This is a genomic window from Photobacterium sanguinicancri (genome assembly GCF_024346675.1).
Lineage (GTDB): Bacteria > Pseudomonadota > Gammaproteobacteria > Enterobacterales > Vibrionaceae > Photobacterium > Photobacterium sanguinicancri.
On sequence record NZ_AP024851.1, the window covers coordinates 576,714 to 692,056 of the forward strand.

A 115,343-nucleotide genomic window follows, 5' to 3' on the forward strand; every position below is an offset into this window, starting at 1 on the left:
GCAAATTCGTTTTAGTGAACAATGGTCTCCGGTTGGTACACAATGGCAAGCAAACGATTAGGCAAGCGATTGCTTGTTTCCTACTGTAAACAGAGTGTTTCTATTGTTTTGTCGGGTTAGCCCTTGTGACATGGACGTTATACTCATAAAATTCAGCTCATAACAATGATATTGCTCAATGACTTCCGCTGTATTTGCGGTGGAAGCAATTATAATCAGCCAAAAGAAGCCTCAAATGAAACTAGAAGCCGTTGACTATACTGCCGATAATGCTGAACAACTGTTTGTTGAATCCCTACGTAATACTGGTTTTGGCGTACTTAAAAACCACCCAATTCAGCAAGAGTTAGTAAATTCAATTTACGAAAATTGGTATACGTTTTTTAATAATGAAAACAAAACCGATTTTACTTTTAACGTAGAGACACAAGACGGCCTATTCCCAACGGATGTGTCTGAAACGGCGAAAGGGCACGCAAAGAAAGATATCAAAGAGTTTTTCCACTACTACCCATGGGGTCAATGCCCTGAAGCATTACGTGCTGAAATTCAAAACTACTATGAACAGGCAAATGCTTTAGCTGCAGAGTTACTATCGTGGGTTGAAAAACATGCACCGGATACAGTTTCTAGTACGTTTAGCCAGCCGTTATCCAGCATGATCGAAGACAGTGAACAAACATTACTTCGCATATTGCATTATCCGCCATTGCAAGGTGACGAAGAGCTTGGTGCAATTCGTGCGGGAGCGCATGAAGACATTAATTTACTCACTGTGCTTCCAGCTGCTAATGAACCTGGCTTACAAGTATTATCAAAAGAGGGTGATTGGTTAGATGTGCCTTGCGATTTTGGTAATCTGATTATCAACATTGGTGATATGTTACAAGAAGCATCAGATGGTTATTTCCCATCGACAACGCATCGAGTGGTTAATCCTGAAGGTTCAGATAAAACCAAGTCACGTATCTCATTGCCTTTATTCTTGCATCCTAAACCAGAAGTTGTGCTTTCAGAACGTCATACTGCAGGTTCATACCTGACTGAGCGTTTGAAAGAGCTAGGCGTTATTTAAGTTTGGCCTAGAACCCCCATTCGGGGGTAACAGAGACAAAAACGGCAGTACTGACTATTTATAATGAGTTAGTACTGCCGTTTTTATTGAATATTATGATGCAAAATACAGTTTATTCTGTGTTTTCGCAGCTCCACTCACACGGCAATTCAATCAGAATATCTTCTAATTTCTCGGGGTGTAGCATTTCTTCAGCTTTGATGTTTAAGCGCATCGCCATGTTGCGATTAAATAACTCCCAGTGATTAAGTAAACACTGGGAATAGCTGGCAGCATCATGCTTCCATGTTTCAATCAAAAAGGGCTTTAGGTTTACAGCTCCGCTGGCAAATATCAACATCTGCCATTTCATTTCCCACACGTTAATTGATGATTCAGGGAAATCTTTATGGAAAGTGTTCACAAGTTGGCTCACGAAATCTTCAAGTTCACCGTTGCTATCGAAGAAGTAATCCATCAGCTCATCACCTTGTCGGACCCCATCAGTAATGAGTTGGATTGGTTGTTGATGAACAAGTTGTTGCGCTAACAGCATAGTGATAAAGCGGTACAAGATGATATTGCTCGGCAAATCTGCAGGTATGCTTTCTTGCAGCTTATACATGTATGACAGGAAGTAGACGTGTAAGCAGTCGCTAATGTTATGCCAAATCTTTTCTTTACTACCGAAGTGGTGACGGATCAGGCTGTGAGATACGCCCGCACGTTCACTAATATTTCGTAGTGAAACGCGCTCATATCCCTGTTCACAAAACATTTTTGCGGCAGTTTTCATAATCAGCAGCTTGGTTTCTTCGGCGGCCTGAGCGCTGCGACGGCCTTGTTTTCTTTCTGTCATCATCATATCTATTTAATTTCCCACATCTTTTTTACCAGAAAATTGTTTGCTAGTCACCCTTGTGCTCACAGAAAATCTTTATTGTCCACCTGTAAAATATACTTGATCTTAAGTTAGATCAACCTATACTGCACGTGTGGACAGCATATATTAAAGAGAGAAATGCACGTGATACAGCATCAGCCTTTTATAACTTCGTTTGCTAAATTAGCCGCTATTACGTTGTTAAGTAGTGTTTTAGTGGGGTGTAATCAGGCAAATTCAGAACCAACAAAAGATGTGATTAAGTCAGTGAAGCTTTTTGAAGTGCCTGTGAATGCAGCACAAGAAAGCAGTGACTTTCCAGGTCTAGCGGAAGCAGAGCAACGTGCTCAATTGTCATTTCAAGTGTCTGGTGAAGTGCAGAGTCTGATGGTTAACGTTGGTCAAAAAGTGGGTAAAGGCCAAGTATTGGCTGTTCTCGACGATAAAGATTATCGCCTTGCGTTCGATGCAAAGTTTGCTGAATACGAATTAGCGAAAAGTCAGTTTGAACGTGCCAAGCAACTTTATGCCAAAAAACTTATCAGCACAGATCAATTTGACCGTAACGAAACGAGTTATAAAACAGCAACAACAAATATAGAACAAGCGAAAACAGATTTAGAAAATACGCTAATTACAGCCCCATTCGATGGTGTTGTTTCCCTTCGTCTTGTTAATCAACATCAGTTTGTTGGCGCTAATCAAACGATATTGAATATTCAAAATGTGGATAGCCTAGATGTCGCTTTTAATCTTCCGGTAACTTTCGTCGAGAAAGCGGGGTTGAAAGCAATAAAAGTCGCGCCAGTTTGGGTGGTGATGGATAACTTTCCAAATATGCCCATTCATGCCGAGCTGAAAGAACTTTCAACTCAACCAGATTTGGACACCAATACTTATAGCGCAAAAGTGACGATTCATCGGCCAGATGATTTAAATGTATTGTCGGGCATGGCTGGGAAGGTTCACTTCGCTAAGCCTAAATCAGTATCAACATTTACTTTACCTGATGGCGCTTGGATCGAAAAACGAGAAAGCACTGGAACGGTTTGGCAATTTAATCCTGCGACTTCGGTTATTGACGCGCTTGAAGTGGATTTGGATGAAAACGGTAGTGTCACAGACGGTTTACCACAAGGTGCTGTCATTGTTATCGCAGGTGCGCAAGACCTGTATTCAGGCCAGCAAGTACGCGAATGGACTCGTGAAGGTGGAATTTAACATGCTGAAGAAAATTTCATTTATTGCTCTGTCTATGCTCTTCTTGCAAGGCTGTCAGGAACCGCCTGTCGTCGCTGAACAAAAAGCATTAGCTGTATCAACATTAACCGTGTCGGAGCCTGTTGAAAGTCAGTACCGTATTTTTAACGGTCAGGTGGAAGCGGCTGAAAATACACCTTTATCATTTCGTGTTGAAGGTGAGCTTAAAAGTGTATTAGTGAATACAGGCCATACCGTCAAAAAAGGTCAGTTACTTGCTGAATTAGATGCAAGTAAATTTGAACAGAAGCAACGTGATGCGAGCGTGCAATACGCTTTAGCATCGAAGCAGTTGGAGCGTGGTCGGGAGCTGTTTTCAAAGAAAATGATTTCGAAGGCGGAGTTTGATGAATTAAACGCAAATCAACGCTTAACGAAAGTGGCATTAGATTCTGCTAATGCGCGTCTTAATTACACCCGCTTAACGGCACCATTTGATGGAATGGTTTCATCAACAACAAAAGAATCATTTGAAGCTGTTTCGCCTGGTGAAGCGGTGCTTAGCCTTTATCAAAACAATAAGGTCTATATCAATATTCCGGTATCAGACAATGTCATTGCCATGATTAATCCAGAGGAAAACAATACTGCTTATCAACCAATGGCGCAATTTGGATCGGATAAACATGCTTTCCCTGTACGCTATTTTAAGCACAACAGTGAGCTAGAACCACAGACGCAGACATACAGAGTGTGGTTTGAAATGTCGCAACAAACCCCCGCTATTTTACCGGGTACCAGTGTTGCACTGCGCGTCAACATGGCAGAGGCGGGGTTAAGTACCTTACAAGGGTATCAACTTCCTATGATTGCTCTGCAAGCTGGTAACCGTAAAGGCCAGTTTTTTGTTTGGAAGCAGCGTGATGGGCTTGCACATAAAGTTGAAGTGGGTGTTGAGCAAGTTAACAATCAAGGTGTTATTGCAAGTAGTGGCGTTGAATTTGGCGATGTATTGATTACTTCAAGCTTACGTAAATTACGTGAAGGTATGCCGACCTCAACCGTTCAACCTCGTACTGCAATCATGGGATCTGCGCAGTGAAAATGGCTGTTTTCAGGCATCCGCGCACATTACTGAGATGGAGCTTTGTGATTCTAGTTACCGTCGTAAGTGTGTGGTTAATTAGTGCGCTGGGACAGTTTCTCGTGTGGCAATTTATTGGTGAACAAGTGCCAGGTATCGAAATTAATGTATCGCCAGATAATGCGATGCAAACGTATCAGAGTTCAGAGCGTTTCGCACTTAGCGATGCATTAAACATAGATCTGAATTTAATATCATTAGCTGTGGAGACAAAACGGTGAGTATTGCCGAGTATTCAATTAAAAATAAAGTGATCAGTTGGCTATTCATCGTCATTCTGTCTGTTGGTGGTGTGACTTCATTTTTAGATTTAGGGCGTTTGGAAGATCCGGCTTTCACACTGAAAGACGCAATGATTATTGCCACTTATCCGGGGGCAACATCAACGGAAGTGGAAGAGGAACTGACTTACCCCTTAGAAAAAGCAGTTAGACAGCTGCCTTATATTGATAAGGTGACTTCAACGTCGTCTGCTGGTATGAGCCAAATTATGGTCAGCATGGACATGATCTATGGTCCTGACGAACTGCCGCAAATTTGGGATGAAATGCGCCGAAAAGTGAATGATCTTAGGCCAACATTGCCTACAGGCGTTCAATCGGTGCAGATTATCGATGATTTTGGTGATGTATTTGGCGTCATGATCATGATGACGGGCAAAGGCTATTCTTACGTAGAATTAAAGCAGTACGCTGATTATTTAACGCGTGAATTGGAGCTTGTGGACGGTGTTGGCAAGGTGAGCATTACGGGCGATCAACAAGAACAAATCTTTGTTGAAATATCACTTGATCGTATGGCCGCGCTTAACCTAGACATGAATACTATTGGTGGCTTACTTAACCAGCAAAACAGTGTTATCGCGTCGGGCGAGATGATGATCAATGGTCAAACATTGGCGATTCGTCCCAACGGCAATATGAATAGCGTTGAAGAATTAGAAAACCTTGTTATTCATGGGCGTGATACGGGTAATTTGATCCACCTAAAAGATGTGGCGACCATTACGCGCGGTGTCCAGGAAAAGCCAAGTAATGTGGTTACTTACAATGGTGAGCAAGCCATTAACCTTGGTATCTCTTTTTCTGAAGGCGTGAACGTAGTTGAAGTCGGTAAAAAAGTAGACGCACGGTTGTCAGAGCTAGAAAGCTTTAAACCTGCAGGTATTGATCTGAACTACTTTTATAACCAAGCGCAAGAAGTTGATAAGTCAGTGAAAGACTTTCTTATCAGCCTTGGGCAAGCCGTCGCGATTGTGATTGTTGTTTTACTGTTTGCTATGGGGTTGCGCAGTGGTTTGATTATTGGTTTGGTGCTTTTACTAACGGTATTTGGCACATTCATCATGATGAACCTTAATAATATTGAACTGCATCGGATATCGCTTGGAGCATTGATTATAGCTCTCGGTATGTTGGTGGATAACGCGATAGTGGTGGTTGAAGGTATCTTGGTCGGCATGAAAAAAGGCCGAAGCAAAATGCAAGCAGCCACTGATATTGTTAAACAAACCCAGTGGCCTTTACTTGGGGCTACCGTGATTGCCATTACCGCTTTCGCACCAATTGGTTTATCGGCAGATGCGAGTGGTGAATTTATGGGATCGCTGTTCTGGGTTCTGTGTTATTCATTATTTTTAAGCTGGATTACCGCTTTAACATTAACACCATTTTTAGCGGATTTATTGCTTAAAGATGAGCCCGTACGCTCTGAAGGTACAGAGGGAAATCAAGAGGAAGAAGACCCTTATAAAGGCGTATTGTTCATTGTGTTTGCAGCCACATTAAAATTTGCGTTGCGTTTTCGATGGTTGACGATGGCCAGCATGGTTGCTTTATTAGTTGGAGCTGTAATTGGCTTTGGTCATGTGAAGCAGTCGTTCTTTCCACCATCAAACACACCTATGTTCTATGTTGATATGTGGATGCCTGAAGGGACGGATATTCGGGAAACAATTAAGCAGACAGACAGCGTTGAAAGTTACATTCGTAGCCAAGATAACGTTGAGTTTGTAACAACATCTGTTGGACAAGGCATGCAGCGCTTTTCGTTGACCTATCAACCAGAGAAAAGTTATGAAGCCTATGCGCAGCTTCAAGTAAGAACAACCAGTCGTGACAATATGTTCGACTTGTTGAATAAGCTTGATGCGTCACTGTCTACTGAGTTTGATCAACCAACCTTCCAGTTCAAATTGATGGAATTTGGACCTTCACCTGCGTCTAAAATTGAAGCGCGGATAATTGGCCCAGATCCTCAAGTACTACGTGGTATCGCAGTACAAGTAGAAGACATTTTGCTGCAAGACCCTGAATCACGCAATGTACGCCACGATTGGCGTGAACGTACAAAAGAGTTGGTGCCACAGTTCAATGAATCGAAAGCTCGTCGTTTAGGTATTTCAAAAGAAGAACTGTCGAATACGTTACAAATGGCCTATGGCGGTAACACCATAGGTGTTGTGCGCGATGGTACGCACATGCTGCCTGTTATCGCACGTCTGCCCGAAGTTGAACGTGTTGATTACGACACCTTGAAAAACTTGAAGTTATGGAGCCCTGTACAGCAATCTTATGTGCCTATAGAGCAAGTGATCGATAACGTTGATTTAGCATGGTCAGAGCCACTTATTCAGCGAAGAGACCGTAAGCGTACCTTAACTGTTTTAGCTGATCACAATGTACTAGGTGATGATACTGCCGCTACGTTATTTGCACGTGTTCAGCCAAAAGTTGATGCCTTAGTACTCCCTGTGGGTTACAGCATTCAGTGGGGAGGGGAATATGAATCATCGAAAGATGCGCAAGAAGGTATGATGGGCTCTATGCCAATGGGCTACTTGCTGATGTTTATTATTACGATGTTGCTATTCAACTCTTTTAAGAAGCCGCTCGTGATTTGGGCGACAGTGCCATTATCTATTATTGGTGTGTCTATTGGCTTACTCGCCACGAATACACCGTTTAGTTTTACGGCATTGCTGGGTTTACTGAGTCTGAGCGGGATGATTTTGAAGAACGGTATCGTGTTATTGGATCAAATTAACCTTGAATTAGATCAAGGTAAAGAACCGTACAACGCCATTTTGGATAGTGCTATTAGCCGTGTACGCCCTGTGAGTATGGCGGCAATAACAACGGTGCTTGGGATGATCCCATTGGTATTTGATGCATTCTTTGATTCACTGGCCATTACCATAATGGCAGGCCTTGGGTTTGCAACCGTACTAACACTAATTGTTGTCCCTGTGATCTTTTCGTTGCTCTTTAATGTGAAGACACCAGAAAAGGCATAGTGAGAAGTCAGATTACAGCAGAAGTCGAAGCTTACGTTTTTTTTAAAATAAATAGTTAGCATAAAAGAGGCCGCATATAGATGCGGCCTTTTTATTTTAGGACGAGACAACGAGACAGGGCTAAACAGTGTTGGATTAAATTTACTGCCTAGTTGCGAGTGAATATAACTCAGCAGTTACTGAACTTTTTCACCGTTGGCAATAACAGTTTTACGGACTTTGTCTGCAAAGGCTTGTGCTTCAATACGCACTTCGTTCTCATCAATCGTTGTCATTGAACGATCTTGCATTAAGATTTTGCCATCTACAATGGTATGTTTAACATTCATCGCGTAAGCAGAATAAACCAATGCAGAGTATGGGTTGTACATTGGCACCATGTTTGGCGCTTTGGTATCAATAATAATGATATCAGCCAGTTTACCGTCTTCAAGTGAGCCAATAGTGTCTTCCATATGAAGCGCACGTGCTGCGCCAATGGTCGCCATTTCGATAACTTGTTGCGGTGGCATTGCTGCGCGGTCGTGGTTAATCAACTTGTGCACTTTTGCCACTTGGTTGAATTCATCGATAGTACTTAAAGTGTTTCCAGACATTGGGCCATCAGTGCCTAGACCAACACGAATGTCTTTTTCTAGCATTTTGATGACAGGTGCGACACCTTTAGCTGACTTGATGTTAGCACTCATGTTATGTGCAACACCGACATCGTGTTTCTTCAACAGATCTAAATCACTGTCGGATGCATTAATCACATGCGCGCCGACTAATTTGTGCGTTAGGGCGCCAATATCGGCCATGTACTCAATCGGGGTTTTTCCGTTACTGCGTTTGGCGATAACTTCATTTTCACGATCTGATTCTGCAAGGTGAATCATTACAGGTACATCGTGTTCAAGGGATAGTTTAGTGATCTTTTGTAGAACTTCTGTGGTGTTGGTGTACGGTGCATGCGGTGCAAATGCAGGGGTAATACGAGGGTGATCTTTGTATTCTTCAATAAAGTTTACCGCGTATTTGATACCTTCTTCTGCGTTTGCTGCATCGGCTACAGGGAATTTGATCACTGATTCACCGAGTACTGCGCGCATGCCAATTTCATCAACAGTTTTCGCAACTTCATCTTCAAAATAGTACATGTCAGCATAGGTGGTGACACCACCTTTTAGCATTTCAATGTTACCAAGGCGTGCGCCAATACGTACCATTTCACGAGAGACTAATTCTTTTTCTAAAGGGAAAATATAGCGGTGTAGGCGATCTGGCACATCATCGGCTAACGATCGAAAAACCGTCATTGAAACGTGTGTATGGGTGTTGATTAACCCCGGCATCACGATGTCACCATCGGCATTGATCGTACGTTTGGCTTGGTATTCTTTAATATCGCTGCCGTCTGTCACTGCGACAATCTTATTGTCTTTAATCGCAACTAAACCATTATCAAAAATTTGTCGCTCTTGGTTCATTGTCAGAACCGTTGCATTTTGAATTAGAAGATCAACATTTTCAGCGGCGAAAGTTGACGTACTTGCCAGCGAAGCCGCTGCAAAAGAAAGAGCTAATAGTGTTTTCTTGAACATGATGAATACCACAGTCACGGATGATGCGCAGATGATACTGACATCTAAAAGCTTGCAAATCAGTTATTAATAATTTGCGTACTATATGTGATGTAGCTCTAGTTTTGATGGCGTCAGGGGGATTTGTTTGGTGAATTTAGCAGCATTTTTTGCATGGCGAAACGTTTGCGTCTCGTATTTACCGCGGTTAAGAGGCATTTATACGAAAATGGCCTGTTAGCACAATATACTTATGGAGTATGGCGTGGCCATTGGTGCGATGGAGCGGGTGGTGTACTTGTAGATGAGCATCATCCACCGCATAGCTTGCTTGTAAGGTGCTTTTCAGACTTGTAGAACTGTCTAATAAACGAATGCCATCTTGAACATAGTTATCTAGCGCCGTAGGAAGCTGTCCTAACCACCAAGCTGGAATTTCTTTACTTGCTTTACTGCGATCAAACCAATGATCAGCAACAACCAATAAATGATTTTCTTGGTCTGGGTTTTGTTGCTCAAGCACGCCGTCTATCGCCGTTAATAGGGCTTGGCGACGGGCTAAATTGGCACTTAACAAACGATGTGCGACGATCCAAATGATAAATGAATGTGTTTGTAACTTAAAAATAGGCTGAGGCAGGTTATTGGTGTCTTCAATCTGACTGAGTTCTGCAGCGATATCAGAGTTTGACAAGGTCGTCATAATACGGCGGCAAAGGGCTTTACCTAAATGGTTTTCGCGCATACCACGGTTATGCACCGTCGGGTAATGCTGTTCGCATAATTGTTGGCAGTCAGCTTGAAACTGCTGGATACTGACAGTAAGTAGATCACTGACCAAGGTGGAACCTCGAAAACAACATGAAAGACAAAGTGTTAACTGAAAATACAGCTAAGATCTGATTATCCTAGCAGAAAATTCCACGATGTCTTACAAGAATTGTCTAGAGAGCGACTTTTTGCTGGTTTCCGCATCAAGAAGCGTGAAGCTATCCCCATTAGCACTATTATTATGGCGGATCTATATGCTTCTTGTTTATTAGTTTGTCGCCACTTTCTTTCGTGTCGATGCCTGTGGCAACCAACGCTTGAATGTTTTCCATCTAAGCGCCAGTAGCAAAATCGAAATACCTATATAGATAGCGGGTTCGATAATGCCCGACTTAACTGACCAATAATAATGAATGGGGCTGAGTACCAATGTTATATACACAGTGTTGTGCAGTGTTTGCCATCGTTTCCCCAGTTGTCTTTGTAAGTATTGATTCGATGTCAGCGTGAGTAAGAACAAAATAACCCAACTGATAGCGCCTATAGCAAGGTACGGACGGCTGACAATTTCACTGCCGATTAAACCCCAATCAAAACCAAGATCAAGTGTGATATAGCCAAGTAAATGAAGGCCAGCCCAAAAGAAGCTGTATAAGCCAATAACGCGTCGCACTTTCATTATTGCTGCTTGCTTGAAGTGCTTAGCGACAGGTGAAACTAGCATGGTAATTATGAGGGTATTAAGGGCTGCTTTACCCGTAAAGTGGCTGAGTCCTTGGACGGGGTCGGCCCCCAATCCTTCGGTGATGACTAACCATATCAATAACCCGACAAAGCTGAGCGAGACGGTGTGGATAGCTACCTTGAGGTAAAAAATATGATTGGGGGTTAATCGCATTAGTAGTTTTTCCTTAAATCCATGCCTTTGTACAAACTTGCCACTTCTTCTTGGTAACCATTAAACATGGTCGTGGGTTGTCTGCGGCTACTGAATAAACTGCCTTCACCAATGAAACGTTCACTTGCTTGGCTCCAACGTGGATGATCAACTTGAGGGTTAACATTGGCGTAGAAACCATATTCGCTTGCGGCCAATCGATTCCATGTTGTAGGTGGCTGTTTGTCTGTTAAGTGTATTTTGACGATGGATTTGATGCTTTTGAAACCATATTTCCAAGGCACAACAAGGCGGAGTGGAGCACCGTTTTGAGGTGCTAGATTTTTGCCATATAAACCAACGGCAACCAAGGTTAATGGGTTCATCGCTTCGTCTAAACGTAACCCTTCTACATAAGGGAAATCAATGCCTCCTCCTAGACGGCGAGAGGCCTGTCCTGGCATTTGTTTTGGATCGTATAAAGTTTCGAAGGCGACATACTTAGCGTCACTTTTAGGTGAAGCTAGCTTGATCAGATCAGCGAGTGGGAAACCAATCCATGGGACGTTCATCGACCAAGCTTCTACGCAGCGTAGGCGATAAATACGCTCTTCTAATGTGAATTTTTTAAATAAATCATCATAGTCCAATGTGATAGGCGAATTAACTAGACCGTCAACCTCGACTTTCCATGGGTCGGTAATGAAATTACTCGCTAATTCAGCAGGTGAAGCTTTATCTGTGCCAAATTCGTAGAAGTTGTTGTACTTCAACACTTTATCTTCTGGTGTTAAAGACAGTGGTGTTTGATATTGCTGAGGTTTAGTGGCATTGAGTATTACGCGTTTATCTGGTGCGGGTGAAGAGGCCTTTTTATCGGAAAAAATATCAAAGATCCCAGCCTGCACTTGGTTGGCGACGGGTAAAGTAGCTAGCGTAATCCCGAGCTTTTTGAGGATGTCACGGCGTTGCTTGTATACGGTCTCTGGGGTGACGTCGTTTTCACTGATGGCCCATCGAGGCTTATTGATTAATTTCATCCCTGTCTCACTACAAATATTTAAAAGTTAGGAGTATTGACCTTACTAATCGCATTTTTCTTTCACTATTTTTGATTTTTAATGTGATTAAAACGACTTAGTGAGTAATAAAGATCACTCATCATCCAATAAGGAGAGGGTGCGAAGGTTAAATTGCAGGTATGAAAGGTGACAGGATCGCGTTAAAACTTTGACCAATAAATAATAGTTAGTTAGACTAACTAACTATTATTTGGCGATGATTTGATTGGAAGAGACGTCATGCAGCTAAAAACATCGTTAGAGCATATTGAACGCTATAGCGCCAAGTTATGGCGGTTACATTGCAAAGAAAACAAAAATGAGATTTCACTAAGCTTCAATGAATACGATTATCTCAAAGTTATCCAATACGCAGATGAACCGATGCGCTTGACGGATATAGCAACCAAATTAGAAGTGAGTAAACCATCGGCAAGTGCCATGATCGTTCGTCTTGAAAAGCGTGGTTTGATAGCCCGTTTAGCGTGCCCCGACGATGCACGAGTAAACCATATTGTGCTAACAGATATAGCCAAGGTTGAACTCGACCACGATGATGCTATTTACGCAAATTTCTCTGATGAAATAGCAGGAGCATTATCACCACAAGAATATCAACAACTTGAGTCGCTACTCGCGAAGTTGTTTACCAAGCTGACGGTATAACGTCAATTTTACCTGCATTTTCACATGAAAATGAACGAGATTTGTTAGTATGCAAGATATGCAACAGATGGTTAAACCGACTGAGTCTATTACGCGTCAGTTCTGGCGTTATACATTACCAACCATAGCCGCGATGCTGGTAAATGGCTTGTATCAAGTGGTCGATGGTATTTTCATCGGCAGATATGTTGGTGCGCAAGGGCTGGCAGCTATTAACGTCGCATGGCCTATTATTGGCACCGTGCTGGGTGTTGGCCTAATGATAGGTGTGGGGACTGGCGCCTTATGTTCGGTGAGCAAAGGCGAAGGTGATCATGAAAAAGCACAGCGCATTATGTCAACGGGCTTTATCTTTTTGTTGATTGCCAGTATTGCTGCTTCATTAACTTTATTTACCTTTGGACATGATCTACTTGTTCTGCAAGGTGCAACCGGTCAAGTGCTTGAACTGGGCCATCAATATATATCAGTGTTAGCGTTTGCTGTGATCTTTGCTTTTGGCTCAATTGCAGTGCCATTTTTGCTTCGTAACGATGGTCGCCCTAATTTTGCGACTGGACTTATGGTGCTGGGGGCGGTAGCGAATATAGCACTCGACTATGTACTGATTGCTTGGTTCCAGTGGGAGTTAATGGGGGCGGCGATTGCTACGGCTATCTCTCAGAGCTTAGTGACCTTAATTGGTCTAGGGTACTTTTTTACTGATAAAGCGGATTTGCGCTTAACACGAAAGACACTGTCGTTTTCAATTACTCATTGTCGTGGCATTGCATGGATTGGCTTATCAAGTTTCTTCATGTACGCATACGGTAGCTTCATGGTGGCCCTTCATAACGTCCAGTTCATTAAATACGGTGACGTCACTATGGTGGGGGCCTACGCAATATTAGGTTACATTGTCACGGTTTATTATTTAGTTGCTGAAGGTGTCGCTGGTGGTATGCAACCTTTAGTTAGCTACAATCATGGTGCGGGTAATCAAGCGAATATTCGGAAAGCGTTAAAGCTGGGCATGGTTGTGTCTGTCGTTGTTGGTGTGCTATTTGTTATTGTGGTTAATATTGCACCGCATCAGTTTGCCAGTATTTTCAATAGTGAAGACAGCAAACTGATCGATCATACGGTGCTCGGTTTACGACTGCATTTATTTGCGATGTTCCTTGATGGGTTCTTAGTCGTGACGGCAGCCTATTATCAATCCGTAGGGAAAGGTTCGAAATCCTTATTTGTGACAATTGGTAACATGCTTGTTCAATTGCCATTCTTATTCTTATTGCCGATGTGGTTTGGCGCAGAAGGTGTATGGTTAGCATTACCATTATCCAACATTGCCTTGAGTAGTGTGGTGGCCTTTATGTTGTATCGCGACATTAAGCAGCTTGATGTGCTACATCTTGGGAGGCACCAAGGAATGAGTGCAAAAGGTTCGGAGGCAACAGCCGAGACATTAGCCTAATGGCTGGTATAAAATAGTAAAAAGAGCAGCTTCGGCTGCTCTTTTTGTTGGTATTAGCCCGCTTTTTAATGAGCAACTATATAGGCGATATGATGAAGAGCTTTCATCTAAATCTTGAGTTACAACACATCTACATGGAAGTGAATGCAGAACGCTTTCACTATTTACCTCTTTTTTTTGAATCTTATTACTGTCACCGACATGGGCTAGTTACTAATAACGACAAAACTGACTGGGAAGGTATTTTCAAAGTCGCACCGCGTTCATTAGAAGCGCAAGGTATCACTGAGCGAAAGCGCTTAGTTCGAGAATGGTTTTTGCCGTCATCGGTATTCATCGGTCTATTGAAGGCAATGGTACGTGACGATCGGTTATCACTAGCGGCCTTACAAACTGAACTGGAACAAAAGCTGTTTTATGTGGTGATTACCCGTGAAGAGCAAGCCAAGCTTAAGCAACAAGGTGGTTTGAAAGCTATGCCAGCTTCTTACTATCAGGTTGATCATCGAGATTATTCCAACCCACTTGCACGATTTCATGATGCGGGCATTTATCTCAGTGATGAATGTATGTTTTCGTAATTAAATAGGATGAACTGCACCTCAGTTAACATTGTTTGCGTTCTGTTTACACTTGTTAACATAAAACGTAAATAGTCATTGACCTACAAATTGTCGGTGATTATTCTAGCGTACACTTGTTCGCTGAGTTGAGAGTTATACAGATGGAAACGAATAAACCGCCAGTGATTTGGCTAAACGTAGCAATTTTTAGCTTAACGTTAGGCATTGCTGTGATTGGCACACCGTTATATGCGTATTACGTTGGGTTTGATTGGGCACAATGCCTGATGTTGCTGCTTGCATTTAGTTATTGTGGCTTGTCGATTACTGCGGGTTACCACCGTTTGTGGTCACATAAAGCGTATGAAGCGAATCGCTTCTTAAAGGTTATTTTTGCTATTGGCGGTGCTTTTGCGCTGCAAAACAGCATTCTGCATTGGTCTTCAGATCATCGTGTTCATCATCGCCATGTTGATAATAATGACAAAGATCCCTATTCGGCGAAACGTGGCTTTTTTTACAGCCATATTGGCTGGATGTTGCGTGAATATCAGGCTTCACGCTATACCGATTACTCCAATTGCCGCGACTTACAAAAAGATAATATTGTCATGTGGCAGCACCGTAACTACGCATGGCTGGCACTAGTAACTAACTTTGGTATCCCATTGTTGTTTGGCCTTATTCATGGTGATGTCTTTGGGGCCTTATTATTGGTTGGTGTTGTACGCTTAGTATTGAGTCATCACACGACATTCTTCATTAACTCGTTAGCGCACATTTGGGGCTCTCAGCCTTATACCGATAAAAACACCGCACGAGATAACGGATTCCTGGCATTCTTGACCTTTGGTGAGGGGTATCATAACTATCACCATATTTTTGAAAATGATTACCGAAATGGCATTCGCTGGTGGCAGTTTGATCCGACAAAATGGCTAATCAAAGGTTGTTCCTTGTTGGGGATGGCTAAGAACTTACGTACATGCCCAGATGATCGTATTGAGAAAGCACGTGCGACGATGTTACTTAAAACATTACAGACAAAACTCGCGGATGCACCAAATAATCAAGCCCGTCTTGAGCGATTAGAAGAAGAATATGAAGCTTTGATGCTGAAAATTTCGGATTACTACAGTGCCCAGAAGCGCATGTTAGAACTGAGAAAGGCCCGCCTAGTCAAACATTACGAAAACTTCGAATTTGTTCAGCAGTATGAACAAATGAAATCTCGATTAGAAGCACAGCGTAAAGAGTGGAAATTGTTAACTGCACAATATGCATAGTGTGCACTTTCGTGATGGATAGGCTCAGCGTGTAAGAGAGGGTGGCTTCGGCCACCTTTTTTATTGTCTGCATAAAAGCCACATTGGTTTAAACGTGTAGTTTGATCTGTTATAACAATGAATAAATCGTCTCGGTATTATTCCTGAGAGCAACTCAATTAACGAACAATAGAGAATTTGCCATACTTATAAGATCATAAGTTAGTTATGGTATTGATATGGCAGGAGGCGCGGCAGTGTATCGCTCATTACTTATATCGCTAACATGCTTAGCATCATCAATTGCCAATGCAATTGAGTACCCATTACCGGAAGATAGCAGTAATTTGATTGGTACGATGGAGTACTATCAAGTTGAGAAGGGCGATAGCCTTGCTGATATAGCCAATAGTTACAATGTGGGCTTTTTAGCATTGCTGGAAGCAAATAAAGGGGTCGATCCTTTTCTTCCGACTCCCGGGAAGTTACTTGCGATTCCAACGCAACTTATTTTACCTAAAGTTGATCGTGAAGGTGTGGTTATTAACCTTGCTGAACTGCGTCTGTATTACTTTCCTGAAGATCAGGACGTTGTTCATGTATTTCCAATTGGTATTGGCCGTGTTGGGCGAGAAACACCGTTAATGACCACCAAGATAAGTCAAAAAACCAAGAACCCGACATGGACACCTACCGCGAATATTCGTAAAGAGTATCGTGAGAAGCGTGATATAGAGTTACCATCGGTTGTTCCAGCAGGTCCTGAAAATCCATTAGGTGACTATGCAATGCGGTTAGCGCATGGCAGCGGTCAGTACTTGATCCATGGTACCAATAAAGATTTTGGTATAGGAATGCGTGTGAGTTCTGGATGTATTCGAATGAACCCTTGGGATATTGAATGGTTGTTCCCGCAAATCCCTAAAGGCACGAAAGTTCAGATTATCGATCAAGCGCTGAAGCAAACACAAGAGCCTGATGGCGCTTTATATGTTGAGGTGCATCAACCATTATCGAAAACGGAATCTCAGCTAGGACAAGATAAGAAGGTCAAAGCAGATGAAGACCTTCTTTTAACAATTGCGAATGATGATAGAGCGTATTCCCGCTTGAATGCAGCATTGAATTTACAAATGGGTATCCCTGTTGAAATCAAAGTACTGAATTAAAACACTCCAATTGAGTCACTAGGTAGCCTTACCTAGTGATTTACTCACGCCAACCTGCCTCGCGACACTTTTTACCTCTAGTTTTCTGATTCTGATACGTGATGAACTACAGCGTGACATCAAACTATTAAGTATTTCATGAGCTAATGTTAGATGTGCAGTGATAAAAAGAATTGATGTGAATTATTAGAAATTGATGAGGCGTAGAAACAGTGAAGGCGCAAACAAAAAGTGGCGCCATAAGGCACCACTTTTTCATTACGATATTGCTTATTTTGTGTACGAGCTAGCCATGTTATCAATACGTTGATTTGCACGCATTGCTTCTTGGTAGGCTGCATCAGACGATGCTTTCGCGTCGTTTACTGCACCAGCCATTTGATCTTGTTGGCTTTGTAGCGCGCCAACTTGGTCAGATAACATGTCAACTTTGTTAGTTAGTTGTTGCATTGCGTCTGGTTCATCAGAACTAGAACAACCCACAAGAGCTGCACTTAAGATGATACCAGCAAGGATAGGTAATGAACGATTCATTTTTTTACATTCTCCTAGTTTGCCACTACAAACCGAGTAACAAAATGTTTTAGTCGGCAAATTGATTATGGCATAACTTCCTAAAAATGCTCGTTAAAAAAACCAATTGTTTAAAAATAGCGCTCTCAGTCGCGAGAAATCTGTCTCCATCGCTGATGTTTACTTGGTTTTGGAATGCTTAATGGGTTTTTGTTTTTGGTGAATGATCATGCCCATTCTTCATGCCAGCGATGACTTTTTTCACTGGAACTGACAGGTTTTTGGTCTCACCGTTCGCAAATTTTAATGTTAGTTTAACGTTATCACCTTCATGAAGATCGCTTTTTAATCCCAACAGCATGATATGCATACCACCAGGTTTTAACTCTGCCATGCTATTTGCCGGGATGTCGATACTGTCTACTTTACGCATTTGCATCATGCCATCTGCCATAATGTGATTATGGAGTTCAACAACATCAGCAGCATCACTTTGTGCATCAATGACTTGGCGAGCTGAATCATCTTTATTCATTAAATGCATGAAGATAGCGCTGTTAACGGCATTGGGGGGCGTAGCGCGCGCGTAAGCATCGTGAACCATCACATCTGCTGAAGCGGCTGTTGATGCAAGCAAGAGTGTAGAGAGAGCAAGCGCTTTCAGTTTCATTATTATATTTCCTTATTTAAGCTAATTGGCTGCTAATTGTTGGGGCAGGTTGCGTGTAATAGCATCGACTAAAATGGCGCTATTTAACGTATGTGGCACTTTTTCGATGAGGGTGCCATTAGGTTGTAATAAGTAAAAATACGAGCTGTGATCAACCGAGTACTTCATCGCCGAATCTTTCATTTCTGTTCGCATGTAAAGTACACCGTATTTCTCTGCTAATGCTTTTATCTGTGCATCTGAACCCGAAACGCCCGTAATGGTTGCGTGAAAATATCCAGCGTACTCAGCACTTTTCTCCGGAGTATCGCGCTCGGGATCTAAGGTAATAAACACAGGCCATAGCTGGGTTAAATTATCTTGAGGCAGTGACTGTAAAGCCGCAGATAAAACCGCAAGTGAGGTCGGGCATACATCGGGACAATGCGTGTAACCGAAATAAACAATACGTAAGCGTTGATCGGTTGGTGAAAATAAATCGATGGTATCTTTGCCGCTGTGCAGTACCTTTAAATCGATATGCTCTGTTGGTGACTGCACAATAGATTCTGAAGGGCTACTTTCATTTTGATCCATGATGTAGCGTGTTAATAAACCAGCTCCAAGCGCTAACGCTAAAACAATCCATTGGAATTTCATAGGGTCATCCTTACTGAAATGGGCAGGGGCGAAGCATGTGATGTATCGTTAATTGGCGTTATAGTGCCAAGCCATGTCATGGCGTCGGAGGTGCATACAGGCAGCAATAAATCGCCCGAAAATGTATTATCCGCAGAGCGTTTAAGTAAGAGCTTGTATGTCCCCATCATCATTTCATGACCTTCAAGTGAAAGCATTAAGCTATCAACCTCTGTGGGTAGTGTATTCCACTCAACAGATAACGTATTACTTACCATTGGATTTACCTTGTCTTTCGCAAGTGACAAAGTTGCATCATCTATGGTGCATAGAGTGCTAGAAAGCGCACATTTGGGATCTATTGATCTTGAGTCTGATTGGCTTTTTATTAGTTCATAGCTGGCAATGCCAATGGTAAAGCAAATGAAAATTTTGGCTGCGGAAGTAAATGTTGATGATAATGATAAAGACATAAGCAAAAGCTGTTATATTGTAACGATTTTGTAAAGTTTAACATCTGACTTTATAATCAACAGTTTAAAAGTCGATTTATGTGAGCAAGCGAGATTCTTTTAAGAGAGGAAAGTTGTAGCGCACGTTTATTGCAGTAGTACGTAGCGTATCTGAGGAAGAATAAAGCGCCCATGAAAGGCGCTTTTATCGGATTATTTATCGCTAGCGAATTTCTCTAATCCCCAAACTAAACCAAATCCAAGAATCATCGCCATAACCGCATAGATAACAAGTGATGGCTGGCCAGTAACTTGTTCAAAGTTAAATGGTGACAGGTTTTGCTCTAATAAAGGTACTTGCTGACCGCTTGAGTTTGTACGCCATGTTAGGGTTTCTTTCCATGGCCAAATTTTACTCAGTGTACCAATCATCAAGCCAGTTAAAAAAGTCAGGGCAATATCACGATAGTTGCGTAAAACCCATGAAAGCACGTGGGAGAACGTTAATAGCCCAATAACACAACCAGATGCAAACAATGCGAGTGTTGCGATATCAAGGGATTTAGCCGCCGCTAAAATAGGTGTGTACATACCGAGTAGCAGTAAAATGAAGCTACCCGAAATACCAGGTAATATCATGGCACAGATCGCGATAGAGCCAGCCAGTAAAATATTTAGCGAGGTTGGTTCCATATGTAAGGGGTGTAATACCGTAATACCATACGCAAAAATAGCACCAGCAAATAAGGCCACGACGCGGCTTAACTTCCAGCTTTCAATTTGCTTTAGCATATGAATCACAGAAATAATGATCAAGCCAAAGAAGAATGACCACAGTGGAATAGGATGAGTGTGTAGCATCCACGTAATCACGCGAGCTAATGTGAAAATACTGGTAAGAATACCGCCGAACAACAAGATTAAGAAGATACCGTTAATATGCTCAAATGCGGCTTTGAAGCCGTTATCACGCCATATTTTCAGAAGGCTAGGGTTAATACGACGTATGCTTTCAAGCAATGTATCGTAAATGCCTGTAATAAACGCAATCGTACCACCAGAAACGCCAGGGACAACATCGGCTGCGCCCATAGCCATACCCTTTAAGAAGGTGAAGAGCTTACTCATTATGTCTTTTTTACCTTGTATCGATAGATGTTTTCCGCAGCATTATACCCTGAGCTTAATAAAAAGTGACGTTATTACTTGTTCATTCTTGCTAACTTTTTGATTTATTGGACTTAGGTGGCGGTTTTAAGGTGAATTAATCAATAGAGGAATGCCGGGGAATTTATTCAGTATAATTAATTTAATAATCATATGGTTAGCGATACTGTTATAAACAGTAGTTAAGAGGCGCGTTTGCTAAAATCATTGTGTTTGTTTCCAAAAATGTGCCGCAAGTAGCAAAGCTATGATTTAAAACAAGGTTTTTAGCAATAATGACTTGACGGTATAGGTCCCAATTGCCACAGTTGAATTATATACAGTGCAATGCTTATTGAGGCTGTAATATTTCCACTTTGGTCACTTCCCCAGTTTCACCAAAGCATAAAAACTAAAGTCAGAGGACGATGAGAAATGATACCTAGAGATGCAACATTACGTGTTGTTCGCCCAACCGATAATCTGAAGAAAATTGCGTTGATGTACAGCAAAGCCTTAGGTTTTGAAATGGTCAAACAGTTTGAAGATCATGATGGATTTGATGGCGTTGTGCTAGGTCACGCAAACCACCCTTATCACTTAGAGTTTACCCATCAACGTGGTGTAACGGTTGGCCGAGCGGCAACAACAGATAACCTTTTGGTTTTCTATGTTGCTTGTAGCCAAGATTGGGAGCGTGCATGTCGTGCTATGATCGATGCTGGCTTTAATGTTGTGGAATCAAATAACCCATATTGGAATGGCGTGGGTAAAACATTTGAAGATGTAGATGGTTACCGTGTAGTGCTGCAAAATTTAGATTGGTCATTATAGCGGTATAGTTTTTTTAAAAACTATTCTGCCTTGCCAATCTAATCAAAACTAAGCATTGATGTTACTCGTTAGAGTAAAGGTTAAATCTCTATTTTAAGTGCGTAGCCTTCCAGAATACATTGAATTCTCTCGCACTAAATTGAGTAGATAGATGGGTAGTTTATAAAGCAGCTAAGTTGGTAATAATTAGAGAGAGTACAATCCTATGATTGTGCTCTTTTTTTGTATCTGTTATGTGCTGGGTATTATTTTAACCATCGTCTCATCTTCTAGTCAGCTTTTCTCTCAGTTATTTGCTTAACTTTTAGCGAATGGGTTGCGGATATGAGGTGTGAGTCATGTGTAAAGGTGCTAACTCGATAATTAACATCATAAAAAGTGGCTTAGTAGGTTGTTTCGTTGTGTCTTTAACGGGAGCTGGTTTTTTTGTTAAGGCCGAATATTTATTATCAAAACAAGAATATATCCAGCTTTGTGTCGATACCTTTGGTGCAGATGCGATCACTCAATCTGTATGTGAGCAAGAGTACATAGCTCTAGTTGAGAAGGAGAAAGAGTTGCTAATTGAAGGGGAGGATGACGATATAGAACACGCATCTGCCGATAATATTCCACTGTATCAAGAAACTGAGAAATAGACAGTGGCACCATTACTCAATAGGTGGTACATGATTAGATGCTGCTATTTACTTCAATATATTGCTGAATGGGTTCTGAATGGATCAAGTTCGCAAAGACTGAACAAGGCTCAGATGGAAATTCTATTTTGTTTTGCTGATTACCGATAAGGGTAAGCAGCTTGTGTTCTGCTTGTTTCTTTGCATCTAATCGTTGTTGGGTATTAAAGTATACGAGCACTGGCGACATCAAATCTTGATCAACTTGCTGTAAGAGGTAATAGCAGTGGTTTATAGACATGCTATTAACTAACAAGGCGATGGCTTCTTTGTTTGTTGTGACTGTATTTGTATTCACGTTCAGTTGTAACAAACGTTGCCACACATAGGTAGAGAGTAACCCCATTACGACATATTCGGGCTTTTGGTAAGCATTGAGCAATGCCTTTTCGTAATCGTCACGTACGCTATTTTCGTTATTGTCAGTACCAAACAAATTGTCGTTATTGATTTCCACATACGCGGGGAGTTCTGTTGAACTAACCTGCCATTTAGCCAATAAATTTAATGCACTGTACTGATTAAAAGGTAAATCTATATGGTGCTCAGAATCGAGTGAACCAGCATGGCTCGATGCCGTGATCATCATTGTAAAAGCTAAGATAAGAGCAGGGGGGCGTCGCTTCACTGTTAATACTCTCTTTTGGTATAACTCGACAATCCAGTGTTAAAGATTGGTAATGGCCGCTTGAAAGTAAGCATTGTTCTTCATGCATTTTATTAATCAATGCTTGGAGTAAATGAGTGGGAGGCAACAAGGAAAATAACACTATTGTTTCAAGCCATTTCAGGCGTTTTTTGGATACAGTTACAATTAAAGAGTGATAGCCTTACAGTCGTTCAGGTCTTATCTAGCATCTCCGAAATATGATGAATTTATACTGTTTGGTAGTAAGGTATGAGGCGATTGACGTCACATCCATCAAACGCCTTTTTTGGAGAAACAATAATGCATGATTCTCATTTTGAACTCTTAATCGCCGTTGTTGCCATTGTGATGACAGTGTTGCTTTATCGTTTAGCTATTTTGTAGCGAATTGACCTTAGGCAGTTTAATCGTCACTTTTACACCCGTGTTATCTGTTTTATTTTGAATTTGAATATCACCATGGTGATAGTCAGTGATAAGCCGCGCGATATATAACCCTAAGCCTAAATGAGGTTTGTTTTTCTTCTCTTGCGCGCGAATTGAAACCATTGAATTCAACAATTGGTTTTCCATGTTTTCTGGCAGTAATGGGCCATGATTGCTCACGGTGAGTGATGCCGAAAGAGGCTCATTAACTAATGTCACACAGATGGCTTGATCATTCGGACTGAACTCTTCTGCATTGGCAATCAGCTTATCTAACAGTTGTGCTAAATAGTCGGGTGCACCTTCAAACATCAGAGGCTTATCTGGCACATTGATCGTGAATGCTTGATCAGGGTAAGCCATTTGATAGCCTTGTAAACATCCAGAAACCAGTTCATTCAAGGGAAAGACTTCTTTTTCTGCGCCTTGGATACTCTGTTCAATACGCGTCGCTTCCGTCATACTCGATAAAATAGTACTCAGCCGATGAATGCCATCTTCCGCACGCTCAATATAGCGCTGTGATTCTTTATCAGTATTGTGCATTGATAAGTTTTCTAGCGACGAACGTACCACTGCAACTGGTGTACGGAGTTCATGCGAAAGTCTTGATGATAAATGTTCAAGATAATGGTGATATTGGCCTAATCGACCCACCATTGCACTCAAGCTTCGAGACAAATCTCCAATCTCATCGCGATCGTCACTTGCTACCATATCTTGCTTAATACGACCTTGGCTATCAATGGCGATTTCAGCCTCATCACGTAATTGTCGAATACGCGATGATATATTGGAAGCAAACAGGAATAGGGTCAATGTACCTATTGCTATGATGGCAATGAAAACATTGAACAGCTTTTCTAACGCGCGGTTGCGTAACATTTGAATGCCAATCGTCGACTCTTCAGCAATTACGGCTCCCATTACGTTGTTACCTAGCCATATTGGGTAAGCAGCAGAAAGGATCAACGCTTTGCCATCAGAAGACATCCGCCATTGTGAATAACCGCGGCCTTGTAATGCTTGTGCGACAGGTACACCTTTCAACCAAGCTGCGTCTTGAGCATTGTCTGAAAAAGCTTCGGGCTCTGAAATAAAAAATTTGTAGTAAAACGGATGTATATAAGCTTCTTCAAATTGTGCCCACCATGATGTATCGCGGTCGTCATATTTGACTGACGTTGACCACACCCCGTTAGAGTCTTGTATGTCACCGCTCTGTGCCAATACACGTTGGTGGCGATCAATGACCATAATACGAGAGCTGGTGTGTCCCATTCCTTTTAGGATCTTATCTATTTCAGGAGAGGGAATTAACACTGTTCCTAAGCGGCTTGCTTGTGAAGTATTTGATGTACCTATGATGGCATCGATCATACGGTTGGATTGATTATTGACATCATAAAAAGTGAAGCCGAGTTTGCTGCCAAGATCTGACAGCGGCAACCTTAATTCAATGTTGTAACCCGTGTCAGTGGTACGCCAATATCCCTGTATATGGTTAGCTGGTGTTAAGTTATTGGGATCAGAGATATCCCTTTTTACTTCAAAGGCATTAACCCAGCCATCTTCATAGGCGGCAATCACATAGCGGTGAAACTCGTTAGTCGGTGAGGTAAATGCCACGATCAGGTGATCATTGCGATCGACGCGTAGGGAACTCTTGCGGCGCAAAACAGGAAACTGATCATTTACTTCAAACATGGCATACAAGTACCCTTGATACTTCCCTATGGTATGACGAAAGCTCAAACTATCGGAAGAGTATGGGCGGCGGCTAAATTGACTAAATTCGCGGCCATATTGGGTCATGTTTCCCTGATATGCAGACCAGTCAGAGAGGTTACCATCCAGCTTGATGGGGGACTGCAGGCTATAAGCGTAAAGGTCACGCCCTTTTTTAACGTTACTTAAAAAACTGGCTTGGTCGTTAAAAAGAGCTGGACGCTCATTCAATGCAGTGGCGACAGCGCGGGTGGTGCCAATCAAGGTTTGTTCTTGGCCTTGGCGTAGCAGCTTTTCCATTTCCCATACATACTTGTAGCCAAGCCATGGTAATGCCAATAGCAAACTGGAAATAAGAATAACCTTGGTACGAAGACCCACTGCAAATTTAAACATAATCTTTCCTACAACTACTTTCTTTTGTTCTTGCTTACTCGCCGCCCCAGCGATAACCCATACCATAAACGGTATCGATACGATCAAAGTCTGTATCGCTTTGTACAAATTTCTTTCTAATGCGTTTTACATGCGAAGTGATCGTACTGTCATCGACAACAACATGTGCTTCTGTCATTAAATCTTGGCGGCTCTTTACATGGCCAGGACGTTTTGCGAGAGCATACACCATCCAAAACTCAGTCACCGTTAGCTCAATTGCTTGTTGTTTCCAGCAGACTTGCATTCGATTCTTATCAATGGATAGGTGCCCGCGTTCCATTAAACTGTCTTGTTCGGTAGGCATTGCCATTAAGTCGCTACGACGAAATAGCGCAGCTATACGGGCAATCAAGTGTGGCAAGCTGGTGTCTTTTGTTAGGTAATCGTCAGCGCCCATTCTTAAGCCACACACAGTGTCAAAGTCACTATCGCGAGCGGTCAGAAAAATAATAGGTACGGTTGGTGACATTGCCCGTAATGATTGGCATAACGAAAATCCACCGTCTATTTCGTCTTGAAGGCCAATATCAATAATGGCCAAATCAGGGAGTTTTTGTTCGAAAGCACGCAGGGCATCAGGGCGGTTGTCATAGCCATGTACCATGTAGCCGTGTTTCTTTAATACATCTGTGTAGTTTTCTCTTATAGCTGCTTCGTCTTCAACAATCGCAATATTTTTCATTATCGTATCTGCTAGTAGTTCTTCAGTTTGTTTGTTCAACTGACTTTGTTGAAGTGACTATACAACAAAAAGTTAGGGAAGAAAGGGGGGAAATCAGATTGCCTTTTTTTTGCCACATTTGATCAGCACATTGCCTTTTTTGCTCCCTAATATTGCCAGATCTTCTTGGTTTAATTACCTCATCGAAACGACGATGACCAAAACCTAGTGCAGACAATGAATCGTGCTAGCCATCGTCAACCTTAATAAAGAAAGAATGAGGAACATCATTATGAAAAAGCAGCTTATCTCAACACTTATTGCAGCAACATTCGTAGCATCAATGATTTCACCAGCCGCTCTTGCAAGTAACGTTGAACAAGAAGGTACGCAAGATGAATACAAAGTGGGCCAGCAAGAACAATTGATTGGGGCGGGATCAGGTGCCGCAGTTGGTGTATTGGTCGGTGGCCCTGCAGGTGCTGTTATTGGTGCTATTTTCGGTGGCATCATTGGTACGACTGTTGGTCAGGAAGATTATATTAAAGCGCAAGGCGCAGAGGTGAATGAATTAACCGCTCGTAATACTGAACTAGAAAAAGTTAGTCAACGTTACAACCAAGCCCAAATAGAAATGGCACGTTTGCAGCAAGCTAATGATAATCAACGCCAGCTTGATTTGGCATTAGAAATGAACGTGCACTTCCGTACTGGCTCCGCTGATATTGAGCCACAATTTCAACGCCAACTAGACGACATTGCTGAATTGATGAAACAAGCCCCTGATGTTAACTGGCAATTGGCTGGTTATGCAGATCGCCGTGGTGATACCCAGAAAAACTTGGATCTTTCCATGCGCCGTGTAGACGCTGTGCGTGATTACTTAACAATGCGCGGTGTTGATAGCGAGCAGTTTGAAATCGATGCAATGGGTGACCAGTTCCCAGAAAAAGCAGAACAAAACTTTGAAGGTGACTTTTTTGATCGCCGTGTCACTTTGCGTAGTCAGCAAGACGATACCCGCACTGTTCAATTTTAACGGGAGTGACTATGTCAATGAACCAACATACCGAGGAGGCACCATTATGGGTGCTTCCACTCGCGATTTTAGTGATATTAGCCTTGCAGTTAGCCACTAATTTTGATGATGCTCAGCACCAGAAAATCAACACATTACATGGGGAAACGCTGCAACTTTGGCAAGCATCGGAAGGCGTAAATATTAGCGATTTACGCAGCAAAGAAATACCTAGAAACCATACCGTTATGAGTTAATTATTCAGGGGTATAGTGCGGTGTTGAGAGTAATGGTTGAGATGACGGTGGTGGTAAAGTTTCAATCCACCGACACAGGGTTAATGCTTGCTTATGCGCATCGAAGTTTTCCAGTACAGCCGTACGGGCATTCAACCCCATGGTAAGTCGTTCGCTAGGTGATAACGAAACAAAGTCAGAAATAGCGTGAGTAAGTTGTTCAACATTGTTTTGTTCAACAATATAGCCAGTACCTGCAGATACAATTTCTTGGCAGCCAGGAAGGTCAGTGGTAATAACGGGAACACTTACAGACATGGCTTCTTTTAATACGAGTGGGCCAGTATCAACACTGCCAGATTTAGCGACACAGAACGGGGCAATTAAGCAGTCATAGTAGGGGAGGTTTTGCGTAATCCAATGGTGTGGCTTAGCACCAAGAAAGTTTATATGAGCGGAAAGTCCAAGCGATTGAACTTGCTCGTGTAGTGATTCTGCCAGTTCACCGTCGCCGATAATATCCAATGAAAAATGGTAGTTATTAATTAATGGTTGAAGGCTAGAAATAAGGTAGGTGAGTCCTTTTGATTCTATTAGCCTTCCAATAAATACGAATCTAAAGGAAGGTGATGCTGGGCGAAGTTGAGGTGTGAATAAAGATGTTTTCACTCCACAATGCAGCACCTTAATATTTCCGTGATGATATTGGTTAAATTTATCAGCCATAAACTGGCATACAGCAATAACAAGATCTGCATGCTTTATTTTGGTCGTAATATCAAAAGGTGTTTCATTCACATCATGTCCGTGACCGACAAAAGACACTGTGATACCTGCTAGTTTAGCGGCAGCAATCGCATGCGCCGCTGTATGTTGGCAGAAGTGTGCATGAATATGGTGGATATTGTGTTCAACGAGTTGGGCTGCAAGTTTCAAACTATAGAAAAATAACGAACGCTTTGGTAGTGACTGTTGTTCATTAATAAATTGCCTGCAATTCTTTATGCGCTTCGGTGTCAATGATTTAAGGAAAGGCAAGTGAAAGTGATCACCAATGGTATGGACTGGATATCGTGTCTTCGTTTTTTCTTTATTTTTTTTGAAAGTAAAAACCATGACTTGATAGCCACTTTCTTGTATCGATTCAACTTCAGTACGTATGAAAGTTTCGCTTAATACCGGAAAGGTAGGGGCAACAATAGCAATGTTTTTCATCATAGCTCTCACTCGTAAACGCTTTGTTATATAAGAGCAATATTTATGCCGCGTGAAAATACAGTGAAAACGGGTGAGATGTTGCAGATTGCAATGCAGCCAGCAAAAAGCCTTAGATAAAACGGTATTTAATGCAGGTTAAATAATGAGTAACTATTGGGAAGGGAAATGGAAATGGATTATCTAATCACAATAATAGAAGATCGGAGCTTTATTATGATACTAACAAAACTCACGGTGCTGCATCTAAGTTTGGTGTATTGTTAATTTAAAGAATAGGAGAAGCTTTGTTGACTTTATTGTTTGGCGTCAGCCAGTAAAAACTCGCACAAGGCGAGTTTTTATCGGTGATGCATATTCTTCATTTTTGCTGATTAATCAACAAACTCAAAGCCAAGCACTTCACGTAAACGATCTTGTACCACTTCAACTAAGCGATCCGGCTGGAATTTTGAAATAAAGCGGTTACAGCCCACTTTTTTCACCATAGCTTCGTTAAAACTACCACTGAGTGATGTGTTCAGTGCAATGAACAAATCGTTCATACGAGGATCGTTTCGTACTTCATGAGTTAGTTTGTAGCCATCCATTTCTGGCATTTCGGCATCAGTAAACATCATCAGAATTTCATCATGGATATTTTTGCCTTCATCACACCATTGTTTAAGCATGGTTAAAGCTTTCAAGCCATCACTTTTCTCAATAACTTCTAACCCGAATTGGGCTAGCGTATCTCGAATTTGCGCACGAGCAGTGGATGAATCATCTACGATTAAGATCTTACGGCCAGGCATTTGCTCTACCAATTTCTGGTCAAGCACGTCTGCTGATACTTGTACGTCGTAGTCAATAATTTGTGCTAGTACTTTTTCAACATCAATAATGCTAACAAGACGGACCATGCCTTCACGTTCGATCTTGGTGATCGCCGTTAGGAAGTTTTCTTTCCCGACTTGAGATGGTGGTGGCTGAATGTCTTTCCATGTCATATTCACAATGTTCATGACTTGGCCAACTAAGAAGCCTTGGATAGTACGGTTGTACTCTGTAATGATCAGGTTACAGTCTTCGTTTCGCTCAATGGCACGCATGCCAACAGAATAACGAAGGTCGATAACAGGGATCGACAGGCCACGAATATTGGCAACGCCACAAATATTAGGGTGCGAGCCCGGTAATATATGCAAATGAGGCAGCTTGACCACTTCTTTTACTTTGAAAACGTTTATCGCGAATAGTTGTGATGTATTGAGTTGGAAAATAAGCAGCTCCAGTCGGTTTTCACCAACTAACTGGGTGCGTAAATCAACTGAGTCTAAAAGGTTGCTCATAGTCTTCACTAAAAATCTTCACAGAAATTGTTATGTTTATCATTAAATTATAAAGGTCACGATCTGCTAAGTCACGCCCTATCTCTATTTATAGTTAGCGACCTGCCATTGTATTTCTTTAATTATTAATTAGATAACTAGATTTGATAACTACTATAAATGATTGATTGGTAGTAGATAAGCGCTTCGAGTTCATTTTTTGCGCGAATAAACGGCCTTCGTGTCCGAAATCAAAGAATTTTATTCTGCTGCGATCTATGGTGATCGGATAAATAAAATTGGTGATATATCCATCATCCTTAGTATGCCGTGTATCTTAACCTACAGCTCAATATTGAACAGAAGCTAGTAAAAAGTAGGACTGCACCCTAAGCAGTAAAGATCCTCTTTAGAGAAGGCATGCCAAGTATTATAAATAGAGGCAAGCAATGATTAATGTCACGATTGACGGGCAGGAATATGCACTAGATGCGGACCTGTCACTGCTTGATGCTGTCAGCCAGCATCAGATTGAAATTCCGTCACTGTGCGGATTGAACCAGAAAGGTGAGAAAATCCCTTGTGGTCTTTGTGTTGTAGACGTTGAAGGGCAAGGTATCCAGCGTGCTTGTGAAATCAAGCCTCAAGCTGGCATGGCGGTGATCACCACGTCTGAAGAGATCGTTTCGACGCGTCAAAAAGCACTAAATCGAATTATGTCTGATCACTACGCAGACTGCGAAGCACCTTGCCAAACGGCATGCCCTGCAGGTGTGGATATTCAATCCTACCTTTATCATATTTCTCAAAACGATCATCAAAAAGCGGTAGAAGTGATTAAACGCACGCTACCAATGCCTTTATCAATTGGTCGTGTTTGTCCTGCTTTTTGTGAAACGGAATGTCGCCGTAGTATCGTCGATGAGCCTTTGGCTATCCGTCAGTTAAAGCGTCATGCCGCTGATATCGATTTAGCTGCTCAAGAAAGTTATGTACCAGAACAAAAGCCCGCGAAAGGCAAATCCATTGCTGTCGTGGGAAGTGGCCCCGGCGGTTTAACCTGTGGTTATTACTTAACTAACGAAGGTTACAACGTCACTGTATTTGAATCTATGCCACATGCTGGCGGTTGGTTACGCTACGGTATTCCTGAATACCGTTTGCCAAAAGCAATTTTAGATCAAGAAATCGCCTTGATGTGTCGTAACGGCATGCAAATCGAAACCAGTAAGAAACTGGGTGATGATTTTACGTTATCGCAACTTAGTGATGACTTTGATGCCGTCTGCCTTGCGGTTGGTGCATCAAAAGCAGTTGAAATGCACTATCAAGGTAGTGGGTTTGATGGCTGCTATTTAGGCGTTGATTACCTAAAAGATTATGTGACAGACAAGCAATACACCACAGGCAAAAAAGTGGCTGTCATTGGTGGTGGTAACACCGCGATTGACTGTGCGCGAACGGCGGTGCGAGCTGGTGCGGATACCACGTTAATATACCGTCGTACCCGCGATGAGATGCCAGCGGAAGATTACGAAATTGTGGAAGCCGAACACGAAGGTGTGAAATTCCACTTTTTAACCAATCCAGTTGAAAACATTGCCGATGAAAATGGTCGTGTTTGTAACGTGAAATTGGAAAAAATGGCGTTGGGTGAACCTGATGCCTCTGGCCGTCGTCGCCCTGAAGCAACAGGGGAATACTTCACTGAAGCTTTTGATACTGTTATTGCGGCGGTATCGCAAAAGCCTGATTTGTCTTTTATGGATAATGAAAAGCTCGACTTGCCACTAACACGTTGGAACACGCAAGATGCGAACCCAGATACCATGCACTCAGGTACGGGCAATGTGTTCAGTATTGGTGATTTCCGCCGTGGTCCTGCCACAGCTATCGAAGCGGTAGCGGATGGGCGAGTGGCGGCTGAGGCAATTGATCGTTTCTTCAACGGTTCGATGGAACACATTCCTGTTAAGCCGTTTAATTCGCAAAAAGCGCCAAAACTCAAGCAAGTGGATACCAAGCAGTTCGAAAGCCTGAAAAAGGTGATGCGTTCTGTTATGCCTGAACTGACAAGCCAAGAGCGTGAGTCGAGCTTTGCCGAAGTTGAAACGGGCTTTAGTAATGAAGACGCTATTCGTGAAGCAGAGCGCTGCCTAGAGTGTGGTTGCCAAGCCAATACAGATTGTAAGCTGCGTGATTTTGCAACCGAATATAAAGTGGAAGAAACCGAGATTGACTTAGGCAGTTGCCAAAAATTCGCGGTCGATAATACGTCTGAATTTATTGTGTTCGATGCTAACCGTTGTATCAGTTGTGGTCAGTGTGTTGATACCTGTAGTAACCAAGCGGTTCATGGCGTATTGAGCTTTTTGAAAAACGAAGATGGCACCAGTGCTAACCGTCCTGAATGTCGTCCGGGTTTTGACTTGGCTGATGACAAGCGCCAAGGTATGGGTGATTCAAATTGTGTTCAATGTGGCGCTTGTGTGCAGGTTTGTCCAACAGGTGCATTGACCGATGCGCGTGATAAGTCTCAAGGCCGTATCGAAATGCTCAAGCCAGTCGATACCATTTGTACCTACTGCGGTGTGGGCTGTAAGTTGACCATGCTGGTGGATGAATCTCGTAACCAAATCCGTTATGTCCAGGGCGCTAAAGATTCACCAGTTAACCAAGGTATGCTGTGTGTGAAAGGGCGCTTTGGTTTTGATTTTGTCGGCAGTGATGAGCGACTAACTACGCCATTGATCCGCCGTGATGGAGAGTTGCAACCAGCGACGTGGGAAGAGGCGATCACGCTTGTTGCCGATAAGCTTTCTTCTATCAAGACGCAGCACGGTAGTAATGCTCTCGCGGGCTTCTCGTCGGCGAAAACGACCAACGAAGATAACTATGCCTTCCAGAAACTCTTCCGTCGTGAACTGTTAACCAACAACATCGATCACTGTGCGCGTTTATGTCATGCATCAACCGTGACGGGGCTTGAAGCCTCTATCGGTAGTGGCGCGATGACCAATGATATTCCATCGATCAAACATTCTGATCTGGTGTTTATTATTGGCTCTGACACGACAGCTGCTCACCCGATCATTGGCTCGCACATTAAGCAGGCGTTGAAGCAGGGTAGTGCACGCTTGATCGTGGCTGATCCGAAGAAAATCGACATTGCTGAACACGCAGAGCTGTATGTCGCGCAACGTCCTGGCACCGATGTCATGCTACTTAACGGCATCATGCAGCAAATCATCGAAAATAACTGGCATGACAGTGCTTATATTGCTGATCGCACCGAAGGTTTCGAGGCGTTAAAAGCAGAAGTAATGCAAGAGTCATACTCGCCAGAAAAAGTCGAACTCATCACGGGCATTAAAGCCGCTGATGTGAAAGCAATGGCCAAGATGATAGGTACCGCGGAACGCACTGCTGTTTATTACTCTATGGGTATTACTCAGCACACGACAGGTCACGACAACGTACGTTCGATTGCTAACTTACAAATGCTGTGTGGCAACATAGGCATTGAAGGCGGTGGTATTAATCCACTGCGTGGTCAGTCTAATGTGCAGGGTGCGTGTGACATGGGCGCGTTGCCAAACAACTTCCCGGGTTATCAGAAAGTCCATAATCCAGAGGTTCACGCAAAGTTTGCTGAAGCATGGCAGCAGCCAGCATTACCAAGCGAAGCGGGACTCACACTAACGGAAATCATTGATGCTGCTTGTCACAGTAAAGTGAAAGGCTTATTCGTGATGGGTGAGAACCCAGTGTTAAGTGATCCGAACCAAGCACACGTGATTGAAGCATTAGAGGCGTTAGACTTCTTGGTTGTACAAGATATCTTCTTAACAGAAACGGCGCAGTACGCCGATGTTGTTTTACCTTCTTGCTCATTTGCAGAAAAAGACGGCCACTTCACGAATACTGAACGTCGTGTGCAACGTATTTCTAAAGCGGTTAACCCACCGGGTGCAGCGAAAGAAGATTGGCGTATTATTCAAGACGTGGCTCAGGCGATGGGCGCGGATTGGCAGTATGCGTCTGTGAAAGATATTACCGAAGAGATCACCCAAGTGACGCCGCAATACGCAGGTATTCATTGGGATCGCGTGGGTAAAGATGGTTTGCAGTGGCCGTGTCGTGATGAGCATCATCAAGGTACGCGCATCATGCATACTGACACCTTTACGCGCGGTAAAGGCCAGATGGCTGCTGTTCCGTTCCGCTATGCCGCTGAATTGCCAGATGATGAATTCCCATTAGTATTAACGACAGGGCGTTTATTAGAGCAGTTCCATACAGGCACAATGACACGTAAAACCAAGGGGTTAGATAACCTTGCGGGCCCTCGTGTGATGATGTCGGTTACTGATGCTGAGCGGTTAGGTATTCGTAATAGCGAAGTAGTGCGTTTATCAACACGTCGTGGCTTTATTGAAGCACCTGCGTTTGTGACAAAGCGTATGCAAGTCGGGGTAGTCTTTGTGCCTTTCCACTTTGCAGAATCACCGGCGAACCGTTTGACAACAACAGCAACGGATCCTCATGCCAAAATCCCTGAGTTTAAGGTGGCGGCAGTGAAGTTGGAAAAAATACTTGATGAAGCTTTAGCTTAACGATTCAAGCTTTGAGCTGAAAATCCAGATCAAATAAAAGAAGGGCTACCAATGGTAGCCCTTTGTTTTATAGCGAATACAGTGTCAGTAATGAATTACTGAGCTGGTGTTGGGTTAGGATCGGTTGGTTCGACAGGATCTACTGGTGGCTTACGCAGTTGTAACTGCCAGTATGTTTGATAGTGATCATCTGTTTTTTCTTCGTGACTAAGAACAAGCGTATCACCGATGTGGAAATTCTTTTGGGTATGGCCGGTAGGGAAGCCAAATACAAATTCGTCTGTATTCCAGTTACCATCTTTGCCTCTTAAGGTAATACCATGCTGGAAAATTGCCATGATTTCATTTGGTGCATCAGGATTACTAATAGTTTGTACATTACCATCAGACGCTTGGAATCTGGAATACTTACTATATAGATCTCCTTTTGCTTCTTTAATGGTATTGAATTTAATTTGCTGTTCAATAACACCTTCCACTTCGACATCAACAATTTCTGCGACATCAAAGTAGTAAGTATAAGATCCTTCTTCAATTTTTCGTTTTCCAGCACTATACAGAATGTGACCATCAGGCTTCACTGAAGCAACACCATATGTTTCACCTGAGTTAAGTACATCACCAGCTTCAAATAAATGTAGTTGAGGTTCTTCGGCAATAGAATCCCATAACCAATAGCCAACCGCATTTTTATATTCTTCATCGGTAATCAAACACCCCGCACCTGAATTTTGAAGGGACTCACGTACTGCAATACTCACACTTTTTGCAGAGCTACAAGTGTAGGTACTGTCGCCTGGGTAGGTGAATTCTTGTTCAGAAATTTCAAGTGTATTTAGGTCAAGTATTCTAAGCACTGGCGGTGTAAAGTAGTTATCGCGAGAGGTTGGCAAATCGAGTAAACCAACTTGATCATGGCTGCTGGCTAGTTGAATTATCTTACCTTCAATCTTACTATGATCACTCCACTCGGACGTTTCAAAATCAAAGACTGTGATCGTTAGGTCATTGTCATATTGATAAATACGAATCAGACGACCATCTGCAGCAAAGAAGAAGCCTTCTCCCTGGCGGTTGACCATGTTATCTCTGAATGGACTCATATCAACAGCAGCAAGTTCACCATTTGATGGGCTGTAGCGGTAAGCTTTGTGCTCATCGACACCTGAGCTGTGTTCATTTGACGTTAGTAGGAAAATATAGCCGTTACTACTACTCATCATTCTGCTGCGAATAAGTCTAAAGTTATCGGTTGGAAGATCGACTATGGATGCTTCACTTTCTCCTTCAGAAGTGATTTTAGTGAGGTAAAGAGGTCCATTTTTTCCTAGCCCATCTATTTGCCAGAAACGATAAAGAGTGTCACCACTCTGTGTTGCTTGAATTAGTTCTAACTCGTCTCGCCCCATTGCATCTTTAATAGCTTGAATTGAATCATTGACTGGCTTTCTATGCCACTGATAAACATCAGCGTTATCAGCAATATTTACGCTCAGTTCAACGGCTTGTGGGCTGCTACCTACTGATACATCAACACCGAGTTCAGCAAAGATTTTTTGTAATTCAACCGGTACTTTTTGTAGTTTAAGTTTGGTATCTCCTGCACGTACAGCGCGCATTAGATCTCTGCCTTCATCGTTGTCAGCAATCTGGATGCCAGATTCATCGATTGCAGCCTCTCTAAAGCCGCTCCACTCAAAGTCTAAACCACCTTTTTCTGCGACAAATACATACTCTTTACCGTTAGAGCGAGTAAACTTGAAGCGGTAAGGGTAGCTACCACCTTCAGAAAGCAGCATGGTTCCATTTCTAGCTACTAAGTCGAAAGGCGGTTCTGAAGAGACAATCTTAGGTGCAATAACTTCTATCGTTTCTTCAAGAACCATTTCCTTGTAAGTTGCTGTAACAACAGATTCACCTTCGATAATACCAACAGCAATACCGTTCTCGTCAATGGTTAAAATTTCGGGGTTACTGGTTGCCCAAGCAATATCTTCGGAAATGACAGAAACCGAACCATCGCTGTATTCACCGTTCAGAGTGAGCTGCAGTGTCTCTTCTCGTGATATGGCGTTGTTTGGCAAATTGAGGCTAAGATCTAATAGCTCGGTTATCACTTCAAAATCTTGAGTAACCGTATTTTCACCAACAGTCGCGGTGATAGTTGCAGTTCCGACACCTTTACCAATGAATAGGCCGTTACCTAGTGACTCTACAATTGTAGAGTCACTTGAAACCCATGTTGCTTCATTCGTAAAGTCGATGATGTAATCATTTTCATGTATGCCTTCAGCACTTACTTGGAATTGCTTGTTGAATAACTGCTCATGTTGGTTGAAACCTAATCGCAGTTCGGTTAATACAGCTTCCTGTGCAGTGATTTTAATGGTCGATGTTTCGTCCATGTAAGATGCAGAGAGGTTAATATCACCTGCCGCTGCAATGTAGGCTTGACCATTTTCAAGCTTAATTGCATTTTCTGGTGAGTAAGATATATCTGATAGAGAAGTTACATCAGATACTGTACCGTTTGACCAATTAGCTGAAATAGTCGGGGTGATTTTATCGCCAACAGTTACAGATTTGCCAACGCCAGATAATGTAATGCTTGTAAGTGCAGTATCACCCATATCAACGGCAATTGTTTCAGTGGTGATTATATCGCCGTATTGTGCTTTTATGCTGATATAACCTGCTTTTTTAACTTCCCAGTAAGTCCCTTTATTCTCTAAAGCGTCAGTGGGAGTAATTGCATAAACTGTCTCACTTGATACATTTTTTGACGTCATGTTAGTGAACAGAGCATGTGCGGTCGGGAAAACTTTATCACCAATACTGGCTGTTTCTGGAATACCGCTGATCGACAGATTATAGATAGTCGGTTTAGTGAAGTCTGGCGTAGTAATATCGTCGTATTTTACTTCCCAAGAGGAAATATCTTTAAAGCGATGTTTTTCTTGTTCTAAGAACCATTTGTCAGCAAATAATGCATCCCATGCTTGTTTGTATTGTGATGTATTTTGTGTATGCCAATTATTCCATTTCTCCTCGTCGCGAAGAGCACGAAGCCAAAGTATTGTATTTTTATAGCCACCCAAAGATGCTGAATTATCAATAATGGCTTTAAGGCCAGCACCGTATCGAATTATGAGCGGTTCAGTGTAATTTCTATCGAAAGTTAAATAGAGGTCCCATTCTGTGCTAGAAACAAAATCATTTTTATCGGTATCAGCTAATACATATTCAACGGTTGAAAAATTGCTGATTAATGCTGAGTTCTTTTTATTATTAAAAGCCTGCTCTAAGCTTCTACCATCGTACTCGTGCAAGATGATGTCATCGCGAATCGCTTTGTATGTGATTGGGTGTGACTTGATTTTTTCGAATTCAGAGTTTTTGATTGATGCATTGATAACATACTTACCATCGGCATTTGTTTTACCTGAAGCAAGTAACTGTGTACCGGCATAAACAGAAACCGTTGCATCCGCGATAGGACCATCATAAACGTTACCCACGAAAGTTAATGATTTCTTATCAACTTTTGGATCTGGGGTTGTATCTGAATTTGAATTATCGTCACTACCACACGCAGTGAGCATTACAATGAGTGGAACACTCATCCAACAGGGCTTGTACATTTATTTTCCTTAATAAAAGACGAGGTATAGTTAATGCACTCGTCATAAATATGCCGTGTGAAATTAAAATATGTTTATCAAAATATGAATTAAGAATTGAATCTAATTCGGGTGAGGAAGATAAATGTAGGAGCAATAAATTACAACGTTTTAATATATAAAATTAAGTCGGATTGTTTTTGTTATTTATATTATTGTCCATTACATTTTGTTTTGATTTACTGTTAGATTGGTTATTTGTTTCCTTAATTAAATCTTTAATATTCATGAGCTTATATTGTCTATTTTGTTTTTAAAAGATAGCGATGAAATGTTTTTTGAATTAAAGTGATGATTGTTAATTACTTATATTTGTGAAATAAATCCAAAGTGACTGTAGTTTAATTCTGATTATGTATATTTAAACGTTTTCTGCTTTTTAAGTCCATTTCAATTTAATAACGAAATGTATCGTCAGTATCTCTTTTGTCGTGCGACTTACTTCACTATGGCAAAGCCAAAGCCAAAGCCAAAGCCAAAGCCAAAGCCGCGATTGATAATATTTAGACTCGATAAGTGCAAAAATTTGCTCAAAAACGCACACACCAACAATGAAAAGTAAAATTCCACATTTAAATCTGCATAACATCAGGATTCTTCGTATAAATAAGGTGTATCTCACCAAAATTGCAACATAGACATGATTAATGGTTACAGGTGGGCTATTTGAAATGATTTCTTACAATGTTGGTTGTGTTAACATTGATTTAACATTGATATGTGCGCTATCTGAAAAACAACATGTTGCAATGTTACAGAATGTAAATTTATGAAAAATAATGTGATTAGATCGAGGTGGTATATTTAGGTGGTATGAAAAGTGTGCGATTCATGGGAAAATGCATCTGTCAATCGAGTAGCACGTTGAAAGGATGCTTTCTAATTTATTTGCACTAAAGAGGTGTGTATGAAACTTGGTATTATTTTCCTTATCTCTATCGTCGCTGGTATTTTTTCGGGCGAGCACTATCACTCTTTTGTTGCCGGTTTTGCGGTTGCAGCAATTGCAGTCGGCAGTGGTTACTGGCTAGCGTTTCGAAGTTCAACACGCTATCCGCAACTTGCTTTACTCATGTTGCTGCTAGGCCTTGCGGCTAAAATGGTAGTCACTGTAGTGGGGGTGATGTGGAGTTTAGAAGCGAACCTGATTAATTCACCAATTGTGTTTTCATTGTCTTATTTGTTCTTCTCTATTGTTGTGACATACGGTTATTCAAAACTGCGTGAATACCAAATGCAAAAACGTAGTGTAAAAGAGAAGCAAAAACTGCAAACGCAACCTGCGTAATGCGAATTTAACCTTCTTCAAAAAAACGGGCTATCATGAGATAGCCCGTTTTTTTATGCATATCGTTTAGTGGTGTGAGAAGTTCTCACCTTTTGCCAAGCGATCGTACAAAATTACGTTAACAGCGGCTGCTAAGTTCATGCAGCCTTTTGTTGGTACATAGATAGTTTCGCGACAAAAACTAGTGATCTCTTTTTTCAAGCTGCCATCTTCAGGGCCAAAAATATAAAAAGCACGTTCTGGGTGTTTGTAATCGGGTAGTGGTTTTGCATCATCGGATAGCTCCACTGCAACTGGTACACAACCTAAAGGCAATACAGCTTTAAGATCTTCAACGCCGATCAGTGGGATATCGCGATGTACGTTTTTGGTGTCGGTGCAAAACTGTTTGGCAAGGTCATATCGTGTACCCGTATAAAAAACAGAATTCACGCCGTAACAGCCTGCGGCACGCATCACTGAACCAACATTTTCAGGGGTCTTAGGGTTAAAAAGCCCTACACAAGAGTAACCTTTGCTCATAACACTCATCTTCAAAATTAAATGAAGCCGAATTATACGGATTTTTGCGATAAAAATCAGGAGATTTATATCTTCTTGAATCTGTTACGTAATAGCGTGTCTTTTACCTCCGTTCTTCTAAGAATATCAAGGCGATAAGTTGTTGAATCGAGACTTATGTCCTATCGTATTATTATGATAATTATGCTTTTTTTAGCTTTTGTTGTGCTTGCGAGTATGATCGGTGGGAGATTTTTATGCAGAGGAAGTTATCGTTAGCTGCTGCAATAGTAATGATGAGTGCGCAGCTTGTTCATGCGGAAGTAGTAGAAACGACCCGCTTAATTGGTTTTGGTGAAGCAAAATACCCACGTGATTTCGCCCATTTCGATTACGTTAACCCCAAAGCACTCAAAGGGGGGAATATCACCTACTCACGTGTTGGTACCTTTGATAGTTTTAATCGCTTTGGTACGCGTGGTGTTTCTTCTGCGGGTGCAGAAGCTATTTACGACACCTTATTTCTGCCTTCAGAAGATGAAATAGAAAGCTATTATCCGCTCATAGCCAGTAAGGCTCGCTATAACGATGATTATGCGTGGATGGAAATCGACCTGAATCCTAATGCTGTTTTTCACGACGGTCATCCCATAACCGCTGAAGATGTTGCCTTTACCTTCATGAAGTTCTCAACTGAAGGGGTGCCGCAATATCGAATTTACTACAAAGACGTTAAGTCGGTAGAAGCGAAGTCCACACGAACGGTTCGGATAGAGATGGCGAAACCTAATCGAGAAATTTTACTTTCGTTAGTACAAGGTATGGCGGTATTACCTAAGCACTATTGGGAAGGTAAAGACTTGGGTGAGCCTCTTAATGAGCCACCTTTAGGTAGCGGTATTTATAAAGTCTCGGATTATAAGGCGGGGCAAAGTGTTACTTACGCGAGAGTCAAAGACTACTGGGCGGCTGATTTACCGGTGAATGTTGGTCGTCATAATTTCGATACTATTCGTTATGATTATTACCGTGACGAGACGGTAACGCTTGAAGCGTTTAAAGCGGGAGAATACGATTTTCGCCAAGAGAATGTTGCTAAGTTTTGGGCGACGCTTTATCAGGGCAAAAACTTTGATAATGGTCTGATTAAGAAAGAAGAAATCGCCCACGAAATTCCACAGTCGATGCAGGCTTTTGTTTTTAATACCGAACGTAATGTTTTCAAAGATGTTCGAGTGAGAGAAGCATTGAATTATGCGCTCGACTTTTCATGGATGAACAAGACGCTTTTTTATGATCAATACACACGCACCCGCAGCTACTTTCAAAATACAGATTATGAAGCGAAAGCTTTGCCTTCTGAGGCAGAGAAAACCTTACTTGAATCCATTAAAGATCAGATACCCGCCCGTGTTTTTACCCAAACATACCAACCGCCAATGTCTGATGGTTCAGGGCGTATTCGTACTAACTTAAGAAAAGCCCTTAGTCTGCTAAAAGAAGCAGGGTGGGAGCTAAACAATAAGGTGATGACGAATGTTAAAACGGGGGAAACCCTTGATTTTGAACTGCTGATTTACAGCCCAACCACAGAACGCATCGCCATTCCTGTTCAGAAAAATTTGAAACTGATTGGTGTGAACATGAAGATTCGCACTGTAGATACTACCCAGTATGTGAAACGCCTTCGTGACCGAGATTTTGACATGGTTTCGCATGGCTATGGGGCTAATCGTTACCCAAGCCGTAACTTGTTGATTGCATGGAACAGTAACTATATCGACAGTTCTTACAATACCGCGGGAGTAAAAGACCCTGCGGTTGATTATCTGACTCAAAAGATTGCAGAGAACCAAGATGATCCTGAATTACTGTTAGATTACGGCCGTGCTTTAGACCGTGTATTGCAGTGGAATTTCTATGTGATCCCGCAGTGGCATTTAAGCAAATTCCGTATAGCCACTTGGGATAAATTCGCGCGTCCTGCTATTCGTCCCAAATACACGCTAGGGGAAGATACCTGGTGGGTTGATACCGAGAAAGTGAAAAGGTTGCCGAAGAAGCGCCAATAGAGCTGTATCTGTAATGGCTGCATGATGGTTCGTAATGAGCACGAACTGACTAAGGTAAAATAATCATAAGGAGTGTTGGCACTGGTGTGGCCAACAAAATGGTATGGCTGCATATATTCTTCGACGATTGTTACTGGTTATCCCCACATTGTGGGCCATCATCACCATTAATTTCTTTGTTATTCAGATTGCGCCTGGAGGCCCTGTTGAACAAGCTGTTGCACAGTTAGAGGGGCATTCTTCTGGCATCATGGAGCGATTTTCTGGTGGTGGTAAAGAAGTCGCGCTAACAGAAGGTAACGGGGAACAAGGGACGGGTTATCGAGGATCCCGAGGGCTAGATCCTGAGGTGATTGAAGCCATCAAGAAGCAGTTTGGTTTTGATAAGCCTATGCACGAACGCTATTTTGATATGCTTAAAAACTACGCCACCTTTAACTTTGGCGATAGCTTATTTAAAGGTGGCAACGTTATCGATCTTATTATTGATAGGCTGCCTGTTTCTATTTCGTTGGGATTGTGGAGTACCATTATCATTTACATGGTCTCTATTCCTTTAGGGATAGCCAAAGCCATTCATCACGGTTCGCGCTTTGATATTTGGAGTAGCGCCGTTGTTATTGTCGGTTATGCTATTCCTGGCTTCTTGTTTGCGATTTTACTGATTATTTTCTTTGCTAGTGGCAACTACTTTAGCTGGTTTCCATTACGCGGCTTAGTGTCGCCAGATTGGGAACAACTTAATTGGTACCAGCAAATTGGCGATTACTTCTGGCATTTGGCGTTGCCAACCTTGGCGATGGTGATAGGCGGTTTCGCCACATTGACCATGCTGACGAAAAATTCCTTCCTTGATGAAATCAATAAACAGTATGTGGTGACAGCTCGCGCAAAAGGGCTAGATGAAAATAACATTCTCTATCGCCATGTGTTTCGTAACGCAATGCTGATCATTATCGCGGGTTTTCCAAGTGCTTTTATCAGTATGTTTTTTACCGGTTCAATGCTGATAGAGGTGATGTTCTCGCTTGAAGGTATTGGCCTGCTCGGTTTTGAATCGACTATCCAACGTGATTACCCAGTGGTGTTTAGTTCTTTGTATATCATGACCTTGCTCGGGCTGTTACTGAATATTCTCTCTGATATCACCTACACCTTGGTGGATCCCCGCATTGATTTTGAGGCGCGCTAATGGCAATGAATCCATTAACACAGCAGCGCTGGCTGCGTTTTAAAGCCCACCGCCGAGGTTACTTCTCGCTATGGATTTTCTCTGTATTATTTCTTGTTAGTTTATTTTCTGAATTAATATCGAATGACAAACCCTTATTGATTCATTTTGAATCGCAATGGTATTTCCCAGTTGTTGAGCAATATGCAGAAACCGAGTTTGGTGGGGAGTTTGCAACAGAAGCTGATTATACCGACCCATTTGTTATCGATCTGATTGAACAAAAGGGCTACATGGTTTGGCCGCTAATTCGCTTTAGTTACGATACCATCAATTACAACCTAGCTGGGCCTGCACCGTCACCTCCTGATGCGGTTAATTGGCTTGGCACCGATGATAAAGGGCGAGATGTACTTGCTCGTATTATCTATGGCTTTCGTATCTCAGTGTTGTTTGGTTTTGCTTTAACGGTTATTTCAACCATAGTCGGTGTCGTCGTGGGGGCGTGTCAGGGTTACTACGGTGGGTGGCTAGACTTAATGGGGCAACGCTTCATTGAAGTGTGGTCAGGCATGCCGACCTTGTTTTTACTCATCATCCTTTCCAGTTTTGTCGAACCTAATTTTTGGTGGCTGTTAGGGATTATGGTGCTGTTTAGTTGGATGGGGCTTGTCGGTGTGGTGCGAGCGGAGTTCTTGCGGTGCCGAAACTTTGATTATGTGCGTGCGGCACAAGCGTTGGGAGTCAGCGATAGCCGAATTATTTTGCGGCACATGTTACCGAACGCCATGGTTGCCTCACTGACCATGATGCCTTTTATATTAAGTGGCTCAGTGACCACCTTAACGTCTCTCGATTTTCTTGGTTTTGGTCTTCCCGCTGGCTCGCCTTCGTTAGGGGAACTGTTAGCGCAAGGTAAAACCAACCTTCAAGCGCCATGGCTTGGTTTATCAGCTTTTGCTGTTTTGTCTGTCATGCTGAGTTTACTTGTATTTATTGGCGAAGCGGTGCGTGATGCCTTCGACCCTCACCAGCAAGGATAAGCCGTTATGCCTAAAGCGTTACTCACAATAAACAACTTATCGGTAGGTTTTGCCAGAGGGCAAGATGTAAACCAAGTTACACAAGATGTGAGCGTCAGTATTAACCGAGGTGAAACGCTGGCGTTAGTAGGGGAAAGTGGTTCGGGAAAATCAGTGACTGCGAATGCCATTTTACGCTTATTGCCAAAAGCGACAGCACGCTACATCAACGGCACCATTGATTATGACAATATTGATATGTTGAGTTGCAGTGAGCGTGAAATGCGAGGGTTACGGGGTAACCGCATTGGCATGATTTTCCAAGAACCTATGATGTCACTTAATCCGTTACACCGTATTGGGCAGCAGTTATACGAAACCTTAGCCATTCATAGAGGCATGCGATCTAAGCAAGCTGAACAGCATGCATTGACTTGGCTGAATAAGGTCGGTATTCGTAATCCAGAAAAACGCTTGAATGCTTATCCTCACGAATTATCAGGCGGTGAACGTCAACGTGTCATGATAGCAATGGCTTTGGTGAACGAGCCTGAATTATTGATTGCAGATGAACCTACAACGGCGCTAGATGTGTCGGTCCAGGCGCAGATCCTCGACTTGTTGAAAAGCTTACAGCAAGAAATGGGCATGGCTATGCTGTTTATTACGCATGACTTGAGCATTGTTCGTCAAATTGCGGATAGGGTCGCTGTGATGCAACTCGGTCGGGTCGTTGAAACCGATGACAAACAGGTTATATTCACCAACCCAAGCCATCCTTATACCAGAAAGCTGATAGATTCAGACCCGAAAGGATCACCCGTTCCCGTTGATATGCAGTCCGAACCTTTATTCAACGTTGATGGTTTACGTGTGTGGTTTCCGATAAAAGGTGGGCTTCTCAAGCGTACAATTGATCATGTGAAAGCTGTAACTGATGTCAATTTTGTTCTGCGAAAAGGCCATAGTGTTGGTTTGGTCGGAGAAAGTGGTAGTGGAAAATCAACAACGGGTATGGCGGTATTAAAGTTGCTTGAAAGTGAAGGGGTTATACAGTTTGACGGACATGATATTTCTACCTTTGATCGTAAGAAAATGCTGCCATTTCGCCACAAAATGCAGGTGGTTTTTCAAGATCCATTTTCTGCTTTAAATCCTCGTATGTCTGTTGCACAAATTATCGGGGAAGGATTAAAAGTGCATGCGCAGCTTTCAGCGGACGAAGAAGATGCCGCGATTTGTAAAGTTATGGAAGAGGTTGAGCTTGATATCACGACACGCCACCGCTTCCCTAATGAATTCTCTGGTGGTCAGCGTCAGCGGATTGCTATCGCGCGTGCGTTGGTATTGAAGCCTGAATTCATTTTGTTGGATGAGCCAACATCGTCATTAGATCGTACCGTTCAATCACAAGTATTGGATTTGCTGAAAGCATTACAACAAAAGTATGGATTAAGTTATTTATTCATTAGCCATGATCTGAATGTCGTGAAATCCCTATGTCATTACACATTAGTGCTTCGACAAGGGAAAGTGGTAGAGCACGGTGAAACAGCGGCGTTATTCACCGAGCCACAACATGAATATACGCAGCAATTAGTTAGCTTGTCTGCTGTTAATAAAATTGCATGATTATTCTTGTTTTATCTGTATCGTTTGAATAGCAAAGGTGATATACCTTAGTTATTCAAGGTATTACAGGGACAGAGTAGAAATGGATAAGATCAATACGGTTGCAATTGTTGGCGGTACACACGGTAATGAATATTCGGGTATTTATCTACTACGTCATTGGGATAAGCAGCCTGAGATAATTTCGCGCAGTACCTTTTCAACGGAAACCGTACTCGCCAATGCAAAAGCGTTTGAGCAAAACAAGCGTTATGTTGATTTTGATTTAAATCGTCAGTTTAGCCATGAAGATTTGAATAACCCGAACCTTCGTGGCTATGAGCAGTGCTTGGCAAAATCCCTTAATCAGCAGCTGGGGCCTAAAGGTGATGCTAAAACCGATTTTATTATCGATTTGCACAATACCACCAGTAATATGGGACCTTCACTGATCTTATTACAATCTGATGCATTCAATCGCCAGATGGGAGCATATGTTAAACAGCATATGCCATCAGCGGTTGTGGTGTTTGAAGACCATGCGACAGTAGAACAGCACTTCTTTTTAAGCTCTATGTCACCCCAAGGCGTGATCGTTGAAGTTGGACCACAACCTCAATCAGTTATTCGTCAAGATGTACTCGATTGGATGGCGGAGATGACGAAGCATATCCTCGATTTTATTGAGCTACATAATCGAGGCGAAGTGCCTGTTTTACGAGAGACATTAGAAGCATTTAAATACACAGAAACGCTATCACTACCGTTAGATGACGACGGTGAGCGAGCGGGTATGGTCCACCAGTCAGTTCAAGATGGTGATTTCAAGCCATTGAAAAATGGTGACCCAATATTTACCTTATTTGATGGTACTGAAGTGTGCTGGGAAGGGGATTATATCGCATACCCACACTTCATTAATGAAGCCGCGTATTACGATAATAATCTAGCGATGTCTTTGGCTGAAAAAATCATAGTGAATGTCAACTAGGCAATGCGTTAGTTGCTATGTAATTGTCTGTGATTCTTTATGGTCTTGATGTTTAATGTGAACGCTTAACTAAGATGCCGATAGAGCGAGTAATCTTAATCACTTATCTAGATCATATTAATGGTCATTTCCGTGATTGACCTCGCATCTTAGTGGTAGTTACGTATATAATCGCCGGCTACGAATATTACTCGAATGCTGACATCATGAACCGTAAAAAGAAAGTGAACCAGATCCTTAAAAAAAGGATGAAACAAGCTAACGCTAAGATCCATAAAAGCAACAAGCCTCGTTATGTTTCTAAGGCTGATCGTGCAAAAATGGAGCAAGAAGAAGCTCTGGCTGCACAAAATGACACAGTTGCGACTGCAGAAGTAGATTCTGAGTCGAAAGCTGACGCAGAATAATATTGCGAGTCAATTCGATATCTTAGTGTCACTCAACGAGAATTTCATTGAGTGACACTGATTTATTGAATGTATACGAGCTTATAAAGGAAGTTGCTAGCGACACAGTGTGGTGGCGTTTTTAATCTTGTTAGGAATAGCTGGCAGAATAAGATTACAAAGGCCAACATATCGATTCGCGATATGAATAAATATAGAACGTGTTTTAGTGGGGAAGAAAATGATTTCAAAGTGGGCAATACGATTTAATCAGATGGCTGAACTGGTTGCCTCTTGGAGTAAAGACCCTTCTACGCAAGTAGGAGCGGTTATCACCAAGCACAACCGCATTGTTTCAGTTGGTTTTAATGGTTATCCGCACGGTATTTCTGACAGCGCAGAAACTGATGATCGTGACATGAAATATTTGAAAACGTTACATGCAGAAGAGAATGCCATTCTTTTTGCTAAGCGTGATCTCGATGATTGTGAAGTTTGGGTGACACACTTCCCGTGCCCTAATTGTGCAGCGAAGATTATCCAGACAGGTATTACTGCGGTGCATTGCCCTGAACAAAGTGAAGACTTTTTATCGCGCTGGGGTGAAAAGATCAAAGTAAGCCAAGATATGTTCGAGCAAGCGAATGTAAAAGTAGATTGGCTACCTGTTGATGAGCTGAAAGAAGCGCCTTAACCTTATTTAGGACGAGCCAAGATTCAAATAAAAAGAGAGTAGCCTAAGCTACTCTCTTTTTTTATGTTTAACTCTTAACTATTCGATTTAAATCAAGCAGTATGATGATGAGTTTATTAGCTGTAGTTGTGCTCTGTACCCATCTGGAATACTGAGGTGACGGTAAGAGCATCGCTAAGTAGAGTGATGTTTGCTTTATAGCCTTTAGCAATTTTGCCGTAGTGATCATCTATGCCTAGTGCTTTAGCAGGGTAAAGGCTAGCAAGTCTTAGCGCTTCTTCTTTTGATACGCCAACATGATTGATGAGATTTTTCACACCTTCAATCATGGTGATAGCAGCGCCTGCAATGGTGCCATCAGCGTAGTGACATTTACCATCGGTTACGTAGGCTTTTGTGCCTGCCATGTCGTATTCAGTCATGTCGGTACCCGCTGGGTTAACAGCGTCGGTCACCATAAAGAGTTTGTCGCCTAATTGCTGATGTGCAATACGTACCGATGCATACGACGAGTGAATACCATCGACAATAATACCGGCATGTGGCTTTTGATCGAAGATATAACCGACCGTACCTGGTTCACGCGAACCTAATGGTGTCATCGCATTATAAAGATGTGTCGCCATAGTCAGGCCGTTTTTCTCTGCACATTCGTCATAAGTTGAATTAGTGTGACCAAGTGAAACAGTAATACCAGCGTCGGTCAGAATATCTATCACACTCTGAGATGTATTTTCTGGTGCTAGCGTGATCACGCTGATATGCGCTGCGTTATCAGCAAGGTAACGGGCCGTGGCTTCGTCTAATTCACGAATACAGTCTTCCTGGTGTGCGCCTTTTTTAGCTTTACTGATAAATGGCCCTTCAAGGTGTAAACCTAAGATACCTTCCGCTGCTGGATTCGCGATATCAGCCACCATACCGACCACTGCTTTCATTGGTTCTTCACGGCTAGTGATGAATGTAGGCAAGTATTGCGTTGTGCCATGACGAAGGTTAGTCGCGTTCATGGTATCAAGAGTGGCTTTACGGATATCTGTGTTAAGCAGTACACCGCCACAACCATTGAGTTGGATATCTATGAATCCTGCCGTTGCCAATGCCCCTTTACCATCAATGACGACTTCTGGCAGCGTTGCTTGATCTAATGGCAGTACATCAATGATTTCATCACCTTGTAGGATGATTGCTTGATTTGAAAGGGTGTTAGTTCCGTCGAAAACATCAACATTGGTGATAGCACGTAAAGACATGGCATTATTCCTTATCGACCAACTCAGTCATCGTCTCTACTGGCTGGTAACACAGTCTAAATAATAAAAGCTTTGGTATTGCTCTGTGCTTACCAGTATCAGGTACGCTGAGAAAACCACTTAATTCACAATGAAAAATAAGATACTAGGAAGAAAGCGATAGGTCAATGGTTGGCTATGTTTTCACTTATAATTATACGCAAACCCAATAATGCCAGTTACATTTTGATTTGTTAGCAGGAGATGGTTAATCTTATTGATGATATATAGCCTCTCTTTATTGAGAGGCTATATATGAAAGCGTTGAGGAGTGTTTATATATTGGGTTGTTTAGTCTCTTTCACCCACTGGGATCATGATGTGTACATATGGGGTGTCTTTCCACATGACATAAGGACCACCGTTATTTGGATCGACGGGCAGCGAATCTAGTAAGCTTTGATCTGGGGTGATGATCATTAGGTGCGGACCCTCTCTAACCCACTGGTTTTCTTCGGTTTCACCTTCAGCGTAAGGGTCGATATTACTGGCCCCCTGATCGCCTGCCAGCATGTATGAAATACCGATAGTTTTAGCTTGGAATGGTTTTTTGTTCATCCAAGCATCTGCCCACTCCATCCAAGCTTCGTCCATACACATAGGTGCCTTGCCCTCGAGCTGTGGAGGGGTAGGGAAACAGGTGTATCTACTATCACCTTTTTGTAATACATTTTTTTCCCAGTCCAGCACTGTGACTTTATCTTTCAAAGTCGGTGGCGCTGCACTGAGTGCATCTTCTAACATTTCTTTCGGACTGCTATCAGCGGCGTAGAGGTTAAAAGAGAGCCCTGCTAATAGCGTACTGGTAAGTAAGATATTTAGTTTTGTATTCATAGTCATCTTCGGATTTTTATCCGCCTTAAAAAGGACGCATTTAATTATAGGTGACGCTGTCACTCCTGCATGGTGAAGTCTAATTAATTGCGATAAACACTGAGGGTAAAAGCCTGTGAATGTAAAATAGTGCTTATTTATAAGTACGTTACCCATATTAAAAGCTGCTTAGTAAATTAATTGAGATAGTACTAATTGTTAAATGTACCTTCACAGATAAATACATTATGGTGTCGCTGAATATTGTTGGAGATTGTAATGAAGCCGCAAACTGTCTTGGCCAGTGTCTCATTAGTGATTGCACTGGGCTCACTTGAGAAGAGTATTGTGACAACGCCTTTGCCTATTATTGGTGAAGAGCTAGGTGCTGGTCAGGCACTGACTTGGGTAATCACGGCGTACTTATTGGCGGCAACTGCCGTATTGCCTGTGTATGGAAAATTAAGCGACATTTTTGGTCGTGTACGCATGCTGAACATTGGTATTGTTCTTTTTGTTTTAGGCTCTATTGCTTGTGGTCTCGCGCAAGATTTACCGAGCTTAATTGCAGGGCGTGCATTGCAGGGGATTGGAGGCGGTGGACTATTAGCTCTGGCTTTTACCGTGATTGCGGATTGTATTCCTGCAAGAGAGGTGGGTAAGTATCAAGGTTATATTTCTGCTGTCTATGCGGTTTCAAGCATTGCTGGTCCACTATTAGGCGGATTTTTTGCAGAACACACAGATTGGCGCTGGGTATTTTGGATCAACTTGCCGTTAGGCGCATTAGCGATGTGGTTGGTGAACCGAAACTTGTCGCATTTAAGCAAAGGAAGGCGTTCTACATTTGATTGGCAGGGCGCTGGCTTACTTATGTTGTTGTCTACTGTGTTGCTGCTTGTGGTGTCACCAGAATCAGCAATCAGTAATTATATTCTTGTTCCGGTGTTAATTATATCGGGCATTCTATTAGTGTTGGTTGAGCGCAAACAGACAGATCCTATTTTACCTGCTCGCTTAGTGCACCTTGATGGTTACATGATGAGTGTTGGTTTGATGATGTTATCGCAGTTACTAATGTTTGCCGTGCTTGTGTATTTGCCCTTACAGATGCAATGGCAGAAGCAGATGACGGCATCAGAAAGCGGTATGTTGATGATGATCTTCATGTTCAGCATCACAACAGGAGCTTTTAGTAGCGGAAAGTTGATTGCACGTAGGGGTAAATATAAACCATTTGTTGTGGTCGGCTTTTCACTGGCTGCGATTGCGCTATGGATTTTACACAGTGATCATTATGTGTCGCTTGCTTTGGGGCTTGCAGGCTTAGGTCTCGGCTTTACTATTCCATCGCTAAGTGTGGTCGTACAAAATGTATTACCACCTGCTGATCGAGGTATAGGGATGTCGATGTTCAGTTTTGGTCGTGAACTCGGCGGGGCGATTGGTGTTGCATTTTGTTCGGCACTTTTTCATGCTCAGCTGTCAACGTCGTCAGCCAGTAATGCGGTAGTAAATATCGACGGGCACAGCCAAACATCACTCGCTGATTTTGCGCCAGGCCAATTGGCCGAAGGATTTAGCGTGATTTATGGTGGGATGGCTATCGTTGCTATTGTGGCGTTAGTACTGACTCTACTTTTGCTGCGGCATCAATCGCTGGACAACTAGCGGCGTAAATAGTGCTGTAAATGTATACCAAAGAGAGAAGGCGTGCGTGGCACGCCTTTTTCGTACTGGAGTGTTGCGCTTTCTTAGGGCAAAATACTCGCTTTCAAAATGACAGTGTTATTTCAGTAAACAAGTATCTACCTATTTTTACTGAAAAAGAGGTTTCCCATGTCTTGGTCCAATTGGCCATTTATTATGTCGAGCGTATTTTCTCAGCTCGCTATTGGTGCTTTTATTTCGTTAGGTTGTGTGATTTTGAGTGGCAAGCTCTGCTTTGGACAGAGTGACCGCGTTCATAGAACTATGCCAGCCTTGTGGTTAATGCTTTTTGTTTCTTTAATTTTGCGTGAAGGCAATCTTATGTTGATGCAAGCGCATTCGGCATATTTACTGACCAATGAAGTACTGCTTGCTATTGTCTTTTTTGGTTCTGCGATTTGTTATTGGTTTTTTGAAAAGGGCCTAGTTGCCACGGAAGGGTTCCGTAAAGTCTTACTCGTAAATGTGATGGTTTTGGGTATAGCCTACTTAGTGAATGGCTTTGTTGTACGTTCGTCGCACTGGTTGGTGATTTCTCATTTTATGGCAACGACCATGGTCGGAGGTATGTTATTTGCTCATGCCGCATTAGTGAGAGCGCAGCACAAAGTAGAAGCGGTTAACCGTATTTTCCCTATTGGCGGAATGGTACTTGCGATTGTGTGCTTTATTACAGGTGCTAGCCAACTCGGTGATCTTAAGGCGTTAGCTGAAGCTCAAAACGAAACAGGCCCTTTGATTGCTCAAATTATAAGTTTAGGTTTACTCGTTGCTGCTACTGGTGTGTGGTTAATGCCAATGATTACGCGATCTAAACCAGTGCAAGGCGTAATGACATTTGCATTATTACTGATTTTCCTGTCTTCATTGTTTGCTGGGGTGGGCGTATAGCGGCCTAAACTTGGTTATCTCACCAAGCCTGAAAATAGATCATGGATAATAAAGGCGATACTAATTAGTATCGCCTTTTTGCGTTTTGGTAACGAGTTTACTCACTACTTGATGATTGAAAGCAACTGCTTAAATTGTTCACCCTTGGCAATGCGCTGCAGCTCAAACAACGCCATTTCAGTACTGGTCATTTTAATACCCGCGAGGGCCATTTTCTCAAGTGCTAGTTGCTTATTCGCTGGATGACGAGAAGAAACAGCATCGGTGACAACTTCCACATGATGACCCGCTTGATGAAGATCCATCGCTGTCTGATAGACACAAATATGCGCTTCGATACCAACGACCATAATATTACTGCATTGGCTTGCTTCTAATGTGGCTTGAAACGTTTGATTACCACAGGCACTAAAGGTGTTTTTGGCGATAGGGTTTTGATCGGCAAGTAATGTCTGTAGTTCGGGAATGGTCGTACCAAGCTTATCTGGAATTTGTTCCACCCAGATAATCGGTAGCTTCATTAGCTGTGCACCTTTCACCATTACCTGTAATTGAGTAAATAGCTCATCACGTTGGTGCATGATTTGGGCAAGTTTGCCTTGAACATCAATGATCACAAGTGCAGTGTTATCAGCATCGAGCATAATTTGTCCTTAAAAATAGTGTCCGTGTGGTTGTTAATTTAACTATCATCTGTAGATAAAGTGTAGCAGCTTCATTGGCTTAGCTCTTACATTTATGAATAACACCTGAAAATGAAATTGATAAAATGTGACATGCTGCTGATGGTGATGTGCTGGCTTCTATTTGAAAGAGTGCTGCCTTTGATACGTGCTCACCGCTTGTGCGATTACCCGTTGTTTTCTTATGGTTATTGTTGTTATTTTGTATGCCTTGTGATGATCAGGTTGTTGTTTATTACTCTGTTTCACAAGGCAGTAAAATATAGATCAAAAATTATATATTGCAAATACAAATGATATTTGTTTTCATTCGCAGCCTGAATGTAAACTAAATGGAATTTGCAAATGACCTTTTCTAAAGCACATCCTTTATCTTTAGCGATATCAATCGCATGCTTCCCCACCGTTGTTTTTGCTACGGCTTCATCCAACTCAGATGAGGTGGTTCAGGTTTATGGCCATGCCTATCAAGGCTATGCTGAACATGCCCCACAATCTGGAACGAAAACGGATGTCGCATGGCTTGACGTTCCTCAGTCTGTGTCGGTAGTAACCAGCACTGAGATGGAAGACAGGGGAGCAGTGCGATTAGTTGATGCCTTGCATGGTGTGGCGGGTGTGAATAACACCTTGGGTGAAGGTAGTCGTGATCAGTTTGTAATACGTGGCTTTGATACGCTTAATGATACTTATCGTGATGGGCTTCGAGATGATGGTAATCTTCAGTCGTATCGTAGTTTAGCGAATATTGAACGCGTAGAGGTGGTTAAGGGCGCTGCCGGTGCGCTGTATGGACGAGGCTCTGCGGGTGGTTTGATTAATTTAGTGACCAAGCGTGCTAATGGAGAAAGCTTTACACGAGTAAAGGCAGGTATTGGCAGTAATAATAAATATACTGGTCAGCTTGATAGCTCAATGGCGTTGTCTGATTCAATCAATGGTCGTGTGAACCTTGAATATCGCAAAGCGGATTCATTCGTCGATCATGTTAATTCTGAAGATTATTTTATTGCACCTACGGTACGTATTTCGCCAGCAGATGGGCATACCCTAGATCTTGATATGGAATATTCGCATCAAGAGTTAGTGCCGTATCGTGGCGTACCTTCCAAAGATGGTAAGCCAGTGGATGTTCCGACGAACACATTTTATGGTGGCACCAATGATTTTCAAAAGTCGGATAGCATACGTTTAGCGCTGAATTATGAATGGTTAATTAACAGCGACCTTCAATGGAATAACCGAGCCTCTTGGAACAAGATTGAATTACAACAAAAAGGTACGAGACAGGGAACCGTTACGGGTGATCAAGTTTCTCAAACAGTCAATAATTTTGGTTACGACCCTCGTACAACAACCACACTGCAATCGGAGTTAGTGTGGGATACGGGTATGAATCAGCTGATGGTTGGTGCGGATTATAACCAAATTAATATCGACTTAACGCTCGCGAGTAATAAGACTATTCCATCAAAAGATATTTATGATCCGACTGTGGGACCTACACCAAATCCTGGTTTTGCTCCATTTAGAGATAACGTCACTAAAACGACAGGATTATATATTCAGGATGTTGTTACCTTTGGTGATCTTTCTCTGATTGGTAATGTTCGCTACGACAAAATGGAGCTAGAGCAACAAAAGGTTGGCAAAGAAAAAGAATATCTTAGTGATAATAAAGTGAGTTACCGAGCAGGTGCGGTATATCGTATCACCAATGACGTTTCTACTTATGCCACTTTAGCGCGTTCATGGCAGCTCCCGTATTCAGGTATTTATATTAATCCTAAATTAGCCGAGTTTTTCCATACTGATCTTCAAGAGTTAGGTGTGAAAGCTTATTTATTGGATGATGCATTAATGCTGAATGCGGCATTATTCCAAATTGATCAAGAACAGCCTAAAACAAATACTGACGGGGATGTCGTCGATAAGACAGAAGCGCGTCATAAAGGTATTGAATTAGAAATTCGAGGGCAAATTACACAGAAATGGAATGTCTCTGCGGGATACAGCTTCTTAGATGCAAAAGATAAGAAGACGGGCAAAAAACCTAACGATGTGTCTGATCATTTATTCTCCCTGTGGAGTACTTACCAATTAACCGAAAACTGGCGATTTGGTGGTGGTGCAAAATATGTTGGTGAACGTTTCTCTGGTAACAGTGAAGCGGTTTCATTGGGCGACTACACGACGGTTGATTTAATGACTGCTTATACTTTGGACCAACATAAAATTCAGCTTAACGCTTCTAATATCTTTAATGAGAAATACATTCTAGGTGCAACGAATGGAAAATCAGGCCTGAACCAAATTGGTTACGGTGCACCAGCTGAGTTCATGCTGACCTACGGTTATCAGTTTTAGTTATTTTTAATTTGATTTAAAAATTAAATTTTAAGTGGGCAGGTAAAACTTCCCACTTAGTTAGATGTTGCCGAAAGGTAAGACTTGTTGCTGCCTAAGGTATTGCCCATAAAATTAAGGACATAATAGATATGTTTATCAAGGAACAAACTCGTTGGGAGCCACTACGCTATTCCGTATTAGCGGCTTCTATTGTTTTTGCACTTAATGCACAGGCTGAAGATGGATCAATACAAGCAAACGCAGATATTGAAACCATAGTAGTAACCTCGAGTGTTATAGGTACGTCGGATCAAGTGGATGTCAAAGAATATCCAGGTAGTCGTACGGTTATTAGTGCTGAACATATTAAGAAAACGGCATCGAATTCTATTGATGCTGCTTTGCAAAAAGTGCCTGGTATTAAAGTACAGGATGAAACGGGTACGGGTGTTTTACCGAATATTTCAGTTCGTGGTTTAAAGGCTAGCCGTAGTGGTCATGCGCAGTTCTTGATGGACGGCGTTCCATTAACATTAGCGCCTTATGGGCATACAGGGCAGTCAATTTTCCCTGCAACATTAGCAAGTTTAGATCGGATTGATATTGTTCGTGGCGGTGCCGCAGTGCAATATGGCCCGAATAATGTTGGTGGTGTGATTAACTTAGTCACTAAGCCGATTCCGACAGAGTGGCAAACAGAAATTAGCAACCGTTTGACCGTCTTCGAAGGGGGAAATACGCCACTTAACGACCTTTATTTACGTACGGGGGGTTGGCTTACCGACAACTTTGCCATTCAGGTAGAAGGCAATGTGCTGCGTGGTGAAAGCTTCCGCGAACACTCAGATACGGATGTGAAGAATTTCCAAGTTAAAACTGATTGGTTAATAAGCCAGACGCAAGAGTTACAAGCATTTGTTCAGCATTATGATGCCGATACGCAGATGCCTGGGGCGCTTTCGCCTAAGGATTATGAGCAAGATAGAAAACAATCTAAGCGTCCATACGATGAGTACCAAGGTAAATCGACGCGTGGAAGTCTGAGGTATTTACATGATCTCGATTTAGCGGATAGCGCTCAGTTTGAATTACTTACTTTTGGTCATAAATCAACCCGTAACTTCCAATGGGGGTTTAACGGTGCGGGCGGACATTGGGCTGATCCTAGCTTACCCTCAACAGATATTCGTACCTCACCGCGTGAGTTTAAGGTTTACGGTGTTGAGCCTAAAATATCAATGTACTTTGGTAGCCGCAGCTCAATTTCTCAAAACTGGATTATTGGTGCTCGATATGTCAGTGAAGACATTGATTATAAGTTGACGCAAACGCCTATCGCTGGAGGTGCAACAAAAGTACCGCGCGATTGGCACTTAGATACCAGTGCGTATGCAGCTTACGTAAGTAACGAAATTGGCTTTATGAATGACCGATTGAAAGTCACACCAGGCTTACGTTATGAATCCATTAATATGACGTTTAAAGACTTTGGTAAAGAAGAAACTCACGATAATAAAGTCACTGAGTTGCTACCAGGGTTAACGCTTGCTTATAACATAACAGATGCTTGGGTTGGTTACGCTAATACCCAAAAATCATTGCGTGCACCGCAAATCGCCTATATTCGAGGAAAAGGCGAAGAGGGCAGTGAGCTGGCATGGAACTATGAGCTAGGTGCTCGATTCACTGAGGATCAAAATAGCTTCAATGTATCGCTGTACCGCATTGATTTTAAAGACCAACTTCAATGGCAAAGCGCGACTCAAACCTTTGATAATATAGGTAAGACACGTCATCAAGGTGTGGAAGTCTCAGGTCGATACGCGCCAGACTTTGTCGCCGATTTAAGCTTTGGGTTGGGTTATAACTACCTAAATGCAACCCTTGAAGAAGGGGCAAACAAAGGAAATCAACTGCCTTATACGTCTAAGCATCAATTTATTTGGGATGCGACGTACGAGATTTATGGCTTTGCTTCAACCTTATCTGGTTTCCACTTCAGTGATGCATATTCCGATAATGCTAATACCGATATAGAAGATGCTACTGGCGCGAAAGGTAAGATATCTGCGTATACAGTGTGGAACTTCAATGTGGGTAAGGAATTATATAAATCAGGCACTCATTCTTTAAACATGAACCTAGCAGTTAATAATTTGCTTAATGAAGAATATTACTTCCGTGGGATTGATACAAGCCCTGTTGGTCGTTATCCCGCACCTGAGCGCTCTTACAGCATAGACATTAATTACCAGTTCTAATACCAGTACAGATTGTAGATCAACTGGTTATCAAAGTGTCATCTATACCAAACTAGTCAGCATTTTTGCTGGCTAGTTTTATTTGTATTGATTCTCATTAGCGATCGCAATTAGAATCAAGCACCACAATATTCATAGGGAGTCGAATATGTCTTTTCGAGTAATGACGATATTCACGTTTTTTTTCTCGTTATTAGTATCAACGCCAAGTTTGGCTGAAACACGGAAAATTCAAGATGAACACGGCACGTTCGAAATTACGGGTACACCCCAGAGGATAGTGGTTCTGGAATATTCTTTTGTTGACGCATTAGCGGCAGTGGGTATTTCACCCGTCGGTATTGCTGATGACAAAAAAGCCGAGCGTATTATTCCTGCTGTCCGTAATGTTATTAAACCGTGGACATCAGTCGGCATGCGACCTCAGCCCAGTTTGGAAGTGATTTCAGCACTAAAGCCAGATTTGATCATTGCAGATGCGGAACGTCACACCGCAATATATGGCGATTTGTCTCTTATTGCGCCAACCTTGTTACTGAAAAGTCGTGGTGAAACCTACCGCGAAAACTTACAAGCGGCTGAGAAAATTGGTATCGCGGTTAATCAGCACCAGAAGATGAAAGCGCGTATCGATACACATAATGCAAAAATACAGCGTTTTAAAGCACAATTTGCAAGCAAAGATACCATTCAATTTGCCGTTATTACTGATAAGGGCATGTGGTTACATGGTCCAGCCTCTTATGCTGGTGGTGTGATTACGGCATTAGGTTTAAAAAGCCCTATGCCAGATCAAACAGAGAAAGCATACTTCCCGACTAGCTTTGAACAGCTTCTAAAAGTGAATCCTGATTGGCTATTACTTGGCGCCTATACAGAGCAAACTGTGGTTGATAGTTGGCAGAAAAATCCACTCTTTAATATCCTCACTGTCGCTAAAAAACATCATGTTATCGATGTATCGCCTGAGCTTTGGTCATTGAATCGAGGGATGCTGGCAGCGGAAGGTATTGCTGAAAACCTTGCAACGGTTTTGGTTCAACAATAATGCAAACTAGAACGTCAGACTACATACAGCCACTCGCGATCAGTTGTAGTTTATTTATCATTATTATTTTTGGCTTCGCAGCTTCAATGCTCTCGTGGTCAAGTTTTTCGTTGAAATTACACGACCTTCAAGCGTATTTATTTGCATTTGATAATTCGAATATTGAGCAACAAATCTTAGCAACCTTACGTGCGCCTCGCGCTTATGCTGCACTAATGATCGGGGCAAACTTGGCTGTTGCTGGCGCAATAATGCAAGGTTTAACGCGAAATGCATTAGCATCACCATCAGTGCTTGGGATTAACGCAGGTGCTGCATGTTTTATGGCGTTAGCGAGTATTCAAGTACCTATTTTAAGCCAACTTCCGAGTGTACTGGTTGCGGCGGTGGGCGGTGTCGCAAGTGGTTTGCTGGTCATGCTTTTAGGGGGCTTCTTTTCTGAAAGGCCTCATCCGCTTAAGCTGGTATTAGCGGGGATTGCCATTAATGCATTGTTGATTGGTTTAACGCGCGCAGCGGTGATCTTAGCTGATGATATGGCGTACAGCGTTATGCACTGGCTAACGGGGTCGTTGTCAGGTGTAGATTGGGAGCTATGGCGTCAATTATGGCCGAGCAGTGTCGTTGGGTTGTGCTTAGCTTTCTATATTGCGCGAAATTTGAATCTATTGTCGCTTGGCGATGATGTTGCAACAGGTTTAGGGCTGAATATTCGAACGACCCGAACGTTTGCTTGTGTATCGATTGTACTACTAACGGGTTCAAGCGTAGCCATTGCTGGTCCGATTGGATTTGTTGGCTTGTTGATCCCCCATATCGCTAAAAAGCTCGTGGGCAGTAACTTTTTAGTTCTTTTGCCAGTATCTGCATTGTGCGGGGCAACATTAGTTTGTTGGGCTGATGCTCTATCTCGTGGTATCGCTTTTCCATCAGAAACACCCGTTGGCGTTATAACGGCTCTGATCGGCACTCCTTGTTTTATTATGCTGGCATTAAGGAATAAGTTGTCATGAGCCGACTTAAGTTATTTTCACTGCTGGCAATTTTGCTGGTATTGGCATCGTTAAGCCTTCTTATTGGGGCATCATCACTTAGCTCAAGTCAGGTTATCGCGACTTTATTTTCGGGCGGAGAATTTGATTTTATTGTTAACCAATACCGTTTTCCTCGTATGGTACTCGCCATTGGTGTTGGGGCGGGGCTCGGTCTATCTGGAGCCTTAGTTCAAGGTGTCATTCGTAACCCTCTTGCATCACCAGATCTCATGGGGATTAGTGCAGGGGCTGGATTAGCCGCAACGGCCTTGTTGGTGTTTTTTCCTGCTTCACCTGTTTATTTATTACCGCTAGCGGCTGTGTTTGGTGGAATGTTGGCCGCTGCATTAATCATGGCTTTTGCCTATATATCTTCACCGACACCTGCACGTCTAGCCTTAATTGGCATCGCGGTGAGCGCGTTTTTATCAAGCTGCATTGATTTTTTACTGATAGTAAATCCCATTGAAATTAATACGGCAATGGTGTGGTTGACAGGGAGCTTATGGGGACGTAACTGGGAGCAAGTTCCTATTATCTGGAGTGCGCTGGCACTGCTATTACCTTGCGCTTTTTGGTTGGCATGGCGATTAGATGTAATGGGACTTGGAGAGGAAAGTGCAACGTCGTTAGGTATTAACCCTTCTCGTGTGCAAGCCCTTGCCCTAGTGGCCGCGGTAGCGTTAGCCAGTATCAGTGTTTCTGTAGCAGGAACCGTTAGTTTTGTGGGGTTACTTGGCCCGCATTTAGCACGAATGTTGTTTGGTCATAACCATAAACTGTTATTACCTGGTGCGGCGATCGTTGGCGCTCTATTGGTGTTGGTCGCCGATATTCTAGCGCGAGGACTCCAACCTCCTGTTGAGTTACCTGCGGGCGTTCTAACGTCACTTATTGGCGCTCCTTATTTTATTTACTTACTACAACGTCACCGAGGTTGGTAACCATGCTCTGTACAAAACAGCTTTCTGTCGCTTACGGTGATAACACTATTATCCGTGATTTATCGCTAACGATCCCCGAGGGGAAAATTACGGCTCTGATTGGGCCTAACGGCTGTGGTAAATCAACCTTGCTAAAAACACTAGCAAGAATTAACAAACCTGTATCTGGTGACGTTTATTTCGACAATCAGCCGCTACATCAATACCCAGATAAACAGCTGGCTCAGCGAATTTCACTCTTACCGCAAATGCTGGTGAGCCCAGAAGGTATTACTGTGCGTAAATTGGTTGAGTATGGGCGTTCGCCTTATGTCTCTCATTGGGGAAAGCTCAGCTATAAAGATAAAGACATTGTTGATCAGGTGATGGAAGAAACAGGTGTGTTAGCTATGGCTGACAAGCAAGTCGAATCGTTATCTGGAGGACAGCGTCAACGTGCTTGGATTGCGATGGTTATGGCGCAAGATGCAGATATAGTAATGATGGATGAGCCGACAACGTATTTAGACTTATCGCATCAAGTTGATCTGATGCATCTGATGCGAAGAATGAATGATAAAGGTAAAACGGTTGTCGTCGTGCTTCATGACTTGAATCAAGCATGTCGCTACTGTGATTATTTGGTTGTACTTAACGATGGGCAACTTGTCGTTCAGGGCGAACCTGAAACGGTATTTACAGCGTCATTGTTAAAAGAAGTGTTTAGCTTTGATGCACATGTTGTTAAGGATCCTGTTGCGAACAGCCCGATGTGTATTGCTTTATAGATTATATTGTTGTGAGGGGGCAACTTTAACGAAGAAAGCTCTTTTCATGTATGGGCGAATATCTTACTTATTGATTAAGTTTAACTTTATATTTGTATGACCATTGCTTTTTCTCGTGAGAATTTGAACAATGGCGTCCCAGATGAAAACTGTTTCGGTTTGGTAACAAAGGTTTTTCCAAATATTCATCATGGGTAGAGTACAACTCTGTGTTATATTTCGTTTTACATCACGTTTTTCTCGTAAGTGGCATCTCATTTTTGTCTTACAACGTGATAGACCTCTTTATTCTTTATTCACGGAGGGACGCTGAATCATTATGACTCAACATCGCGCAGCTAAAATTACAATTGCTCATATCAATGACACGCATTCACATTTTGAGCCTTCCGCAATTCAATTTAACTTACCTATGCCGACAGAGCAGGGTGAGAGTCTTCCTGTGTACGCCAGTTGTGGCGGATTTTCACGTGTATCTTCTGCTGTGCAGGATGTTAAAAAACAAGCGTATTTGCATGGACGTGAATTCATGTTTGTTCATGCCGGTGATTGCTTTCAAGGCACTTTGTATTTCTCTCTATATAAAGGGATTGCCAACGCGAAGCTCTTGAATGCTATTGGTGTAGAAGCGATGGCGTTAGGCAATCATGAACTCGATATGGGGAATCAGACAGTCGCTGATTTTCTCGATTATACAAATTTCCCTTTATTAGCCGCTAATTGGGATCTTACCCAAGAAGATCAAACTAAAGCTAATCCGTTGCAATCTAAGCCGAACGTATTAACTTACAAGCCTGCAACGGATAAATCACCCGCTTATGGGCGCTATCTGGTTAAATCAGTCGACGGTGAGAAGATTGCTGTTTTTGGTTTAGCTATTGAAAACATGGAAGGGATCGCGAACCCAGACCCAGACACGCATTTTCTTAATGTACTAGAGGTCGCAAAAGCAACTGTAAGTGTTATTCGTGCTAATGGCATTAATAAGATCGTTGTTCTAAGCCATTTAGGTTACGCGCGTGATCTTTTATTAGCAGAAGAATTAGACGGTGTTGGTGCCATTATTGGTGGCCACACGCATACCATGCAAGGTGACTTTTCTAACCTTGGTTACGGTGTAACTGATGGCTATGCTCGTATGATCAGTGGCACTTGTGTTGTGCAAGCTGGCTGTAATGCTTTGTCACTTGGTCAACTTGAATTAGATTTTAATGCCGATGGCAGTGTTGAACGTGCTGGTGGTGTTCATCAGTTGTTACTTGGCCGTCAATTTACCTTAGATGCTTCGCGTACAGAACATTTAGAAGAAGGTCAGCATCAAGCCGTGAAGGCATACCTGCAGGCACAATCTAACGTACGATTTTGTGTTAAAGATCCTGAAATTGAAAATCTGCTGAACAATGATTATCGCCCAGCAGTGCGCAAGTTGCAGACGCAGCTCATTACCAAAGTACCTGAACCTTTGCGTCATACTCGTATTCCAGATGCCAAAGGCCCAAGCCAAATTGCGCCTTTAGTTGTTGATGCGTTTCGTTGGCAAGGCGTACAGCAGGGCTATGATGTTGATTTTGCCATTCACAATGCGGGTGGGGTACGTGCATCATTGAACCCGGGTCCATTGACCTCTGCTGATATTGCAGGACGTTTATTACCTTTTGCTATTGGCCTGATGGTTTATAAAGTTAAAGGTAAATACCTGCGTCAAGCACTTGAAGGTGCAATAAACAATGCCATTGATAATGGTGTTGAAGGCACGGGAAGTGGTAGTTTTCCATATGTATCGAACTTACGTTTTACTTATCGGTGCTGTGCAGAGAAAGGTGCGCGTGTAGAATCGTTAGAAACCTGTAAAGATAACGAGTGGCGACTGATCGAAGATGATGTTGTATATACATCGGTATCTTCTGGTTATACCGCGACAGGTAAAGAAGGTTATGATGCGTTGCTCAACTATGACATGGAGCCTGTTGCATTGAACGTGACGATGGCTGAAGCGTTTGAGGCTTATGCTCATACGCTTTCCGAGCTTAGAGCGCCTGATTCGATTCGTGTTAACTACATTCCTTGCCAATGTGCGGATGTTGCTTAGCTTAAGTATTGTCTTCGTTGGTTAACCCTTTAAAAAACATCAACCTTGGTTGGTGTTTTTTTTGCGCTTTACCAAAGTTAGATATCACCTCTCGAAATCTCAAAAATCCGTGTGAAATCCGCTCAAGAAATGTTCAGTGTTGACGATAAAAATACAGAGGGTGTAGATGTGAGATAACAGTAGAGTTCGTATGGAGTTCGTATGCATAAAGATTGGATAGACGTCGCTATGGTCGTAGGCTGGGTTTCTGCGTGGGGAATATTGATTTATTTGATGCCATCTGTTGGCTTATAACACCGAATCGTTTAAATAAAGGTGTTTTTACGACAGTATTTATATCCGTCTAAACTAGATAAAAAAGCTGCACCATAGCAGCACAGCTTTTTCGTAGCTAAGCATTAAGCATTAAGCGATTTCAGCTAAAGCGTCCTGCGTATTTGCTTCTTTTGCCAAACGATAAGCGGCTAAATCTTCAATGGTTAGCACTGGCATATCATGCTCTTCACCAAACGCAATAACCTCTGGTAGGCGTGCCATTGTGCCATCTGGGTTCGTAAGCTCACACAAAACACCGTATGGCTTCAAGCCTGAAAGACGCATTAAGTCGATGGTGGCTTCAGTATGACCACGACGCCCCAGCACACCTTCTGCATTCGCTTTTAGTGGGAACACATGGCCTGGGCGGCAAAGATCGGATGGTTTAGCATCGTAAGCAATAGCGGCTTTGATGGTTGTTACGCGATCAGCGGCAGAAACACCTGTTGTCACGCCATGTGTTGCTTCGATCGTCACTGTAAAGCCAGTTTCATTGGCGCTAGTGTTGTTTTCTACCATCATAGGTAATTCAAGCTGTTCAACGCGCTCGTCCGTTAAACATAAGCAGACAATGCCTGAACATTCACGGATCATTAATGCCATTTGCGCTGGTGTTAAGGTTTCTGCTGCGAAAATGATATCGCCTTCGTTTTCACGATCTTCATCATCAACAACAAGTACACCGCGACCTTGGCGGATTGCTTCTAACCCTGCTTCAACACGTTGGAAAGCAGTTCCGAAAGGGGAAAGTAGAGACTGATTCATGGTAAATAACTCCAAATATAATATTGATACCAGAATCAGGGCATAGAAAGGCAGCGTTTCAGGAAAACTGAAATAACTTAAACCACCAAATTCTCGATACCTAGGTGTAAGCAACTAGATATGAGTCAATAGTGTATATGTAAAGCATGAGGCAGCAATAGATACTGGCCTCCACTGATCCTCTTTCATCCGGACTATGACCGTCGGCTCTGGGTTTACACCAGATCTGCTGACCTTGAAAAAGCGAACAAAAAGCCCGTTATGTTCAAGCGCTCGCGGGCTGATAAAGGGTTATATAGAGAGTAACTGCCTTTATTTACCGCCGGTGGGGAATTTCGCCCCGCCCTGAGAATTCATCTGCATCATAGAAAAATCGTTTCGATCAGGCAAGCGATTCGCTTAAGTCGGTGTAATTTGTTTGAAGTTGGGACGTTATTGATTGATTTGTAGCCTAGATGCGCGCTTATGAAGTCGTGGCGATATGTATTTCACAAAAAGGGGTAAACAAAAGGTTGGAAATTGAATTGCTCCCATAATTGCGAGATATTCTGGCCCTAAATAACTACTTGCGACGGTAAATGTGAGCAATACATTTCGATTAGCAGCAGTTATTGCAGCAACTAATGCTTTGTCGACGCCTTGTCGGTGGTAGCAGATATATCCTGCTATAAAAAAGAGTGCGCATAACGTAATGCCGATTAACAGGTATTGCATGCCTAGCCAGAGCGATAAATCAAACATGTCACGGAACTCTCCGACGAGCCCGAAGGGAAAACTAAAGACTAATAGAATAGTGAACTGCGATAGTTTTCCGTGAATTCGGTGTAGGGTTTCTTTAGGTACTAAGTGGTGACAAAAAGCAGAAATCAGCATAGGCCCTGCAATAAATATAACCAAGCGTACGAAGTAACTCTTCATATCCAGGCTGAAAGCTTCGTCTTGGAAAATCATTAGATTAAAATAGAGAACAGCTGGCATTAATAACGTTGTTGCGATTGTCATTGCCATTGCTTCTAATGCATCTAAGCCGATTGAGCGTGCAATAGCCGGTGTCGCAAACAGCGAGCCTGTGGCTGTAACTGCTGATATTGCAACTAATAATGCGCTATTCACACCTAGCAGAGCGGCTACTGAACAGCTGATGAGTGATAACCCAATCGCATGGAATATGGCATAGCCCCATACTTGTCGTTCGGCTAGCTTTTTAATTAATACATTCTGTTTTATGCCAAGCAGGGTAAATAGCATAAGGAAAAACAGAATGAGAGGGAGATAGGGGAAAAGTGCTTTTGATGCGTTGGGTATTAAAAAGCCTAATACAGCCGCAAGCATTAAAAGTAATGATGAATGTTTTGAAACAAATGACAACATAAAAAAGACACTCGCTAAATTGTTGCCTTATTGTTACTACAAGCTGCAATTAAAAACAAACTTATTCTATGTTATTCATTAGATAGCTAAAAAACGTAGTTTTATTCATTCTTTTTGTTGTTATATTCCTCCTGCCTAATTCTTGCCTAACAATTAATTAACGTATTAGTTTTTCTTATTTTAATTTGAAAATATTGTCATTTTTGGAACGAAAAATAAGCGGCTATTATTACCGCAGTTCAAAATTAAACCATAAGTAGAGGCAATCATGGCACAGGCACTTAACTTCGATACCATTGCTCCAGCAAGCACTGAAACTAAGAAAGCCTATGCGTTAGATATCAAAGGATTGATTGCACACGCATTAGACGTTCTTTTTGGCGGCTCTAAGTCACCTAAACAATATAATGTATCGGATCTTCCGGTACACCTACAAAAAGACATCGGCATGTATCGCTAGTCGATAACTGTAGTTATTAATAAATTCTAAACGCCAGCTCTGATGCTGGCGTTTTTCATTTCTGAAGCCTTCACAACTCTCTTTACGCTCTGTTTTATTCATACCTTGTTGTTTTCCTCACTCGTTATTCACGATAAATCGAAGTTGATTGACTTTACTTCATACCTTTGTTGCTATTCTACATTGTTCTTTTTTGTCTAAATTGCGCTCAAGGCAATGCTTCACAAGGGTTTTTTTCTATATTTTAACCTTGGTTTAATTTTTCTTCTGTACTCTGTGGCATTATCAATAGATAGGCTTTTTAGGAGATGAATAACGTGGGTTTTCTGTCAAAACTATTTGGCTTCAATAAAGAAGAAAAAACGCCTGTGGCTGCTGAGCCGATTGAGCATAATGGGTATCAAATTTACCCTGAACCGATTGCTGAAGGCGGGCAGTTCCGTATTGCTGGCCGTATTTGTAAAACCATCGACGGCGAGTTAAAAACGCACACATTCATTCGTTCTGATTTGTTAGGTTCAAAGCAAGATGCAGAGACCTTCATGCTAGATAAAGCGAGAATGTTCATCGATCAAAATGGTGACCGCATGTTTAATTAGCATCGTTTGCTCCTTGTATGCTCATATTACTGTATGCAGCGGTGGGAGTAGTCGTAGTTAATAAACATGGGTAAATATAATAGTTTCTTGGTTTGAGGATCATGGAGTACTACTGATCGCTGATGGTGCTGCATGATCATCAAGTTTGAAATGGTGGCTGATCTTTCGATGTGATTAATAGCTAGCCAACGTTTTAAACAGACATTTTTAATACGAAGTGTGGTCTTTTTAGCCTGATTTCTTGCTTGTGACGTGTTTATTAGTCATTTATGTAATTACTTATAGCTAAATGCCCGTTTTATAAAGTGGTTTGACCTCTGTCCTGATGTTAAAAGTGTTATTTAATTTCATTAGTCAGCGACATTTGATGTAAATTATCGGCTATTGTTGGGTTTTTTTGTGTTTTTCTTACAAAGTACTTGATATTACGTTGTTGGTTGGATACAAGATCATTACATTAATGCCAATGTTCAGGGAATAATAATGCAGATTGGTGTGCCAAAAGAAATACTCGCGCACGAAACGCGAGTGGCTGCTACGCCTAAAACGGTTGAGCAGTTATTAAAAATGGGGTTCAGTGTTGCGATTGAAAGTAATGCTGGTGTCTTGGCTAGTTTTGACGATGCGGCTTTTGAAGCGGCGGGTGCAACTATCGTTTCAACCGAGGATGTGTGGCAATCAGATTTAATTCTGAAAGTTAACGCACCACAGGTTAATGACGAAACTGGCGTCGATGAATTTGAATTGATAAAAGAAGGCGCAAGCCTTGTTAGCTTTATTTGGCCTGCTCAGAACCAAGAATTGCTAGAAAAGCTATCAACTAAAAACATCAATATCATGGCGATGGACTCTGTACCGCGTATTTCGCGTGCGCAAGCACTTGATGCGTTGAGTTCTATGGCAAATATCGCGGGTTACCGTGCTGTTGTTGAAGCGGCTCATGAGTTTGGTCGTTTCTTTACGGGCCAAATCACAGCTGCTGGTAAGGTTCCACCTGCGAAAGTATTAGTTGCTGGTGCGGGTGTTGCTGGCCTAGCGGCTATCGGTGCTGCTGGTAGCCTTGGTGCTATTGTTCGTTCTTTTGATGTGCGTCCTGAGGTTAAGGAACAAGTTGAAAGTATGGGTGCTGTTTTCCTTGAAGTCGATTTCAAAGAAGACACCAGTACTGGCGATGGTTACGCAAAAGAAATGTCCGATGAATTCAACAAAGCAGCCGAGCGTTTATACGCAGAGCAAGCAAAAGACGTTGATATCATCATTACGACAGCATTGATCCCTGGCCGTCCTGCGCCTAAATTGATCACCAAAGAAATGGTTGATTCAATGAAAGCGGGTAGCGTGATTGTCGATTTGGCAGCGGCTAACGGCGGTAACTGTGCATACACTGAAGCTAACAAAGTGATTACGACGCCAAACGGTGTGAAAATCATTGGTTACACCGATATGGTAGGTCGCTTGCCGACTCAATCATCTCAGTTGTACGGTACAAACCTTGTTAACTTGCTCAAACTGCTTTGTAAAGAGAAAGACGGTAACATCAACATCGATTTTGATGATGAAGTGCTACGCGGTCTTACTGTGATCAAAGACGGTGAGATCACTTGGCCAGCGCCACCAATCAAAGTATCGGCTGCGCCTCAAAAACCAGCTCCAGAAGTTAAACCTAAAGTTAAAGCTGAAGAAAAACCGACTTCTCCTGTGAAGAAATATGGTTTGATGGCGGCAGGTTTAGCAGCATTCGGTTGGATTGCAAATTATGCTCCTGCTGAATTCCTTGCTCACTTTACGGTATTCGTTCTGGCATGTGTTGTTGGCTATTACGTGGTATGGAATGTATCTCATGCATTGCACACTCCGCTAATGTCGGTAACAAATGCTATTTCAGGCATCATCATTATTGGTGCGGTATTGCAGATAGGTCAGGGGATAGGTGTTGTCACCTTCTTGGCGTTTATTGCTGTTTTAATTGCAAGTATCAATATTTTTGGTGGCTTTATGGTGACCAGACGCATGCTTGAAATGTTCCGTAAAGATAAATAAGGAGTAACACATGTCTGCAGGAATCGTACAAGCGGCATACCTTGTTGCTGCGGTACTATTTATCATGTCTCTTGCGGGGCTTTCCAAGCAAGAAACAGCACGCGCAGGTAACTACTATGGCATCGCGGGTATGGGGATTGCGCTTCTAGCAACAATCTTTGGTCCTGATGCGCAAGGTACTAGCTGGATCATCTTAGCGATGGTTATCGGTGGTGGTATCGGTATGCACCTTGCTAAGAAAGTTGAAATGACTGAAATGCCTGAACTGGTTGCTATTCTACATAGCTTCGTTGGTTTAGCGGCAGTGCTAGTTGGTTTCAATACTTACATTGATCATGGCGAGCTAACAGGCGCACTATTGAACATCCACCTTGTGGAAGTCTTCCTTGGTGTATTCATTGGTGCTGTAACCTTCACTGGTTCAATCGTTGCGTTTGGTAAACTGCGCGGCATTATTGATTCTAAGTCTTTAATGCTTCCTCATCGCCATAAGCTAAACCTTGCGGCGTTAGTCGTTTCTTTCCTTCTTATGCTTTACTTCGTGAACGTAGAAGGTTCGACATTTGCACTGATTGTAGTAACGCTTATTGCATTTGCATTTGGTTATCACTTAGTAGCATCAATCGGTGGCGCAGATATGCCAGTGGTTGTTTCTATGCTTAACTCATACTCTGGTTGGGCAGCAGCGGCAGCGGGCTTCATGCTAGCCAATGACCTATTGATCGTGACAGGTGCATTGGTTGGTTCTTCTGGTGCCATTCTGTCTTACATCATGTGTAAAGCGATGAACCGTTCGTTTATCAGCGTTATTGCGGGTGGTTTTGGTACTGAAGTTGTTGTTTCTTCTTCTGACGAAGAGCAAGGTGAGCACCGTGAAGCATCAGCGGAAGAAGTTGCTGAAATGCTGAAAGATGCGAAATCAGTCGTGATTACTCCAGGGTACGGTATGGCAGTAGCGCAAGCTCAATACCCAGTACACGAGATCACTGATAAGTTACGTGCTCAAGGCGTGAATGTTCGCTTTGGTATTCACCCTGTAGCGGGTCGTTTACCTGGCCACATGAACGTACTGTTAGCGGAAGCAAAAGTACCATACGACATCGTATTAGAGATGGATGAGATTAATGATGATCTATCTGATACCGATGTAGTTTTGGTTATTGGCGCGAATGACACAGTTAACCCTGCTGCAATGGAAGATCCAAACAGCCCAATCGCAGGTATGCCTGTACTGGAAGTTTGGAATGCGAAACACGTAATTGTGTTTAAGCGTTCTATGAATACAGGTTACGCGGGTGTTCAAAACCCACTGTTCTTTAAAGAGAACACACAGATGCTATTTGGTGATGCGAAAGCAAGTGTTGATGATATTTCAAAATTCTTGTAATCGTTAATACCATATAGGAAAGAGCATTTTAGCTGCTCTGTAATCGGCCACAGTATGTAGATACTGTGGCCGTTTTTATTTCCTTTCTTTGTCGCTGTCCTATCACCAACTGCGGTATTCATATCGGATTCATAGCATGTCCTCTAAACTGTATTGATACTCTTGATATTAAAGCTAAGAGTTATTACCATACTCGCATAAAAGATCTGATCCTTTATTTTGACTTATTAAAGAAACAGAGCTTGAGAAAAGGGTCGTAAATCCATCAATAGTAGGAATAAGGCAGCATTATGAAAATGATAAAGTTACCTCTTTGCATCTTCATTTTTATATCGTTGTCAGGATGTGTTCAAACCTTAGAAAGTCGAGGTCGTTTATACAAGCCACAGGTGAGTATCATTTCGATATTCGAGATTAAAAATGTCACTAATCCGTATAAAAAGGCATTAGATTGCACATACAGCGTTGTCGGTGACTCTAGAGCAATCAGCCGTTCTGCAGATTGGCGCCAAGATGAAGATCAAAAATTTTCTTTAACTTATAACGTTAAGACGATGGGCGGAGTATATGGTTTGTTTAGAGAAGATTGGACAGTCTTTGTTTATGTAAGAAGTAAGCGTTTAATTTTACGATACACTAAGCAATCAAATTTATCTGCTAATGCTTTTGATAACACACACTTTGTTTACAAGGATGAAGTAGAAGCGGTTAATCACTCATCTCTCAAGTTTTATCAATGCGTCAGTGGAAGAATATAGCACTTATTAAAAGCAACAACGGCTCGACTTACTTTTACTTTGTAGTGATGACCTAAATTTTTATCATTGCTGCTAGGCGGATGTTTAGCGATGGCTTGTTAATAGCACATAGCACATAGCACATAGCACATAGCGCTGTGCAGCTACCCATAGCAAGTAAATGATAATGTGAATCACTTCGTATTTGTGAGCTGCTTTTATTGCCAGATACTTTTTTTAGGCAGATGCTCTTGTAAGCTGATCATAGCGTACACAGGGGCGGTAAGTATGGGTGATAATAAGTGGGAAGCTTTTGCGCAGGACTTTGAACAGAGTAATAACTATGTCGTTGGTGTAAAAGATATTACTTTGGTGAAGTCTGAACTGAGACGATTAAAAGATCTCGGCAATGTGTTAGAGCTTGGCTGTGGAAATGGTACTTATACCGAATGTTTTTTAGATTCCGCCACAACGATTACAGCGACGGATATATCGGATCAAATGGTCACCATTACTTTTGACAGATTTGCTCAACAAGATCATGTTAGCGTGGAAGTAGCGGATTGTTTTAAATTGCAGTATGCCGATGCTTCATTCGATACTGTTTTCATGGCGAATTTACTGCACGTTATACCTAAGCCTGAACTCGCTTTGGCTGAATGCTTTAGAGTACTAAAAGCGGGGGGACGACTTATCGTGCTGAGCTTTACTCTTCATGGTATGACTTGGTTAAACCAACTGATGCTTAAATATCGTTACAGTCGAAAATATGGCACAAAATCGACATCGTCAATAATTCTTACGCCGCAGTTAGCAATCGAAATGATTCAACCGCGAGGTTTTAAAGTATCCTCGAGTTGCCTAATGGGCGCGAATGTAAAAGCGGTATACCTTCGTGCTGAGAAGGTAGATAAATAGGGTATTGAAAAGAAGCCTTTCGCGAATTCAAAAGGCTTTAGACTCTATATTTTGCTTAAGTCTAGTGGCTGTTTTTATTGTTCTGAGTCCTGAGTCCTGGGTTTTATAACAAGCCCGCCAGCTTAGCTTTCATATAGGTTGCAATCGTTTTTGCATCTTGAATGGTATTGTTCGCGATCAGTGATTCAAACTCTTCAATACTCATGGTAATGACTTCGATGATCTCATCATCATCAAGTTCGCCGTGAGTTGTTTGTAGATCTTTAGCTAGAAAAAGATGCTGAACTTCATCGCAAAAACCGGGTACGGGTAATAATTGCCCGAGACTCACCCAGCTCTTAGCTGCTAATTGGGTTTCCTCTGCTAATTCACGGTGGGCGCAAACTTCTATTTGCTCACTATCTTCAAGTGTTCCTGCTGGGAATTCTAAAATCCATTGTTTAATGGCGGGGCGGTATTGATTGACAAGAACTAAGTCACCACTTTCTGTAACGGGAATAATGATGACTGCGCCAGGGTGTTTTACGGTAGTGAAACGTATGACTCGGCCATCAGGCAACGTTTGGCCCTCCTCTTCGACAGAGAAGCATTTCCATTGGCAAAGTGTTGTTGTTTTCATTATGTACTCCTAGCGAAACTATGGTTGGCAACGATAGGTCATTATACCAAGGTCAATAATGCCAATCCCATCAATTACCAAATCATTCTTGCTGGTTAAAGTTATTGATAACAGTGTTATAGATTTTGTAGGTAGAACCACTCGCTAACTAGCATGAATGATGTGAAAGTAAGAGTAGGGCTGACGCTTAGCTTTTGTTAGCGTCAGCTCGTTATTGGCAGTGTGAAAGTTGGGGTATTAAGAGATAAATCCGATAAAGTAAGGAATGATTAAGGCGTTAGCCAAATCGATAAAGAAAGCACAAACCAGAGGCACGATGATAAAGGCTTGGTGGGAGTTACCATATTTTTGAGCAACCGCTGACATATTTGCCATTGCCGTCGGTGTCGACCCAAGCGATATACCGCCAAACCCCGCACAAACCACTGCTGCATCATAGGTTTTTCCCATTAATGGGAAGATAACAAAGATGGCGATACAAACCGCGACAATGAACTGTGCGCCAAGAATAACAAAGATAGGGCCAGCTAAATCAATTAACGCCCATAATTGCATGCTCATCAGTGACATTGCTAGGAATGCACCCAAGGCAATATCTGCTATCAAGGCAACCGCGGGTTTACGCGAGGGCCAACGCGTACCTGTTAGGCGAGGATAGGAGGCTGGTACAAGGTTTGAGATTAGAATACCGGCAAACAAACAAGTGACAAAAAGAGGCAGTTCTAAGCCAGCTGATGCAACCGCTTTGTTTAGGATTGCGCCTAAGATAATACAAATGTGGATAGCTAACACAGCATCAAGAAAATCATAAGCGTTGATCTTAGGTTGTGGCTCAGACTGTTTTGTACCTATGTCCATTTCCTCATCTTTCGATGGGGTTAAATTATGTTTGTTGATCAGATACTTTGCGATTGGTCCCCCCATAATACTGGCGAGAATTAATCCAAATGTTGCGCTGGCAATACCGATTTCCATTGCGGTATCTAAATCAAAGGTTTCACCAATTTTGGGTGCCCAAGCGATAGCTGTGCCGTGACCTCCAATCAATGAGACTGTACCGCTTAATAAACCAAATGCCGCAGGTTGGTCGAGTAAGGTCGCGATACCAATGCCTGTGATGTTTTGAATGAGCATATAGCCGATTGTAATAGAAAGCAGGATGATGAGTGGCTTGCCGCCCTTGAATAAATCAGTAAGGCTGGCGTTAATACCGATAGTGGTGAAAAAGTACACCAGTAACAAATCACGAGCGGCTAGCTCGAATTGCACATCAATATTAGTGGCATAGTGCAAAATGGCAAAAGTGATGGAGATTAAAATACCGCCTGATACTGGCTCGGGAATACTGAACTCACGCAGCCAATAACTCGCTTGGGTTAAGCGCCGACCAACAAAAAGCACAATAATGCCAAGTGTCACCGCCAAGAAAGATTCGATGTGGAGTACACCGTCGATATAGTTCATTACTCCTCCTGAGAAATGGGTATCCAGTTTATTAATATATGTTAGTGATTGCCTATCAAATTATCCTAGCGGGGTTATGTAACGACATCCACTAGAGTCAGCTAAAGTTTCTATAATCATTAAAAACTGATGTTAATGTCTCATTTTACAGTGTTTTTTCCGCAATAATGTGTGAGTAAGGTGTACACCTTTCGATGTACACCACGATCGATTATAGGCTTACTAATGTTTCACTTGCTCCACTTGTTTCATTCGAGTTGGCGGTTGGTATTGGTTGTTGTTCACTTGGTGGTGGAGTTATCTGCCAGTCACCACCAAGTGCTTTATACACAGCAATGGTGATATTCGCTGTTTGGAGGCGGGCTGCCAATTGACTGTCTTGAACCATGCGTTGTTGGCGTTGTGCATCAAGTACTGATAGATGATCAATCAAGCCTGCTTTATAAAGTGATTTTGCCTTACTAACAGCGAGGTCTGTTGCTGCTAATGCTTCATCAATTTGTTTCTGGGTTTCTTGTGAGCGACCATAAGCAAATAAACTGGAATCGACTTCTGTAATCGCGGCATTGACCGTATGTTCATATTGCAACGCAGCAGATTGGAAACGTGCTTCATTCATTTTTACTGCGGCTTTTCCTCGGCCGCCATCAAATACATTCCAGTTAATACCTACGCTACCAGCCCATCCAAAAGAATCACTGCTAAACAGATCATCAAAACTGCTGGCAGATACGCCAGGTGTGCCTGTTAGGAAAAATTTCGGATATCGATTCGCAATGCTGGCAGCGAGTTCCTCATTTACTGCGGCCATTTCACGTTCCGCGGCGCGAATATCAGGGCGACGTTTCAGTAAATCTGAAGGTAAGCCCGTTGGAATCACGCCTTGCAGGGTAGGAAGCCTTTCCGAACGAGCTAACCGTATATCCACTTGGGTCAATGGTTCGTTGAGTAATAAAGCAATTCTGTGTTTATGTGCTTGCTCTGCAATTTCTAATTGTGGGATCAGCGCCTCTGTTGCGGCTAAAGCGGCTGTTGCTTGTGCGTAATCCAACTGCGAACCATAACCACTTTTAACGACTTTTTTTATCAGTTGGCGTGTCTTTCTTTGGTCTTCAATGTTCGCCTGCGCTAATGCCTTTCGCTCTTGTGCGCCACGGTATTGCAGGTAGTTATGGATCAAATCTGCCGTTAATAAGGTATGTAGCCCCGATGTCATTATTTCTGCTTGTTCTACGCGGATTTGAGCCGCGTCAGCTTGGCGGTCTATACGACCAAAAAGATCTAACTCCCAAGCGATAGAGGCACCGATATAGCCACCGTCATGTTGATTATCCATTAAGGTAACGTTAGATGGCAGTTGAGGGCTAACTGGCGGGATAGCAATGGGGTTGACTAATGGCCCTGCTAACGAATCATTTTTACTGATCTGATAGTTATAATATCCCGCTCCAACACTGATTGTTGGCACTTTGAACGAGGCAACCATAGTTTGGTATTGATTCGCCATTTTGATGCGTTCTGCGGCGACTTTTAGCGACACGTTTTGCTGTTGCATGTCGTTGATTAACATGTTTAATGTGTCGTCGTTTAGTTGCTGCCACCATAAGTCGCTTGATGCTGTGTTAGTTGTGTTTGTATGCAGGTATGACTCCGCTATAGATACCATAGGGGCTTGATAATCAGGTCCAACTGCACAGCCTGTTAACAACATAGCAAGAGCAATGGGGGCTAATTTTCGTGTTGTAGAAAACGTCATAGTAACTCCTAAATTTGCTCTGCTGTGGTTGTTTCTATTAATGTTGAGGTGTCTTTTGTCGTTAGCTTATAAATAGCAGGCATCACCAATAATGACAGTATCGTTGCCGCAGCAAGTCCGCCTATAATCGTGGCTGCCATTTGATCGAAGAGTAAGTCGCTAAGCAGTGGGATCATGCCAAGAGCCGTGGTTAATGCTCCCATTGAAATCGCCATAGTACGGTTTACGGTCGCTTCTTTGATCGCATCTGACAGGGCTAAACCATTCTTTCGTTCAAGCTCTATTTGATCCATCAAAACGATACCGTTTTTGATAATCATGCCCGTGAGGGTAATTGCACCAATCAATGCCATAAAGCCAAATGGCTTGCCAAAACCCAGCAAGGCGAAAGTGGCACCAGTAGCGGCAAGTGGAATAGTGGCAAGAATAATGACGGGTTGCTTAAAGCTATTGAACATCGCAACCAAAATCACGACCATGATCAGCATGGCTTTTGGTAGTTGTTTGAAAATATCGGTAATTGCTTTATTTTCATCATAATATTCGCCACCCCATTCCATGTGGTAGCCAGGAGGAAGCGCGATCGCTTCAATATCGGCTTTGATCGCATTACGCACTCTCGCTGGGGTTGAATCACGGCTGACACCAGCTTGCGCCGTGATGGTTTTCAAGCGGTCACGACGCCAAATCATACTTTCTTCAGCGGAAAGCGTAAAACCATCAACTACCTGCCCGAGTGGAACCGTATGTAAGCCAAGTAATGATTTTACTGGCAGTGTTTCTAACGAGGCCATGGTTTGCTCTGAACCACGAAGTTGAATTGGGATCAGTTCATCATTTAGGTTCATTTGACCAAGTGGCATGCCATTTGATGCTCTCTTCATCGCGAATGCAATATCAGCTCGGTTGATCCCTGCACGACGTAATTTTTCTTGATTAGTAATAGGGGTCATGACTTTACTGGTCTGACGCCAATCATCACGTACATACTTACTTTCTGGGTGTGCTGCCATAATGGTTTTCGCTTGCTCTGCAAGACGATGCAAAACGGTTACATCAGGGCCTGAGAACCGTGCTTCTACTGCGTATTTATCTGCGGTAGCCAGCTTCAGACCACGGAAACGAGGTTCTGCGTTAGGGTAATTCGCCGTTAGCCATTTATCACCACGCGCAATTAGCGTGGTGATCCCTTCAAAGTTTGTTGTGTTGATGAGTATTTGGCCATAGGCGGGATCGAGCGGCTCTGGTTCTACAGTGACAGAGAAACGAGGTACGCTCGCGCCAATCATAGTTGAGATGCTTTCGACTTCAGGTTGAGATCGTAACCATTGCTCAATTTCTTTCATGTCAGCAGATGTTTGTTCGATTTTTGCGCCGTTTGGTAGCCAGTAATCGAGGAAAACAACAGGGCGATCAGATTGCGGAATGAAGTTTACATTAATGTAGGGAACGGCAAGTGCTGTCACTATGATAAGCGGGATCAAACCTGCGAGTGTTTTTGCTGGGTGATCGACGGTCCAATGAATGCATTGTTTTAATCGGTTTGGTTTTGTGCCTGATTTGACAGTTTGTGGTTTAATGAATAGCCAGCACATTAAGGCGGTAAATGTCATGGCTACAAACCATGAAAGCAACAGTGATGCGGCAATAATATAGAAGACAGAACCCGCAAATTCAGCTGCATCTGTTTTAGAAAATAAAACGGGGCTGGCACCCATGATAGCAATAACTGTAGCGCCAAGCAGGGGTAGTGTCGTTTCTTTCACTGAATCAATGGCAGCGACTGTACGTTCTATGCCTTTGTTGAGCTTTGACTGCATCATATCTGTGATGACAATGGCATTATCTACAAGCATGCCTAATGCAAGAATAAATGTGCCTAAAGATACACGATGTAAATCAATATTGTAGACGTTCATGTACACAAGCGTTAATAGAATAGTGAGTAGCAAACTACCACCGACGATAGAAGCACTTTTAAAGCCCATGAAGACCCAAAGAACAATGAAGACGATTGCCACACTTTCTAATAGGTTCATGACAAAATCATCGATTGATTTTTGTACTTCTTCAGGTTGATAGGCCACTGTTGATATTTCAACACCCAGCGGTAAGGTTTGCTTGAAGTCTTCAATAATTGTATTTATTGAGTCGCCAAGTGAGACAACATTAATACTTTGAACTGGACTAACGGCTAATGTGACAGCGGGTTCGCCATTAAAGCGGTTTTCAGTTAATGCTGGTGTTTGGTAACCCATAGTGACATTGGCAATGTCAGCTAAGCGAATAAGTCCGGTCCCCAATTCGCTGACGCCGCCTTTGATGACGAGATTTTTAACGTCGGCCAGTGATTGGAAGTCACTACTTTGGTTGACACGAATGCGTTCTTGGCCTGCATCGAATTGACCTGCTTCAAACACCATGTTTTGGGAGTTCAATTGGTTCCAAATTTGAGATGCTGACAAACCATACTGTGCTAGACGCTCGTCTGGTAAATCAATATAAACAGCGCGCGGTTGAACCCCATGAAGTTCTATTTTTTTGATACCATCGACAGCTTTTAATTGGCGTTGAAGCGTTTCTGCATATCGGCGTAATTCTTCTGGCGCGGCATCGGTACTATGAATTGAAAATAGCATGCCGTAGACTTCAGAAAATTCATCTTGAACGATATTCATTTGTGCGGTTGCAGGTAAGAGCAAGCTCACATCATTAACTTTTCGACGTAATAAATCCCATTGCTGTGGTAAATCGTCAGAGTTGAGGTTTTCTTTCAAATCAACAAATACCATTGACAGACCCGGTCGCGACAGTGAACGTAGTCGATTGAGTGAGCCCATTTCTTGAAGTTTAGTTTCTATGGTATCGGTGACTTGATACTCGACTTCTTTTGCGGAAGCACCAGGGTACAGCGTCACGACAACAGCCGTTTTAACCGTAAAGCTAGGATCTTCTAATTTGCCTAAATCGAAGTAAGAGTAAAGCCCTGCAATAATGCTTAGTACGCTGAAAAAGATGACGAATGTTCGCTGGCGTATAGCGAATTCGGCTAAATTGATCATGGTGATTCCTTATAACGTTTTGATGATCAATGTCGGAGCATTATCACCGGGCGTTAAATAGCTGCTACCACTGATAACGACATAATCATCAGCGACGAAATTGCCAGTAACACAGGCGCTGTAGGCATCTAAAGATTGCAGATCAACGCTTTCTCGAGCGATAAGGTTATTGCGAATAAGGTGGACATGCATGTCTTCTTTATTTCCAATTAAGGCAGAGTAAGGTAAGCAGTAATCACTGTCTGAGAGCGATAGAGGGGTACTGACGGTTACTGTTTTTCCTGGGAAAAGTTCACGGTCATAATCGTCAAGGGTTAACGTTACTGTGTAGGTCTGTTTGATAAGATTGGGTGTTGTGGTGATTTCAGAAACCGTCGCCAGCAAACTTTTGTCAGATTGGAACCAAGAAAGGGCAGCAATTTGGTTTAACTCGAATTTTGCAATGAGGCTTTCTGGCACGTCAATTTCAACTTCAAGTCGGTTGTTTTGTTGAAGTGTGAGAACGGCACGCCCAGGCAGGACCTGTTCAAAGCTATCAAGCGTGATATCGCCAATAACGCCATTGAAAGGAGCAGTTAATGTGGTATAGCTTAAGGTGTCTGTTGCACGTTGAATATTTTTTTCAACTACTTTGACGGCCGATAAACTGCGTTCGTATCCACTGATAGCGCGGTCAAGATTAACATTGGCAATGGCATCATCTTGTGTTGCTTGTTTAACGCGTTTTAGCTCGGCTTTCGCGAGTTTATGGGCAGATCTCGCTTCTAACATGCGAGCTTGTAGTTCCTCAAGGGCGACTTGATAGTCATGAGGATCAAGTTGAGCAAGTGCTTGGCCTTTAGTGACCACGTCACCTTTTTTTACCCAAATATTTGTGATTGTCCCAGGAACACGAAAAGCTAATGCCGCTTGTTCCTGCGATTGAACCACACCACTAAAATACTTCTGAGTTGTTGGCTGTGCTGTTTGTAGTTCAATAACTTGAACGGGACGCTCTGCTTTAGTTACAGGTATAGAAGAGATACTTTGATTGCAACCAGTGAGGCTGACAAGTAATGCCGCCAAGGTGGTTTTGGTGAATGTATTCATAAGATAGCTCCTTGATGTTATGAGCTATCTTACAATCGAACAGTATTCGGATAATCGGTGATTAATGAGAATCACTGTCCTAAAACCTAGGACAATATGCTGAGTTTAGGGACCTCTGTTAGTAAGTGGTCAATAAGAGTGCGGCTTGCGGTGTTCAAGCTACGTGGCTGCTGATAAAGCAACCAGCCATTTTCTTCAATCGTTGTCTGTCCGTCTAACACTATTTCCAATTTATTTTCATATATTTCTTTACTAACCATTAACTTAGGAACGAAACTGATCCCTCTATTAAGCATCGTGGCACTTTTGACAAACCCTACGCTGTTACAAATGAGCTTGGGAGAGAGCTTGATACTTTGCTGAGAAAAATGCCAATGATCATCTATTTCTCCACTTGGCCAACGAAAGCAGATACATTGATGGTGTCGAAGGTCATCAAGGCTGGTGGGTTTTCCATATTTTTCAAGATAAGATGGAGACGCAACGAGGCAACGGCCTAGCGATAATATTTTTTTTGCGACTAAGTCTGAATCAAATAATTGTCCGCCATGAAAACACAGATCAAGCCCCTGTAGATGCATGTCGTTAAAGCCGTTTGTAATGTTGCGCACATCGAGTTCGACGTCAGGGTAATTGTCCTGAAAATCAAACAAAATGGGCTGCAGTAATTCATGCGTTTCCGGCAATAAGCCTAGTTTTATACGGCCTGTGACGTTTGAGGTTGCATTCGTGACCATTGCGCTGGCTGAATCGAGAATGGCGAGCCCTTTGAGAACTTCTTGGTAGTAAGCTTCACCATTGTTGGTAAGGGATATTGCTCGAGTTGTTCTATGAAATAGCTTAGCACCAAGGGCGTTTTCAAGATCGATAATCTTACGACTTACATTACTTCTCGGAAGATCAAGTGCATTTGCTGCAGCGGTAAAGCTACCTAGCTCTGCCACTTTTACAAACAGTTTTAACTCTTCGATTTTCATACAATCCTTACATGTCACGATATTTGAAAAGTAATTAACCTTTATATAGTAACAAGGGATAAAGAGAAGAAATTATTTTACGAATGACATTCAGCTAATTGACAGTAAGTTTTGTATTAATACCGTCACAATGAAAAGTGCATTGTGACGATTAGTAATAAGACGGGAGGCGGGAAAATTACTCGCTTACTGCGATTTGGTTTTTGCCCCAACTTTTAGCTCGAAGTAGGGCACTGTCTGCTTTTATATAGTCGTAGCAGAACTCTTGGTATTCGACTTGTGTTAAGCCAATGCTGATGGTGACCTGTAATTTTTCACCAGAATCGAGTTCTAAAGACCAACTAGATAGTACCTCGTTTAACCGAGAGGCTAGCTCTTCTGCCTGCTTAATATCAGTTTCTGGTAGTAATAAGCAAAACTCTTCCCCTCCAATACGTGCGATATGATCACTTTGACGGCAATGCTCTTGCAAGCATTTTGCTATCATCATTAGAACCTTATCACCTGCTTTTAAACCAAAACGATCATTGATTTGTTTGAGGTTGTCGATGTCGATCAGTGCGAGTGAAAAGGCACGTAAATAGCGTTTACTTCTAACAGCTTCACTTTGGTAAATCGGTATTAGGCCTTGGCGGTTATGTAAGCCAGTTAAAAAGTCGGTTGAAGCGGTCTTTTTCACTAACTCAATGGCTTCATTTCGGTGACGAGCAAGTAAATACGCAAGGATAAGTACAATTGAGTAGGCGCTAATATTTTGCAGAGCTTCGGGTATTTGAATATGTTTCTCAGCCATCGACTCGACACTTAGCACCATATAAAGAACGCCAAACAGAGAGCTATACCACCAAGCGGTTTTACTGTTTAAAGAAAAAAAGCAAAGAAGTGGAATAGTGAGGCCAATAGTATGACTAATATCATTCTCACCATGCATCATGAATCCGAGTGTACATGTAGTGGTGGTGAAAAAAATAAGCACCCAGACAAGCAGGTAGGGGTTAATGTTCTTTCGGTTTACACACATTAAGACGTAACAAAGCAATGCGCCAGTTAGTGCCGATAAGGTGTAAATGATGTCAACATCAGAAACGAAGTAGCTAAAGGCAATAATCGTACAAATGATCCCTGAAGCGGGAAAAAGAACGGTGAGTTGTTTTTGTAGAGTCTGTTTACTTAATTCGATGTACGCGAAATTTGGGGATTCTAGTTGACTGCTCTTGATACAAACCGACATATATATCTAACTTCCATGTAACTATGTGAGTGATATTCTTCTCATCATGTGAAGAACGTCACTAGAGTAAGCAGCAAATTGTGCGATGTCCAATATTTATATGAAATAAGTGGACTAAATTGATTTGGCGTAAGAATGAATTCAATTAGCCATTGAGTCAATGATAATCCCTTTATTGTTGCTTGTGTGGTTATTCGGCATTCATTAATACTTTAGAGGTATGTAAGGTGGTGGCGTTAGCCGCTAAGGGTTGGAGTTTATGGTCTATTCACTAGTAGTATTAAGATGTAAGTTTATGAAACTTGCGACTCATGATTATAAAATCAGCATTAAGCGCCTTACATTTTTATAAGTATTTAAAAATAGCGTACAATAGTGAAAGTATTTTTTGTCTTAGTTTCAAAGAACAGGCAGCGTAATCAAGGAGAACGCTATGCGCGTATTAGTTACTGGTGGTATGGGTTACATAGGTAGCCATACATGTGTACAGATGATTGAAGCGGGAATGACCCCAATCATTTTAGATAACTTATACAATAGTAAGTCATCAGTACTGGATCGTATTGAAGCATTGACCAATGTACGTCCTGCTTTTTATCAAGGTGACATTCGTGATCGTGTGTTTCTTGATGCCGTATTTAAAGAAAACGATGTCGAAGCGGTAATTCACTTTGCTGGCTTAAAAGCGGTCGGTGAGTCTGTAGAAAAACCATTGGAATATTACGATAACAATGTCCATGGCAGCTTAGTTTTGGTTGAAGCGATGCGTGCTGCGGGTGTGAATAGCTTGATTTTCTCATCGTCAGCAACGGTATATGGTGATCCTGCTTCTGTGCCTATTACTGAAGATTTCCCTACTAGCGCAACGAATCCATATGGCCGTAGTAAGCTAATGGTGGAAGAGTGCTTAACGGATATTCAGCATGCTTACCCTGAAATGAGTATTACGTTACTTCGCTACTTCAACCCAGTAGGTTCGCATAAGTCGGGCACTATGGGCGAAGATCCACAAGGTATTCCAAATAACTTGATGCCATTTATTTCTCAAGTTGCTGTTGGTCGTCGTGAATCTTTAGCGGTATTTGGTAATGATTACCCGACAGTTGATGGTACGGGTGTACGTGATTATATCCACGTTGTCGATTTAGCCGACGGTCACCTTGCTGCGTTAAACTACAAAGGTAAAGACGCGGGTTTGCATATTTACAACCTAGGTACGGGTAATGGTAGTAGCGTGCTAGAAATGGTCGATGCTTTTGCCAATGCATCGGGTGTTGAAGTGAAATACCACATTGCTGACCGTCGTCCTGGTGATATTGCTGAGTGTTGGGCTGATCCTGCTAAAGCGAAAGCTGAATTGCATTGGGAAGCAAAACACACAGTAGAAGATATGACAGCGGATACATGGCGCTGGCAGTCAACTAACCCTAATGGTTACCCTGACGCATAAATGGTTAATAGCCATTGCGTTGGTGAAAATCTTGATTAATAAAAAAGCAGCCTTGGCTGCTTTTTTAATTTCAATGAAACATCCTAGCCGTATTATTTGGCATCTTTCGCGTTAGCTTCAAGAAACGCCATGACTTCTTCTCGCTCTATTGGATTTAAACCCGCACGTGGGAACATACTTTTGGTAATGCCATGCCATTGTGTTTTTGTATATTGTTTTGGATCTTTGGCTGAATGACACATAGTACAGCGCTGATAAAATAATTCTTCCCCAACGCTTTGCTGAGTGCTTGCTGAGCTTTCATTCGCTAAGGTTGTCGTGACTGTAGCGATATTAATATCTGCTTTTTGCGTCAAGACTTGAGGTGGCTCAAATGCTAAGTTTGAAGATTCAGGATCACGGCAGCGTTGAATGTAGGCTAAGCAAGTATTGGCGCTGGTGGCTTGACTCAAATCACTCGAGGCTTGGCTTGATGTCAATACATTAATTGAACCACCATTACAACGTCCTTGGCTATCAAATTGCACCCATGCACCTTCTTCCAAACTGATCACGCCAGGCATGATCTGATCAGACACTTTTGCGCCAGCGATTACTCGGCCACGCTCATTGAATATTTCGACCAATTGCCCCGAACGAATACCGCGCATTTGAGCATCAAGATCATTAATTAATACATATTGGCGACCTTGTACATTTTCATGCTTTCGAACATCTGAATTAGCTAATTGCGAGTGAACGCGCATATAAGGGTGCGGGCTAACCACATGCACTTGGTTGGATTTGGCATTGCCTAAATATTCGAATGGTTCTAAAAATGTCGGCATTGGCGGACAATCTTTGACCTCGAAATTGGCAATGTCTTGGCAGTAAAGTTCGATTTTTCCTGATGTCGTATGGAGCGGGAAGTTATCAGGATCTTGATAAAAATCGCCATGCCTTACCCATTGGTTTGCTTCTTGTGGAACGGGCAATAATGCAACGCCTGCTTGCCAGAAATCATCGAAGGGAAGTGTGGCAGACGAGGCTTTATAGGCACGCTTTAAAATCTCATCGAATGATAAGCCATCGGTGAATTTGTCTTCAACGTTAAAGAGTTCAGCGAGCTTACGGAAGATTTCGAAATCATCAAGGCTTTCACCATAAGGCTGAATCACTTGGCGCATGGCATAAATTTTATCATTACTGTAAGTGCCACCAGATGAAAGGTCATTACGCTCTAACGTGCTGGTTGCTGGCAGCACAATATCGGCATAACGAGATGATGCACACCACCATGGGTCTTGGCAGACGAAAGTTTCAACTTTTTTATTAAGCGCAGCGATTAGCTCATTGGTATCTTGCTGGTGTGATAGCAAATTGTTACCTGCGTTATACACCATTTTTATGTCCGGATAGGTATATTCAATACCATCTCGCGTAAACTTTTTTCCAGGGTTCATTAGCATTTCGGAAATACGTGATGCAGGGCAGGTCGCATTGACTGGATTTTTCCCTTGCGATAAACCAATCGGAAGTGCTTTACCTGATTGTGGCATACCGCCATTACCGTAATGCCAGCTAAAGCCAACACCTTCACCGGGTTTACCTATCTTGCCTAACATTGCTGCAAAGTTAATGATTGCCCAGTGGGTCATCTCACCGTGATTCGCGCGTTGTAATGACCAGCCTGCGGCAAACTGAGTTTTACTTGTTGCAAACTTTTCTGCCATTGCTCGAATATTTTCGACTGATATTCCCGTTATCTTTTCTGCCCACTCTGGCGATTTAACGATGCCATCGTCTTTTCCCATGAGATGGTCGATGTACTTATCAGCACCCACGGTGTAGCGATCGAGATAAGCACTATTATGAAGGCCGGTAGCGTAAACATGCTGCGCCATGGCTAGAAATAGTGCGGTATCAGTATTGGGAACAATCTTTACCCATTCGGCATTGAGTTCGTCGTCAGTTCGTGTTCGTTGTGGGTTAATTGAAATGAACTTTATGCCTTTATCTGCAAACTGCTTCCAATGCGCATACATTTGGTGGTCAGCTACGCGGAATTCTATACGGTTGTTTTTCCAAGGGTCACAGCCAATAAGTACAAAAGTCTCTGTATGTTCTTCAATAATAGGCCATGCTGTTTGCGGTGAATAGACCTCCATATCACCAATGACATGGGGCAAGATCACTTGGGATGCACCGCCAGAATAATCACCTGTTGTTGTACTTTGACCACCGATTAAATTGAAAAACCGTCCTTGTAATACCTGAGGTCTCATTAAGCCTGCGTGTGACCAGCCACCGTAAGAACTACTGAAAATGGCTTCATTACTATGGTTTGTTGCTGTGGTTTGAATAGCATCTGCAACCAGAGAAAGCGCGGTTTCCCAGCTAACACGAACAAAAGGTTCTTTACCGCGTAAATGCGGCTTGTTGTCACCTTTAGGATCGGCAAGATAAGACGCTCGTACCATAGGATACTTAACGCGAGTCTTGTCATAAACACGACTAATCAAGCCTTCCGTCAACATTTCAGTCGGCATTGCATCTAACTCTTTGCGGGGTTGAATACCGATAAGTACCCCCGATTTTACGATGGCATGAAAAGGCCCCCAATGGCTAGCATGTGGGATCACTTCGATATCTTCATCATCAAAAAGTTTTGAGGCAGGGTAAACCATCAAGCCACCGCCTGCGGTAACAGCCGTAGCAATGGATGTTTTTAAAAAAGTGCGTCGAGAAATAGCCATCTTACATTCCGTATTATCTGGTGCTTATCACTACTTAATGAGCTGATAAATAAAGCAATGGCTACATCATAAACCCAAAAAGAGGCATTTCAAATGCCTCTTTTTGGTGTGAGAATTGGAAAATGAAGTAATTTGATGTTTTTCCGCTTTTTAGCGACTAATAGTAGTGTTTTTAACGGTGTTGTCAGCATATTTTAGAAGGGAGTAAAATTTAAAAGAATGATTTCATTTTTGATTGGTGTGGATGATAAATAGACATAAACACTAATGAGTTATTATTTGTACAATAAAATATCTAAAGTTTGATTGTATTTACACTTAGGGGTTTTAATGAAAAAGAAGGAAGCAAGTCCGATTTTACTTAATTAAAGTGAAGTTTTATTAAAGCAACTAATATGTATTTTTAGGCATAAGTTATAAGTCATAAAAAAGCGTAACTTACAAAAAGTAAAGTTACGCTTAAAGAATAATTGGTAGTCTTACTTATAGTTTATTTATTAAACTATGAGTAATAAACAATACCTTCACCTTGAGTGATTAATGTACCAGCTTCATTACGTGTAATTCGGTCTAAATCGAATAGAGAACCGATAGCTGCATTACCGCGACCTGAGTTTACAAATTGACATACCGCGTCAATTTTAGGACCCATAGAACCAGCAGGGAAGTTAAATTCAGCTAGGCCTGCAGGTGTTGCTTGTTTCATTTCAGCTTGGTCTTCTTTGCCGAAGTTACGGTAAACAGAGCCGTCAGTTAGGATAATGAATAGATCAGCATTAATTTTTTCTGCTAATAACTCAGCCGTTAAGTCTTTATCGATAACACATTCAACACCTGTGCCAACACGGTTGTCGTCGAAGCAAACTGGTACACCGCCGCCGCCACAAGCAATAACTAGGTTTTTAGCTTGAAGTAGCGTTTCAACTTGTTGAAGTTCAACGATATCTTTAGGTTTTGGTGATGGTACAACGCGACGGAAGTAGTCGCCATCTGCTTTAAACATCATGTCAGATGATGCCATGATTTCTTTTGCGCGTTCTTCTGTGTAAACAGGGCCAACAAATTTAGTTGGATTAGCAAAAGCAGGATCTTCTTTACTGACTTCAGTTTGTGTCACAAGTGTTGCGATCGCAAGGTCACGGTCAACGTTACGAAGTTCTTGTTGAAGCATGTAACCGACCATGCCACAAGTTTGTGAACCAAGTACATCCATTGGGTATGGTGTAGTTTCAGGTGAGTACTCTTGGTAAGCTGAGTTTTGTTCCATTAATAGACCAACTTGTGGGCCATTACCGTGAACAACAACAATCTCATGCTCTTTTGCAACTGCAGCAATGCTTGCTGCTGCTTTTTTTATATTTTCACGTTGGTTTTCAGCGGTGAGTGCTTGGCCACGAGCTAATAAGGCATTACCGCCTAAAGCTAATACTATACGCATATGATCATATCTCTCTGATTATTTAATTATTATTTATTTTGATTAAATTAACTCTGGTGAAACCAGGCTATTTATATCGGGTCGTAGAATAATCATTAAGTGGCTGAAATATTTACCGCCTTAATGTGGGGGTAGAATAAGGAAAAATAGCATGATGAAATGTGATAAAACTCTAACTATCATAGTACTAGCAATAACGTTGAAAATAACAGATGAAGCTAGTAACGATTAATTATCCACGTTAATGAGTAAATGTAATTAATAGTAAGGTCATTATATACTTTTGATTCGTCAATAATGCATAAACTGCCACTGAAAGAGTGTGGCGAATTTATATGATTTCTTTGAATAATGTCGAGCCGATCACAATATATGTTGGTTAAGGACTGAAATTAGGCTCTTAGCACGTATCTGCTATGTTTATAAGTAGTCGGTATACGCGGCTTAACGCTTTGTAACGTACTCAGGCTTTACAGGGTGCTAAAATCAAGAAACAATAGGCGCGCATTGATATCAGATAACGTTTGTAAGGCACTATGACAGAGAAAAAATCGAATCCATTTTTAGAGATTGTGTTTAATGTCGTGATCCCATCAGGGATCTTGATGAAGCTCAGTGGTGATGAGCACCTAGGTTCCGTTGGTGCATTAGTCATAGCTCTAGCTTTCCCATTGGCATTTGGTGGCTACGAACTAATACGCTTTCGTAAATTTAACTTTATATCGCTACTTGGTTTTGTAAGTGTGATGCTAACAGGTGGTATAGGCTTACTTGAATTGGACACTAAGTGGTTAGCTGTTAAAGAGGCTTTGATCCCAGGTTTAATTGGTGTGGGTGTTTTCATCTCAACTTTCACAAAGTTTCCCGTTGTGAAGAAGATGATCTTCAACGATACAGTATTGAATCTTAGTGAGATCAATCAGCGCTTAACGCAAAATGGTCAGCAAGCTGATTTTGAACGTTGCCTAATGAAGTCTAATTACTTGTTTGCAAGTACGTTTGTATTTTCATCAATCATGAATTACGTGTTAGCAACGTGGATTGTAACCAGCCCATCGGGTACTGCTGCTTTTAATGAAGAACTTGGTCGTATGACGTTACTGAGTTATCCAATGATTGCGATTCCATCTATGGTTATGATGATGGGGATTTTCTATTTTGTTTGGCGTCAGATTCGCAGCATGACACAGCTCGAAGCGGCACAAATTTTCAAAACACAGTAATTATTCGGTAAACCTTATTTTAGGGTGGGCCAGATGAATGAAAAAAGCGCCAGAAGGCGCTTTTTTGTTTTTAAATATCAGGATTATTTCGGACTCTTACATAGCGAGCAAACCGTGGGATGCCGCTATCAGTAAGACCGTTATAGCGAAAGTTTACGGTAGTGCCTATTTTTGGAGGAGACTGACGTTCAATATCTTTAAAACCAGTGCCTATTTTGAACCTGATATTATCTGATGTGACGACCCAAATTGCGCCCATCATTCCCGTATACTTCCCTTTACCTTCTTCGTAGCCGACGACTTTAGCCTCGGCATCTTGGTAGTGTTTTAATTTTAAGAGTTGTTCACTTCGGCCAAGTTGGTAAAGGTTATCTTCGTGATGAATCATCAAACCTTCACCACCAGCATCTGTTGTTTCATCTAAGGCTTTCTCTAGTTCATTGAGGTCTTTGACTTTAAATTGCTCAATGACTTGAATATGGGGATGATTAAGTGCGGTGATCGATTCGTGCAGCATGTCGTAGCGTTGTGAGAATGCCATATTCGGTGTTGGCGTGTCGTACACCATAAAGCTAACGCTTAGCCATGAATCATCATCTGGTTGTGTATCAAGCACGGTTCTTGCGACGTGTTGAAAACCACCACGCCCAGCCCATAGCTCACCATCTAGTGGAATGGTAGGAAAATGCTGTGTAAACCAATCTGGTGCATTTAGCTTATTACCAGAACGAGTAACGAATCCTTTACCATCCCAAAATGCGCGAATGCCATCTAACTTCTCACTGATTAGGTACTCATTAATAGCGGCATCTAAACTGAGCTTATTTTGTACTGTTGTCAGGAGCAAATCATTGGCTTGCATAATGGATGGGGCTGAATTGTTAGCCCATAAAGGAAATGAGAGTGTTAACGCGAGAGTGATAGGGGTTACCTTCATATCTGTCTCAAGCCGTGATAGCCAATGGATACCTATCATGCTAGTGGAAATTTACTTGAATACGCTTTTTTATGCTCATAGTGGTATATGGGTTGCTTTTTTATTTCTCCGCCTAATCAAAATGAGTATAAATTGGAGCAAAACACAATGAAATTGGTATTCAAGCTAAGCTGCGTTAGAATCGCCTGCCGAATGGGGATCACACAATAAGAAAAACTAACAGTTACAGAGTTAGAAAAAACAGGTTGACTATGCAAGTAACAAAACAAGGTCTTCAAGTATTTTTTAAAAAGAAAAATATTGAATTCACCTTCCGAAATTATTTTATTCATGTCATGAGCTTTATGGCTCTGGGGTTATTTTCATCACTCCTTATTGGCTCAATTCTCAATACGATTGGGATTAAGTTTGGCATTCCAATTTTATCCGAAACATTATGGCCCATAGCTAAGCAGATGACAGGACCTGCGATAGGGGTTGCTATCGCGTATGCCTTAAAAGCCCCACCATTGGTACTTTTCTCGGCTACTACAGCTGGTGCCGCTGGTGCAGCGATGGGGGGGCCTGTTGGTGCTTATATCGCAGCCGTTGTTGCAACTGAATGTGGCAAGTTAGTCGCAAACGAAACTAAGGTCGACATTTTGGTAACACCTGCCGTTACTGTGACTATAGGTGTCTTAGTAGGAAGTTGGGTTGGGCCGCATGTTGGCGAATTAATGGATGGTTTAGGTAATATCATCATATCAGCAACAACGTTACAGCCATTATTAATGGGGGCGGTTGTTGCTGTGCTAATGGGTATGGCATTAACGCTACCTATTAGTAGTGCAGCTATTGCGATTATGCTAAGCCTAAATGGATTGGCTGCTGGAGCTGCAACCGTTGGTTGCTGTGCACAAATGGTCGGGTTTGCGGTGATGAGCTTTCGTGAAAACCGTTGGGCGGGTCTAGCTGCTCAGGGGATTGGAACGTCAATGCTACAGATGCCCAATATTATCCGTAATCCTAAGATATGGTGGCCGCCTATTATTACCTCTGCCATTCTCGGTCCTGTATCTACGTTGCTATTTACGATGGAAAACACACCACTTGGTGCTGGTATGGGTACATCTGGCTTTGTTGGCCAAATTCAAACGTATATAGCAATGGAAGGTGTAGGTTTAGCTGATGGTGATATATATAAAGCAATCTTTATCATGCACTTTCTTGCCCCTGCGGTAATCACATTAGTTATTGCAGAAGCAATGCGTAAAATCGGCTGGATCAAAGCTGGCGATCTAACCCTAAACCTATCAAGCAAATAGTCTGACGGTTCACCTAATTGGCTGCTGTTACTGGATAGCAGCCAAGCTTTTTACCGATATCCCACATTGATAAAAAGCATCCGCTTGTGCTTTATCCGCGACAAAGAACAAGTGTGTGTTCATTCCATCCATATCTAGCCGTGTTTTATTTCCCCGCGCTTTGAACTCTTTAATAAATGCGGTGGCATTGTCATTTGGTGGTGACAGGGTTGTCGCATAGATAGCCATGTTATCAACTTCTTTATAGAGCCTATGATCAACAGGGTAATCTTGGTTTGCATACCAGTTATCAAGTTGTGTGGTTGATTGACGTAGTAGGCCAGCACTCTTGTCTTGGAACGATTGGCGATGAAAAACAGTAACGGCGGCTTCCTCGCTAGCTGATAGGCTTAAAAGCAGTACAATGTTTTGCTGGTTGCGTTCCTCATTCACAGTAAGAAAGCAGGTATTGCCTTGTTGATGGTAACTCGAATTCTCAAGTAATGGTGTTGAAAATGCGGATACGGTTAGGAATAAAAGTGGGGTAACCATTACTTGCCTCCTTGAGCGTTGAAATTATCGCGTACAATAATGTGTCTTCTTGACTTGAATGTAGCTAGCTGTGGTTGAGACAGATGTCTTAGAGGCTGGATTCACCTGCAGTAAGAACTTGTCTTAATATTTGGACAGGTGAAATTCATAAAAGTGCAGTGAATATAATTGATATTGTGCTGACATATATCGCTATCTAGCTGATATGATTAGTAACAACGCTGGCTTTAATGTGAGGAAGGTAACGATGCCCTCAAAAATGCAAAATGGAAGCACAACATCATCTTTGGTTATAGCTGCATTCGTCGGATCTGCAATAGGCTTTATTTTATCAACGGCGGTATGGCAGCGCCAAGATCGCCCTACGCAGGATCAATACCAAATAGCTATTGACGAAAATCAGCAATGGAAAGAGAAATACACGCAACTTGACGTGCGTTATACCCAGTTGGAGACACAGTCGTCATTGGATAAGAAGCAATATAGCGCAGACTTAAACACGGCAAAGACCCAATTGGAACAACAGAAAAAAGATTTTGAAGCTAAACTTGCCCAGCTGAAAAAACAGCAAAAGAAAATGACTGTTTCTCAGAAAAAGCTGGATACAAAAGTGGTGGCGTTAAAAGTGACAGCTGAGAAACAAAAAGTTGTTCTTGATAACTCGAAAGAGTTGTATCAGCAGCAGTTAAAACTTCAAAAACAAATAGATAGTGCTGCCGCTGATGTTAAAAAAGCACAAGCAGTAGCGAAAGAATCGAAGAAAGCTTGTGATGAGTTTAAAAGCGGAACAAGCTGGGATTGGGTATCAGAAGCGGATTGTACCAAGTACGAAGCTAAGCTTGATATCGTAGAGGGTGAACAGGCTAAGCTCAGTGCCTTAAATAGTGAATTAGAAATACTCAATCGTAAGATTGAGATATCACTGCCTGAATAACCATGAAATATTTATAAACGCGACGTTCGATTAAAAGGTGGGGAGCCCTGCCTTTTATAAATGAAGGTGTGATTGTGGTTTTGTACCATATTTTATGCCATATGGATTATTGGGATAAATATGAAAAATAGCATCTTTGCTGATATACCAAGCGAGCTACCTGATGAATTTTTTAACGATATTGTAAAAGCACCCAATGTGCGTATTGAACGCATCGTCTCGAAAGGTCACATCACGCCGAGTGGCGATTGGTATGATCAGGATGAAAACGAATGGGTGATGGTCATAAAGGGTCAAGCTAAGCTGTTATTTGAAACGGATATGAATGAAGTGAACTTACAAGAAGGTGAGTACATCAATATCCCAGCACACCAACGTCACCGCGTCACTTGGACTGACCCAAGTCAGGAAACGGTTTGGTTAGCTGTCTTCTATTAACCGTGTGTTAGGCTACTTAAAGCGCTAAAAAAAGGCTTACTCAATGCTCGTTATTACGATGATTGATTAAGCCTTTTTTGTTTAATTCAGTATTAGTATTAAATATTTAATGCACCTAAATATTCAATGTGCCACTGGCTAACAAAGTAATGGCTGAACTTGCCATCACAGTAATGACTATAGCGCCGAACCACTCTTTTTTACTGTAGAGTAAAGCCTGATTTCGCTCTTTACGTGTCCAAAACATAACAAGCAACCCCGGAAAGTAAAGGAGCGCCACGAGTAATAAGTAATCCAAGCCAGCGGCATAAATTAACCATGTACCGTATAACGTTGCGATACTACTTGCGAGCAAATCCCAATTGCGTGCACTACGGCTACCTTCATAGCAATTGTTCTTCAATGCAACTTGTAAACCGTACGCTGCAGATAGGCCGTAAGGGATCAAGATTGAAGAAGTTGCAATGTTGACGAGTGTTAAGTAAGTACTTTCGCTAAATAACGTCATGATTAAGAAGGCTTGCACACCGATTGTCGAAGCTGTTAATGCAGCAATGGGAGCGCCGTGGCTATTTTCACGACTAAACCATCGAGGGAATAACCCTTGCTTGGCTGCAACCATAGGGGCTTCCGCCGTTACAACCGTCCAGCTTAAAAGCGCACCACATACTGAAACAATTAAACCAATATTTATTAGCCATGCGCCCCAAGGGCCAACAATATGCTCAAGGATGTGTGCCATAGATGGGTTGTTAAGTGCTGCCAATTCTTGTTGTGTCATTACACCAAAAGCAAAAAGTGTTACAGATACATACAAAACGAGTGCAACGACTAAGGCAATAATAGTTGCTTGTCCGATAGCTTTACGGTTTTGGGCACGCCCCGATAGCACGACAGCACCTTCAATACCAATGAATACCCAAAGGGTTATCGACATGGTATAGCGGACTTGATCCATCACATTACCTAAGCCACTATTGTTCTGCGCCCATATGTCCATACTGAATTTATCAACATTGGCAGCAAGTACAGCAAATGCGAGGAAGGCACAGAGTGGAACTAACTTGGCAAGTGTGACAACAACATTGACTAATGCTGCTTCTTTGATGCCTCGAGTGACTAAAAAATGCATCAACCAAATTAAAATGGTTGCACCAAGCATGGCTTGCCAAGTGTTTCCTGACCCAAACAAAATGTTGTCAGGTGTGTCAGTAAAGTAGCCAATCGCACTGAATACGACAACGGCATATGAAGTATTAGCAAGTAGTGTATTTAGCCAAAATCCCCATGCGGAATTAAAACCAAGAAAATCCCCAAAACCAGCTTGTGCATAAGCAATGACACCACCGTCTAAGTTGGGTTTACGGATTGAAAGGCTATAAAAAACACGGACTAAACCAAGCATGCCAATGCCCGTTATAAGCCACCCGATCATTACAGCACCTGGCCCTGCGCCTGCGGCCATATTTTGCGGTAAACTGAAAATACCTGCGCCAACCATAGTGCTTAAAACCAGTGCGGTGAGTGCGCCTAGTCCTAATTTATTATTCATTATATTTTTTAGCTTTTTTAAAGATGCTATAAGCCTAGTAGCAAAAAACAAGATAACGCGTAGTTATTCATATCCAATCAAAAGCTGAATATAGATGAATGCATCGTGATATCTGACTATTAAGCTGCGCATTAGAGAAAATGAAGGGTAAAGATAGAGGATTGCAGGACAAACATCAATTTGAAGCTGATGGGTTGGTGAATAAAACCTCTCTTTATGTGGTTTTATTTTCTAGCGTTTGCATTTAATGAGAATTCTGTCGCGGCATAGTTGTATTTTGGAAGATATTTATACTGCCCAGATAAATGAAGGTCTGGGCATATAATTAGATTGGTATTTTAGAAAGCGACACGACGAGCAAGTGCTGATGGGTAATGGCGCTGTTCGGCAAGTTGTTCAGCAAAATTTTCCACTTGTTCTAATGTTAGGCTTCGCGTAATAGGGAAGCTTAACTCAAGGCTAGTGTGTTGATCATTCGTAATTAACTCGAGCTTTTTCAATTTATCGACAACGGCATCTGCAGCTGAAAGAGCTGATGATGCTTTCACGATTTCAGTCCTCGCATAATTGATACCATCAAAACTGATATCAACGGCACGTAATGATGGATCTGTCCCTGGGATCTGTTGCGCACCAAATAGAGGCTTACCCCCGATCGTTGCCGACGAAAACTCAGGAATAAACTGCGCCATATGGTTAATTGCTCGTGAGCTTCTTAAATCAACCTCATCTTGTTGCCAATGCTGTGTTAACTTCTTGATAAAAGGTGCGCTCAATTCAGGCTGTGCATTGGCAGCGGTAGAACTGACTAAGCCTTTTGGAAATAGAGTAATGTCTTCTGTCATGCCATGTAATTGGAAATAACCGTCAGGGTATGGTGTTAATTGTGCCATACCATTGGGGGTACCTCGCTCACCGTGGAAAATCACCTCTGGCCATGTACCTTGGCTATGTTCCCAATGCGTAACGTAGGCCGCTTTAAATTCCACCATTCGTTCACGAGGTAGCTTTGCTAGATTATCAAGCGTACCTGTTTTGTAACCGCATGCGTTTATCAAATAATCAACATGTTCATAGCCTGTAACCCAATCACCAAGTGTTGAATCAAATTGCTGATAATGAACATTCCATTGCGATGTCGATTCGCATTGCTCAAGGTGGTTCACTTTAGCGGTTGTTAGCACTTTACAATGCGACATTTGTGACAAAGCAAGTGATGCGGTTGCTGCTATACGAAAGACACTCAAGCCATATTCTTGCACTAAGACAAGCGGGTATTTGAATTCATCAAGATTGAGATTTTTAGCAACAGGGATCATCCAATCATCAAGTGATGACGGTGTGCTAGGAAAATCTCTTGATGCAAGCTCTATTAAAGTGTCTTGGTCATAGAGCTTAAAGTAATCGCTTGGCTCACCTAGAACTTTATTATTAGCATCAGACTCAATGAGAGAATGGTAGGTGTTTCGCAGTAATTCAAGCCGAGATAAAAGAGCATCGGGCTCACCTTTATCTCGTTTGGGTACCGCAATCACCGTTGGGCGTATGTTGGCTGTGTGGGGGAAAACACGCAGGGTATCGATTGATTGTTTGAGTAAGTCCACACATTGTTGATCAGAAATTTCACGGTATAAATTACCACCCGCGTGTAAGTGGCAAATAGGAGGGCCATTGACAAGGGATGCGCCTTCTTCAAATAACACCACTTCAACCCCAATTTCAGCGAGTCTTAAAGCGATGGTTGAGCCCGCAACACCGCCTCCAACAATGCCAACTTTAGAGGTTTTTTTTGTGCTATTTATTTTGTTCATAATCATTGGTAATAACAATCAATCCGAAATATTCGAGTCGCTATTCTACTGAGCCATTGCAGGTAATGAAATAGTTAGAATGTAATCGTTTGCCTTTATATACGAAATTGATGGATAAATAGTTCTTTTTTGTGCATGTTTTGTACGATGAAGATCTCAGCTTCTAGCAAAATACCGAGAACTTAAACAATGTTTATTCCCATGAGGGGTATGGCGATGGCCGCTTAGCGTGGATTGTATGTTTTAGTGGCAAACTTAACATTCAAGAATGGATTGCATGCGTTTAAAATACGAGAAAAGCACATTTTGATGGGAATTAAGCAAGACCAAGTAACAATCTACTGATATTATTGCCGTACTAAAATAAATCAAAAAAAGCGCTCCATAAACCAAAACGCGTATCAATATGCAGGTTCTATAGCGAAGAGTTGTGTTACATCATCCCGATACATTTGGTATGGCGATGAAGGCACTGTATTGGGTTCGGCATGCTAATAATAAGGATGTTAACAGCTCTTCGTTAGGTTGAAACTAAACTCGCATTACACTGCATGTTGGCGTATATCGGCAACAAGAAGCGCATCGGAGCGAGTATGACACCGTCAGTATTAATATGTGATGACTCCGCATTAGCCAGAAAGCAAATGGCGCGCGCTTTACCAAGTTCGTTGAATGCCGAAGTTACATTTGCAGTAAATGGCCTTGATGCATTAAAACAGCTGCAAGAAAAACAGTTTTCGCTGATGTTTCTTGATCTTACCATGCCAGAAATGGATGGTTATCAAACGTTACAAGCGATTAAAGAACAGGGTATCGACATCAAAGTTATCGTCGTTTCTGGCGATATTCAGCCCCAGGCACAATCACGTGTAAAAGCCCTTGGTGCGATCGATTTTCTCAAAAAACCTGTCGACAAAGCATATATAAAAACGCTGCTACAAGATCTTCTGCCACCTCCTGCAGAGTTTGATTTTGATGCTCCTTTTCAGCGTACAGCTATTCCAGCATTACGCCGCCGTGATATTTACCTTGAAGTCGCCAACGTTGCGATTGGCCGTGCAGCTGATTCGTTAGCACGCCATTTCGACGTGTTTGTGAATTTACCGCTACCAAACGTGAACGTGTTTGAAGTGAGCGAACTTCACATGACAATGCGTCACCTCGCCAGTAACAGTAATATGTCGGGAGTATGCCAAGGGTTTAGTGGCGAAGGTATTGCAGGGGAGGCACTTGTTTTATTAAGTGACTCTAGTGTTAGCGAAGTCATGCAGCTGATGCAATATCCTGCAGGTAGCGGACAAGATGTTGAGTTAGAGCTATTAATGGATGTGAGCAACATTCTTGTGGGCTCTTTTTTGAAAGGGTTGGGGCAGCAGGCTGAAGTTAAATTCTTCCAAAGTCACCCAGTTTTGCTCGGAAAGCATCAACCTGTCGATTCTTTCATTGATCAAACATCGGGTAATTGGCGACGCACGATGACGTTTGAAGTTAGTTACTGTATTGAAAACACCAATATCAAATGTGACATGTTACTGATGTTTGTTGATGAATCACTACCATTGCTTGATAACAAGTTGTCTTACTTGCTGGATGAGGATTAAAGCATGCTGTCGTTACCGGCTGAATTTGAACAGTTTCACTGGATGGTTGATATGGTACAACATGTCGATCTTGGCCTAGTGGTGCTTGATCGAGACTATACCATTCACGTTTGGAATGGCTTTATGGTGCACCATAGTGGGAAACAATCCCATGAAGTGATTGGTAAGACATTGTTTGAGGTGTTTCCTGAAATACCTCAGGAGTGGTTTGTGGCAAAGTCGCGCCCTGTTTTTAACTTAGGTTGCCGTAGTTTCTTAATATGGCGTCAGCGCCCGTACTTATTTAAATGCCGTAATGTAAGACCAATTACCCAGCAAGCTTCTTTCATGTACCAGAACGTAACACTGAACCCAATGACGTCACCTAAAGGTACGGTAGATTACTTGTTCCTTGCTGTTGAAGATGCAACGGCAGAAGCAATAGCGGAAGGTGCTACCACTAATAACTAAACTTACTCTCCTTTGGTCATGTTTAGACTTAGGTTATGGCAAGGTTTACTGTTTTAGCTGCTGAAATAGCAATGTTATAAATAATATAGTGTTATTTTATAAGTGAGGGTCCTGGATATTAAGCATATATCCAGTATCCTTTCTTTAACCTCTACTTTTCCACTCTTTGCTGTGTCTTATTATTCCTTCCACATAACGCTCTTAATGAGTGAGTTGTCATTAATAACAGTGCAACTGTGTTAAATGTATATTCCTTGCCAACTTGCAAAACAGCTATGGTATTTGCCCAGAATTTTCCCAAAAATTTGATATATCTACAATTTTTTGATTTTAAATTTTGTATTTAATTAATACTCGAACTAAACAAAAGGTTGTAGTGGCTCAAAATAATAAGGATATTCAATATGTCTAAGTTCACCTATGTTTTACCGCTAGCTCTATTGATCTCAGGAGCAGCACACGCAGTAAGTGATAACCCTTGGTATGCGGGTGCCCGTATTGGTGGTACGCATTACAACAATTTCGAAGGAATCATTAAAGGAGCTGATGATCAGCTAGATAAAGATGATTTCGGCGGCGGTGTTTTCGTTGGTTATAACTTTGTTCCTTGGTTTGCTTTAGAAGGTGGTTATACTCATCTTGGTAAACTAAAAAGTAAAGTTGACGGTGGTGGTTCTTTCGAAACACAAGGTATCGATCTTGTGGGTAAATTTACTTGGCAAGCGATGGAATCTTTTGATCTGTTCGCAAAGGCAGGTGGCTATGGTTACAAAGTAAAAGCCGGCGGTGAGAATAAAAATGGCTTTGCGCCTACGGCGGGTGTAGGTGCTGAATACTTCTTTACTAATAATCTATCAACCCGATTAGAGTATCAATATTACTTTGATCTAGGTGACAAAGATAAGACGGGTCGTATCGACGCTCAATTCTACGGTATTAGCTTAGTTTACGGTTGGGGGGCGCCAGCGCCTGTTGCTGTCGTTGAGCCAGAGCCTGTTGTTGAAGCTGCACCGATTGAACCCGTAGTTGTTCAAGTTGAACCATTAACAGAATTATTGCCATTTGGTTTTGATAGTAATGCACTATCTCAAGCCGATATTGATCGCTTGCAGCCTATTGCGCAGCGCCTAGTGGACTATCCAGCCACTGAACTATTTGTGATTGGTCATACAGATAGCCGCGGTGCAGAAGCATACAACCAGAAATTATCTGTAGAGCGTGCTGATGTGGTAGCGGGTTACCTCGCTGGTCACTTTAATATTGATGCGAACCGCATTAAAACTGAAGGACGTGGTGAGACACAGCCGATTGCAACAAATGATAATGAAGAAGGCCGTGCTCAAAACCGCCGTGTAGAAGTGTACACCCCAGGTTTTGAAGTTCAGCAATAACGCATTTTATCTTATGAAAAGCGCCTGAGGGCGCTTTTTTTGTGGATGTAGCTAATGGCGGCACATGTAAGAAGTGCGACTTTGCTCTCACTTTCATTCCATCTGTGCTTGAATTTTCAGCAGTTAAAATATTGGAGCTTGCTGTGTACAAGCGTCGTGCTAATGTGTTTAGAAGTATCTCCATAAATTTTATGGAAATTAGCACATTGAGGGTAGAGGAATAGGTCATGAATATTAACTTTTCACCAAATGAAGCGCGTGTGATTGGCTGTTTACTCGAGAAGGAAGTCACTACCCCCGATCAGTATCCCTTAACATTGAATGCGATTACTACGGCTTGTAATCAAAAAAGTAGTCGTGAACCCGTGATGGCACTTACAGATGCAGAAGTACTTGATACGGTTGAGGTGCTAAAATCACGGCACTATATTCAAGAAGTCACAGGAAGTGGCAGCCGAGTTGCTAAGTTCCAGCACCGTTTTTGTAATACTGAATTCAGTACATTCCAGTTTAGCGATCAAGAGAAAGGCGCGGTATGTGTCATGCTGCTTCGTGGTGCGCAATCTGCTGGTGAAATCCGTACCCGTACGAATCGCTTATGTAAATTTTCCGATGTGAAAGAAGCAGAAACGGTACTCGATCATTTAGCCGAACACCCGAAAGGCCCGTTTGTCGTTAAGCTACCTCGTGAAAATGGGAAGCGTGATTGTCGTTACATGCATTTGTTTAGCGGTGCTGTGGATGTTGATAATTTTGTTGTTGCAGCACCTGCAGTTACAAACGCAAAATCGAATGTATCAGAAGAGCGTATTGTTGAATTGGAAGAGCAGGTTGCTTCACTAACACAAGATGTTGCAGAGTTACGTGAATTGCTTGAAAGCCTTACAAGCTAACGATTAGCTAATCTTAGGAATAAAAAAATAGATACTACAAAGCTCAGCATCTTTTGCTGGGCTTTTTGATTTTGGTTTGTGTTTCAACTGTAACAATAGAAGACCTATAGAGAACGATGAACGAGTCTAAAGGGGCTGGTGTACCGATAAAAACTGAGCCAGATAGTCAAATTACGTCCGCAGATTCAACAGTTCTTGCTGAGGAAAAGCCTTGGTCGGTGTATTTGATCCGAATGCGAAACAATAGCTTGTATTGCGGGGTGACTGTTGATGTTTTACGTCGTTTCTCGCAGCACCAATCCGGTAAGCAAGGTGCAAAAGCACTCAAAGGCAAGGGACCCTTGTCGTTGGTGTGGTCACAGGAGGTTGGCGATAAGCGGCTTGCTATGCAGTTAGAATATCGAATTAAACGCCAGACCAAAGCCAAAAAAGAAGCCTTAATTAAAGGTGAATGGAATGTCAGTTCATTAATTTTAAGTAAGTAAAATAGCTACAGATACGGTGGTTATTTGAACAATAAAAGCAGTTAAAGTGAATGCTTATCTATCTGAATAAAATGGAAATTGCTTAACCCTCCCATTCTGGCTACACTCCTGATATTAACTTCCTAGGTGTACACTCTCATGGCGCTAAAAGCCACTATCTATAAGGCACAGTACAATGTTGCCGATCTTGACCGTCACGTTTATTTAGACGTAAACCACACGGTTGCCCAGCACCCATCTGAAACTGAACAACGCTTGATGTTACGTTTGTTAGCATGGGGCCTTAAAGCGTCAGAAGATCTTGTTTTCACCAAAGGTCTTAGTGATGTTGATGAGCCAGAACTGTGGAATAAAAACTACAGTGATGAAATCGAACTTTGGGTGGATTTAGGTCTACCAGATGAAAAGCGCATTAAGAAGTCATGCAATAAAGCCAAGCAAGTTTTATTGGTTGTATATGGTGATAACGCGACGGCTAAATGGTGGCAACAACACCAACAAAAACTGTCGGTATACAAAAATCTAGAGATTATTCAGATTAAAGATGAATCTTTAGCTGAAATGGAAGCTTTGCTTGAGCGCTCAATGCAACTTCAATTAACCATTGAAAGTGAGCAAGCATGGTTAAGCGCTGGTAAGGGTAGCTGTGAGATTTCACCTATTTGGTTAAAACGCGCAAACTAGTCTTGTTTGCTCATTAATCACAGTATTCAAATAATATCGGCAAAGTCATCTTAATTTCATTAAATGTTCTCACATTAAGTAAGAACATTTAATGAATTTTGGAAAGGGAAATCACATGGCTAAACAACTTCATGCATTGGCTCAAAAAGTATGGGATTACCATAAGTTAGACCATACGCTTATCAAAAGTGATTGTATTTTTGTGTTATGCAGTAATGATGTTCGAGTTGCTGAGTATGCGGCGCAACTGTATTTAGATGGCTATGCGCCCTTTATTGTTTTTTCTGGCGGTGTCGGTGAGCTCACTCTGGGCATGTTTAAGGGATCTGAAGCTGAGCACTTTGCTCAGATAGCGGCTGATCTTGGGGTGCCTGAAAGTAAGATTTTAGTCGAGCCTCAGTCGACAAATACGGGTGAGAACATTCAATTTACACAAGCCTTGCTTGAAAATGAAAGGTTAGACCCGCAACATTTTATTCTTGTTCAAAAGCCATTCATGGAGCGACGGACCTACGCGACCTTTATGCGTCAGTGGCCGAATAAGCAATGTATTGTTACCTCGCCTGCAATCTCTTTCGATGAATACCCCAATGATGTGATCAGCTACAGTGATTTGATCAACGTTATGCTGGGTGATTTACAGCGCATTCGTGTTTATCCTGATTTCGAATATGCGATTGAGCAGTCTATTCCTGATGATGTATGGCTTGCATTCCAATCTTTGGTTGATATTGGTTTTACCGAGCACCTCCTTTCTGACGGCTAACCATGCTGGCCAAGTATATTTGTCAGTGAAATTGTGCTTTTAAGGTTAAGCCTCTGCATTTATGTGGAGGCTTTTCTATTATGGCTAGCTATATCGAATTGCACGATGTATTATTTTTTGAACTTCACGCAGACCTTCTGGTCAATAACTCCTATAAACCAAAGTCATTACGAATATAATTATGAAAAAACGTTGGATTTCTGGCGCTATAGCTATTGCATTAGCGACTGGTGGATACTTTTATTTTCAAACGCCTGTAGAAGACACTTCTGCGACACAACCTACTTTGACTGTTGAACAAGGCCATATTGAAAAAACCGCGATTGCGGTAGGTAAAATTGTTCCTGCGCATTCAGTACAAATTAAATCGCAATTAGAAGGGATCGTTGAAGAGATCTATCACCAGACTGGTGAGCAAGTTGAAGCGGGTACTGCGCTGTTTAAGATCAGACCAAACCCAACGCCACAAAAGTTAACGCAAGCTGTAACAGACGTAATGACCAGTCAAGCAAGGTTAGACTCTGCACAGCAAAAATACGATAACTTAGCAGGGCTTGTCAAAAATAAGGTTATCCCAAAAAACTACGGCGACTTCATTGGTGCTAAAGCCGAGGTACGTCAGGCAGAAGCAGATTTACGTCAGAAAAAACAAAACCTCGACCTTATTCAAAGTGGTGAATCTTCAGTTGGTAAAGCCAAGTTATCATCGACTATCTATGCGCCTATTTCTGGCACCGTCTTGAATGTATTAGTTGAAGTGGGAGAACCCATTATTTCAACAGAATCCAATCAAGCTGCGACTGTCATGATGTCGATGGCTAACATGGACAACATCATATTCAAAGGGAGCGTGAGTGAACATGATGCCGCGCAGTTATCTCCAGGTATGGCGGCGAACCTGACATTAGCGCCATACCCAGAAGTCAGTGTTGAAGCGAACTTAAACAAAGTCGCGGTGCAGTCTGAAAAATTGAATGCTGTGAATGGCCAAGCGACTAACGGTAATTTTGATAATGGTTTTCAGATCGAAATAGATAATATTTTATTTCCAGCGTCATTACGTGTGCGTTCTGGTTTTTCTGCAACCGCAAAGATCACATTGAAGTCCGTAACCGATGTCCCCACTATTCCTGAGCGAGCACTGCAGTTTGATGGTGAATCGCCGTCTGTATTGATCCCCGATGAGAGTGAAGTTGGTTTCCGTGTTCAGCCCGTTAAACTAGGTTTGTCAGATGGTATTAATGTTCAGGTTATTGAAGGTATTTCGGAAGGTGAAGCTATTCTCGATGCCAGTATGATGGGAGCCCCTAATGCTTAATCGAAATATGCTGACTTTGACGATAAAGCCACTTCGCTTAAATCGGGTCATGGCTGGCATCGCGTTAACATGTTCAGTTATGGCGGTCACTGCGTTTAGCCCTGTAGTGAATGCCATTACTTTGTCTGATGCTTGGCTCGCTGCTAAAGCCAATGAACCGCAATATTTGAAATCACAAATTGATGTCCAAATTGGGGAAGCCGATGTTGATAGTTCTCGAGCGGGTTTATTACCCGGTATTACCGCAAGTGCTGGCGCTAATTGGAGTGACTCGAACAGTGATGAAGTGACAGGGCAATACGGTATTCGTTTAGAACAAACGATATGGGATAGCGCAAAATGGCGAACATTAGATGCGAGTGAGGCGCGTTTAATGAGTAAAGCATTACAAACGTCCGCCCAAAAGAATGCCTTGGCGGAAAAAGTGATATCAGCTTATTTGGATGTCGCATCGTCACAAGCTGCACTTAAACTTGCTGAACAAAAATACAATGAAAGTACCAAGTTGCTAGGGCTGACCGAACAACGTTTTAAAGCCGGTAAAATCATGGCAACGGATCTTGAAGATACCCGAGCAAGCTATGTTGATGATCAAGCCTCTATTTTGAAGGCTAAAGCTCAACTACTTGATAATCAGGCTGCTTTGGCGAACCTAATCAATGTTATGCCTGATCAGGTGGATGAAGTAAATGCAGAACAACTGTTTGCGCCACCGCTAAAATATAACGGTGAGCAGCATTGGTTGAAAATGGCGAGAGATAATAGCCCTGAACTACTAGTTGCCTTACAAAATCTAAAAGCCGCACAAATAAATAAAGACACTGCTAAAGCGGGGTACTACCCAACTGTGAACGGTAATGTCGGCTATCGCAATGAAACCAAGTCGAATAGTAACGATTTGTACGCAGGGTTAAACCTCAGCGTTCCTCTTGATTTGAATGGTTCAACAAGTGCCAGTGTAGAAAAAGCCTCTTTGCAGATATTACAAGCTAAACAAGATGTACGTGCTGTTGAAATTCAGTTAAAGCAGGATGTGCAAATTCGCTACCGTAAGCTAGCGCTTGATTGGCAACGTGTAGAAATGGCGCAACAGCAGGTCAATTCTAGGCAGCAAGTACTATCGAGTAAGCAATCTGTTTATGGCGCTGGTTTAATTGATTCTCTAGAAGTTATTCGAGCGCATAACCGTTTGTTTGACAGTAAAAATGCCTTGCAAGTTTTACTTTATCAGTATTGGAAAAATCGGGCTGCCTTGCTAAAGGCTGTGGGTCAGTTGGACGATAATGCGATTTCTATGGTGAGTAAGGCTCTTCATTCATGATGCTACTTCAGCAGATCTATCAAACGCTGTTTGCACACAAGTTACGGGCAGCCTTGGCCGTGATTGCGGTGAGTTGGGGGATTTTGGCTGTGCTTGTCTTAGTGGCTCTTGGTGAAGGATTTTACCAAGTGAATGTTAAATCGTTCGCAGTATTGATGAGTGATACCCAACTTGCGATGAATGGTCAAACAACACAGCCGTGGCAAGGGCTTCCAGCAGGGCGTTCTATTACCTTTCGTGAGGAAACCGCGCGTAAATTGGTTGAACACAAGGAAATAGATGCCGTATCTGTCCTTTATTTTAAATGGGATGCGAGCGTGACAGACGTAACAGGCAGAACGATCCCTGGCTATGTTCGTGGTGCGGATCAGTATTACTCCGAATTACGTAATGTCCGTTTACAGCAAGGTTCTCGGGGCATCAACCCGAGTGATATGGCTAACCATTCACGTGTCGCTGTTATTGGCTGGCAACTGGCGAAACAAGCGAATTTAGGGATCGGGAGCGAGCTAAAAGTGAATGGGGTACCTTTTACTGTGGTTGGATTAACCCAGCAAGCTGAAGGTGGCAGCGCCTTTGGTCGCCGTGAAGATAATCAAGTGATCATCCCGTCTAAAACATATTTAGACTTATGGTATGCCAAGCCCTCGCAGCTTTGGGTTAAGCCGAATGAGGGTGTATCTGGTGCTTTGTTACGTAAAAGCTTGCAACATTACTTCGCTAAAATTGAACACTTTAATCCTGCCGATCCGAATGCCATTTGGCTTCCTAACTTTGGTGAAGATGCTAAGTTTTTCGATGCATTATTACGCGGTATTCAAACCTTTCTGGGGGCGAGCGGTGTAATGACATTGGCTGTTGGCGCATTAGGTGTGGCGAATATCATGTTCTTATCAGTAACAGAGCGGACACGAGAGATTGGTGTGCGCTTGGCGGTTGGTGCAAGACAACGAGATATTTTAAACCACTTTATTGTCGAAGGTTGTTTGCTGGTGGCTTTAGGGTGTTTAGTCGGGGTGCTATTGGCTTATGGTGCAGTAGAAGGTTTGCTTGCAATCGGTTTACCCGCTTGGCTGGGTATACCTGAAATTACAACTTGGTCACTGTGGTTAACGGTAGGTGTCACCATCATTCTTGCTCTACTAGCTGCTTGGTTCCCTGCTCGTCGGGCTGCACGCTTAACGCCTGTTATTGCACTAAGTGCGAGGGGGTAGCATGATTCCATTTCGACAGATATTCCAAGAAATGACCGCGGAAAAACTACGTCTTGGCTTGATGATCCTTGCTATCGCGTGGGCAACTATTTGTATTGCCTTAATGCTTTCGATTGGCGAAGGTCTTCGTCAAGGACTAACGCGTCATGCTGAAAGTGGTAACGGTAAATTAATCCGTGTCATGGGTGGTATGGCGAGCATGAATTACGGCCAGTTTAATCAAGGGAAAATGCTTAAACTTTATGCTGAAGACATCGATCTTGTTCGTGCGTTACCAGCCGTAAAAGCAGCTGAATCTGTAGTGACATGGGACAAAGAGGTTATTAATAACAAACAAGTAAGTTGGCAAGCCCCAATGGCGGTTTCTGCGAATTATCAATCCATGATGGGCTTTTCGATTGCAGACGGCGGACGCTGGTTAAATCCTTTGGATTTGAAAGAACAGCGTAAAGTAATTGTATTGGGAGAGAGTGTTGCGGTTGAGCTTTTCTATAAAGGAGAGATCACGGATTGGGATAACTTACCGGAGCTTGATGAGTCACCTGTTGGTAAGGCAGTCAAAATTGGCGAAGAGTCTTTTACCATAGTCGGCATACTTAAACCTTCAGCAATGCGAGTGGGTGAAGGTGTACCTGCCAATTATGCGGTATTTATTCCCTTTACCACTTGGCAACGTTTCAACACCAATGCGCCAGTTTCTGCGTTAGAAGTTTACCCAGCTGAAGGCACTGATCGTACGTTACTTGCCAATACGATTCGTCAAGTGATCAGCCGTAAATACGGGGCGAGTCTGCAAGACACCGAAATTGTTCAGTTAGAAGACATGCTGGAACGCCAGAAAACCATGAAGACATTTTTGCTTGGTCTACAAAGTTTCCTTGGCATTATTGGTTTAGTCACCTTGCTGGTGGCGGGCGTGGGTATTGCCAATGTGATGTATGCATCGGTGAAGCGAGCGACCCGAGATATTGGGGTGCGAATGGCGATTGGTGCGACGCCTACGGATATTACTTTGCATTATTTAGTGCAGGCGTTTCTGACGATGGGGCTTGGTGGCTTGATTGGATTAGTGATTTCACAATCGGCGGTACAAGTTTTATCGGCCATACCGATTGAGGGTAATTACTTGTATGAAGAGCTTGGTCGACCCGTACCTGAGCTGTCATTGGCTGTTGTTATGGTCGTGGTTGGTGCATTAGCACTTGTTGGTTTACTTGCTGCATGGTTTCCTGCAAGACAAGCCGCCAGCGTGACACCATTAGAAGCGCTGCAAGGCGAGTAGAGATTAATTAGTTATGTCATTAGTAGAATTACAAGCTATCAGTAAGATTTATCAAAGCGGTGCTGAAGTGGTTAAAGCACTCGATGAAGTCAGTTTAACCATCAATAAAGGTGAGTTCCTTTCTATTTTAGGCCCGTCAGGCTCGGGTAAGTCGACCTTAATGAATATGCTGGGATGCTTAGATAAAGCCAGCAGTGGTGAATACTTGCTAGAAGGCGAATCGATTGAAGGCTTAACCAGTAACCAACTGGCAGCGATCCGAAATCAAAAAATTGGTTTTGTATTTCAAAGCTTTAATTTGTTGGAATACGCCAGTGCGCTCGATAACGTTGCCTTGCCTTTAGTCTATGGTGGTGTGTCTTTGCGTGAAAGGCGTAAACGCGCAGCGGTATTGCTTGAAAAGGTTGGCTTGGGTAATCGTATGGATCATAAGCCCAATCAGTTATCTGGTGGTCAAAAGCAACGTGTTGCCATTGCGCGAGCGTTAGTGAATGAGCCTCAAATTATTTTAGCTGATGAGCCAACTGGCGCACTAGATACTAAATCCGGTGCTGAAATTGAGTTGCTATTTAACCAGCTTCATCAAGAGGGACGAACCATTATTGTCGTCACTCATGATTTGGAATTAGCGCAGCGAACTAAACGGATTATCACTATTCGTGATGGTCAGTTGGTGGGAGATGAAGTCCCAATGGTATAATTGAATTCTCCCTTGCAGGAGTAAGGGAGTTTTCACTGACGATCATATCACTGCTTATCCCTTCTAGTGCTTTCGATCCATTTCCAGAAAACGCATTCATTAAAAGAAGAACACTATTAAGTTAGAAATAACGTCGATTGTTATGCGATTTTTGATAGATGTTAGTGAGGGGGAGTCCGTAATTACGGTGGTATCTCTAGCGTATGGTATGAATAATATGCTTGTTAATTAGTCAGTTAATTCGAATTCTAACTAAGAGGATAATGGGATCAATTCTTATTTTTTTTGATTGCGTTATACTGTGTGCAGAATTTGTATTAGTGAGAAAAACAATGCTTGAGAACCTATCGATTGATCCTGAAGCGATCAAAAAAGAACCTGAGTTGCCGATCCCTTCACTAGAAGAGCAGCAAGCTATCGTTGCAGAACTAAAGCGTTTAGAAGAATCTGGTGAGTTGACACCAGAAATCTTATCTGACTTTATGACAGGTAAACGTAAACCTGAATAAGCTAAGATCAGGTTGTGATAGATAACCTAAACTCAGTTAGTTATGTATCAGTTGCTAAGCGGTCACAATGAGTGGTCGCTTTTTTTTGCTTATAATGTGAGGTTATCACTGTTTACTGATGTGTCAGTAATTGTATTTGGGCTCAAGATCAAAAATTAAAAGTGAAAGATGAATCGCAAAATCATTGAGTATTTCTCTTGCGCACTCTGTTTTATAGTAATTTGATTACTGTAAGTTCAGTGAAAAGAGAAACATTACCATGAAATGGTTATTTGATTTTAAAGGAATGAAAACGCGCTATAAGATCATAAAAAAACAGCATAGTTATTTTCTTTATGAACGAAAATTTTTATGCTTGTGGAGGACAGATGGCTGCGTTTATCAATCAAAACATGATGCGAGTAGTGCTATTCCGTATTAATTCTAGTTCAGCACTAAGCTCTTTATACTATATCAAAATTCCCTGGTGCTAAGCGCCCAGGGAATTTTTTATAACTGTAGTATTAAGCAGTGCATGTTTTACGCTGCTCAAAGAACGAATAAGCAGAATTAAACACAAGGACTAACAAGCAAGGTAATAACCAGCTTGCATGTGCGCTATAGAGTGGAAGTGTATCTGTTAATTGCTCATGCATTGCCGTTGGCATTAGCTCTAAAATAGCAAGAGCATCCACAGCACCAAACACTAATGTCACCACTAAAACGCTTACATGGCTAGGCTTGATCGCTTCATTGATTGAGCCAACAAAAGACGCCATAACCAGTGCAATAGCTATTGGGCACAATAGAAGAATGGCAGGTAAGCTGACTTGGATAATCTGTGCTAAGCCAAAATTTGCGACGACACAGGTTAGAGTCACAACAATGATTGAAGTGAGTGCAAAAGGTGCTTTGAACGATGAGCGATAATATTCGGCGCTAGCATTCGTGAGACCAACAGTTGTGGTTAGACACGCCATAATGATGATAGCAGCCAGTAAAACTTGGCCATATTCACCAAAAATACCATGAACATAAAGTGTGAGAATTTCACCACCATTGGTAGCACCGTTTGCAATAGTACTTGCTGTTGCTCCTACGTAACCCATAGCCAGATAACAAGCGCCCATTAGAACCGCATAAATTCCAGCTACATAAAGAGACACTCGAGCCACATCTTTAGGGGCTGTTACGCCTTTAGCATTAATCGCTTGAATGATCACCCAGCCAAAGCCAACAGCAGCAATCCCATCCATAGTCATGTAGCCTTGAATTAAGCCATGTGTAACTGCACTGTTTTGGTAATCAGCACTTGGCATTTGAGGCACGCCTAATGGTGATGTAATTGCTGCAACAGAAAGCGCGATTAACATTAAGATCAATGTTGGTGTCATGAATTTACCAATATAATCGACGAGTTTTCCTGGTGTAAAAGCCAACAATAGAGTGGCGCCACAAAAGATAAGGGTAAAAATAAGCAGGTAGTCGCCATCGACAAAAGGTTTTATACCCATCTCATAAGCAACGGTCACAGCCCTAGGCATACCAAAAGCGGGGCCGATAGAAGTGAACAGCAGTACCCAAAAGGTTTTCCCAAGCCAAGGCGGTAGGGCTTTTGTGAGGTTATTTGTATTCGTGATACGTCCTAATACAATTAGGGTAAATGCTGGCAGGCCAACGGCTGTGATTAAGAACCCCACCATAGCTGGCAGTAAATTTGTTCCTGCTTCGAGCCCCATTGAGGGTGGGAAGATCAGGTTACCTGCACCAAGGAAAAGGGCAAATGTCATTAAGCCTATGGCGAGTAAATCTTGTGTTTTCAATGCTGTATTCATTGACTGTCCTACAATCTGTATTGTGTGAACCGTCTAACGAGCTAATGAAGGGATAAAGTAAATATAGAGGGATACTACCTTTCCATCAGCTCGGCTGACGGAAAGTTATCACCGTCAGCCTAGCGAATAATCGCTAGAATAATGATGATAATTGAGTTTGTTGCGCGCACAGCTAACTCTGTCTTATATGAGTTTTTTGCAATGACTTTAGCTGTATGTAAAAACATGATGAACCTATATTCAATCTCGGCAACACATTTACAATATGCGGAATGAACATAGATGTAAAGTATTACCTTAAACAAAATTCAGACTTTTATTGAAACCTTATTTTGTTTGATATGCCAGGGTGATAATTATTCTTATGGCTATATTTCGTACGACATTAAATTGTGTGTGTTTTTTGTTGCGTTAACATTAAAAGCTGTAACAGTTAACCGCCAGTGTAAACATACTGGCGGTTAGTGTTTAGCTTATACTGTTTCAGCACATGCTGTAGGTTGTGTTCGTTGAGTTATTTTTAATCCAACGAAGAGAATTGCAACAGGGATTAACCAACTCAAGTGGTATTCATAAAGCGGTAACCATTGATTAAACTGAACGTTTAGGGCCGCTGGAATCATATCTAAAACAGAAAATGCATCAATGCTACCAAAGATGGTTGCAGCAATAACAACTCTACTTTGAAGCCCTGCATTAATAGCGCGTTTAGGCAAAAAGATAATGCTTAATATTAATGCAATAGCAATAGGGCACAGGATAAGTATTGCGGGCAAGCTTACTGTAATAATCTGCTCTAGGCCTACATTTGATACAGCTGCAGTCAACACTGTCACAATGATTACGCTGCGGTAAAAAGGTACGTTATAAGTGTTACGGTAATACTCAGCATTTGCATTGGTTAAACCAACCGTTGTCGTTAGACATGCCATTAATGTAATGCCTGCTAATAAAAGTTGGCCAGCATAGCCGAATTCACCAGCAGCATAGCGTGTCAGGATTTCTCCACCATTGGCAGCGTTAGGAGCAATAGTCGAAGACGTCGCACCTAAATATCCCATGGCTAAATAGCATAAAGACATCAACACAACGTAAATAAGCGCAATCCATTTACTATACCTTGCCAAATCAGCTTTGCTGGTTACACCTTTACTCTTAATGGTATTAATGATTACCCAGCCAAAAGCAACTGCGGCAATAGCATCAAGCGTCATATAGCCTTGAATAAGACCGTTCACAATCGGTTGTTCTAGGTAATCTTGTGTCGCCGGAAGGCTGGTTCCCAGAGGATTAACCAATGCTGCCACAACAAGTAATGTAAGCATTGCAATTAAGGTTGGTGTCATGACCTTGCCAATATAATCCAGTAACTTCCCTGGTTTTAAAGCAAGCAAAAGAGTGATGAAGCAGAACAGGATTGAAAAAGGTAATAACAGGTTGGCGTCTGTAAAGGGCTTAATACCCATTTCGTATGCTACGGTTACAGCACGCGGTAATACAAATGCAGGCCCAAGAGTAGTGAGCACCAAAAACCAAAAAGTACGGTTCATCCAAGTGGGTAAAGCACTGGTGAGTTTTTCAGCTGAAGAAAGTTGCCCTAATACGATAATAGTGAGTGCAGGTAAACCAACAGCCGTGAGCAAGAAACCTGCAATCGCAATTAGCCAGTAGTCACCTGCTTGTTGTGCCATTAGTGGGGGGAAAATTAGGTTGCCTGCTCCGAGGAACAGCGCGAAGGTCATAAAACCTATAGCTGCTAAATCACGCTTTTTCATGTACTAACCTTTTTGTTGTGTTTTTTGTTAGGTCAGCTTGGCGAGGGAAAAAGCAGGTGTGTCACTATTTCATCAGCCAGGCTGACGAAATAATTAGCTGTCAGCGTTAGTGAGAGACCACGACGACGACAGAGATCACAGTGTGAGACGCATTCAAAAGTGCGTTTGAACATACATTTATACTGCTAATAGCTAACATTGGCATGATTCACATCTGTGTTTTGGAAGAATAACCACAACATAAAGGGATATGCTGTGGTTGTAAAGTTTTTAATTTGGTTAGATTATTTAGCTAATATGCGCCTAGTTTATTGGCGCCCTCCTAAAAGGAGTGTCTGGCGTGTATTAATAATGTGGCTTTAACATAGTATGTAGTTCGTCAAGTGAGCTGACTTGGTAGCACGGCTTCACACCATTAGGCACTGGTTGTCCTGATGCGTTTAACCAGCAAGTCGAAATCCCCACGTTATTGCCACCTAAAATATCTGAGTGTGGATTATCGCCAACCATCAATACATCTCTTTTATCAGGATTACCCATCAAGGCAAAAGCATGCTCAAAAATACCCCGGTCAGGCTTGGCAATGCCAACTTGCTCTGAAATGATCAACGCTGCAAAATGTTGAGAAAATCCAGTTCGTTCTAACCGAACTTGTTGAAGTTCTGTAAACCCGTTAGTAATAATACCTAACTGAGCTTTACCCTGAAGGAAATCTAGCAGTTCTTTAGCGCCAGGTAATGGGGCGCAGATATCGGCCATTGCTGAGAGAAAGGCACTGTTAAGGTCTGTGGTTGTAACGTCTAACTTTTTAGCCCACAACTCAAAACGGGTATGCTGGAGTTCCTGAGCTGTGATTTTCCCATCTTGATAGTCAACCCACAGCGGTTTGTTTACTTGTTGGTAGTGAGCAAAATCATCTCGACTAAAAGTGATGCCAAACCGTTCAAACATTAACCTAAGTCCTTCGTATGCATCGAAGTGAAATAATGTTTCATCGGCATCAAATAGAATCCATTTGAAGTTCATTTTGTATCCTTTTTCTAATCCAAGTCGAGATAACGTGATTTTTATTTGCGTATTTATCCCTGATTTTAAGTGGAATTACACCAGGCGGCAATTCTAAAGAATAAATTATTCAAATGCTACATGATGAATATTCAAATGGACTAGACTATAAAATGTGCCGATAAAAATAGACATATCTGTAGTGTCGAAAAGACACTTCATGGCTAGGGATACTGTTAACGTTATGGAGTAACTAGAATGGTAGATGAAATATTCTTTTATGAGCCTCAAGATGATCATGGTTTTTTATCTAATTTTTCCGCAAGTCCAATATCATTAAGCGATGTAGTGTGGCCGACAAGTGAACACTATTATCAAGCTCAAAAATTCACAGATAAAAGTATCCAGGAACTGATACTGAATGCATCAACGCCCGATGAAGCTTTTCAATTAAGCCGCCAATATCAAGACCAAGTAAAGCAAGATTGGATGGAGGTCCGAACAACCGTGATGCGCTATGTTGTATTTGAAAAGTTTCGTCAAAATCCGCATTTTACGCACTTACTTGTCTCGACGGGCACCTGTGTGATTAAAGAGCATTCTCACAAAGATTCATTTTGGGGAGATGGTGGTGATGGTCGAGGCCAGAACGAATTAGGTAAAATATTGATGGAAGTGCGTAGTCATTTTGCACAACAAGAACCTTTTAACCATGTCCATTTTGTTGATAGTGCAAAGTTACCCACTCAGTGGGGGACATTCCAAATGTATGGTTTTACAGAGGTTTCCTCAGGGAAAGAACACTTAGCATTAGTGTATGGCAAACTGGATCCTGAGATACCTCCGCTTATTCGCTTACACTCAGAGTGCCTCACGGGTGATGCTTTATTTAGTGCTCGTTGTGATTGTGGGTTTCAACTTGCCAGAGCTATGGAGAATATTGTTGATGCTGGGAGTGGTGTATTACTCTATTTGCGCCAAGAAGGACGGGGAATAGGCTTGATAAATAAAATTCGAGCATACCACTTGCAAGATCAAGGTGCTGATACAGTTGAAGCCAATGAACAATTAGGGTTTAAAGCTGACATGCGAGACTATACTTTTTGTCGGGGGATGTTGAGTTTTTTAAATATAAAATCGGTTAGATTAATGACAAACAACCCTCGAAAAGTAAACGCGCTTAAAGCGGCGGGCATTGAAATTATTGAGCGTGTTCCATTACAAGAAGGGAACAATCCTTATAATGAAGGTTACTTAAAAACGAAGGCGAATAAACTAGGTCACATGTTTGACAAAGATTTTGTGAAATAGAGTTAAATATCACAATTGAATAAGCGCTCATATTTAGAGCGCTTAATGGTGTGTTATTATTGTAATTAGATATTATGAAGTTAAATGTAGTTATTAATAATTTGATCTAGTTCACCACTTGATTTCATGTTTTTTAAGCGTTCATTTATAAATGTTTGGATGGATTTGTCCATATTAGGGTCAAATGCCAAGTAAATAGGGTAATCAGGGA

At 42.2% G+C, this 115,343-nt stretch carries 96 protein-coding genes and 1 riboswitch (1 of these 97 only partly in view); of the genes, 57 read left to right on the forward strand and 39 right to left on the reverse strand.

Features of this window, described 5'->3' with window-relative positions; genetic code table 11:
• The first annotated feature begins 235 nt into the window (after nucleotides 1-235).
• Complete coding sequence (locus tag OCU87_RS19560) at nucleotides 236-1,075, forward strand: 2OG-Fe(II) oxygenase family protein (protein ID WP_062687949.1); 840 nt, start codon at nucleotides 236-238, stop codon at nucleotides 1,073-1,075.
• Between the two features lie 112 nt (nucleotides 1,076-1,187).
• On the opposite strand, the gene OCU87_RS19565 is transcribed toward OCU87_RS19560, so the two are convergent.
• Entirely contained in the window at nucleotides 1,188-1,919 is a 732-nt protein-coding gene (locus OCU87_RS19565; RefSeq protein ID WP_315972495.1) for a TetR/AcrR family transcriptional regulator, read from the reverse strand.
• Between the two features lie 156 nt (nucleotides 1,920-2,075).
• Here OCU87_RS19565 and OCU87_RS19570 point away from each other — a divergent pair, with 156 nt between their 5' ends.
• Genes OCU87_RS19570 through OCU87_RS19585 form a run of 4 tightly spaced genes read left to right on the forward strand, consistent with a single transcriptional unit; the run spans nucleotide 2,076 to nucleotide 7,576 of the window.
• A complete protein-coding gene (locus tag OCU87_RS19570) occupies nucleotides 2,076-3,158 on the forward strand; it encodes an efflux RND transporter periplasmic adaptor subunit (RefSeq protein ID WP_261859165.1) in 1,083 nt (360 codons plus the stop codon).
• A 1-nt stretch (nucleotide 3,159) separates the two neighbouring features.
• A complete protein-coding gene (locus tag OCU87_RS19575) occupies nucleotides 3,160-4,239 on the forward strand; it encodes an efflux RND transporter periplasmic adaptor subunit (protein ID WP_261859166.1) in 1,080 nt (359 codons plus the stop codon).
• Between the two features lie 47 nt (nucleotides 4,240-4,286).
• A complete protein-coding gene (locus OCU87_RS19580; RefSeq protein ID WP_062687927.1) occupies nucleotides 4,287-4,502 on the forward strand; it encodes a hypothetical protein in 216 nt (71 codons plus the stop codon).
• Complete coding sequence (locus OCU87_RS19585; RefSeq protein ID WP_261859167.1) at nucleotides 4,499-7,576, forward strand: efflux RND transporter permease subunit; 3,078 nt, start codon at nucleotides 4,499-4,501, stop codon at nucleotides 7,574-7,576. The genes OCU87_RS19580 and OCU87_RS19585 overlap by 4 nt, the downstream gene beginning before the upstream one ends.
• Before the next feature lie 176 nt (nucleotides 7,577-7,752).
• On the opposite strand, the gene OCU87_RS19590 is transcribed toward OCU87_RS19585, so the two are convergent.
• The 4 genes from OCU87_RS19590 to msrP form a co-directional block, all read right to left on the reverse strand.
• Nucleotides 7,753-9,159 carry an amidohydrolase gene (locus OCU87_RS19590; RefSeq protein ID WP_261859168.1) on the reverse strand — a complete coding sequence of 469 codons (1,407 nt, stop codon included), beginning with the start codon at nucleotides 9,157-9,159 and terminating at the stop codon, nucleotides 7,753-7,755.
• Nucleotides 9,160-9,346: 187 nt separating this feature from the next.
• The gene (locus OCU87_RS19595) at nucleotides 9,347-9,979 is read right to left on the reverse strand and encodes a hypothetical protein (RefSeq protein WP_261859169.1); all 633 of its coding nucleotides are present in this window, start codon (nucleotides 9,977-9,979) and stop codon (nucleotides 9,347-9,349) included.
• 198 nt (nucleotides 9,980-10,177) lie between these two features.
• Nucleotides 10,178-10,807, reverse strand: coding sequence for a protein-methionine-sulfoxide reductase heme-binding subunit MsrQ (msrQ, locus tag OCU87_RS19600; protein WP_261859170.1), 630 nt, complete (start codon nucleotides 10,805-10,807; stop codon nucleotides 10,178-10,180).
• A complete protein-coding gene (gene msrP / locus OCU87_RS19605) occupies nucleotides 10,807-11,826 on the reverse strand; it encodes a protein-methionine-sulfoxide reductase catalytic subunit MsrP (protein WP_261859171.1) in 1,020 nt (339 codons plus the stop codon). Before msrP ends, msrQ begins: the two co-directional genes overlap by 1 nt.
• Nucleotides 11,827-12,087: 261 nt before the next feature.
• Between msrP and OCU87_RS19610 the strand changes: the two genes are divergently transcribed.
• The 5 genes from OCU87_RS19610 to OCU87_RS19630 all read left to right on the forward strand — a co-directional run bounded on the left by OCU87_RS19610 (nucleotide 12,088) and on the right by OCU87_RS19630 (nucleotide 16,966).
• Nucleotides 12,088-12,513, forward strand: coding sequence for a MarR family winged helix-turn-helix transcriptional regulator (locus tag OCU87_RS19610; protein ID WP_261859172.1), 426 nt, complete (start codon nucleotides 12,088-12,090; stop codon nucleotides 12,511-12,513).
• Nucleotides 12,514-12,562: 49 nt separating this feature from the next.
• Entirely contained in the window at nucleotides 12,563-13,969 is a 1,407-nt protein-coding gene (locus OCU87_RS19615; RefSeq protein ID WP_315972496.1) for an MATE family efflux transporter, read from the forward strand.
• 89 nt (nucleotides 13,970-14,058) lie between these two features.
• Entirely contained in the window at nucleotides 14,059-14,550 is a 492-nt protein-coding gene (locus OCU87_RS19620; RefSeq protein WP_261859173.1) for a hypothetical protein, read from the forward strand.
• Nucleotides 14,551-14,693: 143 nt separating this feature from the next.
• Nucleotides 14,694-15,818: an acyl-CoA desaturase gene (locus OCU87_RS19625; protein ID WP_062687933.1), complete on the forward strand. Its 1,125-nt coding sequence runs from the start codon at nucleotides 14,694-14,696 to the stop codon at nucleotides 15,816-15,818.
• A 236-nt stretch (nucleotides 15,819-16,054) separates the two neighbouring features.
• Nucleotides 16,055-16,966, forward strand: coding sequence for a L,D-transpeptidase family protein (locus OCU87_RS19630; RefSeq protein ID WP_261859385.1), 912 nt, complete (start codon nucleotides 16,055-16,057; stop codon nucleotides 16,964-16,966).
• A gap of 270 nt (nucleotides 16,967-17,236) precedes the next feature.
• On the opposite strand, the gene OCU87_RS19635 is transcribed toward OCU87_RS19630, so the two are convergent.
• From OCU87_RS19635 to OCU87_RS19655, 5 genes are all read right to left on the reverse strand, one after another.
• Nucleotides 17,237-17,500 (reverse strand): Lpp/OprI family alanine-zipper lipoprotein, encoded by a 264-nt coding sequence (locus OCU87_RS19635; protein WP_048899034.1) that lies wholly within the window; start codon nucleotides 17,498-17,500, stop codon nucleotides 17,237-17,239.
• 178 nt (nucleotides 17,501-17,678) lie between these two features.
• Nucleotides 17,679-18,149: a copper chaperone PCu(A)C gene (locus tag OCU87_RS19640; protein WP_261859174.1), complete on the reverse strand. Its 471-nt coding sequence runs from the start codon at nucleotides 18,147-18,149 to the stop codon at nucleotides 17,679-17,681.
• 21 nt (nucleotides 18,150-18,170) lie between these two features.
• Nucleotides 18,171-18,788 carry an SCO family protein gene (locus tag OCU87_RS19645; protein ID WP_261859175.1) on the reverse strand — a complete coding sequence of 206 codons (618 nt, stop codon included), beginning with the start codon at nucleotides 18,786-18,788 and terminating at the stop codon, nucleotides 18,171-18,173.
• Nucleotides 18,785-19,045: a hypothetical protein gene (locus tag OCU87_RS19650; protein ID WP_261859176.1), complete on the reverse strand. Its 261-nt coding sequence runs from the start codon at nucleotides 19,043-19,045 to the stop codon at nucleotides 18,785-18,787. Before OCU87_RS19650 ends, OCU87_RS19645 begins: the two co-directional genes overlap by 4 nt.
• Before the next feature lie 387 nt (nucleotides 19,046-19,432).
• Nucleotides 19,433-20,347, reverse strand: a complete 915-nt coding sequence (locus tag OCU87_RS19655; protein ID WP_062687937.1) for a DUF368 domain-containing protein — start codon at nucleotides 20,345-20,347, stop codon at nucleotides 19,433-19,435.
• Nucleotides 20,348-20,800: 453 nt separating this feature from the next.
• Here OCU87_RS19655 and OCU87_RS19660 point away from each other — a divergent pair, with 453 nt between their 5' ends.
• Nucleotides 20,801-21,199, forward strand: coding sequence for a VOC family protein (locus tag OCU87_RS19660; protein ID WP_062687938.1), 399 nt, complete (start codon nucleotides 20,801-20,803; stop codon nucleotides 21,197-21,199).
• A gap of 338 nt (nucleotides 21,200-21,537) precedes the next feature.
• Nucleotides 21,538-21,837 (forward strand): hypothetical protein, encoded by a 300-nt coding sequence (locus OCU87_RS19665; protein ID WP_062687939.1) that lies wholly within the window; start codon nucleotides 21,538-21,540, stop codon nucleotides 21,835-21,837.
• A gap of 34 nt (nucleotides 21,838-21,871) precedes the next feature.
• Here OCU87_RS19665 and OCU87_RS19670 read toward each other — a convergent pair whose 3' ends face one another.
• From OCU87_RS19670 to pdsR, 3 genes are all read right to left on the reverse strand, one after another.
• Nucleotides 21,872-22,504, reverse strand: coding sequence for a hypothetical protein (locus OCU87_RS19670; RefSeq protein ID WP_261859177.1), 633 nt, complete (start codon nucleotides 22,502-22,504; stop codon nucleotides 21,872-21,874).
• A 390-nt stretch (nucleotides 22,505-22,894) separates the two neighbouring features.
• Nucleotides 22,895-25,075, reverse strand: coding sequence for a proteobacterial dedicated sortase system histidine kinase (pdsS, locus tag OCU87_RS19675; RefSeq protein ID WP_261859178.1), 2,181 nt, complete (start codon nucleotides 25,073-25,075; stop codon nucleotides 22,895-22,897).
• A 34-nt stretch (nucleotides 25,076-25,109) separates the two neighbouring features.
• Nucleotides 25,110-25,799, reverse strand: a complete 690-nt coding sequence (gene pdsR / locus OCU87_RS19680) for a proteobacterial dedicated sortase system response regulator (RefSeq protein WP_094956628.1) — start codon at nucleotides 25,797-25,799, stop codon at nucleotides 25,110-25,112.
• Between the two features lie 271 nt (nucleotides 25,800-26,070).
• Here pdsR and pdsO point away from each other — a divergent pair, with 271 nt between their 5' ends.
• Nucleotides 26,071-26,817: a sortase-associated OmpA-like protein PdsO gene (gene pdsO / locus OCU87_RS19685; protein WP_261859179.1), complete on the forward strand. Its 747-nt coding sequence runs from the start codon at nucleotides 26,071-26,073 to the stop codon at nucleotides 26,815-26,817.
• An 11-nt stretch (nucleotides 26,818-26,828) separates the two neighbouring features.
• Nucleotides 26,829-27,053, forward strand: coding sequence for a hypothetical protein (locus OCU87_RS19690; RefSeq protein WP_261859180.1), 225 nt, complete (start codon nucleotides 26,829-26,831; stop codon nucleotides 27,051-27,053).
• On the opposite strand, the gene OCU87_RS19695 is transcribed toward OCU87_RS19690, so the two are convergent.
• Together OCU87_RS19695 and OCU87_RS19700 are read right to left on the reverse strand one after the other, a co-directional pair.
• The gene (locus OCU87_RS19695; protein ID WP_261859386.1) at nucleotides 27,054-28,247 is read right to left on the reverse strand and encodes a glycosyltransferase; all 1,194 of its coding nucleotides are present in this window, start codon (nucleotides 28,245-28,247) and stop codon (nucleotides 27,054-27,056) included.
• A 374-nt stretch (nucleotides 28,248-28,621) separates the two neighbouring features.
• Entirely contained in the window at nucleotides 28,622-29,578 is a 957-nt protein-coding gene (locus OCU87_RS19700) for a chemotaxis protein CheV (protein ID WP_094956631.1), read from the reverse strand.
• A gap of 428 nt (nucleotides 29,579-30,006) precedes the next feature.
• On the opposite strand from OCU87_RS19700, the gene fdhF reads away from it, so the two are divergent.
• On the forward strand, nucleotides 30,007-34,173 hold the full coding sequence (gene fdhF / locus OCU87_RS19705) for a formate dehydrogenase subunit alpha (protein WP_261859181.1): 4,167 nt from the start codon (nucleotides 30,007-30,009) through the stop codon (nucleotides 34,171-34,173).
• Between the two features lie 95 nt (nucleotides 34,174-34,268).
• Here the strand turns inward: fdhF and OCU87_RS19710 are convergent, their stop codons facing one another.
• Nucleotides 34,269-37,814, reverse strand: a complete 3,546-nt coding sequence (locus OCU87_RS19710; protein ID WP_261859182.1) for an Ig-like domain-containing protein — start codon at nucleotides 37,812-37,814, stop codon at nucleotides 34,269-34,271.
• A gap of 946 nt (nucleotides 37,815-38,760) precedes the next feature.
• Here OCU87_RS19710 and OCU87_RS19715 point away from each other — a divergent pair.
• Nucleotides 38,761-39,141: an NADH:ubiquinone oxidoreductase gene (locus OCU87_RS19715; RefSeq protein ID WP_261859183.1), complete on the forward strand. Its 381-nt coding sequence runs from the start codon at nucleotides 38,761-38,763 to the stop codon at nucleotides 39,139-39,141.
• A 66-nt stretch (nucleotides 39,142-39,207) separates the two neighbouring features.
• Here OCU87_RS19715 and OCU87_RS19720 read toward each other — a convergent pair whose 3' ends face one another.
• Nucleotides 39,208-39,663 carry an RNA methyltransferase gene (locus tag OCU87_RS19720; protein ID WP_062689333.1) on the reverse strand — a complete coding sequence of 152 codons (456 nt, stop codon included), beginning with the start codon at nucleotides 39,661-39,663 and terminating at the stop codon, nucleotides 39,208-39,210.
• Between the two features lie 236 nt (nucleotides 39,664-39,899).
• Between OCU87_RS19720 and OCU87_RS19725 the strand changes: the two genes are divergently transcribed.
• The 7 genes from OCU87_RS19725 to OCU87_RS19755 all read left to right on the forward strand — a co-directional run bounded on the left by OCU87_RS19725 (nucleotide 39,900) and on the right by OCU87_RS19755 (nucleotide 47,589).
• Nucleotides 39,900-41,714 (forward strand): extracellular solute-binding protein, encoded by a 1,815-nt coding sequence (locus OCU87_RS19725; RefSeq protein WP_261859184.1) that lies wholly within the window; start codon nucleotides 39,900-39,902, stop codon nucleotides 41,712-41,714.
• A gap of 103 nt (nucleotides 41,715-41,817) precedes the next feature.
• Nucleotides 41,818-42,906, forward strand: a complete 1,089-nt coding sequence (locus tag OCU87_RS19730; protein WP_261859185.1) for a microcin C ABC transporter permease YejB — start codon at nucleotides 41,818-41,820, stop codon at nucleotides 42,904-42,906.
• Nucleotides 42,906-43,928, forward strand: coding sequence for an ABC transporter permease (locus tag OCU87_RS19735; RefSeq protein ID WP_261859186.1), 1,023 nt, complete (start codon nucleotides 42,906-42,908; stop codon nucleotides 43,926-43,928). Before OCU87_RS19730 ends, OCU87_RS19735 begins: the two co-directional genes overlap by 1 nt.
• A 6-nt stretch (nucleotides 43,929-43,934) precedes the next feature.
• Nucleotides 43,935-45,539 (forward strand): ABC transporter ATP-binding protein, encoded by a 1,605-nt coding sequence (locus OCU87_RS19740; RefSeq protein WP_062689339.1) that lies wholly within the window; start codon nucleotides 43,935-43,937, stop codon nucleotides 45,537-45,539.
• Between the two features lie 82 nt (nucleotides 45,540-45,621).
• Nucleotides 45,622-46,509: an aspartoacylase gene (locus tag OCU87_RS19745; RefSeq protein WP_261859187.1), complete on the forward strand. Its 888-nt coding sequence runs from the start codon at nucleotides 45,622-45,624 to the stop codon at nucleotides 46,507-46,509.
• A gap of 206 nt (nucleotides 46,510-46,715) precedes the next feature.
• Nucleotides 46,716-46,916 (forward strand): DUF2986 domain-containing protein, encoded by a 201-nt coding sequence (locus OCU87_RS19750; RefSeq protein WP_062689343.1) that lies wholly within the window; start codon nucleotides 46,716-46,718, stop codon nucleotides 46,914-46,916.
• Nucleotides 46,917-47,136: 220 nt separating this feature from the next.
• Nucleotides 47,137-47,589, forward strand: a complete 453-nt coding sequence (locus OCU87_RS19755; protein ID WP_062689345.1) for a dCMP deaminase family protein — start codon at nucleotides 47,137-47,139, stop codon at nucleotides 47,587-47,589.
• Nucleotides 47,590-47,705: 116 nt separating this feature from the next.
• On the opposite strand, the gene nagA is transcribed toward OCU87_RS19755, so the two are convergent.
• Nucleotides 47,706-48,842, reverse strand: coding sequence for an N-acetylglucosamine-6-phosphate deacetylase (gene nagA / locus OCU87_RS19760; RefSeq protein ID WP_261859188.1), 1,137 nt, complete (start codon nucleotides 48,840-48,842; stop codon nucleotides 47,706-47,708).
• A 330-nt stretch (nucleotides 48,843-49,172) separates the two neighbouring features.
• Nucleotides 49,173-49,715, reverse strand: coding sequence for a hypothetical protein (locus OCU87_RS19765; protein ID WP_094957332.1), 543 nt, complete (start codon nucleotides 49,713-49,715; stop codon nucleotides 49,173-49,175).
• Between the two features lie 258 nt (nucleotides 49,716-49,973).
• On the opposite strand from OCU87_RS19765, the gene OCU87_RS19770 reads away from it, so the two are divergent.
• Nucleotides 49,974-51,365, forward strand: coding sequence for an MDR family MFS transporter (locus OCU87_RS19770; protein ID WP_094957333.1), 1,392 nt, complete (start codon nucleotides 49,974-49,976; stop codon nucleotides 51,363-51,365).
• A 168-nt stretch (nucleotides 51,366-51,533) separates the two neighbouring features.
• Nucleotides 51,534-52,295, forward strand: coding sequence for a DmsC/YnfH family molybdoenzyme membrane anchor subunit (locus OCU87_RS19775; RefSeq protein WP_261859189.1), 762 nt, complete (start codon nucleotides 51,534-51,536; stop codon nucleotides 52,293-52,295).
• Between the two features lie 104 nt (nucleotides 52,296-52,399).
• Here OCU87_RS19775 and OCU87_RS19780 read toward each other — a convergent pair whose 3' ends face one another.
• Nucleotides 52,400-52,939 carry a hydrolase gene (locus OCU87_RS19780; protein ID WP_261859190.1) on the reverse strand — a complete coding sequence of 180 codons (540 nt, stop codon included), beginning with the start codon at nucleotides 52,937-52,939 and terminating at the stop codon, nucleotides 52,400-52,402.
• Between the two features lie 384 nt (nucleotides 52,940-53,323).
• Between OCU87_RS19780 and OCU87_RS19785 the strand changes: the two genes are divergently transcribed.
• The 7 genes from OCU87_RS19785 (at nucleotide 53,324) to OCU87_RS19815 (ending at nucleotide 63,470) form a co-directional block, all read left to right on the forward strand.
• On the forward strand, nucleotides 53,324-55,345 hold the full coding sequence (locus OCU87_RS19785; RefSeq protein ID WP_261859191.1) for a TonB-dependent receptor: 2,022 nt from the start codon (nucleotides 53,324-53,326) through the stop codon (nucleotides 55,343-55,345).
• 131 nt (nucleotides 55,346-55,476) lie between these two features.
• Complete coding sequence (locus OCU87_RS19790) at nucleotides 55,477-57,588, forward strand: TonB-dependent receptor family protein (protein ID WP_261859192.1); 2,112 nt, start codon at nucleotides 55,477-55,479, stop codon at nucleotides 57,586-57,588.
• A gap of 148 nt (nucleotides 57,589-57,736) precedes the next feature.
• Complete coding sequence (locus OCU87_RS19795) at nucleotides 57,737-58,636, forward strand: Fe(3+) dicitrate ABC transporter substrate-binding protein (RefSeq protein ID WP_062689357.1); 900 nt, start codon at nucleotides 57,737-57,739, stop codon at nucleotides 58,634-58,636.
• Nucleotides 58,636-59,649, forward strand: coding sequence for a FecCD family ABC transporter permease (locus tag OCU87_RS19800; protein ID WP_062689359.1), 1,014 nt, complete (start codon nucleotides 58,636-58,638; stop codon nucleotides 59,647-59,649). The genes OCU87_RS19795 and OCU87_RS19800 overlap by 1 nt, the downstream gene beginning before the upstream one ends.
• A complete protein-coding gene (locus OCU87_RS19805) occupies nucleotides 59,646-60,614 on the forward strand; it encodes a FecCD family ABC transporter permease (protein ID WP_261859193.1) in 969 nt (322 codons plus the stop codon). Before OCU87_RS19800 ends, OCU87_RS19805 begins: the two co-directional genes overlap by 4 nt.
• Nucleotides 60,615-60,616: 2 nt before the next feature.
• The gene (fecE, locus tag OCU87_RS19810) at nucleotides 60,617-61,381 is read left to right on the forward strand and encodes a Fe(3+) dicitrate ABC transporter ATP-binding protein FecE (protein ID WP_094958347.1); all 765 of its coding nucleotides are present in this window, start codon (nucleotides 60,617-60,619) and stop codon (nucleotides 61,379-61,381) included.
• Between the two features lie 319 nt (nucleotides 61,382-61,700).
• On the forward strand, nucleotides 61,701-63,470 hold the full coding sequence (locus tag OCU87_RS19815; RefSeq protein ID WP_094958346.1) for a bifunctional metallophosphatase/5'-nucleotidase: 1,770 nt from the start codon (nucleotides 61,701-61,703) through the stop codon (nucleotides 63,468-63,470).
• Between the two features lie 405 nt (nucleotides 63,471-63,875).
• Here the strand turns inward: OCU87_RS19815 and ribB are convergent, their stop codons facing one another.
• Entirely contained in the window at nucleotides 63,876-64,550 is a 675-nt protein-coding gene (gene ribB, locus OCU87_RS19820) for a 3,4-dihydroxy-2-butanone-4-phosphate synthase (RefSeq protein WP_261859194.1), read from the reverse strand.
• A 173-nt stretch (nucleotides 64,551-64,723) separates the two neighbouring features.
• A riboswitch (FMN riboswitch) is annotated at nucleotides 64,724-64,907 on the reverse strand.
• Between the two features lie 75 nt (nucleotides 64,908-64,982).
• Nucleotides 64,983-65,921 carry a hypothetical protein gene (locus tag OCU87_RS19825; RefSeq protein WP_062689365.1) on the reverse strand — a complete coding sequence of 313 codons (939 nt, stop codon included), beginning with the start codon at nucleotides 65,919-65,921 and terminating at the stop codon, nucleotides 64,983-64,985.
• A gap of 268 nt (nucleotides 65,922-66,189) precedes the next feature.
• Between OCU87_RS19825 and OCU87_RS19830 the strand changes: the two genes are divergently transcribed.
• The 6 genes from OCU87_RS19830 (at nucleotide 66,190) to OCU87_RS19855 (ending at nucleotide 72,062) form a co-directional block, all read left to right on the forward strand.
• Nucleotides 66,190-66,381, forward strand: coding sequence for a hypothetical protein (locus tag OCU87_RS19830; protein ID WP_062689367.1), 192 nt, complete (start codon nucleotides 66,190-66,192; stop codon nucleotides 66,379-66,381).
• A gap of 317 nt (nucleotides 66,382-66,698) precedes the next feature.
• A complete protein-coding gene (locus OCU87_RS19835; protein ID WP_094958056.1) occupies nucleotides 66,699-66,980 on the forward strand; it encodes an HlyU family transcriptional regulator in 282 nt (93 codons plus the stop codon).
• 483 nt (nucleotides 66,981-67,463) lie between these two features.
• The gene (gene pntA, locus OCU87_RS19840; protein ID WP_062689372.1) at nucleotides 67,464-69,020 is read left to right on the forward strand and encodes a Re/Si-specific NAD(P)(+) transhydrogenase subunit alpha; all 1,557 of its coding nucleotides are present in this window, start codon (nucleotides 67,464-67,466) and stop codon (nucleotides 69,018-69,020) included.
• A 10-nt stretch (nucleotides 69,021-69,030) separates the two neighbouring features.
• On the forward strand, nucleotides 69,031-70,407 hold the full coding sequence (gene pntB, locus OCU87_RS19845; RefSeq protein ID WP_062689374.1) for a Re/Si-specific NAD(P)(+) transhydrogenase subunit beta: 1,377 nt from the start codon (nucleotides 69,031-69,033) through the stop codon (nucleotides 70,405-70,407).
• 290 nt (nucleotides 70,408-70,697) lie between these two features.
• Entirely contained in the window at nucleotides 70,698-71,165 is a 468-nt protein-coding gene (locus OCU87_RS19850; RefSeq protein WP_261859195.1) for a hypothetical protein, read from the forward strand.
• A gap of 267 nt (nucleotides 71,166-71,432) precedes the next feature.
• A complete protein-coding gene (locus OCU87_RS19855) occupies nucleotides 71,433-72,062 on the forward strand; it encodes a class I SAM-dependent methyltransferase (protein WP_261859196.1) in 630 nt (209 codons plus the stop codon).
• 103 nt (nucleotides 72,063-72,165) lie between these two features.
• Here the strand turns inward: OCU87_RS19855 and OCU87_RS19860 are convergent, their stop codons facing one another.
• From OCU87_RS19860 to OCU87_RS19890, 7 genes are all read right to left on the reverse strand, one after another.
• A complete protein-coding gene (locus OCU87_RS19860) occupies nucleotides 72,166-72,681 on the reverse strand; it encodes an NUDIX hydrolase (protein ID WP_261859197.1) in 516 nt (171 codons plus the stop codon).
• Between the two features lie 237 nt (nucleotides 72,682-72,918).
• On the reverse strand, nucleotides 72,919-74,145 hold the full coding sequence (gltS, locus tag OCU87_RS19865; protein ID WP_261859198.1) for a sodium/glutamate symporter: 1,227 nt from the start codon (nucleotides 74,143-74,145) through the stop codon (nucleotides 72,919-72,921).
• 211 nt (nucleotides 74,146-74,356) lie between these two features.
• Entirely contained in the window at nucleotides 74,357-75,901 is a 1,545-nt protein-coding gene (locus OCU87_RS19870) for an efflux transporter outer membrane subunit (RefSeq protein WP_062689382.1), read from the reverse strand.
• Between the two features lie 8 nt (nucleotides 75,902-75,909).
• Entirely contained in the window at nucleotides 75,910-78,963 is a 3,054-nt protein-coding gene (locus OCU87_RS19875; RefSeq protein ID WP_261859199.1) for an efflux RND transporter permease subunit, read from the reverse strand.
• Between the two features lie 9 nt (nucleotides 78,964-78,972).
• Nucleotides 78,973-80,052, reverse strand: a complete 1,080-nt coding sequence (locus OCU87_RS19880; protein WP_261859200.1) for an efflux RND transporter periplasmic adaptor subunit — start codon at nucleotides 80,050-80,052, stop codon at nucleotides 78,973-78,975.
• A gap of 86 nt (nucleotides 80,053-80,138) precedes the next feature.
• Nucleotides 80,139-81,029: a LysR family transcriptional regulator gene (locus OCU87_RS19885; protein ID WP_261859201.1), complete on the reverse strand. Its 891-nt coding sequence runs from the start codon at nucleotides 81,027-81,029 to the stop codon at nucleotides 80,139-80,141.
• 178 nt (nucleotides 81,030-81,207) lie between these two features.
• The gene (locus tag OCU87_RS19890) at nucleotides 81,208-82,260 is read right to left on the reverse strand and encodes a GGDEF domain-containing protein (protein ID WP_261859202.1); all 1,053 of its coding nucleotides are present in this window, start codon (nucleotides 82,258-82,260) and stop codon (nucleotides 81,208-81,210) included.
• Between the two features lie 433 nt (nucleotides 82,261-82,693).
• On the opposite strand from OCU87_RS19890, the gene galE reads away from it, so the two are divergent.
• Entirely contained in the window at nucleotides 82,694-83,710 is a 1,017-nt protein-coding gene (gene galE, locus OCU87_RS19895; RefSeq protein WP_062689387.1) for a UDP-glucose 4-epimerase GalE, read from the forward strand.
• 92 nt (nucleotides 83,711-83,802) lie between these two features.
• Here galE and OCU87_RS19900 read toward each other — a convergent pair whose 3' ends face one another.
• The gene (locus tag OCU87_RS19900; RefSeq protein ID WP_261859203.1) at nucleotides 83,803-86,445 is read right to left on the reverse strand and encodes a molybdopterin-dependent oxidoreductase; all 2,643 of its coding nucleotides are present in this window, start codon (nucleotides 86,443-86,445) and stop codon (nucleotides 83,803-83,805) included.
• A gap of 502 nt (nucleotides 86,446-86,947) precedes the next feature.
• Nucleotides 86,948-87,883, reverse strand: coding sequence for a carbamate kinase (locus tag OCU87_RS19905; RefSeq protein ID WP_062689388.1), 936 nt, complete (start codon nucleotides 87,881-87,883; stop codon nucleotides 86,948-86,950).
• A 536-nt stretch (nucleotides 87,884-88,419) separates the two neighbouring features.
• Between OCU87_RS19905 and OCU87_RS19910 the strand changes: the two genes are divergently transcribed.
• Nucleotides 88,420-89,106: a VC0807 family protein gene (locus OCU87_RS19910; RefSeq protein ID WP_062689390.1), complete on the forward strand. Its 687-nt coding sequence runs from the start codon at nucleotides 88,420-88,422 to the stop codon at nucleotides 89,104-89,106.
• A gap of 70 nt (nucleotides 89,107-89,176) precedes the next feature.
• Here OCU87_RS19910 and OCU87_RS19915 read toward each other — a convergent pair whose 3' ends face one another.
• A complete protein-coding gene (locus OCU87_RS19915; protein WP_062689443.1) occupies nucleotides 89,177-90,043 on the reverse strand; it encodes a DNA ligase in 867 nt (288 codons plus the stop codon).
• Nucleotides 90,044-90,294: 251 nt separating this feature from the next.
• Here OCU87_RS19915 and OCU87_RS19920 point away from each other — a divergent pair, with 251 nt between their 5' ends.
• On the forward strand, nucleotides 90,295-91,347 hold the full coding sequence (locus tag OCU87_RS19920) for a PTS transporter subunit IIC (RefSeq protein ID WP_261859204.1): 1,053 nt from the start codon (nucleotides 90,295-90,297) through the stop codon (nucleotides 91,345-91,347).
• A 27-nt stretch (nucleotides 91,348-91,374) separates the two neighbouring features.
• On the opposite strand, the gene OCU87_RS19925 is transcribed toward OCU87_RS19920, so the two are convergent.
• Nucleotides 91,375-91,878 carry a hypothetical protein gene (locus OCU87_RS19925; RefSeq protein ID WP_062689394.1) on the reverse strand — a complete coding sequence of 168 codons (504 nt, stop codon included), beginning with the start codon at nucleotides 91,876-91,878 and terminating at the stop codon, nucleotides 91,375-91,377.
• 247 nt (nucleotides 91,879-92,125) lie between these two features.
• Here OCU87_RS19925 and OCU87_RS19930 point away from each other — a divergent pair, with 247 nt between their 5' ends.
• Nucleotides 92,126-92,812: an HlyD family secretion protein gene (locus OCU87_RS19930; protein WP_062689396.1), complete on the forward strand. Its 687-nt coding sequence runs from the start codon at nucleotides 92,126-92,128 to the stop codon at nucleotides 92,810-92,812.
• Nucleotides 92,813-92,932: 120 nt separating this feature from the next.
• The gene (locus tag OCU87_RS19935; RefSeq protein WP_094958220.1) at nucleotides 92,933-93,250 is read left to right on the forward strand and encodes a cupin domain-containing protein; all 318 of its coding nucleotides are present in this window, start codon (nucleotides 92,933-92,935) and stop codon (nucleotides 93,248-93,250) included.
• Nucleotides 93,251-93,365: 115 nt separating this feature from the next.
• On the opposite strand, the gene OCU87_RS19940 is transcribed toward OCU87_RS19935, so the two are convergent.
• Entirely contained in the window at nucleotides 93,366-94,802 is a 1,437-nt protein-coding gene (locus OCU87_RS19940; protein WP_261859205.1) for a basic amino acid/polyamine antiporter, read from the reverse strand.
• A gap of 338 nt (nucleotides 94,803-95,140) precedes the next feature.
• On the reverse strand, nucleotides 95,141-96,613 hold the full coding sequence (locus OCU87_RS19945) for an FAD-dependent oxidoreductase (protein ID WP_315972498.1): 1,473 nt from the start codon (nucleotides 96,611-96,613) through the stop codon (nucleotides 95,141-95,143).
• A gap of 593 nt (nucleotides 96,614-97,206) precedes the next feature.
• On the opposite strand from OCU87_RS19945, the gene OCU87_RS19950 reads away from it, so the two are divergent.
• The 13 genes from OCU87_RS19950 (at nucleotide 97,207) to OCU87_RS20010 (ending at nucleotide 109,227) form a co-directional block, all read left to right on the forward strand.
• Nucleotides 97,207-98,214: a response regulator gene (locus tag OCU87_RS19950; RefSeq protein ID WP_062689401.1), complete on the forward strand. Its 1,008-nt coding sequence runs from the start codon at nucleotides 97,207-97,209 to the stop codon at nucleotides 98,212-98,214.
• A gap of 3 nt (nucleotides 98,215-98,217) precedes the next feature.
• A complete protein-coding gene (locus OCU87_RS19955; RefSeq protein ID WP_094958221.1) occupies nucleotides 98,218-98,664 on the forward strand; it encodes a PAS domain-containing protein in 447 nt (148 codons plus the stop codon).
• 404 nt (nucleotides 98,665-99,068) lie between these two features.
• The gene (locus tag OCU87_RS19960) at nucleotides 99,069-100,055 is read left to right on the forward strand and encodes an OmpA family protein (RefSeq protein WP_261859207.1); all 987 of its coding nucleotides are present in this window, start codon (nucleotides 99,069-99,071) and stop codon (nucleotides 100,053-100,055) included.
• A gap of 227 nt (nucleotides 100,056-100,282) precedes the next feature.
• On the forward strand, nucleotides 100,283-100,948 hold the full coding sequence (locus tag OCU87_RS19965) for a YceH family protein (RefSeq protein ID WP_094957797.1): 666 nt from the start codon (nucleotides 100,283-100,285) through the stop codon (nucleotides 100,946-100,948).
• A 233-nt stretch (nucleotides 100,949-101,181) separates the two neighbouring features.
• Nucleotides 101,182-101,433 carry a GIY-YIG nuclease family protein gene (locus OCU87_RS19970; RefSeq protein ID WP_239928815.1) on the forward strand — a complete coding sequence of 84 codons (252 nt, stop codon included), beginning with the start codon at nucleotides 101,182-101,184 and terminating at the stop codon, nucleotides 101,431-101,433.
• A 138-nt stretch (nucleotides 101,434-101,571) separates the two neighbouring features.
• Entirely contained in the window at nucleotides 101,572-102,117 is a 546-nt protein-coding gene (locus OCU87_RS19975; RefSeq protein WP_094957795.1) for a YaeQ family protein, read from the forward strand.
• 115 nt (nucleotides 102,118-102,232) lie between these two features.
• On the forward strand, nucleotides 102,233-102,883 hold the full coding sequence (locus OCU87_RS19980; protein WP_094957794.1) for a YdcF family protein: 651 nt from the start codon (nucleotides 102,233-102,235) through the stop codon (nucleotides 102,881-102,883).
• A 181-nt stretch (nucleotides 102,884-103,064) separates the two neighbouring features.
• Nucleotides 103,065-104,201 carry an efflux RND transporter periplasmic adaptor subunit gene (locus tag OCU87_RS19985; protein ID WP_062689411.1) on the forward strand — a complete coding sequence of 379 codons (1,137 nt, stop codon included), beginning with the start codon at nucleotides 103,065-103,067 and terminating at the stop codon, nucleotides 104,199-104,201.
• Nucleotides 104,194-105,522 carry a TolC family protein gene (locus tag OCU87_RS19990; RefSeq protein WP_261859208.1) on the forward strand — a complete coding sequence of 443 codons (1,329 nt, stop codon included), beginning with the start codon at nucleotides 104,194-104,196 and terminating at the stop codon, nucleotides 105,520-105,522. Before OCU87_RS19985 ends, OCU87_RS19990 begins: the two co-directional genes overlap by 8 nt.
• Entirely contained in the window at nucleotides 105,519-106,736 is a 1,218-nt protein-coding gene (locus tag OCU87_RS19995; RefSeq protein ID WP_062689416.1) for an ABC transporter permease, read from the forward strand. The genes OCU87_RS19990 and OCU87_RS19995 overlap by 4 nt, the downstream gene beginning before the upstream one ends.
• 1 nt (nucleotide 106,737) lies before the next feature.
• On the forward strand, nucleotides 106,738-108,018 hold the full coding sequence (locus OCU87_RS20000) for an ABC transporter permease (RefSeq protein ID WP_261859209.1): 1,281 nt from the start codon (nucleotides 106,738-106,740) through the stop codon (nucleotides 108,016-108,018).
• A 13-nt stretch (nucleotides 108,019-108,031) separates the two neighbouring features.
• A complete protein-coding gene (locus OCU87_RS20005) occupies nucleotides 108,032-108,718 on the forward strand; it encodes an ABC transporter ATP-binding protein (protein WP_062689417.1) in 687 nt (228 codons plus the stop codon).
• A gap of 332 nt (nucleotides 108,719-109,050) precedes the next feature.
• On the forward strand, nucleotides 109,051-109,227 hold the full coding sequence (locus OCU87_RS20010; RefSeq protein ID WP_062689447.1) for a restriction endonuclease subunit S domain-containing protein: 177 nt from the start codon (nucleotides 109,051-109,053) through the stop codon (nucleotides 109,225-109,227).
• Nucleotides 109,228-109,730: 503 nt separating this feature from the next.
• Here the strand turns inward: OCU87_RS20010 and brnQ (OCU87_RS20015) are convergent.
• From brnQ (OCU87_RS20015) to yjjG, 3 genes are all read right to left on the reverse strand, one after another.
• On the reverse strand, nucleotides 109,731-111,029 hold the full coding sequence (gene brnQ / locus OCU87_RS20015; protein WP_261859336.1) for a branched-chain amino acid transport system II carrier protein: 1,299 nt from the start codon (nucleotides 111,027-111,029) through the stop codon (nucleotides 109,731-109,733).
• 485 nt (nucleotides 111,030-111,514) lie between these two features.
• The gene (brnQ, locus tag OCU87_RS20020; protein ID WP_094957790.1) at nucleotides 111,515-112,816 is read right to left on the reverse strand and encodes a branched-chain amino acid transport system II carrier protein; all 1,302 of its coding nucleotides are present in this window, start codon (nucleotides 112,814-112,816) and stop codon (nucleotides 111,515-111,517) included.
• A 345-nt stretch (nucleotides 112,817-113,161) separates the two neighbouring features.
• Nucleotides 113,162-113,842: a pyrimidine 5'-nucleotidase gene (yjjG, locus tag OCU87_RS20025; protein WP_094957789.1), complete on the reverse strand. Its 681-nt coding sequence runs from the start codon at nucleotides 113,840-113,842 to the stop codon at nucleotides 113,162-113,164.
• A 237-nt stretch (nucleotides 113,843-114,079) separates the two neighbouring features.
• Here yjjG and ribA point away from each other — a divergent pair, with 237 nt between their 5' ends.
• A complete protein-coding gene (gene ribA, locus OCU87_RS20030; protein ID WP_261859210.1) occupies nucleotides 114,080-115,132 on the forward strand; it encodes a GTP cyclohydrolase II in 1,053 nt (350 codons plus the stop codon).
• An 80-nt stretch (nucleotides 115,133-115,212) separates the two neighbouring features.
• On the opposite strand, the gene OCU87_RS20035 is transcribed toward ribA, so the two are convergent.
• A protein-coding gene (locus OCU87_RS20035; RefSeq protein ID WP_261859211.1) for a substrate-binding periplasmic protein crosses the window boundary here: on the reverse strand, nucleotides 115,213-115,343 show its 3' end. It continues 628 nt past the right edge of the window; only the last 131 of its 759 coding nucleotides appear in the window; the start codon falls outside the window, past its right edge; it ends in the stop codon at nucleotides 115,213-115,215.

Bases quoted from the DNA above. Each gene is read 5' to 3' on its own strand.
- OCU87_RS19560 (WP_062687949.1), top strand. From the start codon at position 236: ATGAAACTAGAAGCCGTTGACTATACTGCCGATAATGCTGAACAACTG.
- OCU87_RS19565 (WP_315972495.1), bottom strand. From the start codon at position 1,919: ATGATGATGACAGAAAGAAAACAAGGCCGTCGCAGCGCTCAGGCCGCC.
- OCU87_RS19570 (WP_261859165.1), top strand. From the start codon at position 2,076: ATGCACGTGATACAGCATCAGCCTTTTATAACTTCGTTTGCTAAATTA.
- OCU87_RS19575 (WP_261859166.1), top strand. From the start codon at position 3,160: ATGCTGAAGAAAATTTCATTTATTGCTCTGTCTATGCTCTTCTTGCAA.
- OCU87_RS19590 (WP_261859168.1), bottom strand. From the start codon at position 9,159: ATGTTCAAGAAAACACTATTAGCTCTTTCTTTTGCAGCGGCTTCGCTG.
- msrQ (WP_261859170.1), bottom strand. From the start codon at position 10,807: ATGCGATTAACCCCCAATCATATTTTTTACCTCAAGGTAGCTATCCAC.
- msrP (WP_261859171.1), bottom strand. From the start codon at position 11,826: ATGAAATTAATCAATAAGCCTCGATGGGCCATCAGTGAAAACGACGTC.
- OCU87_RS19610 (WP_261859172.1), top strand. From the start codon at position 12,088: ATGCAGCTAAAAACATCGTTAGAGCATATTGAACGCTATAGCGCCAAG.
- OCU87_RS19615 (WP_315972496.1), top strand. From the start codon at position 12,563: ATGCAAGATATGCAACAGATGGTTAAACCGACTGAGTCTATTACGCGT.
- OCU87_RS19620 (WP_261859173.1), top strand. From the start codon at position 14,059: ATGATGAAGAGCTTTCATCTAAATCTTGAGTTACAACACATCTACATG.
- OCU87_RS19625 (WP_062687933.1), top strand. From the start codon at position 14,694: ATGGAAACGAATAAACCGCCAGTGATTTGGCTAAACGTAGCAATTTTT.
- OCU87_RS19635 (WP_048899034.1), bottom strand. From the start codon at position 17,500: ATGAATCGTTCATTACCTATCCTTGCTGGTATCATCTTAAGTGCAGCT.
- OCU87_RS19640 (WP_261859174.1), bottom strand. From the start codon at position 18,149: ATGAAACTGAAAGCGCTTGCTCTCTCTACACTCTTGCTTGCATCAACA.
- OCU87_RS19645 (WP_261859175.1), bottom strand. From the start codon at position 18,788: ATGAAATTCCAATGGATTGTTTTAGCGTTAGCGCTTGGAGCTGGTTTA.
- OCU87_RS19650 (WP_261859176.1), bottom strand. From the start codon at position 19,045: ATGGTAAGTAATACGTTATCTGTTGAGTGGAATACACTACCCACAGAG.
- OCU87_RS19655 (WP_062687937.1), bottom strand. From the start codon at position 20,347: ATGAGTAAGCTCTTCACCTTCTTAAAGGGTATGGCTATGGGCGCAGCC.
- OCU87_RS19660 (WP_062687938.1), top strand. From the start codon at position 20,801: ATGATACCTAGAGATGCAACATTACGTGTTGTTCGCCCAACCGATAAT.
- OCU87_RS19665 (WP_062687939.1), top strand. From the start codon at position 21,538: ATGTGTAAAGGTGCTAACTCGATAATTAACATCATAAAAAGTGGCTTA.
- pdsS (WP_261859178.1), bottom strand. From the start codon at position 25,075: ATGTTTAAATTTGCAGTGGGTCTTCGTACCAAGGTTATTCTTATTTCC.
- pdsR (WP_094956628.1), bottom strand. From the start codon at position 25,799: ATGAAAAATATTGCGATTGTTGAAGACGAAGCAGCTATAAGAGAAAAC.
- pdsO (WP_261859179.1), top strand. From the start codon at position 26,071: ATGAAAAAGCAGCTTATCTCAACACTTATTGCAGCAACATTCGTAGCA.
- OCU87_RS19690 (WP_261859180.1), top strand. From the start codon at position 26,829: ATGTCAATGAACCAACATACCGAGGAGGCACCATTATGGGTGCTTCCA.
- OCU87_RS19695 (WP_261859386.1), bottom strand. From the start codon at position 28,247: ATGAAAAACATTGCTATTGTTGCCCCTACCTTTCCGGTATTAAGCGAA.
- OCU87_RS19700 (WP_094956631.1), bottom strand. From the start codon at position 29,578: ATGAGCAACCTTTTAGACTCAGTTGATTTACGCACCCAGTTAGTTGGT.
- fdhF (WP_261859181.1), top strand. From the start codon at position 30,007: ATGATTAATGTCACGATTGACGGGCAGGAATATGCACTAGATGCGGAC.
- OCU87_RS19710 (WP_261859182.1), bottom strand. From the start codon at position 37,814: ATGTACAAGCCCTGTTGGATGAGTGTTCCACTCATTGTAATGCTCACT.
- OCU87_RS19715 (WP_261859183.1), top strand. From the start codon at position 38,761: ATGAAACTTGGTATTATTTTCCTTATCTCTATCGTCGCTGGTATTTTT.
- OCU87_RS19720 (WP_062689333.1), bottom strand. From the start codon at position 39,663: ATGAGCAAAGGTTACTCTTGTGTAGGGCTTTTTAACCCTAAGACCCCT.
- OCU87_RS19725 (WP_261859184.1), top strand. From the start codon at position 39,900: ATGCAGAGGAAGTTATCGTTAGCTGCTGCAATAGTAATGATGAGTGCG.
- OCU87_RS19730 (WP_261859185.1), top strand. From the start codon at position 41,818: ATGGCTGCATATATTCTTCGACGATTGTTACTGGTTATCCCCACATTG.
- OCU87_RS19735 (WP_261859186.1), top strand. From the start codon at position 42,906: ATGGCAATGAATCCATTAACACAGCAGCGCTGGCTGCGTTTTAAAGCC.
- OCU87_RS19740 (WP_062689339.1), top strand. From the start codon at position 43,935: ATGCCTAAAGCGTTACTCACAATAAACAACTTATCGGTAGGTTTTGCC.
- OCU87_RS19745 (WP_261859187.1), top strand. From the start codon at position 45,622: ATGGATAAGATCAATACGGTTGCAATTGTTGGCGGTACACACGGTAAT.
- OCU87_RS19750 (WP_062689343.1), top strand. From the start codon at position 46,716: ATGAACCGTAAAAAGAAAGTGAACCAGATCCTTAAAAAAAGGATGAAA.
- OCU87_RS19755 (WP_062689345.1), top strand. From the start codon at position 47,137: ATGATTTCAAAGTGGGCAATACGATTTAATCAGATGGCTGAACTGGTT.
- nagA (WP_261859188.1), bottom strand. From the start codon at position 48,842: ATGTCTTTACGTGCTATCACCAATGTTGATGTTTTCGACGGAACTAAC.
- OCU87_RS19765 (WP_094957332.1), bottom strand. From the start codon at position 49,715: ATGAATACAAAACTAAATATCTTACTTACCAGTACGCTATTAGCAGGG.
- OCU87_RS19770 (WP_094957333.1), top strand. From the start codon at position 49,974: ATGAAGCCGCAAACTGTCTTGGCCAGTGTCTCATTAGTGATTGCACTG.
- OCU87_RS19775 (WP_261859189.1), top strand. From the start codon at position 51,534: ATGTCTTGGTCCAATTGGCCATTTATTATGTCGAGCGTATTTTCTCAG.
- OCU87_RS19780 (WP_261859190.1), bottom strand. From the start codon at position 52,939: ATGCTCGATGCTGATAACACTGCACTTGTGATCATTGATGTTCAAGGC.
- OCU87_RS19785 (WP_261859191.1), top strand. From the start codon at position 53,324: ATGACCTTTTCTAAAGCACATCCTTTATCTTTAGCGATATCAATCGCA.
- OCU87_RS19790 (WP_261859192.1), top strand. From the start codon at position 55,477: ATGTTTATCAAGGAACAAACTCGTTGGGAGCCACTACGCTATTCCGTA.
- OCU87_RS19795 (WP_062689357.1), top strand. From the start codon at position 57,737: ATGTCTTTTCGAGTAATGACGATATTCACGTTTTTTTTCTCGTTATTA.
- OCU87_RS19800 (WP_062689359.1), top strand. From the start codon at position 58,636: ATGCAAACTAGAACGTCAGACTACATACAGCCACTCGCGATCAGTTGT.
- OCU87_RS19805 (WP_261859193.1), top strand. From the start codon at position 59,646: ATGAGCCGACTTAAGTTATTTTCACTGCTGGCAATTTTGCTGGTATTG.
- fecE (WP_094958347.1), top strand. From the start codon at position 60,617: ATGCTCTGTACAAAACAGCTTTCTGTCGCTTACGGTGATAACACTATT.
- OCU87_RS19815 (WP_094958346.1), top strand. From the start codon at position 61,701: ATGACTCAACATCGCGCAGCTAAAATTACAATTGCTCATATCAATGAC.
- ribB (WP_261859194.1), bottom strand. From the start codon at position 64,550: ATGAATCAGTCTCTACTTTCCCCTTTCGGAACTGCTTTCCAACGTGTT.
- OCU87_RS19825 (WP_062689365.1), bottom strand. From the start codon at position 65,921: ATGTTGTCATTTGTTTCAAAACATTCATCATTACTTTTAATGCTTGCG.
- OCU87_RS19830 (WP_062689367.1), top strand. From the start codon at position 66,190: ATGGCACAGGCACTTAACTTCGATACCATTGCTCCAGCAAGCACTGAA.
- pntA (WP_062689372.1), top strand. From the start codon at position 67,464: ATGCAGATTGGTGTGCCAAAAGAAATACTCGCGCACGAAACGCGAGTG.
- pntB (WP_062689374.1), top strand. From the start codon at position 69,031: ATGTCTGCAGGAATCGTACAAGCGGCATACCTTGTTGCTGCGGTACTA.
- OCU87_RS19850 (WP_261859195.1), top strand. From the start codon at position 70,698: ATGAAAATGATAAAGTTACCTCTTTGCATCTTCATTTTTATATCGTTG.
- OCU87_RS19855 (WP_261859196.1), top strand. From the start codon at position 71,433: ATGGGTGATAATAAGTGGGAAGCTTTTGCGCAGGACTTTGAACAGAGT.
- OCU87_RS19860 (WP_261859197.1), bottom strand. From the start codon at position 72,681: ATGAAAACAACAACACTTTGCCAATGGAAATGCTTCTCTGTCGAAGAG.
- gltS (WP_261859198.1), bottom strand. From the start codon at position 74,145: ATGAACTATATCGACGGTGTACTCCACATCGAATCTTTCTTGGCGGTG.
- OCU87_RS19870 (WP_062689382.1), bottom strand. From the start codon at position 75,901: ATGACGTTTTCTACAACACGAAAATTAGCCCCCATTGCTCTTGCTATG.
- OCU87_RS19875 (WP_261859199.1), bottom strand. From the start codon at position 78,963: ATGATCAATTTAGCCGAATTCGCTATACGCCAGCGAACATTCGTCATC.
- OCU87_RS19880 (WP_261859200.1), bottom strand. From the start codon at position 80,052: ATGAATACATTCACCAAAACCACCTTGGCGGCATTACTTGTCAGCCTC.
- OCU87_RS19885 (WP_261859201.1), bottom strand. From the start codon at position 81,029: ATGAAAATCGAAGAGTTAAAACTGTTTGTAAAAGTGGCAGAGCTAGGT.
- OCU87_RS19890 (WP_261859202.1), bottom strand. From the start codon at position 82,260: ATGTCGGTTTGTATCAAGAGCAGTCAACTAGAATCCCCAAATTTCGCG.
- galE (WP_062689387.1), top strand. From the start codon at position 82,694: ATGCGCGTATTAGTTACTGGTGGTATGGGTTACATAGGTAGCCATACA.
- OCU87_RS19900 (WP_261859203.1), bottom strand. From the start codon at position 86,445: ATGGCTATTTCTCGACGCACTTTTTTAAAAACATCCATTGCTACGGCT.
- OCU87_RS19905 (WP_062689388.1), bottom strand. From the start codon at position 87,883: ATGCGTATAGTATTAGCTTTAGGCGGTAATGCCTTATTAGCTCGTGGC.
- OCU87_RS19910 (WP_062689390.1), top strand. From the start codon at position 88,420: ATGACAGAGAAAAAATCGAATCCATTTTTAGAGATTGTGTTTAATGTC.
- OCU87_RS19915 (WP_062689443.1), bottom strand. From the start codon at position 90,043: ATGAAGGTAACCCCTATCACTCTCGCGTTAACACTCTCATTTCCTTTA.
- OCU87_RS19920 (WP_261859204.1), top strand. From the start codon at position 90,295: ATGCAAGTAACAAAACAAGGTCTTCAAGTATTTTTTAAAAAGAAAAAT.
- OCU87_RS19925 (WP_062689394.1), bottom strand. From the start codon at position 91,878: ATGGTTACCCCACTTTTATTCCTAACCGTATCCGCATTTTCAACACCA.
- OCU87_RS19930 (WP_062689396.1), top strand. From the start codon at position 92,126: ATGCCCTCAAAAATGCAAAATGGAAGCACAACATCATCTTTGGTTATA.
- OCU87_RS19935 (WP_094958220.1), top strand. From the start codon at position 92,933: ATGAAAAATAGCATCTTTGCTGATATACCAAGCGAGCTACCTGATGAA.
- OCU87_RS19940 (WP_261859205.1), bottom strand. From the start codon at position 94,802: ATGAATAATAAATTAGGACTAGGCGCACTCACCGCACTGGTTTTAAGC.
- OCU87_RS19945 (WP_315972498.1), bottom strand. From the start codon at position 96,613: ATGAACAAAATAAATAGCACAAAAAAAACCTCTAAAGTTGGCATTGTT.
- OCU87_RS19950 (WP_062689401.1), top strand. From the start codon at position 97,207: ATGACACCGTCAGTATTAATATGTGATGACTCCGCATTAGCCAGAAAG.
- OCU87_RS19955 (WP_094958221.1), top strand. From the start codon at position 98,218: ATGCTGTCGTTACCGGCTGAATTTGAACAGTTTCACTGGATGGTTGAT.
- OCU87_RS19960 (WP_261859207.1), top strand. From the start codon at position 99,069: ATGTCTAAGTTCACCTATGTTTTACCGCTAGCTCTATTGATCTCAGGA.
- OCU87_RS19965 (WP_094957797.1), top strand. From the start codon at position 100,283: ATGAATATTAACTTTTCACCAAATGAAGCGCGTGTGATTGGCTGTTTA.
- OCU87_RS19970 (WP_239928815.1), top strand. From the start codon at position 101,182: ATGCGAAACAATAGCTTGTATTGCGGGGTGACTGTTGATGTTTTACGT.
- OCU87_RS19975 (WP_094957795.1), top strand. From the start codon at position 101,572: ATGGCGCTAAAAGCCACTATCTATAAGGCACAGTACAATGTTGCCGAT.
- OCU87_RS19980 (WP_094957794.1), top strand. From the start codon at position 102,233: ATGGCTAAACAACTTCATGCATTGGCTCAAAAAGTATGGGATTACCAT.
- OCU87_RS19985 (WP_062689411.1), top strand. From the start codon at position 103,065: ATGAAAAAACGTTGGATTTCTGGCGCTATAGCTATTGCATTAGCGACT.
- OCU87_RS19990 (WP_261859208.1), top strand. From the start codon at position 104,194: ATGCTTAATCGAAATATGCTGACTTTGACGATAAAGCCACTTCGCTTA.
- OCU87_RS19995 (WP_062689416.1), top strand. From the start codon at position 105,519: ATGATGCTACTTCAGCAGATCTATCAAACGCTGTTTGCACACAAGTTA.
- OCU87_RS20000 (WP_261859209.1), top strand. From the start codon at position 106,738: ATGATTCCATTTCGACAGATATTCCAAGAAATGACCGCGGAAAAACTA.
- OCU87_RS20005 (WP_062689417.1), top strand. From the start codon at position 108,032: ATGTCATTAGTAGAATTACAAGCTATCAGTAAGATTTATCAAAGCGGT.
- OCU87_RS20010 (WP_062689447.1), top strand. From the start codon at position 109,051: ATGCTTGAGAACCTATCGATTGATCCTGAAGCGATCAAAAAAGAACCT.
- brnQ (WP_094957790.1), bottom strand. From the start codon at position 112,816: ATGAAAAAGCGTGATTTAGCAGCTATAGGTTTTATGACCTTCGCGCTG.
- yjjG (WP_094957789.1), bottom strand. From the start codon at position 113,842: ATGAACTTCAAATGGATTCTATTTGATGCCGATGAAACATTATTTCAC.
- ribA (WP_261859210.1), top strand. From the start codon at position 114,080: ATGGTAGATGAAATATTCTTTTATGAGCCTCAAGATGATCATGGTTTT.